The organism is Butyrivibrio sp. DSM 10294, assembly GCF_028539135.1.
Classification (GTDB): Bacteria; Bacillota; Clostridia; order Lachnospirales; family Lachnospiraceae; genus Butyrivibrio.
In genome coordinates, this window is the sequence record NZ_JANSWL010000080.1 from 1 (window position 1) to 115,343 (window position 115,343).

Annotated in this window: 103 protein-coding genes and 1 pseudogene (1 of these 104 running past the window's edge); 94 read left to right on the forward strand and 10 right to left on the reverse strand. The window is 44.7% G+C overall.

Going from position 1 to position 115,343, the window contains the following annotated elements; all coding sequences use genetic code 11:
- Window positions 1-283 (forward strand): hypothetical protein (locus NXH67_RS11650; RefSeq protein ID WP_272797478.1); only part of this gene is annotated, 283 nt, incomplete at its 5' end.
- Window positions 284-392: 109 nt separating this feature from the next.
- Window positions 393-575, forward strand: coding sequence for a hypothetical protein (locus tag NXH67_RS11655; RefSeq protein WP_272797479.1), 183 nt, complete (start codon window positions 393-395; stop codon window positions 573-575).
- A gap of 517 nt (window positions 576-1,092) precedes the next feature.
- Here the strand turns inward: NXH67_RS11655 and NXH67_RS11660 are convergent.
- The 3 genes from NXH67_RS11660 to NXH67_RS11670 form a co-directional block, all read right to left on the reverse strand.
- Window positions 1,093-2,151, reverse strand: coding sequence for a substrate-binding domain-containing protein (locus NXH67_RS11660; protein ID WP_272797480.1), 1,059 nt, complete (start codon window positions 2,149-2,151; stop codon window positions 1,093-1,095).
- Window positions 2,152-2,210: 59 nt separating this feature from the next.
- Window positions 2,211-2,876, reverse strand: coding sequence for a hypothetical protein (locus tag NXH67_RS11665; RefSeq protein WP_272797481.1), 666 nt, complete (start codon window positions 2,874-2,876; stop codon window positions 2,211-2,213).
- Window positions 2,877-3,014: 138 nt separating this feature from the next.
- Window positions 3,015-3,275, reverse strand: coding sequence for a hypothetical protein (locus NXH67_RS11670; protein ID WP_272797482.1), 261 nt, complete (start codon window positions 3,273-3,275; stop codon window positions 3,015-3,017).
- A 153-nt stretch (window positions 3,276-3,428) separates the two neighbouring features.
- On the opposite strand from NXH67_RS11670, the gene NXH67_RS11675 reads away from it, so the two are divergent.
- The 7 genes from NXH67_RS11675 to NXH67_RS11705 all read left to right on the forward strand — a co-directional run bounded on the left by NXH67_RS11675 (window position 3,429) and on the right by NXH67_RS11705 (window position 10,724).
- The gene (locus tag NXH67_RS11675; RefSeq protein WP_272797483.1) at window positions 3,429-4,403 is read left to right on the forward strand and encodes a tRNA dihydrouridine synthase; all 975 of its coding nucleotides are present in this window, start codon (window positions 3,429-3,431) and stop codon (window positions 4,401-4,403) included.
- Window positions 4,404-4,415: 12 nt separating this feature from the next.
- On the forward strand, window positions 4,416-4,799 hold the full coding sequence (locus NXH67_RS11680; protein ID WP_272797484.1) for a NusG domain II-containing protein: 384 nt from the start codon (window positions 4,416-4,418) through the stop codon (window positions 4,797-4,799).
- Between the two features lie 13 nt (window positions 4,800-4,812).
- Window positions 4,813-5,316: a Gx transporter family protein gene (locus NXH67_RS11685; protein WP_272797485.1), complete on the forward strand. Its 504-nt coding sequence runs from the start codon at window positions 4,813-4,815 to the stop codon at window positions 5,314-5,316.
- A gap of 199 nt (window positions 5,317-5,515) precedes the next feature.
- Complete coding sequence (locus NXH67_RS11690; RefSeq protein WP_272797486.1) at window positions 5,516-7,381, forward strand: hypothetical protein; 1,866 nt, start codon at window positions 5,516-5,518, stop codon at window positions 7,379-7,381.
- 80 nt (window positions 7,382-7,461) lie between these two features.
- The gene (locus tag NXH67_RS11695) at window positions 7,462-8,742 is read left to right on the forward strand and encodes a GTP-binding protein (RefSeq protein ID WP_272797487.1); all 1,281 of its coding nucleotides are present in this window, start codon (window positions 7,462-7,464) and stop codon (window positions 8,740-8,742) included.
- Window positions 8,743-8,745: 3 nt separating this feature from the next.
- Window positions 8,746-9,705, forward strand: a complete 960-nt coding sequence (locus NXH67_RS11700) for a TIGR03943 family putative permease subunit (protein WP_272797488.1) — start codon at window positions 8,746-8,748, stop codon at window positions 9,703-9,705.
- A gap of 23 nt (window positions 9,706-9,728) precedes the next feature.
- Window positions 9,729-10,724, forward strand: a complete 996-nt coding sequence (locus tag NXH67_RS11705; RefSeq protein WP_022778955.1) for a putative ABC transporter permease — start codon at window positions 9,729-9,731, stop codon at window positions 10,722-10,724.
- Window positions 10,725-10,809: 85 nt separating this feature from the next.
- Here the strand turns inward: NXH67_RS11705 and rpsT are convergent, their stop codons facing one another.
- Window positions 10,810-11,073 (reverse strand): 30S ribosomal protein S20, encoded by a 264-nt coding sequence (gene rpsT, locus NXH67_RS11710; RefSeq protein ID WP_022778956.1) that lies wholly within the window; start codon window positions 11,071-11,073, stop codon window positions 10,810-10,812.
- A gap of 202 nt (window positions 11,074-11,275) precedes the next feature.
- Here rpsT and lepA point away from each other — a divergent pair, with 202 nt between their 5' ends.
- The 4 genes from lepA to NXH67_RS11730 all read left to right on the forward strand — a co-directional run bounded on the left by lepA (window position 11,276) and on the right by NXH67_RS11730 (window position 16,047).
- The gene (gene lepA, locus NXH67_RS11715) at window positions 11,276-13,084 is read left to right on the forward strand and encodes a translation elongation factor 4 (RefSeq protein ID WP_022778957.1); all 1,809 of its coding nucleotides are present in this window, start codon (window positions 11,276-11,278) and stop codon (window positions 13,082-13,084) included.
- Window positions 13,085-13,101: 17 nt separating this feature from the next.
- Window positions 13,102-14,229: a radical SAM family heme chaperone HemW gene (gene hemW / locus NXH67_RS11720; RefSeq protein ID WP_272797489.1), complete on the forward strand. Its 1,128-nt coding sequence runs from the start codon at window positions 13,102-13,104 to the stop codon at window positions 14,227-14,229.
- 69 nt (window positions 14,230-14,298) lie between these two features.
- Window positions 14,299-14,892, forward strand: coding sequence for a 5'-deoxynucleotidase (gene yfbR / locus NXH67_RS11725; RefSeq protein ID WP_022778959.1), 594 nt, complete (start codon window positions 14,299-14,301; stop codon window positions 14,890-14,892).
- Window positions 14,893-14,985: 93 nt separating this feature from the next.
- Window positions 14,986-16,047, forward strand: coding sequence for a type IV pilus twitching motility protein PilT (locus NXH67_RS11730; protein WP_022778960.1), 1,062 nt, complete (start codon window positions 14,986-14,988; stop codon window positions 16,045-16,047).
- Window positions 16,048-16,072: 25 nt separating this feature from the next.
- Here NXH67_RS11730 and NXH67_RS11735 read toward each other — a convergent pair whose 3' ends face one another.
- Window positions 16,073-17,074, reverse strand: a complete 1,002-nt coding sequence (locus tag NXH67_RS11735) for an acyltransferase family protein (RefSeq protein ID WP_272797490.1) — start codon at window positions 17,072-17,074, stop codon at window positions 16,073-16,075.
- 145 nt (window positions 17,075-17,219) lie between these two features.
- Between NXH67_RS11735 and NXH67_RS11740 the strand changes: the two genes are divergently transcribed.
- The 34 genes from NXH67_RS11740 to NXH67_RS11905 all read left to right on the forward strand — a co-directional run bounded on the left by NXH67_RS11740 (window position 17,220) and on the right by NXH67_RS11905 (window position 60,092).
- The gene (locus tag NXH67_RS11740) at window positions 17,220-18,788 is read left to right on the forward strand and encodes a YifB family Mg chelatase-like AAA ATPase (protein WP_022778962.1); all 1,569 of its coding nucleotides are present in this window, start codon (window positions 17,220-17,222) and stop codon (window positions 18,786-18,788) included.
- A complete protein-coding gene (gene dprA / locus NXH67_RS11745) occupies window positions 18,789-19,988 on the forward strand; it encodes a DNA-processing protein DprA (protein ID WP_272797491.1) in 1,200 nt (399 codons plus the stop codon).
- Window positions 19,989-20,162: 174 nt separating this feature from the next.
- Window positions 20,163-21,491, forward strand: a complete 1,329-nt coding sequence (locus tag NXH67_RS11750; RefSeq protein WP_272797492.1) for an extracellular solute-binding protein — start codon at window positions 20,163-20,165, stop codon at window positions 21,489-21,491.
- 110 nt (window positions 21,492-21,601) lie between these two features.
- A complete protein-coding gene (locus tag NXH67_RS11755; protein WP_022778965.1) occupies window positions 21,602-22,996 on the forward strand; it encodes a carbohydrate ABC transporter permease in 1,395 nt (464 codons plus the stop codon).
- Window positions 22,996-23,871: a sugar ABC transporter permease gene (locus tag NXH67_RS11760; protein ID WP_272797493.1), complete on the forward strand. Its 876-nt coding sequence runs from the start codon at window positions 22,996-22,998 to the stop codon at window positions 23,869-23,871. The genes NXH67_RS11755 and NXH67_RS11760 overlap by 1 nt, the downstream gene beginning before the upstream one ends.
- 23 nt (window positions 23,872-23,894) lie before the next feature.
- A complete protein-coding gene (locus tag NXH67_RS11765) occupies window positions 23,895-24,893 on the forward strand; it encodes a LacI family DNA-binding transcriptional regulator (protein WP_272797494.1) in 999 nt (332 codons plus the stop codon).
- Between the two features lie 15 nt (window positions 24,894-24,908).
- Window positions 24,909-27,125 carry a beta-galactosidase gene (locus tag NXH67_RS11770; protein ID WP_272797495.1) on the forward strand — a complete coding sequence of 739 codons (2,217 nt, stop codon included), beginning with the start codon at window positions 24,909-24,911 and terminating at the stop codon, window positions 27,123-27,125.
- A gap of 72 nt (window positions 27,126-27,197) precedes the next feature.
- A complete protein-coding gene (locus tag NXH67_RS11775; RefSeq protein ID WP_022778969.1) occupies window positions 27,198-27,458 on the forward strand; it encodes a hypothetical protein in 261 nt (86 codons plus the stop codon).
- A gap of 30 nt (window positions 27,459-27,488) precedes the next feature.
- Entirely contained in the window at window positions 27,489-29,444 is a 1,956-nt protein-coding gene (locus tag NXH67_RS11780) for an EAL domain-containing protein (protein WP_272797496.1), read from the forward strand.
- Between the two features lie 2 nt (window positions 29,445-29,446).
- Window positions 29,447-31,402 (forward strand): EAL domain-containing protein, encoded by a 1,956-nt coding sequence (locus NXH67_RS11785; RefSeq protein ID WP_272797497.1) that lies wholly within the window; start codon window positions 29,447-29,449, stop codon window positions 31,400-31,402.
- A 122-nt stretch (window positions 31,403-31,524) separates the two neighbouring features.
- Window positions 31,525-32,790: a histidine--tRNA ligase gene (gene hisS / locus NXH67_RS11790; RefSeq protein WP_272797498.1), complete on the forward strand. Its 1,266-nt coding sequence runs from the start codon at window positions 31,525-31,527 to the stop codon at window positions 32,788-32,790.
- A 41-nt stretch (window positions 32,791-32,831) separates the two neighbouring features.
- Window positions 32,832-33,146 (forward strand): L-rhamnose mutarotase, encoded by a 315-nt coding sequence (gene rhaM / locus NXH67_RS11795; RefSeq protein WP_022778973.1) that lies wholly within the window; start codon window positions 32,832-32,834, stop codon window positions 33,144-33,146.
- An 18-nt stretch (window positions 33,147-33,164) separates the two neighbouring features.
- On the forward strand, window positions 33,165-34,448 hold the full coding sequence (locus NXH67_RS11800) for an HlyC/CorC family transporter (RefSeq protein WP_022778974.1): 1,284 nt from the start codon (window positions 33,165-33,167) through the stop codon (window positions 34,446-34,448).
- 98 nt (window positions 34,449-34,546) lie between these two features.
- Window positions 34,547-34,693: a six-cysteine ranthipeptide SCIFF gene (gene scfA / locus NXH67_RS11805; RefSeq protein WP_013281386.1), complete on the forward strand. Its 147-nt coding sequence runs from the start codon at window positions 34,547-34,549 to the stop codon at window positions 34,691-34,693.
- A 110-nt stretch (window positions 34,694-34,803) separates the two neighbouring features.
- Entirely contained in the window at window positions 34,804-36,246 is a 1,443-nt protein-coding gene (gene scfB, locus NXH67_RS11810; RefSeq protein WP_022778975.1) for a thioether cross-link-forming SCIFF peptide maturase, read from the forward strand.
- Window positions 36,247-36,261: 15 nt separating this feature from the next.
- Complete coding sequence (locus tag NXH67_RS11815) at window positions 36,262-38,514, forward strand: protein translocase subunit SecDF (RefSeq protein ID WP_022778976.1); 2,253 nt, start codon at window positions 36,262-36,264, stop codon at window positions 38,512-38,514.
- An 883-nt stretch (window positions 38,515-39,397) separates the two neighbouring features.
- The gene (recJ, locus tag NXH67_RS11820) at window positions 39,398-41,221 is read left to right on the forward strand and encodes a single-stranded-DNA-specific exonuclease RecJ (RefSeq protein ID WP_272797499.1); all 1,824 of its coding nucleotides are present in this window, start codon (window positions 39,398-39,400) and stop codon (window positions 41,219-41,221) included.
- Between the two features lie 242 nt (window positions 41,222-41,463).
- Window positions 41,464-42,951, forward strand: a complete 1,488-nt coding sequence (locus NXH67_RS11825; RefSeq protein WP_022778979.1) for a UDP-N-acetylmuramoyl-L-alanyl-D-glutamate--2,6-diaminopimelate ligase — start codon at window positions 41,464-41,466, stop codon at window positions 42,949-42,951.
- 199 nt (window positions 42,952-43,150) lie between these two features.
- A complete protein-coding gene (gene priA / locus NXH67_RS11830) occupies window positions 43,151-45,412 on the forward strand; it encodes a replication restart helicase PriA (RefSeq protein WP_272797500.1) in 2,262 nt (753 codons plus the stop codon).
- A gap of 29 nt (window positions 45,413-45,441) precedes the next feature.
- On the forward strand, window positions 45,442-45,939 hold the full coding sequence (def, locus tag NXH67_RS11835) for a peptide deformylase (protein WP_022778981.1): 498 nt from the start codon (window positions 45,442-45,444) through the stop codon (window positions 45,937-45,939).
- Between the two features lie 171 nt (window positions 45,940-46,110).
- Window positions 46,111-46,650, forward strand: coding sequence for a hypothetical protein (locus NXH67_RS11840; protein ID WP_272797501.1), 540 nt, complete (start codon window positions 46,111-46,113; stop codon window positions 46,648-46,650).
- Between the two features lie 91 nt (window positions 46,651-46,741).
- Window positions 46,742-48,094 carry an ABC transporter substrate-binding protein gene (locus NXH67_RS11845; RefSeq protein ID WP_272797502.1) on the forward strand — a complete coding sequence of 451 codons (1,353 nt, stop codon included), beginning with the start codon at window positions 46,742-46,744 and terminating at the stop codon, window positions 48,092-48,094.
- 111 nt (window positions 48,095-48,205) lie between these two features.
- Window positions 48,206-49,117 (forward strand): carbohydrate ABC transporter permease, encoded by a 912-nt coding sequence (locus NXH67_RS11850; protein ID WP_022778984.1) that lies wholly within the window; start codon window positions 48,206-48,208, stop codon window positions 49,115-49,117.
- A 2-nt stretch (window positions 49,118-49,119) separates the two neighbouring features.
- Window positions 49,120-49,941 (forward strand): carbohydrate ABC transporter permease, encoded by an 822-nt coding sequence (locus tag NXH67_RS11855; protein ID WP_022778985.1) that lies wholly within the window; start codon window positions 49,120-49,122, stop codon window positions 49,939-49,941.
- Window positions 49,942-50,251: 310 nt separating this feature from the next.
- The gene (locus tag NXH67_RS11860) at window positions 50,252-52,006 is read left to right on the forward strand and encodes a sensor histidine kinase (protein WP_022778986.1); all 1,755 of its coding nucleotides are present in this window, start codon (window positions 50,252-50,254) and stop codon (window positions 52,004-52,006) included.
- A gap of 93 nt (window positions 52,007-52,099) precedes the next feature.
- On the forward strand, window positions 52,100-52,867 hold the full coding sequence (locus tag NXH67_RS11865; protein ID WP_272797503.1) for a response regulator transcription factor: 768 nt from the start codon (window positions 52,100-52,102) through the stop codon (window positions 52,865-52,867).
- 36 nt (window positions 52,868-52,903) lie between these two features.
- Entirely contained in the window at window positions 52,904-53,653 is a 750-nt protein-coding gene (locus NXH67_RS11870; RefSeq protein ID WP_022778988.1) for an SIMPL domain-containing protein, read from the forward strand.
- A 210-nt stretch (window positions 53,654-53,863) separates the two neighbouring features.
- Window positions 53,864-54,391 (forward strand): hypothetical protein, encoded by a 528-nt coding sequence (locus NXH67_RS11875; RefSeq protein ID WP_272797504.1) that lies wholly within the window; start codon window positions 53,864-53,866, stop codon window positions 54,389-54,391.
- A 3-nt stretch (window positions 54,392-54,394) separates the two neighbouring features.
- Window positions 54,395-54,586 carry a helix-turn-helix transcriptional regulator gene (locus NXH67_RS11880; protein WP_022778990.1) on the forward strand — a complete coding sequence of 64 codons (192 nt, stop codon included), beginning with the start codon at window positions 54,395-54,397 and terminating at the stop codon, window positions 54,584-54,586.
- Window positions 54,587-54,643: 57 nt separating this feature from the next.
- Window positions 54,644-55,633 (forward strand): DUF4003 family protein, encoded by a 990-nt coding sequence (locus NXH67_RS11885; RefSeq protein WP_272797505.1) that lies wholly within the window; start codon window positions 54,644-54,646, stop codon window positions 55,631-55,633.
- A 212-nt stretch (window positions 55,634-55,845) separates the two neighbouring features.
- Window positions 55,846-58,005, forward strand: coding sequence for an ATP-dependent helicase (locus NXH67_RS11890; RefSeq protein ID WP_022778992.1), 2,160 nt, complete (start codon window positions 55,846-55,848; stop codon window positions 58,003-58,005).
- Between the two features lie 3 nt (window positions 58,006-58,008).
- Window positions 58,009-58,356: a hypothetical protein gene (locus tag NXH67_RS11895; protein ID WP_022778993.1), complete on the forward strand. Its 348-nt coding sequence runs from the start codon at window positions 58,009-58,011 to the stop codon at window positions 58,354-58,356.
- 56 nt (window positions 58,357-58,412) lie between these two features.
- Entirely contained in the window at window positions 58,413-59,393 is a 981-nt protein-coding gene (locus NXH67_RS11900; protein WP_272797506.1) for a Gfo/Idh/MocA family protein, read from the forward strand.
- Between the two features lie 12 nt (window positions 59,394-59,405).
- Window positions 59,406-60,092 (forward strand): DNA alkylation repair protein, encoded by a 687-nt coding sequence (locus tag NXH67_RS11905; protein ID WP_272797507.1) that lies wholly within the window; start codon window positions 59,406-59,408, stop codon window positions 60,090-60,092.
- 39 nt (window positions 60,093-60,131) lie between these two features.
- Here NXH67_RS11905 and NXH67_RS11910 read toward each other — a convergent pair whose 3' ends face one another.
- Window positions 60,132-60,692, reverse strand: coding sequence for a hypothetical protein (locus tag NXH67_RS11910; protein ID WP_272797508.1), 561 nt, complete (start codon window positions 60,690-60,692; stop codon window positions 60,132-60,134).
- Window positions 60,693-60,860: 168 nt separating this feature from the next.
- On the opposite strand from NXH67_RS11910, the gene NXH67_RS11915 reads away from it, so the two are divergent.
- From NXH67_RS11915 to NXH67_RS11955, 9 genes are all read left to right on the forward strand, one after another.
- Window positions 60,861-62,501 carry a polymorphic toxin-type HINT domain-containing protein gene (locus tag NXH67_RS11915; protein ID WP_272797509.1) on the forward strand — a complete coding sequence of 547 codons (1,641 nt, stop codon included), beginning with the start codon at window positions 60,861-60,863 and terminating at the stop codon, window positions 62,499-62,501.
- 9 nt (window positions 62,502-62,510) lie between these two features.
- Window positions 62,511-62,828 carry a hypothetical protein gene (locus NXH67_RS11920; RefSeq protein WP_155840173.1) on the forward strand — a complete coding sequence of 106 codons (318 nt, stop codon included), beginning with the start codon at window positions 62,511-62,513 and terminating at the stop codon, window positions 62,826-62,828.
- A 42-nt stretch (window positions 62,829-62,870) separates the two neighbouring features.
- Window positions 62,871-63,206 carry a hypothetical protein gene (locus NXH67_RS11925; protein ID WP_026518519.1) on the forward strand — a complete coding sequence of 112 codons (336 nt, stop codon included), beginning with the start codon at window positions 62,871-62,873 and terminating at the stop codon, window positions 63,204-63,206.
- 83 nt (window positions 63,207-63,289) lie between these two features.
- Window positions 63,290-63,979 carry a polymorphic toxin-type HINT domain-containing protein gene (locus tag NXH67_RS11930; protein ID WP_272797510.1) on the forward strand — a complete coding sequence of 230 codons (690 nt, stop codon included), beginning with the start codon at window positions 63,290-63,292 and terminating at the stop codon, window positions 63,977-63,979.
- The gene (locus tag NXH67_RS11935) at window positions 63,976-64,431 is read left to right on the forward strand and encodes a hypothetical protein (protein ID WP_022780137.1); all 456 of its coding nucleotides are present in this window, start codon (window positions 63,976-63,978) and stop codon (window positions 64,429-64,431) included. Before NXH67_RS11930 ends, NXH67_RS11935 begins: the two co-directional genes overlap by 4 nt.
- A 463-nt stretch (window positions 64,432-64,894) precedes the next feature.
- Window positions 64,895-66,835 (forward strand): polymorphic toxin-type HINT domain-containing protein, encoded by a 1,941-nt coding sequence (locus tag NXH67_RS11940; protein ID WP_272797511.1) that lies wholly within the window; start codon window positions 64,895-64,897, stop codon window positions 66,833-66,835.
- Window positions 66,836-67,090: 255 nt separating this feature from the next.
- A complete protein-coding gene (locus tag NXH67_RS11945; protein ID WP_022780122.1) occupies window positions 67,091-67,636 on the forward strand; it encodes a hypothetical protein in 546 nt (181 codons plus the stop codon).
- 175 nt (window positions 67,637-67,811) lie between these two features.
- Window positions 67,812-68,249: a hypothetical protein gene (locus NXH67_RS11950; protein WP_022780123.1), complete on the forward strand. Its 438-nt coding sequence runs from the start codon at window positions 67,812-67,814 to the stop codon at window positions 68,247-68,249.
- 143 nt (window positions 68,250-68,392) lie between these two features.
- Window positions 68,393-69,826: a family 43 glycosylhydrolase gene (locus NXH67_RS11955; RefSeq protein WP_272797512.1), complete on the forward strand. Its 1,434-nt coding sequence runs from the start codon at window positions 68,393-68,395 to the stop codon at window positions 69,824-69,826.
- 37 nt (window positions 69,827-69,863) lie between these two features.
- Here the strand turns inward: NXH67_RS11955 and NXH67_RS11960 are convergent, their stop codons facing one another.
- Window positions 69,864-70,715, reverse strand: a complete 852-nt coding sequence (locus NXH67_RS11960) for a tRNA 2-thiocytidine biosynthesis TtcA family protein (protein WP_330676691.1) — start codon at window positions 70,713-70,715, stop codon at window positions 69,864-69,866.
- A gap of 1,739 nt (window positions 70,716-72,454) precedes the next feature.
- Here NXH67_RS11960 and NXH67_RS11965 point away from each other — a divergent pair.
- From NXH67_RS11965 to NXH67_RS12075, 23 genes and pseudogenes are all read left to right on the forward strand, one after another.
- Window positions 72,455-73,501: an ATP-binding protein gene (locus tag NXH67_RS11965; protein ID WP_272797513.1), complete on the forward strand. Its 1,047-nt coding sequence runs from the start codon at window positions 72,455-72,457 to the stop codon at window positions 73,499-73,501.
- An 18-nt stretch (window positions 73,502-73,519) separates the two neighbouring features.
- Entirely contained in the window at window positions 73,520-74,515 is a 996-nt protein-coding gene (gene fmt, locus NXH67_RS11970; RefSeq protein WP_272797514.1) for a methionyl-tRNA formyltransferase, read from the forward strand.
- 50 nt (window positions 74,516-74,565) lie between these two features.
- The gene (locus NXH67_RS11975; RefSeq protein ID WP_022776944.1) at window positions 74,566-75,285 is read left to right on the forward strand and encodes a zinc metallopeptidase; all 720 of its coding nucleotides are present in this window, start codon (window positions 74,566-74,568) and stop codon (window positions 75,283-75,285) included.
- Window positions 75,286-76,677: a 16S rRNA (cytosine(967)-C(5))-methyltransferase RsmB gene (rsmB, locus tag NXH67_RS11980; protein WP_272797515.1), complete on the forward strand. Its 1,392-nt coding sequence runs from the start codon at window positions 75,286-75,288 to the stop codon at window positions 76,675-76,677.
- A 108-nt stretch (window positions 76,678-76,785) separates the two neighbouring features.
- Complete coding sequence (rlmN, locus tag NXH67_RS11985) at window positions 76,786-77,874, forward strand: 23S rRNA (adenine(2503)-C(2))-methyltransferase RlmN (RefSeq protein WP_022776946.1); 1,089 nt, start codon at window positions 76,786-76,788, stop codon at window positions 77,872-77,874.
- Between the two features lie 54 nt (window positions 77,875-77,928).
- Window positions 77,929-78,690, forward strand: coding sequence for a Stp1/IreP family PP2C-type Ser/Thr phosphatase (locus tag NXH67_RS11990; protein ID WP_022776947.1), 762 nt, complete (start codon window positions 77,929-77,931; stop codon window positions 78,688-78,690).
- Complete coding sequence (gene pknB, locus NXH67_RS11995) at window positions 78,683-80,725, forward strand: Stk1 family PASTA domain-containing Ser/Thr kinase (protein ID WP_022776948.1); 2,043 nt, start codon at window positions 78,683-78,685, stop codon at window positions 80,723-80,725. Before NXH67_RS11990 ends, pknB begins: the two co-directional genes overlap by 8 nt.
- Window positions 80,725-81,654, forward strand: coding sequence for a ribosome small subunit-dependent GTPase A (gene rsgA, locus NXH67_RS12000; protein WP_272797516.1), 930 nt, complete (start codon window positions 80,725-80,727; stop codon window positions 81,652-81,654). The genes pknB and rsgA overlap by 1 nt, the downstream gene beginning before the upstream one ends.
- A 30-nt stretch (window positions 81,655-81,684) precedes the next feature.
- Window positions 81,685-82,260 (forward strand): histidine phosphatase family protein, encoded by a 576-nt coding sequence (locus NXH67_RS12005; protein WP_022776950.1) that lies wholly within the window; start codon window positions 81,685-81,687, stop codon window positions 82,258-82,260.
- 64 nt (window positions 82,261-82,324) lie between these two features.
- Window positions 82,325-82,792 carry a methylglyoxal synthase gene (locus NXH67_RS12010; protein ID WP_022776951.1) on the forward strand — a complete coding sequence of 156 codons (468 nt, stop codon included), beginning with the start codon at window positions 82,325-82,327 and terminating at the stop codon, window positions 82,790-82,792.
- Between the two features lie 117 nt (window positions 82,793-82,909).
- On the forward strand, window positions 82,910-83,614 hold the full coding sequence (locus NXH67_RS12015) for a response regulator transcription factor (protein ID WP_022776952.1): 705 nt from the start codon (window positions 82,910-82,912) through the stop codon (window positions 83,612-83,614).
- The gene (locus NXH67_RS12020) at window positions 83,614-85,245 is read left to right on the forward strand and encodes a HAMP domain-containing sensor histidine kinase (RefSeq protein WP_272797517.1); all 1,632 of its coding nucleotides are present in this window, start codon (window positions 83,614-83,616) and stop codon (window positions 85,243-85,245) included. The genes NXH67_RS12015 and NXH67_RS12020 overlap by 1 nt, the downstream gene beginning before the upstream one ends.
- Window positions 85,246-85,280: 35 nt before the next feature.
- A complete protein-coding gene (nagA, locus tag NXH67_RS12025) occupies window positions 85,281-86,435 on the forward strand; it encodes an N-acetylglucosamine-6-phosphate deacetylase (protein ID WP_272797518.1) in 1,155 nt (384 codons plus the stop codon).
- 73 nt (window positions 86,436-86,508) lie between these two features.
- Window positions 86,509-87,153, forward strand: a complete 645-nt coding sequence (locus NXH67_RS12030; RefSeq protein ID WP_022776955.1) for an orotate phosphoribosyltransferase — start codon at window positions 86,509-86,511, stop codon at window positions 87,151-87,153.
- 159 nt (window positions 87,154-87,312) lie between these two features.
- Window positions 87,313-87,816 (forward strand): polyphosphate polymerase domain-containing protein, encoded by a 504-nt coding sequence (locus tag NXH67_RS12035; RefSeq protein ID WP_272797519.1) that lies wholly within the window; start codon window positions 87,313-87,315, stop codon window positions 87,814-87,816.
- The gene (locus tag NXH67_RS12040; RefSeq protein ID WP_272797552.1) at window positions 87,708-88,430 is read left to right on the forward strand and encodes a CotH kinase family protein; all 723 of its coding nucleotides are present in this window, start codon (window positions 87,708-87,710) and stop codon (window positions 88,428-88,430) included. Before NXH67_RS12035 ends, NXH67_RS12040 begins: the two co-directional genes overlap by 109 nt.
- 79 nt (window positions 88,431-88,509) lie before the next feature.
- Window positions 88,510-91,554 carry an EAL domain-containing protein gene (locus NXH67_RS12045; RefSeq protein WP_272797520.1) on the forward strand — a complete coding sequence of 1,015 codons (3,045 nt, stop codon included), beginning with the start codon at window positions 88,510-88,512 and terminating at the stop codon, window positions 91,552-91,554.
- A gap of 91 nt (window positions 91,555-91,645) precedes the next feature.
- Entirely contained in the window at window positions 91,646-92,491 is an 846-nt protein-coding gene (locus NXH67_RS12050; protein WP_272797521.1) for a patatin-like phospholipase family protein, read from the forward strand.
- Between the two features lie 111 nt (window positions 92,492-92,602).
- On the forward strand, window positions 92,603-93,613 hold the full coding sequence (locus NXH67_RS12055) for a glycoside hydrolase family 5 protein (protein WP_022776960.1): 1,011 nt from the start codon (window positions 92,603-92,605) through the stop codon (window positions 93,611-93,613).
- A 40-nt stretch (window positions 93,614-93,653) separates the two neighbouring features.
- Complete coding sequence (locus NXH67_RS12060) at window positions 93,654-95,717, forward strand: oxidoreductase (RefSeq protein WP_272797522.1); 2,064 nt, start codon at window positions 93,654-93,656, stop codon at window positions 95,715-95,717.
- Between the two features lie 238 nt (window positions 95,718-95,955).
- Window positions 95,956-96,468, forward strand: coding sequence for an RNA 2',3'-cyclic phosphodiesterase (gene thpR / locus NXH67_RS12065; RefSeq protein ID WP_272797523.1), 513 nt, complete (start codon window positions 95,956-95,958; stop codon window positions 96,466-96,468).
- A gap of 79 nt (window positions 96,469-96,547) precedes the next feature.
- Window positions 96,548-96,766, forward strand: coding sequence for a hypothetical protein (locus tag NXH67_RS12070; RefSeq protein ID WP_022776963.1), 219 nt, complete (start codon window positions 96,548-96,550; stop codon window positions 96,764-96,766).
- Between the two features lie 28 nt (window positions 96,767-96,794).
- A pseudogene (locus NXH67_RS12075) lies at window positions 96,795-97,145 on the forward strand (flavodoxin); the annotation flags it as partial.
- Between the two features lie 63 nt (window positions 97,146-97,208).
- Here NXH67_RS12075 and NXH67_RS12080 read toward each other — a convergent pair.
- Window positions 97,209-97,583 (reverse strand): YccF domain-containing protein, encoded by a 375-nt coding sequence (locus NXH67_RS12080; protein ID WP_272797524.1) that lies wholly within the window; start codon window positions 97,581-97,583, stop codon window positions 97,209-97,211.
- Between the two features lie 144 nt (window positions 97,584-97,727).
- On the opposite strand from NXH67_RS12080, the gene NXH67_RS12085 reads away from it, so the two are divergent.
- Complete coding sequence (locus tag NXH67_RS12085) at window positions 97,728-98,411, forward strand: HAD family hydrolase (protein WP_272797525.1); 684 nt, start codon at window positions 97,728-97,730, stop codon at window positions 98,409-98,411.
- Window positions 98,412-98,656: 245 nt separating this feature from the next.
- On the opposite strand, the gene NXH67_RS12090 is transcribed toward NXH67_RS12085, so the two are convergent.
- Window positions 98,657-99,193 (reverse strand): TetR/AcrR family transcriptional regulator, encoded by a 537-nt coding sequence (locus tag NXH67_RS12090; RefSeq protein ID WP_272797526.1) that lies wholly within the window; start codon window positions 99,191-99,193, stop codon window positions 98,657-98,659.
- Window positions 99,194-99,296: 103 nt separating this feature from the next.
- Here NXH67_RS12090 and NXH67_RS12095 point away from each other — a divergent pair, with 103 nt between their 5' ends.
- The 5 genes from NXH67_RS12095 (at window position 99,297) to NXH67_RS12115 (ending at window position 103,665) form a co-directional block, all read left to right on the forward strand.
- Window positions 99,297-100,259 carry a poly(ethylene terephthalate) hydrolase family protein gene (locus tag NXH67_RS12095; protein ID WP_272797527.1) on the forward strand — a complete coding sequence of 321 codons (963 nt, stop codon included), beginning with the start codon at window positions 99,297-99,299 and terminating at the stop codon, window positions 100,257-100,259.
- Window positions 100,256-101,293 (forward strand): alpha/beta hydrolase, encoded by a 1,038-nt coding sequence (locus NXH67_RS12100; protein WP_272797528.1) that lies wholly within the window; start codon window positions 100,256-100,258, stop codon window positions 101,291-101,293. The genes NXH67_RS12095 and NXH67_RS12100 overlap by 4 nt, the downstream gene beginning before the upstream one ends.
- 89 nt (window positions 101,294-101,382) lie before the next feature.
- Entirely contained in the window at window positions 101,383-101,823 is a 441-nt protein-coding gene (locus NXH67_RS12105) for an Rrf2 family transcriptional regulator (protein ID WP_022776971.1), read from the forward strand.
- Between the two features lie 53 nt (window positions 101,824-101,876).
- Window positions 101,877-102,695, forward strand: a complete 819-nt coding sequence (locus NXH67_RS12110) for a protein-ADP-ribose hydrolase (RefSeq protein WP_272797529.1) — start codon at window positions 101,877-101,879, stop codon at window positions 102,693-102,695.
- Window positions 102,696-102,735: 40 nt separating this feature from the next.
- Entirely contained in the window at window positions 102,736-103,665 is a 930-nt protein-coding gene (locus tag NXH67_RS12115; protein ID WP_334305017.1) for an SIR2 family NAD-dependent protein deacylase, read from the forward strand.
- A gap of 250 nt (window positions 103,666-103,915) precedes the next feature.
- Here the strand turns inward: NXH67_RS12115 and NXH67_RS12120 are convergent, their stop codons facing one another.
- The gene (locus tag NXH67_RS12120) at window positions 103,916-105,364 is read right to left on the reverse strand and encodes a methyl-accepting chemotaxis protein (RefSeq protein WP_272797530.1); all 1,449 of its coding nucleotides are present in this window, start codon (window positions 105,362-105,364) and stop codon (window positions 103,916-103,918) included.
- A 324-nt stretch (window positions 105,365-105,688) separates the two neighbouring features.
- Here NXH67_RS12120 and NXH67_RS12125 point away from each other — a divergent pair, with 324 nt between their 5' ends.
- The 9 genes from NXH67_RS12125 to murD form a co-directional block, all read left to right on the forward strand.
- Window positions 105,689-106,741, forward strand: coding sequence for a DUF3592 domain-containing protein (locus NXH67_RS12125; protein ID WP_272797531.1), 1,053 nt, complete (start codon window positions 105,689-105,691; stop codon window positions 106,739-106,741).
- A gap of 275 nt (window positions 106,742-107,016) precedes the next feature.
- Entirely contained in the window at window positions 107,017-108,114 is a 1,098-nt protein-coding gene (gene ychF / locus NXH67_RS12130; RefSeq protein WP_022776977.1) for a redox-regulated ATPase YchF, read from the forward strand.
- A gap of 15 nt (window positions 108,115-108,129) precedes the next feature.
- Complete coding sequence (gene lgt, locus NXH67_RS12135) at window positions 108,130-109,017, forward strand: prolipoprotein diacylglyceryl transferase (RefSeq protein ID WP_272797532.1); 888 nt, start codon at window positions 108,130-108,132, stop codon at window positions 109,015-109,017.
- Window positions 109,018-109,238: 221 nt separating this feature from the next.
- Complete coding sequence (gene mraZ, locus NXH67_RS12140; RefSeq protein WP_022776979.1) at window positions 109,239-109,679, forward strand: division/cell wall cluster transcriptional repressor MraZ; 441 nt, start codon at window positions 109,239-109,241, stop codon at window positions 109,677-109,679.
- 20 nt (window positions 109,680-109,699) lie between these two features.
- Entirely contained in the window at window positions 109,700-110,638 is a 939-nt protein-coding gene (gene rsmH / locus NXH67_RS12145; protein WP_272797533.1) for a 16S rRNA (cytosine(1402)-N(4))-methyltransferase RsmH, read from the forward strand.
- A gap of 38 nt (window positions 110,639-110,676) precedes the next feature.
- Window positions 110,677-111,120, forward strand: coding sequence for a hypothetical protein (locus NXH67_RS12150; protein ID WP_022776981.1), 444 nt, complete (start codon window positions 110,677-110,679; stop codon window positions 111,118-111,120).
- Between the two features lie 72 nt (window positions 111,121-111,192).
- Window positions 111,193-113,487, forward strand: a complete 2,295-nt coding sequence (locus NXH67_RS12155) for a penicillin-binding transpeptidase domain-containing protein (protein ID WP_272797534.1) — start codon at window positions 111,193-111,195, stop codon at window positions 113,485-113,487.
- Between the two features lie 55 nt (window positions 113,488-113,542).
- A complete protein-coding gene (mraY, locus tag NXH67_RS12160) occupies window positions 113,543-114,493 on the forward strand; it encodes a phospho-N-acetylmuramoyl-pentapeptide-transferase (protein WP_035787661.1) in 951 nt (316 codons plus the stop codon).
- 33 nt (window positions 114,494-114,526) lie between these two features.
- Window positions 114,527-115,343, forward strand: the 5' portion of a protein-coding gene (gene murD / locus NXH67_RS12165; RefSeq protein WP_272797535.1) for a UDP-N-acetylmuramoyl-L-alanine--D-glutamate ligase. The gene runs 557 nt beyond the window's last position; the window shows 817 of its 1,374 coding nt (coding positions 1-817); it begins with the start codon at window positions 114,527-114,529; the stop codon falls past the right edge of the window.

Consider the following 115,343-nt stretch of genomic DNA (forward strand, 5'->3'; position numbering starts at 1 on the left):
ACTCGAAAAAGAAGCTATGCAGCAGGAAATGATAGAGAATATCAAGGAACACGCTGCAGAGAGCCAGAGAACCAGTGCTGATACCAAAAGAGCTATTGCAAGAAGAGAACGTGCAGAAGCTGACAGCATGGGAGCAGAGGAAGCCCAGAGGACTATTATTTCTGAAGGTGCATCTATGGAGGATACGCAGAATGCTGTTAATACTGAGATTACTAATATTCTCAATAAGTTGAGCCTGCTTTCAAGTGATGTAAAAGGAAGTGCTATAGACAGTCAGATATAAGAAAAATGCTATTCATGACATTAGTATTATCTGATAAAGGATTGATGCCGAAAGGAAATATAGAAACCATTGTGATATTCACAAATCATGTACAAGGAGGTAGATGATTATGGCAGGAATCAATACTACTTCAGTGAACAGGCAGGTAAAAGATATTAGTCAGGATATATATGCTGCAAAGTTGCAGCGTGACGAGATGCAGACAAAGTCTGTAAATAAGGATGAGAGCAGTGGCTTACAGAACGCGGTTGCCGAGAAACTAAGTGATAAATTGAATAGTTATATACTTTAATAAATTTTATTTAGATAGAATTCAAAGAGAAGCAAAAGATTGAGCGGTTTTTTCTTTATTAGTTACTGATTGGTACTCATTGATACTTTATGGCTGGATTATCCGGTTAAATTACGTATCATCTAGAGTTTTTATCTAAACAGAAGTAGTCCTTTCCAGGCATTACGTCTAAAATCCCATTTTTACTTATTAGAAGTAGCGTGCTAAGTTTTTTATTACGTCTATATTGGGGGAAAATGTATAAATACGTAAATCTGATTTGGAAGTGAAAAGGCAGGCAGAATTATTACGTCTTACTCAATGAATTATGCAGATAGACGTAAGTAATTTTGAATTTCTGTGGGACCGCTACGTCTCATACAGAAAATTGCATTATAAGACGTAACGAGATTTTTTTACTACGTCTTATTTACATAATTAGAGGAATAGACGTAAACTATCAGTTCAAAAAAGTGCAAAAGTATACTGTTTACCGATTTCGGCTTGGAGGTTTATACATTCCAATAAACGTTCCCAATTATTTATTCACAATCTCAGCAATCTCATCAGCATTTTCCCTGTTAACCTTTATATAGTCGCAGCCTATATAATGCTTGTTGCCTTCGCCTGTGATATAGCGGACAGCGGCGTCTACAGCATTGTGGGACTGTGAGATATAGTCGTTGAAAACTGTTCCCACGAGAGATCCGTCTTTTACATATTCGATAGCCTGGGGGAGGGCGTCAACACCCACTACCAATATGTCCTGACCGGGCTTAATGTCTGCGGCATTAAGGGCCTCTATGGCGCCTATTGCCATGGCGTCGTTGTTGCAGATTATCAGTTCAACTTCCGGGTGGGCTACAAGGGCCTTGGCGACAAGCTCCCTTGCTGTGGCTGTGTCCCAGTTGCCGACACCTGTGTAGAGGCAGTCCATATTCCAGCCCTCATGGGCAATGGTGGCTACAGAGTATTCGGATCTGTATCTTGCATCTATGTTCTCCGGAGCACCCTCAATGAGGTAGTATTTGACGGAGCCATCGCCGTTTTTGTCTACAGCGGATTCTCCAAGGCTTAAGACAAGCTCGCCCTGATAGATTCCGGACTGTCTGGCATCACAGCCCACATAGGTCATGTTGAGGTTGTAATCCTCCCAGCGGCTTTCCTCGGAAGCCTCCGGTTCTCTGTTGATGTAGATAACGGGAACACCGGCAGCAGAGGCCATATCCGTGATGGGACGAACGACGTTTACATTGACCGGGTTGACGATGAGAGCATCATACCCTTCATCAATAAGCTGCTGTGCCTGCTCAAGCTGAGTATCCATGTTGTTGAGCGCATCCAGCATGGTGATGTTCTCCTTGGAAAAACCAAGGCTATCCAGATACTTCTCTGTTTCTTCGGAAAAGCGTGACATGAAATCGTCACTAAATTGATAAATAAGGACACCGATTCTTTTATTTGACAAGTCCGCACTGTCTGAATTGTCGATGATAGCTTCATCCCTGCCCAAAAGACTTGAGCCGGAGGAACATCCCAAAAGAGTGGGAACAAGGACCATTATCAGACCTGCAAGGACAAGAAATCTATTTTTCATGCTAAACCTCTGTCATATTTTTTGAAAAACATATTTTAGTATAGCAGAAAACAAGCATATTACATATCGTTTTTATGTAAATGTGTCAGAAAAATCCACAGCGCAAGAAGCAGGATTATTCCTGCAAATAAAAAATGCCTTATATTGGGATGGGAGCCTGTCTCAGAGTTATCAGCAAGCGAATCGAGAGGATCCTGATACAGTATGATGCCGGTTCCCAGATTATGAGTGGAAATGGTGATTGAGTCGGGCTCAGGGTCAAGATCCGGTAAAAGAACGTATTCACCCATATTGCTTACCATGATCCAGTAAGAGCGCTCTTCGGAGATCAGATACAAGGGTACGTCTATTTCAATGAAAACATCATCCGAGAGGGTGCTGAGACTTTCGGAAGGACTGCCGGGAGCGGTTTTTTCAGCGGAAAATTCGATATACATTCCCTCTGAGAGTTTACCCAGGGAGGCTTCTTCCTTCTGTATGGCGGCATCTAACTGCTGCTTGAGGAATTCATCAGAGATATCTTCGGATATAGCAAGGTTCAGACTAAGGTCGGCAGTCTGACCGCCTGAAATGGCCTCCAGCTCCTTTTTGGTAAAGCATGCCTCCACCAGATTGTCATAGTCGGCAGGCCTGTAGGCAGGAGGAGCTATCTCATACAGGCTTTCGGAATTCAATGTGATATTTACGGTTCCTTCTTCGTAGGACAGGCGGGTGGTTTCGTGCATTCAGGCCTCCAAAAAATGCGATATTCTCAATATTATCTTACATCAATTAACTAAATATAGATAGTTTGCAAAAATAAAAAAAGAGCAAAGAATTGATATCCTTTGCTCTTTGCATTATCCGGTTATTTCTGCCTGATATTATTCAGCAGATGAAGCCTCTGCGGCGGTATCATCAACATACTCTGTTGAGATAGCTTCTGTTGAAGCATCTGCTGCAGCTGCGTCATCGCTCTTACCTACCTTGTTGTAGACAATAGAACCAACGATTGCTGCAACAATTGCAACAGCGGCAAGACAGCTGATGATCTTGGCAATCTTTCTTCTCTTTTTCTGCTTCTCGATTCTTTCCTTACGACCTGCTTTTTCTTTTTTGTAAGCGTCTATTTTTTCCTGACTCATAATTCCCTCAATCCCTTTTCTCTGATTTTTGCTATTCCGTGAATATTTCTTTCACAAAAGCTTTATTCATTATACTACATTTCCTTAAAAATAGTTAAAATTAATTTGTGAATATTATGCGTTCGTTGTATCTTAAGGTAGGAGAATTTGAAGATGAAATTTTATTTTGCACCTATGGAGGGGATAACTCTTTATCCTCTGAGAAATATTCATAACAGTATGTTCGGCGACAGTATAGACAAGTACTATACGCCTTTTATTACGGCAACCCACAATTTCCATTTCAAGAAAAGGGAAAAAAGGGATGCCCTCTTTGAGAACAGTCCCGCCTTTGAATCGGATAAGGACAGGATATGTGCTCAGATAATGGCGGGGAGACCGGACACCTTCTGCTGGGCCGCCGTTGAGATGAAAAAATTGGGCTATCACGAGGTTAATCTGAATCTTGGATGCCCTGCTCCCACTGTGGTCAATAGGCACAAGGGTGCGGGCCTTCTTCTGGATACAGAATACCTGGATTGGATGCTTGGCGAAATTTTTGGGAAACTACAGCCCTACGATGAGGGCGGTGTTGATATTTCGCTCAAGACAAGGCTCGGGTTTTACGACGAAGATGAGGCAGAGAAACTCATGCAGATCTACGCCAAATATCCGATCAGTGAACTGACAATTCATTCCAGAGTAAGAGAAGACTACTACAAGGGCGAACCCAGAGTAGACGCCTACAAAAAAGCTGTCAGCATATACCGTGAGAGCGGCGGAACGGCACCTGTGTGCTACAACGGCAACATCCTGTCCTCCGGCGATGAGTCGATAATTGCTGAGATTGCGGATATCTCCGATGCAGTCATGCTGGGACGCGGAATAATGGAGAACCCCGCCCTTGCAAGAGAACTAAGAGGCGGAGAACTTCTTTCAAACGAAGAACTCAAGGAATATCTGGAAAAATTATATTATGGCTTTGCCGAGTACATTCCCGAAGAGAGAAATGTTATCTTCAAGATGCTTGAACACTGGGCTTTTCTTGCCGGAAGGTTCGAAGGCAAGGAAAAGGAACTCAAGGCCATCAGGAAATCCCGCAGTAAGGGCGAGTATTTCGCTGCGGTTAATAATTTTTTTGCAAAGTGATTCGGAGCTAAGGTGGAAAAAAAGCTTATTCGTAAAAATGACATAATTCTCCTGGGAGGACTGCTTTTTGTTTTTGCTGTCATAACTCTGATTGTATTCCTGACGAGGCAGGCAGGGGCAGAGGTGGTAGTGTCCGTTGACGGACAGGAAGTTGCAGCTTTTCCTCTTGATGTGGACACCACCTATGAGATAGAGGGTGCCGGCGGAGGCAGGAACCTGCTGGTAATAGAAGGCGGTCAGGCTTATCTTAGTGACGCCAGTTGCCCGGATCTATTGTGTGTTCACATGGGCAAAATAAGCAGAGCCGGGCAGTCCATAATCTGCCTTCCCAACAAGGTTACTGTGGAGATACGGGGAAAAGAAAAGAGCGAAGAATACGATACTATTGTAGGTTAAGGGGATTTAGAACTTGAGGAAAACATCCAAACTTGCGCTATATGGAGTGATGACAGCACTGGCGATGATACTTAGCTTTGTTGAGTCTCAGATACCGGCTTTTGTTGCTGTACCCGGAGTTAAGATCGGGCTTACCAATATTGCTGTTCTTGTAGCTCTTTATATCCTTGGTGACAAAGGAGCTCTGGCAATTAATTTCGTGAGAATAGTAGCAGTGGCGCTTCTGTTCGGCAATGCCATGAGCTTATCCTTTTCACTTGCAGGAGGCATGCTTGCCACTATAGTAATGATACTTCTTAAGAAGCTTGGCAGGTTTTCGGCGACGGGAGTCAGCATCGCAGGAGGACTCTGCCATAATCTTGGACAGATAATCATGGCGATGATTATTCTGAATACAAAGGCAATTTTCTGGTACCTTCCCGTTCTGTGGTTAAGCGGAGTTTTGTCCGGATTTGTCATCGGAATCATAGGTGCTCTTGTTATCCGCAGAATCCCTGTGGGTAAATCTGATTTTTGAATTATTTGTGAACTCTCAAAACTTTCTTGCATTTTACTCTTTTTATGTATAATATGTTCTCATCAGCATTCAGCTGGTACAAATCACAGGAGTTCTCCTGCTGATATTTCACTTTTTATCAAATATTCGCTGCATATGTTGTGGTGTCTGTTTTTGGGGCTTTTCATACATATGCCGCGCAAGGAAGAAAGGATATGTAATGAAACTGAAAGAGAGATTCGGAAAACAGAACAATTCAATCAAGCAGCTCTTAAAAAAGCTGAAAAGACATGACACTGTAGTGGTGGCCATTGCGGTACTGATCGCACTGATACTGTGCGGAGGACTCATCTACCTTAGCACACCTGTGGTTGCTTCCAGTGTTGCGGAGGAGTACGGGGAAAAAGGCATGGAAGCCAACGAACAGACCAGGGAGAAGCTGGATGAGATCCATGAGTATCTCACAGAGCTTGACAAGCTGGTATGCGACAACAAGGAAGGCATCGACTCAATCTGCGAGGATACCAGGGAACTTAGGGAAATAAGCAGTAAGGAGACTAATGATTCGGAGACAAACAACACAGAGACCATTACCAGCGAGATTAAGAGCACCATCACAGAGAAGATAATAGGTCTCGATAAGTCCGTATCGGAGATTCACTCCAGCATTGAGAAGACTAATGACAAGATCACGGAGGTCGAGAAGCTCATCATCGCCGGGGATCAGGATAACAAGAAACTAATCGCCGAGGGCTTTGATAAGATAAGCGAAGATCTCTCCGTGATCAAGCAGCAGTATGCGAAGATTCAGGAAGATAACCGCGCTCTGACAGAGGAACTCAAAAAAGAAATTAATGACGGAGATGCGCAGATAAACAATAATCTGACTGCCAAGTACAATGCTATCATTGACAAGCTTGACAAGATGAACGAGGATCTGCAGGCCAAAGACAAGGAGGCCATAGATGCCTTCAGAGGCGATATTCAGGCACTTAGTTCGGATATCGGCGGCAAGATTACCGCACTTAACAATAATGTAGATAACAAGTTCGGCGGCCTTCAGGAGACCATATCCGGCTATAATGAGACCGTGGTTAACAAGATCGATTCTCAGAATGCCAAAATGGATTCGGATATAGGATCGCTCAAATCCTATATGGAAGAAGAGATCGGATCGGTAAACACCAAGCTTGATGAGGTTTTTCAATCTGTGAGTAAGGGCAAAGAACAACTGGCATCCGCCTTACTCACCAAAGGCGTAACTGTCAGTGAGGATGCCAGCTTCTATGAGTTAAGCCAGGCTATTTCCAGCATAGATACAACCCAGATGCAGGGAGAGATTGAGTATATCAGACATTATCATGTCGACGGAAACGGCAATAAATATGAAGGAGAAGAAGTGCCCGCAGACAGGCATGGAGGCTGTTTTACCGTGGCTAAGAAGCATCAGCATACATCTGCGTGCTACAAAAAGGTAACGGTATATACCTACTCCACCGGTACAAGTGTTGATAATCTCGGGGCTGCCTATACTGTAAACAGTGAGCAGTACTATAACTATCGTTGCAATTATTGCGGCTCTACATTTGTAAACACCAATCCTTCCCATGCGGAAACAACAAGAGATTATTCAGATATTCAGAAGCGAAACGGACAGTCTGTAACCTCCAAGCAGGTGACAGTTTCAAATTGTAGTCTCGGCAATCAGGCAGATGTATACGCTTGCAGCTGTGGTTATCTGAATGGCCAGATCATAGAAGCCCGCATCAAGTATGATTCCCACAAACCCACAGTAAGACCCGCTGATGTGCTGACTCCTGAGGATGAAGAAGCAGCGGTGGTAGAAGCAATAACTGATGGTGAAGTTATTTCGGGCAATGAAGCCGTGCTCGGTGAAACAGAAGCGGCCGGAGGAGAAGCTACTCGCGGCAGCGAAGATAACAGTAATGAAAATGTACAGGATGCCCCCGGTAAAACTGATGGTGACAGTCAGGTTGTCACTGAGGCTGTGGCCACGACATTTATCCACACCGAAGTAGGAAATGATGAAAAGGGGCCTGACGGCGGGGAAAATCCGCAACCTTGACATTATTTCAGGGGCTGCTATAGAATATACTTTGTTGTAGTAGATATAGCACAGATGTTTGTGCAGAATGGAGTATACATATGACAAAGATAGATATTATTTCAGGCTTCCTCGGAGCAGGAAAGACGACACTTATAAAGAAGCTTCTCAAGGAAGCTCTGGCAGGAACAAAAGTAGTTCTTATTGAAAATGAGTTCGGAGAGATCGGTATTGACGGCGGCTTTCTTAAGGAAGCAGGAATTGAGATCACCGAGATGAATTCAGGCTGCATCTGCTGCTCACTGGTGGGTGATTTCGAGACCTCCCTCAAGCAGGTTATGGAACAGTATGCACCTGAGAGAATCCTCATCGAGCCCTCAGGAGTAGGCAAGTTATCCGATGTTATGAGAGCTATTCAGAACATCGCCGACGGATCAGCTGATATGGAGCTTAACAGCGCAGTTACCGTTGTTGATGTATCCAAGGCTAAGGTTTATATCAAGAACTTCGGCGAATTCTTCATCAATCAGATTGAGAACGCCGGCACAATTATCCTTACAAGAACAGACAAGGCTGATCAGGCCAAGATTGAAACAGCTGTAGAGCTTATTCGTCAGCACAATCCCAAGGCAACAATCATCACAACTCCTCTTGATCAGATTACAGGTAAAGAGATTCTTGATACCTTCGAGGGCAACAATGATCTGGAAGCTGAGCTTCTTAAGCTTGTTATGGAAGAGCAGGAAGAGCATCATCACCATCATCACCATGGTGCACACAAGACCGTTGCAGAGGATGGCTCAGTAGTATACAGCGCTCACCACGACCACGATGAAGATGAGTGTGACGATGAGGAGTGCAGCTGCCACCATCACCATCATGACCACGATGATGACGATGATGAGCATGAGCACGAGCATCACCACCACCATCACGACGATGACGATGATGAGCATGAACACGAGCATCATCACCACCATCACGATCATGATGATGACGATGATGAGCATGAACACGAGCATCACCACCACCATCACGACGATGACGATGATGAGCATGAGCACGAGCACGAGCATCATCACCACGATCATGATCACGCTGCTCACGATGTATTTACAAGCTGGGGTATGGAGACTCCCCTTAAATATACAGCTGAGGAGATTGAGTCCATGCTTGCAAGGCTTGAGGACGAAGAGACCTATGGTATCGTTCTTCGTACCAAGGGTGTTGTTCCATCAACAGACGGCTCCTGGATAGAGTTTGACTATGTTCCCGGAGAGGCTGATGTCCGTAAGGGTGCAGCTGATGTAACAGGTAAATTCTGCGTTATCGGATCTAAGCTTAAGGAAGAGAACCTTGAGAAGCTGTTCCGCAGACTTTAAGCTATGATAAGGAGAAGTAAATTGAAACCGGTATATATAATCAATGGTTTTTTAGATAGCGGTAAGACTGATTTTTTCAGATATACCATCGCTCAGCCCTATTTCAGAACCAAGGGCAAGACCCTTCTTATAGTATGTGAAGAGGGCGAGAATGATTATGAGGACAGGCTCCTTAAATCAACCAATACGGTTATCGAGATGATCGAGGACGAAGAGGATTTCAATCCTGACACTCTCATTGCTCTTGATGCCAAGCACAATCCCGAGAGAATCCTTGTGGAATACAACGGTATGTGGAACTTCAAGAACATGAAGCTTCCTGTAATGTGGAATCTGGAGCAGCAGATAACAGTCATCGATGCCTCCAGCTTCGAACTGTATTTCAGCAATATGAAGTCTCTTCTTGCAGAGCAGATCAGGAATTCCGATCTTATTCTGTTTAACCGCTGCGACGGTATAGAGGATCTTGCATCCTATAAGAGAAATGTCAAGGCAATCAATCAGAAGGCAGATATCATCTTCGAGGACAAGAACGGCGAAGTTGATGTTACTCTTGACGAGGATCTTCCTTTTGATTTAAATGCCAACCCGATAGATCTTAACAATTACGGCTATGGTATGTTCTATCTTGATGCTCTTGATCATGTTGAGAGATATGAAGGCAAGACTGTAAGACTCAAAGGCATGGTCCTTAAGCCCGAGGAATTCCCTAAGAACAGATTCGTTCCCGGAAGAATGGCTATGACCTGCTGTGCTCAGGATATGCAGTTTTTGGGCTTTGCCTGCGAATATGACAAGACAGAAGAGCTTAATGAGAAGGACTGGGTTCTCGTTACCGCCAAGGTTGAGAAGCAGTATGTTGCTGAATACCAGGGCGAAGGTCCCGTTCTCAAGGCTGTTTCAGTGGAGAAGACCACAGAGCCTGAAAATCAGGTAATAGATTTTTCCAATCCTCAGCAGTAAGAATCTGATCTCAGGAGAATTATATGTTTAATTATCTTCCGCTTCAGTGGATGTTTCTTTTCTATTCCTACAGCTTTTTGGGATGGATATGGGAATCACTGTATGTTTCGGTTTTAGAGAAAAGACTGGTTAACAGGGGCTTCATGCGAGGCCCCTTTATTCCTTTATATGGTTGCGGCGGAGTCATGATGCTGGTGGTATCAAGGCCCTTTTACGACAATGTGCTTCTGGTATATCTGGCAGGGTGTCTCGGCGCCACGCTTCTTGAGCTTATAACGGGCATTCTCATGGAGACCCTGTTTAACGTAAGATATTGGGATTACCACCACAAGAAGTTCAATTTCAAAGGGTATACCTGCCTTGAGTCAACGCTGTTCTGGGGCGTTTGTACCGTTGTGTTTTCCCACTACCTGCAGATACCGGTTGAAAAACTGCTCTTGTCCATACCATATAACATACTGACTGTTGTTACTCTGGTTCTGACAATATATATCAGCTGCGACTTCATGATTGCCTTCAAGACAGCTCTGGAACTCCGCGATGTTCTGATGTATATGGAGAAGGCCAAGGCTGAGATCCAGAGAATGCAGAAGCGTCTTGACGTTATCATTGCCTTTAAGGGCGAAGATGTCAAAGAAGGCATAGGCAATACCGCCTCCGGAACCCTTAATACCGCAATTAACTTTGGAAGCGGCATTGGAAATAAGGCCCAGGCCATTACCTCCGGAATAAGCAGCAGACTCGATGTCCTTAGCAGCACCCTTGAGGGAACCTTTGCAAGTGTCAGGGAAAAGATCAAGCTGGATCCTTCTTCCTACGTGGAAGGGGCCAAAGAAGAGGTTGCAGAGCTCTATGTTAAGTACAGAGTTATAATGTCCAAGCTGACACCTCCGCCGGTGAAGGGATTTTTTGAGTGGTACAAGGCCCGCACAATCGCAGGCAACCCGACAATTACCTCCAGGTTCAGAATAAGTATGGATGAACTTAAGGAAAAGGTAATGAGCAGAATCGACAAATAAGAAATAATAAAGAACAACAAAAAACCTGATGCCGGTGAGAAGACATCAGGTTTTATTATTATCAAAAATATTAAAAAGTAAAAGCTTAAGCCATCTTGTTTACAGCCTGTGCAAGACGGGAAACCTTTCTTGAAGCAGTGTTCTTCTTGATGATTCCCTTTGACTCAGCCTTGTCGATAGCAGATGTAGCAGCAAGGAGTGCCTTAGCAGCCTCGTCCTTGTTACCAGCCTCAACAGCTGCTCTAACCTTCTTGATCTCTGTCTTAACAGCTGACTTGATCATCTGATTTCTCTCAGCCTTCTTGCTATTTACCAAAACTCTCTTCTTAGCGGATTTGATATTTGCCATAGTTACCTCCGATTTATACTAGAAAAATTGAAATTATGTTTGTGTGTGCATTAAGCCGGACACGGACAGTTAATGCTACATACTCTGTCTATTCTAGATGAAATTGCGCAAACTGTCAATAGATATAATGGATTTTTGGGCTCCGTCATGTTATTATAGGTTGTTGGAAAAAATAGTTAATTATAAGATTGAGGAAATATAAGTGGATCAGAGTAAGATTAGAAATTTTTGTATAGTAGCACACATCGATCACGGCAAATCAACCCTGGCCGACAGAATGATCGAAAAGACAGGTGTCCTTACCAGCAGAGAGATGCAGAATCAGGTGCTGGACAACATGGATATCGAGCGTGAGAGAGGAATCACCATCAAATCTCAGGCTGTGCGAATGATATATAAGGCTAAGGATGGTCAGGAATACATCCTTAACATGATAGACACCCCCGGCCACGTTGACTTTGGTTATGAGGTATCAAGAAGCCTTGCAGCCTGTGACGGAGCCATTCTGGTGGTTGATGCCACACAGGGTGTTGAAGCCCAGACCCTTGCCAATGTGTATATGGCCCTTGACCATGACCTTGACGTATTTCCGGTCATCAACAAGATAGACCTTCCCAGCGCAATGCCCCAGGAAGTCAAGGACGAGGTTGAGGACGTGATCGGAATCGAGGCCCAGGATGCACCTCTTATCTCAGCCAAGAACGGAATCGGTATTGAGGAGGTTCTGGAGGCGGTTGTTGAGAAGATCCCCGCTCCGGTTGGTGATGTATCCAAGCCTTTGACTGCACTTATTTTTGACAGTATCTATGATTCCTACAGAGGAGTTATCGTATTTGTCAGAGTAAGAGACGGTGTTATCAGGAAGGGAATGAAGGTCAAGTTCATGGCAACCGACGCTGAGGCGGATGTTGTTGAGGTTGGCTATTTCGGACCGGGAAGATTTATCGCAAGTGATGAACTTACTGCCGGTGAAGTTGGATATTTTACCGCATCAATCAAGAATATCGAGGATACCCGCGTAGGTGATACCGTAACGGATCTGGCCAATCCCTGCAAGGAGGCCCTTCCCGGTTACAAGAAGGTTATGCCTATGGTGTACTGCGGACTTTACCCCGCAGACTCCGCTCATTATTCGGATTTAAGAGATGCACTGGAAAAGCTTCAGCTCAATGATGCTTCTCTTTTCTATGAGCCAGAGACTTCTCAGGCTCTGGGCTTTGGCTTCAGAGCAGGTTTCCTTGGACTTCTCCATCTGGAGGTAATCCAGGAGAGACTTGAGAGAGAGTATGACCTTAACCTGGTGACCACAGCGCCTTCCGTTGTATACAAGGTACATAAGACCGACGGCACCGTATTTGACCTTACCAACCCTACCAATCTGCCAGATCCTTCCGAGATCGATTATATGGAGGAGCCGATCGTTAACGGTGAGATCATGGTGACAACTGATTATGTGGGAGCCATTATGCAGCTGTGCCAGGAGAGAAGAGGCAAATACTTAAGTACCGATTACATTGAGCAGACAAGAGCAATCCTTAAATATGAGCTTCCTCTTAACGAGATCATCTATGATTTCTTCGATGCCCTCAAGTCAAGATCAAGGGGCTATGCATCCTTTGACTATGAGCTCAAGGGCTATGAGAAGTCCGATCTTGTCAAGCTGGATATTCTTATCAACAGGGAAGAAGTGGATGCGCTGTCCTTCATCGTTCACAAGGAGGGTGCATATGAGCGCGGCCGCAAGATGTGCGAGAAGCTCAAGGATGAGATCCCAAGGCATATGTTTGAGATTCCCATCCAGGCATCTGTCGGAGGCAAGGTTATAGCAAGAGAGACCGTCAAGGCATACAGGAAGGACGTTCTTGCCAAGTGCTACGGCGGTGATATCTCACGTAAGAAGAAGCTTTTGGAGAAGCAGAAGGAAGGCAAAAAGAAGATGCGTCAGATCGGTAACGTAGAAGTTCCCCAGTCAGCATTCTTAAGCGTCCTTAAGCTTGACAGCGTAGATTAAATATTAAGAGATCAGCTATGAAACAGTTGTCTATTTATGTGCATGTTCCTTTTTGTGTCAAGAAGTGTCTGTATTGCGATTTTCTGTCCTTTAACGCAAGGTCGGAACTGATCGACGGATACTTCAGCGCTCTGGTAAAGGAGATAGAGGCATGTGCTGATAAGTTCAGAGATTATGAAATAAAGTCGGTGTTCTTCGGAGGGGGAACACCTTCTTTTGTTGACAGCAGGCTGATATGTGAGACGTTAGGCGTGGTCGCAGGGAACTTTCGCATAAGGAGCGACGCTGAGATCAGTATAGAGGTCAATCCCGCTTCGGCAATATACGGCAAACTGTGCAATTACAGACAGGCAGGCTTTAACAGGATCAGCATAGGAGCCCAGTCCCTTAACGACAGCGAGCTTGTGGCTATCGGGCGGGCCCATGACAAAAAGGCCTTCTATGAGACCTTCGAGAATGCGAGGAAGGCTGGTTTTAGCAATATCAACGTGGATGTGATGAGCGCTCTTCCGGGGCAGAGCCTGGATTCCTATATGGATACCCTCAAAAAAGTAGTCAGCTTAAGACCTGAGCACATCTCTGCCTACAGTCTTATCATCGAGGAGGGGACTCCTTTTTATGACATGAAGCTGGATCTTCCCTCTGAGGAAGTGGACAGGGCCATGTATCATGAGACCAAGAGATTTCTTGAAGAGCACAGATATCACAGATATGAGATATCCAATTATGCCCTTGGCAGAGACCATGAGTGCTCACACAACAAGGTCTACTGGACAAGAGGTGAGTATCTGGGACTTGGAATCGGCGCAGCTTCTATGGTGGATAACAGAAGATGGAACAATACAAGAAATGTGGAGGATTACATCCAGAACAGTACGAATCCGGATTCAGTCAGAGAAAACGTGGAAGAACTTGATGTCAAAGCTCAGATGGAAGAGTTCATGTTCCTTGGGCTTCGTCTTGTAGAGGGAATCAGCATCAGCGAATTTGAGAGGCAGTTTGGCAAGGATATTTTTGCGGTCTACGGAGATGTTATTTCCGGGTACAGGGAAATGGGCCTTCTTGAGCTGCAAAAAGGGTGGCTGCGTCTTACCGACAAGGGGCTTGATGTTAGCAATACCGTTATGGCTGACTTTTTATTGTAAAGTACTATTGATTAAATCATTTTCTGATAGTAAGATTAAGTGCTATCGTTTATAAAGGGAGTTACAGGTATGAATTACAACTTTTTTGCATTGATATCAAGAATGAGATATATAGAGAGATGGGCTCTTATGCGCAACACAAGGCCTGAGAATCTCTGCGAGCATTCCATGGAGGTTGCCATGATCGCTCATGCGCTCTGCACCATAGGAAATGTCAGATACGGCAAGAATCTGGATGCGGACAAAGCTGCTCTTGTGGGCCTCTATCATGACGCTTCCGAGATAATCACCGGAGATATGCCTACTCCCGTCAAATATTTTAACAAGGAGCTCAAGGCTGCTTACAAGGAGGTTGAGGCCATTGCCGATGACAAGCTTCTTGATAAGCTCCCCAAGGATCTCAGACCTTCCTACGAGAAGATATTCAAAGGAGATATGGGCCCTAATGAGGCATATATGAGAAAACTGGTAAAGGCCGCAGACAAGCTCTCGGCTCTTATCAAGTGCATGGCTGAGGTAAGCGCAGGAAATACCGAGTTCAGAACAGCCAAAGAGAGCACTGAGAAATCCATAAGGAGCCTCTACCAGGAGCTTCCTGAGGTTTTGGACTTTGTAAATGAGTTCCTTGGCCCCTATGGAGATACTTTAGATGAATTAACTTAATACAGTTGATTTTTGCACTTGTAAGCGCCATAATTAATCTGAGGCTTTATTCAGTCGGCAAGATTAATTATGCATGATGAGTGAGAGGTATACATGTCAAGAATCGAGGATATCCTAAGAGAGGCTAAAGACAACGGTGCTTCGGACGTACATATCACAGTAGGTCTTCCGCCCAAGATGAGACTCAATGGCAAGCTTGTTGCCATGGACAAATATGAGAAGATGACTCCTGCGGATACAAGCCAGATCGCGGATGAAGTCATGAACGAGAAGCAAAGAGAACACCTGGAGGAGAACGGACAGCATGATATGTCCTTTTCAATCCCCGGCGTTGGAAGATACAGACTCAATGTGTTCAGACAGCGTGGTTCTATAGCTATGGCCTTCAGAGTTGTGGCAACTCAGATCCCATCCGCTGACAGTCTGGGAATTCCGGATACCGTCATCGACCTGTATAACAGGAAAAGAGGCCTGGTTCTTGTTACCGGACCCACCGGAAGCGGCAAATCCACTACGCTTGCTTCGATAATCGATATGATCAATAACAACCGGGAGGCTCATGTAATAACCCTTGAGGACCCGATTGAGTTTACCTATCAGCACAGAATGTCGATTGTTAACCAGAGGGAGATCGGAACAGATTCCAACAGCTACGCCAATGCCCTCAGGGCGGCGCTTCGTGAGGATCCGGATGTAATTCTTGTGGGAGAGATGCGAGATCTTGAGACCATAAGTACAGCGATCACAGCTGCAGAGACGGGTCATCTGGTGCTGTCAACGGTTCACACCATCGGAGCATCCAATACCGTAGACAGACTGATCGATGTATTTCCGCCTCATCAGCAGCAACAGATAAGGATTCAGCTGGCCAGCGTAATAGAAGCCATCATTTCCCAGCAGCTCATTCCCTCCAATGACGGGGTTACCAGACATGCTGCCTTTGAAGTGCTTCACGTTAACAGCGCTGTAAGGAACCTCATAAGAGAGGGTAAGTCTCACCAGCTTATAACCATAATGCAGACCAACAGGAAGATGGGCATGATAACCATGGACGATGCTATCATCCAGATGTACAAGGATCAGAAGATATCAAGAGAAATGGCTATCCAGTTTGCCCAGGATCCTGATAATATGCAGATGAAGATGTTAAGATAAATCTTAAAAAATATATAGCAGTTCTTTACTTGGCAGGTTTTTGTAAAAAGAACCTGCCAATTCTGTTAAGTCCCATTGAAGCCACAAATATGATAAGGGCGCAGGCAATGTGTCTTTTGCCAAGCTTGATCTCCATGGGGCTAATGTATTTCCATACCCATTCGTGAAGACAGTAGATCTCCAGGGTAAGCGTGCCTATAAGGGCAAGAGCCTTGTTGATGAAGGCAGTGGCCTTGAGCTTGTCGAAGGCGTCAAATATCAGTGCCAGCACAACTATCATTGCAGAAACCAGAAGGTTACTGTGGATGACATTGTCGGCGTGGAAGGCATCGAAGAATCCGTAGTTGATCTCATAATACACAAGTCCTGCTCCAAACAGGGCCATTACAGCTATCAGAACCGCGTAGAGGTTCCTGGCTTTTTTGCTGAGTGAATCATCGTAGGTAGCCAGCATGAAGCCCAGGAAAACATCCGGGATTCTTGTAAGTATCGCATTGATATCTCTTCTGATAAGGCCTGTGGGGTTCACTGTGAAGAGGAAAATGTAGAGCGCAACGGACAGAGCTACTGTCAGAAGCGGAACATTTTTGACCTTCTTGACCAGCATATAGCAAAAAGGTGCAAATATATAAAAGATAATTATGCAGGGAATGTACCACAGGTGAACATATATAGACTGAGTTAACTGGTCGATAAGAAGGAGCTTACGAACCAGCTCTTTGATGCTCCAGTTATCAATCAGCATATACATTACCGTTACAGGGGCATATACCACGTAGATACGAAGGATTCGTCTAAAAAGGTACTGCCAGTAGGTGCGAAGATTGGTTATCGGATTTTTTTCAAAGGAATGGTAGAGACCAAACATTGACAATACAATGAAGGCGTCCACTCCGAGTATGGCATTTCTGTGTATGATAAAGCCGATGGAACCTTCGGCGGGTTCATAGAAAAGATGGTTAAAATACACCAGAAAAATGCAGATAGCCATGATTTCCGATCTGTGTTTGCTGATTTTCTCTCTCATAAAAAACTCCCTTTTAATCTAGACTTTTCTCACATAATGAATTATAATAACAAACAGCATTTTTGTCTAAATAAATACCTAAAAAAGTGTTTGCATATCTGGCAGACATTATTTCCATGACTAAAATTGAAAGGTGAATACAGCGATGTTCAGTTCTATTGTATCCGGAGCTGTCCATGGTATATCCTCCTATCTGATGCAGGTAGAAGTGGATGTTTCCGACGGACTACCCGGCTTTAACATGGTTGGCTTTATGAGCGGAGAGGTCCGCGAAGCCAAGGACAGAGTAAGAGTTGCTCTGAAAAATTACGGATTCAAACTTCCGCCCTCGAAGATAACGGTTAATCTATCACCGGCGGATATCAAGAAGGAGGGAATTGTGGTGGATCTGCCTGTGGCGGTGGGTATACTGACGGCCATTGGCGAGATCTCAGAGGATTCTCTCCAAGATACGGTGGTGCTGGGAGAACTTGGCCTCGACGGCGAGATCAAGGCGGTGAAGGGAACCCTGCCCATTGTAATGAAGGCCAAGGAGATGGGGTATAGAACCGTTATTCTCCCCAAGGCCAATTCCAGGGAGGGAGCTGTAATTGACGGAATCAAGATAATCGGAGTTTCGTCCCTTCAGGAGGCGGTAGCTTATCTTACTGCGGATGAAGAGGAGCGCGATGAGTATATCCCGCCAACTGTTGTAGATATAGATGAGATATTCAGAGAAGGGGAGAGAAGGCAGAGTAAGCTCGATTTTGCCGACATCAATGGCCAGGCAGGGGTAAAAAGAGCTGTTGAAATAGCCGCAGCGGGATTCCATCACATTCTCCTTATCGGACCTCCGGGCTCCGGCAAGAGTATGGTAGCCAAGCGCATTCCCACTATACTTCCGCCCTTGTCTCTCAAGGAGAGTCTTGAAGTATCTGCAATCTATTCCGTGGCAGGTATGCTGGGAGAGAATGAAGCTCTCATCACAGCAAGGCCCTTCATGGCACCGCACCATCTCATAACTGAGACCGCACTCACTGGAGGTGGAAGCATTCCTCATCCCGGAGCAATTTCTTTATCCCACAGGGGAGTCTTATTTCTCGATGAAATGCCTGAGTTTTCAAGAGCAAAACTGGATCTTTTGCGACAACCCATAGAAGACAGGAAGATAAACATAGTCAGAACCAAGGGGACCTTTTCCTATCCTGCGGATTTCATGCTGGCGGGGGCTCTCAATCCATGCCCTTGCGGTTATTATCCCGACAGGAACAAGTGCAAATGTACTCCCAATGAGATAAGGCGATATCTTGGGCATATTTCCGGGCCTATCCTTGACAGGATCGATATCTGCGTGGAGGCACCAAGGGTGGATATTTCAGATCTCTCGCGGGGAAATAAAAGCGCCAACGAGAGTAGCGCAGCCATCAGGAAAAGAGTCCTTGAGGCAAGAAAGAGGCAGCAGGAGAGATTTGCGGGCACAGGCCTTAATTTCAACTCCGAAATGTCTCCGAAGGACATAGAAAAATACTGCGCTCTGGCCCCTAAGGAAAAGAGCTTTCTTGAGAACGCTTTTTGCACCATGGAACTAAGCGCAAGGGCTTATCATAAGGTCCTTAGGATTGCCCGCACAATAGCGGATATAGAAGCATGCGACAATATTACACAGTTACATCTGATGGAGGCACTCAGCTATCGTATGACCGACGGCAAGTACTGGCGTCAGCAGGAGGAGTAAATGATACGAGACAAAAACAGAAACGTAAATATAACCGAAAACGAGTATGCCCACTGGCTGTTCAACGTTCCGACGATCGGCCGCGGAACCATAGACAAGCTCCTGTGCGGCGGCAGAAGCTGCAGGGAGATATATGAGATGGATGAGAGGGAACTGGGCGGAATTCTTAGTAAGGCCCAGACAAAGAAGTTCGTCGAATCCCGAAATGTCTGGGATTTTGCCAAGGAAAGGGAGAAACTGCAGAAGCTGGGGATCAGATTTATTCCTAGGATAGATCCTGATTTTCCGGAAAAGCTCAAGAACATTCCGGATCCGCCCTTTGCTCTGTATGTTAAGGGGGAACTTCCCGATGACAGTAAGCCCTGCGTTGCCATAATCGGAGCAAGGATGTGTTCGGAGTACGGCAGATTTATGGCAAGGCAGCTTGGGAGAGGCCTTGCTCACGCAGGAGTTCAGGTGATCAGCGGAATGGCCAGGGGAGTTGACGGTATCAGCCAGAAGGCCGCTGTGGAAGCCGGCGGAAAGTCCTTCGGAATAGTCGGAAGCGGCGTTGATATCTGCTATCCGGATGACAACAAGCCCCTCTATGATGAGCTGTGCCTAAATGGCGGTGTTATCTCGGAGTATCCTCCCGGGACCATGCCAAGAGCCGGTTTCTTTCCCATGCGAAACAGGATAATCAGCGGTATGTCGGATGTGGTGGTCGTAGTGGAGGCAAGGCTTAAGTCCGGAACCCAGATTACGGTCGATACTGCTCTTGAACAGGGGAAGGAGGTTGTGGCTCTCCCCGGAAGAGTTACCGACAGGCTCAGTGACGGCTGTAATCAGCTCATCTGTCAGGGCGCTGGGATAGTATTGGGGACAGAGGATATCCTGGAAAAACTCTTTGAAGTAAGAAAACGGGACTACAATAAACGAAATAGTGATAAAAACGACGAAAACGCTCTTATAGAAGAGGAAACTGATTATATTGACGAAGAAGTATTAACTATAGAGGATGAAATCCTTGAAACTATAGATATTATCCCTACTACAGCATCATCAATACTTGATAAGCTTGCCGGAAACGGTGTCGTAATATCGATACCGGAGTTAATGCAAAGGTTAATGGACATGGTGGGAAGTGGCAAAATTGCTCAAGATGGCGCGTATTACAGGAAAATACTGGGTGGCACCGCTTGCGCAAAACGTTTCCGGTAACGATACCGAAAACGATTCCGATGCAAAATGTCAATGTGCAATGTGTATAAAAACGCAAACGTTATATCATCAAAAGTGCTTAATTGACAAAATGATGCACAAGTCCTACACTTTTTATTAGAGCAACCGATTGCGCAAGTTGCGCAACCAAGAAATTTTTATGGAGGGAATAATATGAAAAAGAAATTGGTATCAGTTTTACTTGCAGCAGCAATGAGCACATCACTTCTTGTTGGCTGCGGCGAGGAAGCAGCACAGACTGTCCAGGAGACAGCAGAGACTGTTCAGGAGACAGCACAGGAGACAACAGAAGCAGTTCAGGAGACAGCAGAGGCTGTTCAGGAGACTGCTGAAGAGATTACAGATTACGGCACAGGCGAGATCAAGATCTGGGTTGCAGACGCAGTTGTTGATTTCACTAACAAGCAGGTTGCAGACTTTATCGCAGCCAATCCTCAGTTCGCAGGCTATACAGTTACTGTTGAAGCTGTAGGTGAAGGTGATGCAGCCAGCAATATGATCACAGACGTTACAGCAGGCGCTGATATCTACGGATTCGCTCAGGACCAGACAGCAAGACTTGTTGCTGCAGGTGCTCTTGAGGAAGTAGCTCCCGAGAACGTTGACGCCATCAAGTCACAGAATGCTGCAGGCGCAGTTGTAGCTGCTACAGTTGGTGACACACTTTACTCATATCCTATGACAGCTGATAACGGATATTTCCTTTACTACGATAAGAGCGTTGTAACAGATCCTTCTACTCTTGAGGGAATCCTTGAGCAGTGCGAAGCAGCAGGCAAGAACTTCTACATGGATCTTACAGGCTGGTATCAGGTAGCTTTCTTCTTCGGAACAGGCTGCACACTTACATATGATTCTGACAACGACGGTAACTTCACAGGCTGCAACGTTGACTACGATTCAGACAAGGGCCTTGTTGCTCTTAACGAGATGATCGAGGTTGCAGGTTCCAAGGCATTCCAGCCCGGTTCTTCAGCAGGTGATGCTGTTAACTACGCAGCAATCATTGATGGAACATGGGATGCTTCAATAGTTAAGGATTTCCTTGGCGACAACTATGCATGTGCTAAGCTTCCTACCTTCACAGGTTCTGACGGCGCTACATATCAGATGAGCGGCTTCAACGGCTGCAAGCTTCTTGGTGTTAAGCCTCAGGAAGATGAGAACAAGCTTGCTGTTTGCGATGCACTTGCTCTTTACCTTACAAGCAAGGATGTACAGCTTGCTCGTTACAACGAAGTAGGTTGGGGTCCTTCAAATCTTGAAGCTCAGGCTGATGATGCAGTTAAGGCAGACGAAGCTCTTTCAGCTCTTTCAGAGCAGTTCGCATTCACAGTACCTCAGGGTCAGTATCCCGGCGACTACTGGACAAACGCTGAGGCTCTTGCAGGCGATGTACAGAATGGCCTTCAGGGAGCATCAGAGGATGACGTTAAGGCAGCTCTTAAGGACTTCCAGGAGAAGATTGCTGCAGCAAGATAACAGGAATTCTTTGAACTATCTTATTTATTAAAAATATACCGGCAGGAGCTTTGCCTTCTGCCGGTTTTTTAAAAAGAAGCACTATAGCATTCCGTTGTGGAGGAAACGATATGAGTAACACATCTGTGGCGAAAAAGAATCCTGTTGGCAGCTTTTTTTCTGCGGTGGGAAATGTATTTAAGGACATTGGGGTAATCTTTGTTCAGGGGGATTGGAGAACAAAGATTTCTTATCTGATCATGGGATTCGGGCAGATAATGCGTGGCCAGTTTTTGCGTGGCGGCATGTATCTTTCCATCGAAGTTCTGTTTATATGGTTTATGACATCCTTTGGCAGCAAGTATTTTTCTAAGCTTGGAACCCTGGGAACTATCGAGACCTATAAGAAAAACCGTAAGACAGTATACGGCGATCATTCATTCCTGATTCTGTTATTCGGCCTTTTGGCTTTATTCTTCATTATTTTCCTGCTCTTTTGCTGGTACAAGAATATCAAGGATAACCAGAAGGAGGAGCTGATTCTTAAATCCGGCAAGAAACTGCCGGGAAGCAAAGCGGACTTCCTGTCGCTTTTTGATTCCAACTTTGATAAAACACTTTTGGCACTTCCTGTGACAGGTGTATTTGCCTTCACTGTTCTGCCAATTGTTTTCATGATATGCGTAGCCTTTACCAATTATGACGCCACGCATCAGGCTCCCACCAAGCTGTTTACCTGGGTGGGATTTGAGAATTTCAAGAACATGTTCTCCTTTGGAACGGGTGGATTTGGCCGTACCTTCGGAGGAGTCCTTCTGTGGACACTGGTCTGGGCGCTTCTTGCAACCTTCATAGACTACTTCCTTGGAATTGCAGTAGCTATCCTGATCAACAAAAAGGGCATCAAGTTCAAGAAATTCTGGAGAACCTGTCTGGTTATGACGATTGCGGTTCCTCAGTTTGTCAGCCTTTTGTATGTGTCCAAGCTCTTTGATTCTGCAGGTATCATCAACGGTACTCTGATGAAATGGGGGATCATTGACTCGGCGATCCCGTTCTGGACCGATCCGCTGCTTGCCAAGGTGACGATCGTTGTAGTAAATATCTGGATCGGTATTCCTTACCTTATGCTGATGGCTACGGGACTTCTCATGAACATTCCCGCAGATCTTTATGAGAGCGCCAGCATTGACGGGGCAACACCCTGGCAGATGTTCAGACACATCACAATGCCTTACATGCTCTTTGTAACAGGTCCTTATTTGCTTACTTCTTACACCGGTAACCTTAACAACTTTAACGTGATCTACCTGCTCACCGGCGGAGCGCCGAAGTCTATGAGCTACACCGGCGGCGCCGGCGCTACGGACCTATTGGTAACCTGGCTCTATAAGATGACCATCAACGACACTGACTATAAGATGGCAGCTGTTATAGGTATCATGGTATTCATTGTGACAGCCGTGATCTCACTGTCTGTTTACAGGATGTTACCGTCAGTTAAAGATGAGGAGGGATTCCAATAATGGCAAGAGAGAGTTCAATGAAAAGAAAACGGGCAGTTAGCAACTTTTTTTCCTATCTGCTTCTGATAATAATTGTAATTATCTGGCTTTTCCCGTTCTTTGGTATTGTTCTGGGAAGCTTTCGTTCCTACAATCCTGCTGTTGAATACGGCGGAATTGTGGATTATGTCATTCCCAAGCATTTTTCTTTGGATAATTACAGATTCTGTCTCGGAGATGAGACCAATTATAAAAGATGGTATATGAATACCGTTACAATTGCGTTCTTTGTTTCACTGCTGCAGACAATTGTGGTATTGTGCGTAAGCTATGCCCTCAGCCGTATGAGATTTAACGGCAGAACTCTTCTTATGAAGTTCTGGCTAATCCTTGGAATGTTCCCGGGCTTCCTTACCATGATCTGCCTCTACTTCCTTCTGAAGCAGGCCGGACTTACACAGGCAGGAGCGGTTCCCGGACTTATTCTTGTATCTGTTGCAAGTTCAGGTATGGGCTACTATATTTGTAAGGGATATTTTGATACAATTCCCAAGGCCCTTGACGAAGCTGCCAGAATCGACGGAGCTTCCAGAGCGAGAGTATTTTTTACCATGACAATTCCCATGAGTAAGCCTATCATTATCTATCAGGCCCTGGTTGCATTTATGGCTCCCTGGAATGATTATGTATTTGCTTCCTACATGGCTTTCGGTCATGACAAGAGTTACAACGTTGCGGTTTCCATGTACAGATGGATGAATACCGGAGACTATCAGGGATACTTTACAAGATTCTGCGCCGGCGGCGTACTTATCGCCATTCCTGTAACACTTCTGTTCATGTTCCTTCAGAAATACTACGTAGAAGGTGTGACCGGTGGTGCGGTTAAGGGTTAAAATGTTACGTTGGTAGGAAAACTATGAGCGAACGAAAGATAACAATTGATGACGTGGCCAATGCCCTTGGTATTTCCAAGACCACCGTTTCCAGAGCAATCTCGGGAAAGGGGAGAGTCGGAAGTGATACAAGGGCCAGGGTCATGGCCTATATAGAAGAGCATAATTACAGACCAAATGTCATGGCCAGAGCCCTTGCTCAGCAGAGAACCTTCAATATCGGAGTGGTCTGGCCTGATGATTACAACGCTGTGGATCTTCCTTTTTTCCAGCGCTGTATGATCGGCATGAGCGAAGTTACATCAAGCTATGGTTATGACATTATCGTATCTCTTATTGCAGGCGATGATATAGCGGGACTTAAGAGAATAGTGGAGAACCACAAGGTTGACGGCATTATTCTCACCAGGACACTGGTTAACGATGCTCCTGCCAGATATCTGAAGGAATGCGGAATTCCTTTTGTAGCAGTGGGGTCAACGGATGATCCCGATATTGTTTCCATTGATAACGACAACTTTGACGCCTGCAGAGAGCTTACCTCAATTCTTATTGCCAAGGGACTTAAGAGACTGGCTCTTATCGGAGGTTCACGCAATCACATCATCACAAGAACCAGATACAACGGCTTCATCGCAGCCTTTAACGACGCAAGGATTGAAGTGGATCCGGCTCTTATCTATCTTGATGTGGATAGCAATCTCAAGGTGGCAGCTATACTGAAGGAGCTTCTTAAGAGCAACATTGACGGCGTGGTATGTATGGACGACTCAATAGCGGGAGAGGTTATAGCAAGGTGCAGAGATGCGCGGCTTAAGATACCGGATGACATAAGGCTTGCTTCCTTCTATAACAGCTCGATCCTGGAGAGTGCCATTCCTTCCGTCACCTCTCTTAATTTCAATGACAAGAATCTGGGAGCTGTGGCTGCCAGAACACTTCTTGGCATGATAGGCGGCGAGAAGACGGAGAATCAGGTGCTGAGAAACTATGAGGTAATCCTGAAGGAGAGTACAAAGTAACATTAGGAGAAAATTATGAAAATAACGACAGACTCTAAGATCACCTATGATCCTGTGAGCCTTTTGGTAGATGGGAAGAGATGGTTTCCCATGATGGGGGAGATGCATTTTTCCAGATACCCCGCAAGATACTGGGAAGAGGAGCTCTGCAAGATGAAGGCGGGCGGAATCGACATTGTTTCACTTTACGTTATCTGGATCCACCATGAAGAGATTCAGGGACAATTCGATTTTACCGGTGACAGGAATCTGAGAGCATTTCTTGAAACTGTGCAAAAATGCGGCTTATACAGCATTTTGAGGATCGGCCCCTGGGCCCACGGCGAAGCAAGAAACGGAGGCTTTCCGGACTGGCTGCTTCAGGACAGCGAAGCTAAGGGGTACGAAGTAAGAACAGATGCTCCCGAGTATCTTCAGCATGTAAGACACTTCTATGAAAAGACCTATGAGCAGGCCGAGGGCTATTTTATCAAGGATGGCGGCCCTGTTATAGGTATTCAGATTGAAAATGAGTACGGCCACTGCGGCGGCAAAAACGGAGAAGAGGGCGAACAGCACATGAGAACCCTTCTTGCCATGGCTAAAGAGATTGGCTTTGAGACTCCGATCTACACCGCAACCGGCTGGGGCGGCGCTGTGACAGGAGGCATGCTCCCTGTTATGGGCGGATACTGCGAAGCTCCCTGGGATCCCAGGGTTACGGAGATCGAGCCCAGCGGCAATTACATTTTTACCAGAGAGAGGAACGATCACAATATCGGATCCGATCATGGACTGGGTGCAGGAATAACCTTTGATATGGGAAGATTCCCATACCTTACCGCAGAGCTGGGCGGCGGCCTTCAGGTTACCAGACACAGAAGACCTATCGCATCCGGTACTGATACCGCAGCCATGACTATGGTCAAGATGGGAAGCGGAGCCAATCTTCTCGGATACTACATGTATCACGGCGGAACCAATCCTGAAGGCAAGCTCACAACTTTGCAGGAGAGTACGGATACAGGATATCCCAATGACCTTCCTGTATGCTCCTACGATTTCAATGCCCCACTTCGTGAATATGGCCAGATGGAGGATACCTACCGACAGGTAAGGCTTATCTCCGAATTCGTCCACGATTTTGGCGATGATATGTGTGACATGGAGCTTACGGAGCAGCCTGGGAACCCCCTTAAGCCCGATAATCTCACAGACCTTAGAACCAGCGTAAGATGTAAGAATATCAGGACTAAAGATGGAGAGGAAGTTTCTTCCGGGTATCTTTTTGTAAACAACTATCAGAGAAGATACGAGATGGCTCTTCACAGAGACGTTACTCTAAGGGCCTACGACTCTGACGGCAAGACTGTTCTTTCCGAATTTGCCCAAAGAGATATAGAGAACGGCGACTTTTTCTTCTATCCCTTCAATATGCCCGTGGGCGATGAAGCTCTTTTGACGATTGATGCGACTCCTCTTTGCAGGATCAGGGACTTTGACGATAACGGACATGATGCATATGTTTTCTACACGGACAGTGACAGGGAGGCATCGGTCAGCATCAAGGGAGATCTTGCAGGAAACAGGATTATTGTTCTTACGGCGAATGAAGCACTGCATACCTCCAAGACCAGCATCTTGGGCAAGGAGTATCTGTTTATTTCTGAGGGAGAAGTGGTAAACGCAGCAGATGGAGCGCCTTACCTCTATTTTAATGCAGCGGAGGAAGAGGAGAATAAGCCTTCGTTTAAATGTTTCCCGGCCCTTAAGGATATTTCCGGTGATTTCGACAGGAAGTCTGAGGGAAGAAGCGTTGAGGAGATTGGAGACAGCGACGCCTTTGCCTTCTATGAAGGAAACAGGTTCTATGGTTGCACTGCCAAGGCTTCGTCTCCATCCCGGGAGGACAGCGATGATAAGGCCCTGTACAGCATAGAGGTTACCGATATCTCAGAAGAACCCGAAGAGATCTATATGGAGATCGAGTACGAGGGCGATATGGCGCAGATGTATAAGGGCGACAAGCTTATAGCTGACAGCTTCTACACAGGCCAGCTCTGGGAGATAGGACTTAAGAGGTTCATTGATAAGGACGGCGAAAGAGCCAAAGAATTCACAGCCGACATTCTTATCACACCTCTTTATGAAGATACGAAGGTCTATCTCCAGGATCCGCCAAAACTCAAGAATGGCAAGGCTTGCAACTTAATTAATATACATTTAATATCTCAATACCGTGTTAAAATATAACAATATGTCGTATAATAATGTTATCTGGGAAAATATGCCCGGATAACATTATTTTTTATTGTGAGGAAAAAAATGCAAAATGACGGGATAACCATGACCTATTCCGCAATAGTTCGGGATAAGGATAACAAAAAGATCGTGAGAGTCTCGTTTGAGAGAATAGGCACTCTGGGAAAGGAAATCGCAGAGGGTCTTATTCCTGAGTGCATAATTACTAATCAAAAGGGCTTTTCCGCGGAGGAAGTCAAGGGACTTGAGGAGTACCTTAAGGCTAATTATGAGGATATCATGGATAAGGCCAAGATCATCAGTAATCCGCTGAAATGGCTCTGATCCGCATATAAGGTAACCGGAGGACGGCGCATGCAGTACGATTTTTACTATGACATCTGCGCTTTGTGCATATTGGCGACCATAGCCATCACCTCTCTGTCTAGAAGAAGGGTACCTGCTTACAGACAGAGAGTTTATGATGCGCTTTTTTGGGTTGTGCTCATGGCTACCCTGGCGGAGCGCTTTGAAACCGTACTCCAGATGGAACCAATGCCGGAAAAAGTATGGTATCACTTCGCTGAAATGCTGTGCGGGTCCGTGTATTTTGTTAATCATCTCGGGGCTGCTATGTTTTATTATTTTTATATCATGTCGATACTTGACATACATGTAGACCGTGAGTCCAAAAAAGATATGCTGCTGACCTATGCCAGCTTTTGGATCGCCATGGCGCTTGTTGCGGTTAATTGGTTTTATCCGGTGCTGTTTTACTATGATGAGAATGGTCTTTATCACAGGGGAGCATTGATTAGTATCTTTTATATTACGTCATTGTATTATGTGGTATATGGTCTTATTACAATGGGGCGATACAGTCATCTTATGCGATTGAAGACCAGGCTTGTGGCTACTTCTTACGTTTTTTTTGCAATCATAGGTGTTATCGTTCAATATTTTTTACCCTGGGTGCTCATAGAGAATTTCTGCAATACCATTAGTATCACTCTTGTTTTCATCACTCTTCAGAACCCCAGCGAAATGGTTGATGAGACACTGAATATCCTGAACAGAAAGGCGTTTCTTGAGGGACTTGAGCTTAACATGAAGAGAAAAGACCCTCATTCCACGATATTTATAACAATAGACAATATCAGAGCACTGAGCACGGAAATAGGTTATGTACAGGCTCAGGCCGTTCTTAAGAAAATAGCGACTTTCCTTAAGCATGTGGGAAGAAAAGAGTTCAGTATTTCGACATATACCTACAGATACGCTGAGTACTGTTTTGCTGTTACTGTGCACGGTCTCGACGAAGCAAGGACCAACAAGCTCTTAGAGAGAATTGCGACGAGGCTTAAAGAGCCCTGGAACTCATCCAACATGGCTATTCATATCGACGGGCACTGCTTTGTTATCAAGTATCCGGATCATTATAAATCCTCTGCGGAGCTGATGAACAGAATTGACATCATCAATGAGGATATCACCGGCTACAGAGATGTGATCATAGATCTGGACGATCTTAAGTACAATGAGCTCAAAAAGTACAGAGAATACGACGTTCTGGCAAGGGGGAATCTTGATACCAAGAAGGCTGTTGTGAAATTCCAGCCGATTCTGTCCAAGGTGTACAAGATTAACTACAGTGCAGATCTGGTTTGCTTTTTCCTTGATGAAGAGGGCAATGAGATAGATGTAAGAGGACATATTCCTGACATCAGAGTGACACAAGCCCTTATGGATACTGATGAATATGTGTACAGAAGAGCCTGCAGGGCGCTTGCGTTCTGGAATGCGGGTGATAAAAAAGGTAAATACAGGGCTGTTGTTGGGCTTTCTCAGGGTGAGATATCCAGAAACGATTTTGTCAGAAGAATCAAAAAGATACTGAGAGAGGAAAAGGCGGAAGCCTCCTGGATAAGCCTTAAGCTTACAGAGACGACTCTTGCCACCATGAATAGTGTTGCCGAGAGAAATCTGAAGCTCCTTGGAGAGATGAAGGCTTCCATAGTGGTGGACAAGTACGGAACAGGTTATGGCAACCTGGACAGACTTCTTACACTGCCTATAATGCAGGTCAATCTTGATCACTCCATCCTTGTTTCTGCCATGGAATCGGAGCAGATGAAGCTGGTGGCCCATGGAATCGTTAACCTTTTCCACGATATCAGCCTTTTTGTGGGTGCTACGGAGATATCCTCCAAGGAGGACAAGGAAATGGCAGAGGAGCTTGGCTGTGATTTCCTTATAGGTGATTATATGGGTAAGCCCATGAAGGACAGCTCTTATGTCAGATTTATAGACGCATATTTTGATGAAGGGTAAGTATGGAACTGTTAACACGTCCTCACAACTACAATATTTCATTTAATATTGCAGCTCTTGTGCTTGTTTTTGTGACTTTGCTGATACATATATCGCAGGAGGTTCACTACAGCAGGCAGAGGAATGTTTTTGGTGCCATTATCGCAGATGCCTTTTTCATTAATCTGATGGGGCTGGCGCACCAATGCTACCTTTCAAACGATTACTTCAAGTATATTATTACAGCTGAGGGAAACAAATATATTGTTATCGCAGAAAAAATCTCCGTTTATCTTCTGCCATATTTTTCCATAATCTATGTTGTTGCGATTTTCCAGATGGAGCTTGATTCTCTACTGAAAAAAGCTATTGTTGCCATTCCTACTATTTATGCAGTTTTGGCATTTGCCAGTGGTGTTTGGAGCGATTATTACTTTAGCTTTGATGCAGCCGGCAATCTTAAATTTAATTATTATCAGGGGGCGACGGTTAATATCGGAGTAATCCTGTATTTTATATCTGCTGCATATCTGCTTCTTAAATACGGCAAATCCCTTACAAGTGAGAAATTCATCGCGATCTGGGTATACTTTTTTATAATGCTGCTGGGCATCCCTGTCAGGATACTTACCAGGTCCGGATCGATATTTGAGTTCAGCGTGTCGATCTCACTTCTTTTGTGCGTATATACCTTCCAGAATCCCAGCGAATTTGTGGACAGAATGTCCGGTGCGGGTACGAGGAATGCGCTGAATTTCTATATTTCCACCAGTCTTATTCAGAAAAAAGAGTTTACCGCACTGGGAGTACATGTGGACAAGCTGGCGGTTATTCTGGGGGTGGAACCTACTGAGGCTGCATCGGACCTTCTGAATCAGATATCTTCTTATCTTAAGAAGCTGTGCCCCGAAGGGAATCTTTTTTACCCGGGAGAGGCGGATTTTATACTTGTATTTCCGGATGTTACCCCGGATGAGTCGGTTATTGAAAAGACCGTTGAACAGATAAGGAAAAGATTCAAGGAACCCTGGAAGATCAGAGGCGATGAAATCAAGCTGGCCCAGAGTCCTTATGCCATCGGCTTTCCCGATGAGGCGGATTCACTGGACAGGTACAGTGAGATAAGATCTGTCATGAGCAAGGCTATCCTCAGGCAGAACAGGGAAATCCTCAGGGTATCTGATCTTAGTCTTAAAACGGTGGAACAGGACAAAAAGATCAATAACATAGTAAAACATGCGCTGGATAATGGGTATCTGGAAGTGTATTATCAGCCTATTTATTCGCCTGAGACCGGGAGATTTTCTTCCTGCGAAGCGCTTCTAAGACTTAAGGATCCTCAGCTGGGCTTCATATCACCTGCGGTATTCATGCCCGTAGCGGAGCGAAACGGAACTATTTTGGCCATGGATAAATACGTACTTTCGAAGGTCTGTGACATGATCTCGAATACAGCGGTAAGAGACTACGGACTTGAGTATGTTGAGATCAACCTGTCTATAGTGGACTGTATTCAGACCAATCTTGCAGAAAATGTCCTTAGGACTCTCAGTAAGTACGATGTAAAACCTTCCGAGATCAATCTTGAGGTGACAGAGACCTCTGAGGAGGGCATAAATGCGGTTATGGAGGAAAATGTAAGAAAGCTCATGGCCGCAGGCGTTGATTTTTCAATGGATGATTTCGGAACGGGCTATTCGAACATTGCCAGGGTAGCCAGTATGCCGGTCAAGATATTCAAGCTTGATAAGAGTATAATCCAGTCGGCCTTTGACTCTGAAGTCAACTACATGGTAATGTACAACATGGTCAAGATCATCAAGTCTCTTGGAAAAGAGATTGTGGCGGAGGGCGTCGAGACCGGCGAACAGGCAAGGCAGATTATCAAGCTTGGCTGCGATCACCTTCAGGGATTCTTTTATTCCAGGCCCCTGCCAAGGGATCAGTTCTTGGACTTTATGAAGGAACATAATTCTTAAATACTTTATTGCAATAAAGAGGTCTACAGTGTAAAATTTACTAGTGCATCTTTTCCTATATTATGGAAGAGATGCACTTTTGAGAGATAGTATTAAGAAATTTTTTTAGTAAGGATGGTAATATGGCACTTATAAAGAAACCCGTTACCGGAATGAAGGATATCCTTCCTTCCGAAATGCAACTCAGAGATTACTGCATAAGCATTATTAAGAAGACCTACGCAGAGTTTGGATTCAATTCCATCGAGACTCCCTGCGTTGAGTCCCTTGCGAATCTTAACAGCAAACAGGGCGGTGAGAATGAGAAACTCATCTTCAAGGTTATGAAAAGAGGAGAGAAGCTCAATCTTGAGACAGCCAAGGAGGAGAACGACCTGACAGATTCAGGACTTCGTTATGACCTTACGGTTCCCCTTGTTCGTTTTTATGCCAATCACGCAAGTGAGCTTCCTGCTCCCTTCAAGGCACTTCAGATGGGCAATGTGTGGAGAGCGGACAGACCCCAGAAGGGAAGATATCGCCAGTTTATGCAGTGCGACATAGATATTCTCGGTGAAGCTTCCAATCTGGCTGAGATCGAGCTTATTCTTGCTACAACCACAACTCTCGGAAGACTTGGCTTCAAGGATTTCAAGATCAGAATCAATGACAGACAGATCCTCAAGGCAATGGCTGCATACAGCGGATTCCCTGAGGAAGAGTACGACAACGTATTCATCACTCTCGACAAGATGGACAAGATCGGCATCGACGGAGTTTCCGAGGAACTTATCAAAATGGGCTTTGCAAAGGAGTCTGTTGACAAGTATCTTGAGCTTTTCAGAGAGGCTGAGGGCAAGGGCTCAGTAGAGGCTCTTACCGGTATCGCTGACAAGCTTGGAGATTTCCTTTCCGCAGAGGTTAAGGAAGGTCTTACCGAGATCATCAACAGCGTCGAGGGAACCAAGGCTGCACAGTTTGAGATGGAATTCGATCCTACGCTTGTTCGCGGAATGAGCTATTATACAGGAACTATTTTTGAAGTAGCAATGCCTCAGTACGGCGGAAGCTGCGGTGGCGGCGGCCGTTACGACAAGATGGTAGGCAAGTTCCTTGGTCAGGATTCACCTGCCTGTGGTTTCTCCATCGGTTTTGAGCGTATCATCATGATCATGATGGATGAGGGCTTCAAAATCCCCGGTGAGAGCGTCAAGGTTGCATACCTTATCGAGAAGGGCATCAAGGGAGACAGACTTGCTGAGATTATTGCACAGGCTCAGAAGGAAAGAGCAGAGGGCAAGCAGGTTCTGGTTGTTCGTATGAACAAGAACAAGAAGTTCCAGAAGCAGCAGCTTACCGAGCAGGGCTACGAGGAGTTTAAGGATTTCTATGAGAATCCCCTTGGCTGATAGCCCGGTTCTCAATAATGAAAGTATTTTGGAGGGGAAAAATGATAAGAAAAGGCTTTAAGATGAAGCTCTATCCGGGAATGGAGCAGGAATATGAGAAGAGACACAATGAACTGTGGCCGGAGATGCAGGAGATGATCCATCAGCATGGCGGCAGGAACTACAGTATTTTCCTGGATCCCGAGACAGATGTGCTGTACGGATACATTGAGATTGAAGACGAGGAGCTGTGGGCCAAGGGCGCCGATACTGCCATCAACCGCAAGTGGTGGGATTTCATGGCGGATATTATGGAGACCAACCCGGACAACAGCCCTGTAGCAGTAGATCTTCATCCGGTATTTCACCTGGACTGATTTAAATAGGAGGATATTTTGAGCGTTCACTCTATAAGGCTGACAGTATTGATACTGCTGGTTCTTCTTTCTGCTTTTTTCTCATCTGCCGAGACTGCTCTCATGACTGCTAACAGAGTCAAGATGAAGGCACTCTCCGATGAGGGCAACAAGAAGGCGGCACTGGTCCTTAAGATCTGTGAGGATACCCAGAAGATGCTGTCGGCAATCCTGATTGGAAACAATATTGTTAACTTAAGTGCTTCAGCCCTTATGACTATCTATGTTACGGATCGTTTTAAGGTGAGCTATGCAGTAAGTATAGGCACGGGTATTCTTACTCTGGTGGTTCTTATCATCGGTGAGATCATTCCCAAGACCATCGCAACTGCCCATGCGGAGACCATTTCTCTTTTATATGCGAGGATTATTCTCTGTTTGATAACTGTTGTGACACCCATTAGTTTTATTATTAATGGTATAGCAACAGGAATCCTGCGTCTTCTTCGTATTGACACCAGCAGCAGGCAGGCTATGACCGAGAATGAGCTTAAGACCTACGTGGATGTCAGCCATGAGGACGGTGTCATTGAGACCGGAGAGAAGCAGATCATTTACAACGTGTTTGACTTCAGCGACGCTGTGGCCAAGGATATCATGATCCCCAGGATCGATATGGTCTGTGTCAGCTCCGACGCTTCCTATGATGAAGTCATGAAGATATTCAAGGAAGAGATGTACACCAGAATCCCTGTTTATGAAGGTAATGAGCAGGACAATATCATCGGACTTATCAATGTCAAAGACCTTATTCTCATAGAAGATACTGAGAACTTCCGCATTTCGGATAATCTGAGAAAAGCTTATTATACCTATGAGTACAAGAAGACTGCAGACCTACTTATGGAGATGAGGCAGAAGTCCCAGAACGTTGCTTTTGTCCTTTCCGAGTACGGAACCTGCCTCGGAATGATAACTCTTGAGGATCTTCTTGAAGAGATCGTTGGAGAGATACGAGATGAGTATGACTCCGATGAGGCTCAGCTTATCAAGGATCTTGGAGATAACAGATATCTTGTGGAAGGCAATATGAAGCTGGACGATGTCAACGATGCTCTGGGTACTGAGCTTGATTCGGAAGACTATGATTCCATCGGCGGTCTTATGATCGAGAATCTTGACAGACTTCCCGGCTACGGCGAGACGGTTACTCTTGATGACGGCACTACCTTGACGGCCAGAGGAATCAAGAGAAACAGGATCACCAAGGTGCTTATGGTGGTACCTGAGGCGGAGGCCAAAGAAGAGAAGGAGTCCGAATAAAAAACTTTAATAATTTGCGATAATATGTTATACTGAATTGATGTATAAACTCGAAAAGTGGTTTTATATCCGCATTTTCAAGTAGGAGGCTATTTATTATGAAACATGTAAAATCATTAGTTACAAGAAATCTTAAGGAATCAATGAAGAAGGGCGGATGCGGCGAGTGCCAGACATCTTGCCAGTCTGCTTGCAAGACTTCCTGCACAGTAGGAAATCAGAGCTGCGAACAGCTTAGCAAGTAATCACCGGTTATTTGATATTCCGGGTACATATTTTTTGACCCGGGAGCATGATAATGTCATGTCGGGCAGCGGTTGAACGGCCGCTGCCAAATTTTTGGTTAGGAGTATTTATGATTCACGCTTATAAGAACAATGGCTACAATATTGTTCTGGACGTAAACAGTGGATCCGTACACGTTGTTGATGACGTGGTATTCGATCTCACTGAGGTAGTGGAAAGCAAACTTAAGGACAAGTATGGCACAGCTGCCACTCAGAATAATAAAGATAATGGCAATGAGTACAATTCTGATGTAGAATGGATATATCGGGATATTTTATCTTCCACGGATCTGTCACAGAAATATCCGGAGGAGGAGATAAGAGAAGGCATCGAAGAGCTGATGGAGCTCAGGGATGCAGAGGTTCTGTATACAGATGATGTATATGAGAACTACGTAGAGGATTTCCAGAACAGGGAGACCGTTGTTAAGGCCCTTTGTCTTAACATAGCTCATGACTGTAACCTCAGATGCAAATATTGTTTTGCTGATGAGGGTGAGTATCACGGAAGAAGAGCTCTTATGACCGAGGAGGTTGGTAAGGCCGCTCTTGATTTCCTTGTTAAGAATTCCGGCAGCAGAAGGAATCTTGAAGTGGATTTCTTCGGCGGAGAGCCTCTCATGAACTGGGAGGTTGTTAAGAAGATCGTTGAGTACGGTCGCAAGATTGAGAAAGAGCATGACAAGAACTTCCGTTTTACCATAACAACCAACGGAACGCTCTTAAATGATGAAATACTTGAATATGTTAACAAGGAAATGGGTAATATAGTCCTTTCCATCGACGGACGTAAGGAAGTCAACGATTTCATGCGCCCCAGAAAAGGCGGACAGGGCTGCTACGAGGACATCGTACCCAAGTTCCAGAAGGTAGCTGAATCAAGACATCAGCTCAGATATTTCGTTAGAGGAACCTTTACTCACAACAATCTGGATTTTTCAGAGGATGTGAAGCATCTGGCAGATCTGGGATTCAAACAGATTTCCGTAGAGCCTGTAGTTGCTAAGCCTGAAGACTGGTACGCACTTAAGGACGAGGATATCCCCAAGCTCTGCGAGGAATACGACAAGCTGGCTAAGTTCTATCTCGAGAGACAGAAGGAAGGAAAGGGCTTTAACTTCTTCCACTTCAATATTGATCTTGAGGGCGGACCTTGCGTAGCCAAGAGACTTTCAGGATGCGGATCGGGATGTGAGTATCTGGGAGTTACCCCCTGGGGTGACCTGTATCCCTGCCATCAGTTCGTAGGCAACGAAGACTTTATTATGGGTAATGTTTATGATGGCATTACAAGGAATGACATTCGCGAGATGTTCAAGAAGAGCAATGTTTATTCCAGACCCGAATGTGAGAAGTGTTTTGCAAGGTATTATTGCAGTGGCGGATGTGCTGCCAATGCCTACAACTTCAACGGGGACATCAATACGACATATAAGCACGGATGTGAGCTTCAGAGGAAGCGCATTGAATGTGCGATTATGATAAAAGCGGCTATGGCCGAAGAAGGATAATGGAGGAATTATAGTATGAAACGCGTGAAGTATGTTGTTGCACTACTGCTTGTACTGCTGCTTCTTGGGGGTATCGGTTACACAGCGGTAAACGGTCTGGGAGAGGACAAATCAGGATCTCTTAGCAGCATCAATTTGGGTCTTGACCTTGCCGGTGGTGTAAGTATCACTTACGAGGTAGTAGGTGATGAGAATCCTGATAAAGAGGATATGTCTGATACTATTTACAAGCTCCAGCAGCGTGTAGATCAGTATAGCACAGAGGCCCAGGTATATCAGGAAGGTTCTAACAGAATCAATATTGAGATTCCGGGTGTTACAGATGCGAACAAGATCCTTGAGGAACTTGGACAGCCCGGTAATCTTTATTTTATAGCAGAGACAGACTCTGAGGGTAACAAGAACTATCAGCTTGATGCAACCTACGGATTTTTCTACGAACTCAATAAGAGCCTTGAGGAACTTCAGGCAGATGGATCAATCGTTCTTTCCGGTGAGGATGTAGCCGCTTCACAGGCTGCATATCAGCAGGATTCCTACGGAGCTAACGAGGCAGTTGTATCACTTGAGTTCACAGAGAAGGGTGCTCAGGCATTTGCAGATGCAACTACCAAGGCTTATGCAAACGGAGAGACAATCGGTATCTACTACGACGGAGAGTTCATTTCCGTACCAAAAGTACAGGCTGCGATCACAGACGGCAAGGCTGTTATCACAGGTATGTCAAGCTTCGAATCAGCAGAGAACCTCGCTTCAATGATCAGAATCGGTGGACTTAAGCTTCAGCTTAACGAACTTCGTTCCAACGTAGTTGGTGCTCAGCTTGGTCAGGATGCTATCAGAACAAGTTTGATCGCTGCAGCAGTTGGTTTCGCACTTATTGCATTGTTCATGATCGTATTCTTCAGAATACTTGGTTTTTCAGCATCCCTGGCACTGTCATTCTACTGCGGACTTATTGTATTCCTTCTTTCCGCTTTTGATATGACACTTACACTTCCGGGTATCGCAGGTATCATCCTTTCAATTGGTATGGCGGTTGACGCCAACGTTCTTGTTTTCTCAAGAATTCGTGAGGAGATTTCGGCAGGCAAACAGGTTGACCTGGCAAGAAAGAACGGTTACAACAAGGCTCTTTCATCAATCCTTGACGGTAACATCACAACACTTATCGTTGCAGTAGTTCTTCGTATCGGCGGAACAGGTTCCATCAAGGGATTCGCTGAGACACTTATGCTTGGTATCATCCTTTCAATGTTCACAGCGCTTGTTGTTACAAGATGCATCACATCAATCCTTTACGGAATTGGTATTCAGGATGTTAAGTTCTACGGCAAGGCTAAGAAGGTTAACGTAATTGATTTCGTATCAAAGAGAAAGATCTTCTATGCTGTATCAGCAGCCATCGTTGCTGTAGGTATCATCTTCATGGCAGTTAACGGAGCACAGGGCAAGGGAGCATTCAACTACAGCCTTGATTTCGTAGGTGGTACATCTACAACCGTTACATTTGACAGAGAGTATACACTTTCAGAGCTTGAGAGCACAGTTGCACCTGACCTTAAGGCAGCTGCCGGTGTTTCAGAGCTTCAGATCCAGACAGTATCCGGTACTAACCAGGTTATCTTCAAGACAACAACTCTTTCCGTTCAGGCAAGAGAGGCTATCGAGAGCGTACTTGAAGAGAAATACAACGTAACTCCTGAGAATGTTGCAGCAGAGACCATCAGCTCAACAATCAGTGGTGAGATGAGAACAGCAGCTATCCAGGCTCTTCTTGTAGCTCTGGTACTTATGCTTATCTACATCTGGATCAGATTCAAGGATATTAAGTTCGGTGCAGCAGCTATTATCGCTCTTGCACATGATGCACTTATTGTTATCGTATCCTATGCTATTACAAGACTTGCAGTTGGTAGCACCTTCATCGCTGTAGTTCTTACAATCATCGGTTACTCAATCAACGATACAATCGTTACCTTCGACCGTATCCGTGAGAACCAGCATCTTGCAACCAGCAAGAGTGAGCTTGCACAGCTTGTTAACGGCTCAGTATCTCAGACACTTACACGAAGCTTGTTCACATCAGCTACTACATTCTTCACAGTACTTGCACTTTACATCTTTGGTGTAGCTGATATTAAGGCATTTGCACTTCCTCTGATGGTTGGTGTTATCTGCGGTACTTATTCTTCAATCTTTATTGCATCTCCGATGTGGTATGATCTGAAGACAAAGTTCAAGACATTCTTCAACAAAGCAGCATAATTTAAGGGGCGCCGATCCGGCGCCCTTTTTTATTGAGGACGCGCCCAGGACAAGACCAAGAATATTGATTCCAGGACGGGAAAACTGCAAAAGGCCGGAAGAATGACTTACAACAAGGAAAATTTTGTCAGAACCTATCGGGAATTTATGGCACCCCATCCAGCCAGCCCTGCTCATTTCACCCTGTTCAGAACACTCACAGGGCTGTCTGTCTGCGGCACTCATAAATTCACCTCAACGTTCTAAGACAAACTTTTCCTTGCTGCAAGCCATCCTCCCGGCCTTTCATAGTTTCCCTGACTTCTGACACTAAATACAATCTTTTCACCTTGTCCTGGGCGCTGCTCATTCAAAAAAGGCGTCCGGATCCGACATCCCATGGGCTGCAATCCAGGGGAATCGCGTAGCGATTCCCACGCATGCCCAGAGGGGATGCGCAAGGAGATTGCAGGTGGAATGAGGTGTTTTCTGCCTGGACTAAAGCAGATTTGATCAGTAGCGCAATCGGCAGCAATAATCCCAGTGGAGGCTGTCATAGCACAGGGAGAAACGATGGAGGAAGGGGAGGAGGTTCGAGGCGATGAAAATTTTGTCTTATAACGCTGATGTGAATACATGAGCGTTTCAGGCAGGCAAACGGTCGATTGTTCTGAGCGAAGTCGATATGAGACCGTTTGGCTGGATGAAATGCCATGGATTCCCGATGGGTTATGACAAAATTTCCATCGCCTCGGACCTTCTTCCCTTCCTCCATCGTTTCTCCCGTCCTCATAACACCCCCCAGTGGGAATTATTCTCGTTTTGCTGTATAATCAAACTACGTGTGTTTAGCAGAAAATGCCGAATGGAACACATGATTTGATATGTAGGAATGGTGCGATTTATGTCAAAATGGATGGTAGCTAATAAGAATGCGGATTTCGAAGGAATCTCCCGAAAGTTCGGGATTTCTCCCATAACCGCCAGACTTATTGCAAATAGACTAATTACCAATAGGGAATTTGAGAAGACTCAGTGCAGCGATGAGAAAATTGATGAGTATCTGAATGCCGGTATTGAGAATCTCCATGATCCTTCGGGTATGGCCGATATGGACAAGGGCGCGGAGGTTATGTATGAGAAGATTCAGGCCGGAGCTAAGATAAGAGTAATCGGTGATTACGATGTGGACGGTATCTGTTCATCCTATATTCTTGTTTCAGGACTTAAGCTCTTTGGCGGAGACGTGGACTGCGTTCTGCCTGACAGAATGAAGGACGGCTACGGCCTTAGTGTCAAGCTGGTTGACAACGCCTACGCTGAAGGAATCGATACGATAATTACCTGTGATAACGGAATTGCAGCCGCAGAGCAGATTGCACATGCCAAGGAACTGGGAATGACTGTAGTGGTTACAGACCATCATGAGGTTCCCTTTGAAGGTGCCGAAGGTGGCGACCTTGCAGCAAGAAAAGAGATTCTTCCGCCCGCAGATGCAGTTATCGATCCTAAAAGGAATGAGGGCAGTTACCCTTTCAAGGAGATATGCGGCGCTGTTGTGGCTTACAAGTTCCTTCAGGTATTATCAGCTAAATTTGAGGATGCAGAGCACAGTTTTGGCGACTTTTTTACCGAGATGCTGATATTTGCAGGAATAGCCACCGTATGCGATGTTATGGAGCTTAGGGATGAGAACAGGATTATCGTCAAGGAATCCTTAAGACTTATTGGTAAGACCAAAAATAAGGGCCTTAGGGCACTTATCCATGTTAACTCTCTTGATGAAAACAAGATTTCCGTATATCACTACGGCTTCGTTATCGGTCCCTGCCTTAATGCCACAGGCAGACTTGAGCTTGCCAGCAGGGCACTGGCTCTTTTTACAGAGGAAGATGAGAGCGAGGCTGCCAAGATAGCAGAGGATCTTAAGAACCTCAACGACAGCAGGAAGGACCTGACTAAAGAGGGTGTAGACGAGGCCACAGAGATGGTGGAGGAGGCTATCCGCAAGGAGGGCATGCCCAAGGTAATCGTTGCATATCTTCCGGACATCCACGAGTCCATTGCCGGAATTGTTGCAGGCAAGATCAAGGAGAAGTATTACAGACCCACAATTATCCTTACAGAGGCCGCAGATGGCGGTGCCAAAGGCTCCGGAAGGTCAATCGAGAAGTTTGATATGTTCGAGGAATTAAGCGCCTGCAAGGAGCTGTTTACCAAGTTCGGCGGACACAAGATGGCTGCAGGACTTTCTCTTCCCAAGGAGAACATAGATGAACTCAGGAAGAGACTTAATCAGAACTGCACGCTGGAAGGTGCTGATTTTGAGCCTGTGATCCATATTGATATTGCGATGCCGCTTCGTTATGCCTCCATGGATCTTGTAAGAGAGTTCTCCAGGCTTGAACCCTTTGGGAACGGCAATACCAAGCCCCTCTTTGCCCAAAAAAATGTTGCACTGTTATCCGGAAGGATCCTTGGCAAAAACAAAAATTGCGGCAAATATACCGTTACAGACGACAGTGGCTACAGATATGAGATGATGTACTTTGGGGATATGGAAAAGTGGCATGGGTTCCTCAGGGACAGATATGGAAGCGATGCTGTTGACGCATTATATGATGGAATGGGTAACGGTGAAATGAAGATAAGCATTGCCTATTATCCTGATATAAACAGTTACATGGGAAGAGACAGCCTTCAGATCGTGATGAATGATTACTGCTGAAGAGTCTAAGCAAAAAAGACCCCCATAAACCACAAAAACACACGCGGATGCGTGTGCCTGCGGTTTCTTATGAGGGGGAGATAGCGAACACTTCATGTGTTCACTTCATGTAATTATATTATCAAATAATTGTGAATAAATTGTGTCAAAAATATAAAAATTAGAATTAGCCAATTGTAAGCTAATTTAAAGATTAAATAAAGCAATGAACAAACTATATTTAGCTAAACGGAGGTGCAAAAATGAAACTTTCAAAACTGCTGGATAAACTTAACTACAGTGTTACTGCAGGAAACAGTGATACAATCGTTAATCCCGAGTCTGTGGAAATACAGGATGTTGTCAACGACAACAGAAAGATTGGTGAGGGATCCCTTTTCATCTGTATTAAGGGAGCAAATTTTGATGGACATTCCTGCGCTGCACAGGCCGCAGAGAAAAAGGCCGCAGCAATCGTAGCAGAGCATGAGGTTGAGCTTCCCGAGGGCTGCACTATGCCGGTTATAAGAGTTGAGGATACAAGATATGCAATGGCATTTATCTCTGCCGCATATTTTGATCATCCCGCCCAGAAGCTTAAGACCATAGGAATCACCGGAACCAAGGGCAAGACCACCACAACCTACCTCATCAAGAGCATGCTTGAGAATGCAGGTCACAAAGTGGGACTTATCGGTACAATTGAGGTTATAATCGGAGATGAGCATATTCATGCCGAGAACACCACTCCCGAATCCTATGACCTTCAGAAATACATGGCCAAAATGGTGGAGGCCGGCTGCGACAGCGTAGTTATGGAGGTTTCCTCACAGGGCCTTATGCTTCACAGAAGTCAGGGCTTTATCTATGACCTTGGTATTTTCACCAATATCGAGCCCGATCATATCGGCCCCAATGAGCACAAGGATTTCGAAGACTATATGCACTGCAAGGGCCTTCTTTTCAAACAGTGCAAAGTAGGTATCTGCAATGGTGATGACATTCATACTGATGACATTTTAGAAGGCCACACCTGCGAAGTTGAGACCTATGGCTTTAACGAGGGCGTAGACCTTAGAGCCATCAACCTTGCCTATATCAGAAAGCCCGGCGAGCTCGGAGTTTTCTTTGACACAGAGGGGCTTCTTGATATGCATGCAGAGATCAGAACTCCCGGCAAATTCAGCGTATACAATGCACTCTGCGCAATTGCCGTAGCAAGACATTTTGACTGCACACCTGAGGAGATCGCTGCAGCTCTTAAGGAAGCCAAGGTAAAAGGCAGAATTGAGATGGTCAAGGTATCTGATGAGTTTACTCTTATGATTGACTATGCTCACAATGCAATGGCCTTAAAGAGCCTTCTTTCCACCCTTAGGGAGTATCATCCCAACAGACTTATCAGCGTATTTGGCTGCGGCGGTAACAGAAGTAAGCTTCGCCGTTTTGAGATGGGTGAAGTCAGCGGCAAGTTCGCAGATTTTACCATCATTACCTCCGACAACCCAAGATTCGAGGAGCCTGAGGATATCATGAACGATATCGAGACAGGAATGAAGAAGACCGACGGCAAATACATCAAGATAACCGACAGAAAAGAAGCCATCGCCTATGCTATCGATCACGGCGAACACGGCGATATCATTGTTCTTGCCGGCAAGGGACACGAGGACTACCAGGAGATTAAGGGAGTTAAGTACCACATGGATGAGAGAGAACTCATTCAGGAAATCCTTGAGGAAAGAAAATAAATAAAATCTGAAAAAAAGTCTGAAAAGAAATCTTAAAATGATTTCTTAAACGTATAAGCAGATTAAAATTAATTCGAATTATTTTGCACTAACCGTTTTTTTGATATTGGTTATCAGTAAAAAACTGATAATGAGGTTGCTTAAATTAATCAAAACAGACAGCGAATGTGATCATAATCTACCGGAAAGGAGGAGAGTCGTGGCTTCTTATGAGTATGCAAACGTAATAATAGATATATCCCATGAGAAGGTGGACAGACTCTTCCAGTACCGGGTTCCCTCTTTTCTTCGTGATACCGTTGAGATCGGCGACTGCGTCAATGTCCCCTTTGGTAAGGGCAATACTCCAAGGAAAGCCTATGTCATAGAGCTGACTGATGAGGCTGAGTATGATCCTGCCAAGATTAAAGAGATAACCGGAATCTCCACGGAACTTGTTTCCGCAGAGGATATTTCCATCAAGCTTGCAGCCTGGATGAAGAGGCAGTATGGATCCACCATGATCGCAGCTCTTCGAACAGTTCTTCCTTCTGTCAAAAAGCAGAACAGACAGACCCGCAAGTTCGTTTCTCTACATATGCCTTTGCGAGAAGCCAAGGAATATTATTATGAATGCGCCGGCAAAAAGAATCAGAAGGCCAGGGAAAGAGTAATGAAGGAGCTTCTTGAAACTCCCGATGAACGAATCCCTTACGAGCTTATCACGGACAAACTCAATGTCACGGCAGCAACTCTTAAGAGCCTTCAGGATAAGGGCGTTATTTCCATAGAAGAGGAAGAATACTTCAGAAAACCCGTTGCCGGCGACGGCTCCAGATACGGCGCCAAGACCCTTAGTTCCGAGCAGCAATACATCGTTGATACGGTTTCTCAGGACTTTGATAGTGGTAAAAGAGATACCTATCTCATCCATGGAATCACAGGAAGCGGCAAGACTGAAGTCTATATTGCTCTTATCGACGATATGATAAAAAGAGGCAGACAGGCCATTGTTATGATCCCTGAGATCGCCCTGACCTATCAGACCCTTATGAGATTCTACAGACATTTCGGAGACAGGGTATCCGTAATGAATTCCTCCCTTTCACCGGGAGAGAAGTTCGATCAGATGGAGAGAGCAAGAACCGGGGACATAGATATTATCATAGGACCCAGATCTGCTCTTTTTACGCCTTTTCCCAACCTGGGAATAATAATTATTGATGAGGAACACGAATCTTCATATAAGAGCGAGACCATGCCCAAGTACCATGTAAGGGAAACCGCCATAGAGCTGGGAAAACTCGTTCCCGGCGGAGCAGCCGTGGTTCTCGGATCCGCCACACCTTCTCTTGAATCCTATTACAGAGCAAAGAGTGGTGAATACAGACTATTTGAGTTAAAAAGAAGACTTACCGGCGGAACACTTCCTGCAGTTGAGGTGGCAGACCTTAGGCTTGAGCTTAGAAGCGGCAACCGCTCCATCTTTTCACGTAGACTTCAGGAACTTATTGATGACAGATTAAGACGCGGTGAGCAGACCATGCTCTTTATCAACAGGAGAGGTCTGGCGGGCTTTGTTTCCTGCAGAGCCTGCGGACATGTGTTTAAGTGCCCGCACTGCGATGTTTCATTGTCGGAACACAGAGGCGGCAGACTTGTCTGTCACTACTGCGGCTATGAGGAGGCCAAGCCGAGGATATGTCCGAAGTGCGGCTCCAAGTATGTATCAGCCTTCAGAGCAGGCACCCAGCAGATAGAGGACGAGGTCAAAAAGTTCTGGCCTGAGGCCCGGGTACTTCGAATGGATGCCGATACCACCAGGACTAAGGGAAGCTATGATAAGATACTTTCTTCTTTTGCCAACAAAGAAGCAGATGTACTGGTGGGAACACAGATGATCGTTAAGGGACACGACTTCCCGGATGTGACGCTGGTGGGAATACTGGCTGCGGATATGTCTCTCTATGCCAATGATTACAGGGCCAGCGAGAGAACCTTCCAGCTGCTGACCCAGGCTGCGGGACGAGCCGGAAGAGGAGATAAGCCCGGCAATGTGGTGATACAGAGCTATCAGCCCGAGCACTACAGCATTGTGACTGCGGCAAGGCAGGATTATGACGCTTTTTATGAAGAAGAGATCGGCTACAGGGATCTTCTCAGATATCCACCGGTTTCGCATATGATGTCTCTGCAGATTCAGGGCAAGGATGAAAATGAATCCATGGCCTTTGCAAACAGACTTCGCGCCCTTATGGAACAGCAAAGGATTCCCGGAGCAATTTTCATAGGACCTGCTTTTGGAAGCATCAGCAAAATTAATGATGTTTACAGATTGGCAATTTATGTTAAACTTGATGATTATGAGGGCCTGGTCAGACTGAAGGACAATGTGGAGAAATATGTCCGAATGCTGGAGGATTCCGGTAAACTTAGGAATATCACCATACAGTTTGACTTTGATCCCGTTAACGGATACTAAAGAAATAATTAAACGAAAAGGAGGCCGATATGGCACTTAGAACCATTAGAGAATACGGAGATGACGTCCTTGCACGTCCCTGTAAGGAGATCAAGGAGGTTACTCCAAGAATAAGAGAGCTTGTTGATGACATGCTTGAAACCATGTATGACGCTAACGGCGTTGGACTTGCCGCACCTCAGGTTGGAATCCTTAAGAGACTGGTTGTTATTGACGTATCTCCCGAGGGAGATCAGCCACTTATCATGATCAACCCCGTGATCCTTGAGACAGACGGAGAGCAGACAGGATATGAGGGATGCCTCTCACTTCCCGGTAAGTCCGGAATCGTTACAAGACCCAATTACGTCAAGGCCAAGGCTTATGACCTTGATATGAACGAGTATATCGTTGAGGGCGAGGAGCTTCTTGCAAGAGCCATCTGCCATGAGCTTGATCATCTTGACGGCCACATGTATGTGGAGAAGGTTGAGGGCGAGCTGGTCAACAATGAGGACCTTACAGCCCCTGATGATGACGAAGAGTAATGTAACAAACAGGTAAAATATTTTAAACTTGCACAAAAAATATTCGAGGATTAATATTTTTGTGTGCAATAAGTAAAAAATGTGCTTAATGATGTAAAAGATTTACATTAATTATGCACATTTTTTTTATTATCATGTATTTATCAATTAGTTGATATGGGAGTTAAAGTTATGAAAATGAAGAAATTGGTAGCGGGGACAGTCTTATTTTTATCTCTTTTGTCTCTTACCGGCTGCGGTAGAAAGACCGAGAGCTGGGCGTACAATCATGAACCAACACAGGAGGTGCTTGCTCTTTATAGTAACGGCAAGGCCACTTACAAGGGTGATGAATACAAGTATAAGAGAGACGATTCTTATATCTACCTGAAGACCAAAGACGATTCCACTCAGCTTCATTATGTCAAGGACGGAGACAATATCATTCTCTACGAGAAATCCGTATATCATCGTTCCGGCAGTGACGGAGACGGCGTTGTTGGCCTGTGGACTCAGGACAACGGCTGGTCATACCAGTTTACCGAGGAAGGTAAGTTCAGCGAGGACAATATCTTCTACGGAAGCTACAGCGTTGATGAAGAGCAGAAATGCATCAAGCTCATGTATGACGATCCGCTGCAGGACGCTTACCTATATTACGAACTGGAGGGGGATGAGCTGACGATCGATTATCCGTGGCCCATGGTTCCCACACAGAAGGAGGGCGAATAAGCCCTGATCATCATGATTCTGAGCGCTTTGCGCCATGAATAGAACCGGCAGGACGTACTGCCTAAACCATTTTTTACAAAGGAGAGGTGTTATGAAAATGAAAAAAGTTTTATCTACACTGCTGACGGGGGCTATGGTTCTTTCCCTTTTCGGGTGCGGTGAGGCAAGCACAACTGCTCAGCCCGCTGAGACAGCACCCGAGACAACCCAGATTGAAGAAGCTGCTACTTCCAAGACAGATGCTCCTGAAGAGACAGCTGCTTCAGGTGAGCAGATCGATCTGACAATGTGGTGTATCGCCACAGAGAGTGACTCCAACCGTCATTCTTACGAAGCAGCTATCGCAGACATGGCTGAGAAGTATCCCAATGTTAACTTCACATGGGAAGCTTTTGAGAACCAGTCCTACAAGACCAAGATCAAGGCTGCTGTATCAGCTAACGAGATGCCTGATATCTTCTTTACCTGGTCATGTGCATTCCTTGGCGATTTCGTAGAGGCAGGCAAGGTTTACTGTCTTGATGATGCTTATGAGAACTATAAGAGCGAGCTTCCCGAGGTTATGATGGGCAACTCAACATACGATGGCAAGCACTACGGTGTGCCGCTTACAATGAACATCGTTGGTCTCTTCGCTAACATGGAGCTCCTTGAGCAGGTTGGTTACACAGAGATTCCCGGAACTTATGAAGAGTTCATCGCTTGCTGCGACGCTCTTAAGGCAGCAGGAATCATTCCTTTCGGATGCGCAGGAAAAGAGACATGGTGCGTAACCGAGTATCTTGAGTCAGTTATCGAGAAGAGCGCAGGCGCTGATACTCTTAACGATATCTTCGCAGGCAAGGCTACATGGAACAACCAGGACGTTGCTGACGCTGTTGACACTTTCCAGGGGCTTGTAAACAACGGTTACTTCGATCCTTCAGGAATCGGCCTTACAAACGACGAAGTTAAGAACAACTTCATGGCAGGCAAGTATGCATTCTACATGAACGGAACATGGAACTGTGCAGACTTCGCAGCTAACGCTGATTTCAAGGATAAGGTTAAAGTTGGTGAGTTCCCTGTAATCAATGCAGACAAGTCCAGACTCGGACAGCTCATCGGTGGACCTTCAGACACACTTGCAGTTGCAGCTTCTTCACCTAACGCTGAGATGGCTGCTGAGTACACCTTCGAGCTTGGTAAGCTCATCTGCCACTATGGATATCTTGATGGCTGCGGACTTCCTGCTTGGACACCTTACGGCGACACATCATCAGTTAACGAGCTTACACAGACTGTTGCAAGCATCGTTGCAGGCGCAGACACAATGGTTCTCTTCGGCGATACTGCTATGACAGCTGATTCAGCTAACACATATCTTTCATATGTAGATCAGGTTTACGGATGCCTTCTTGACGGCCAGCAGTTCATCGAGGGCCTTGCTAAGGATATTCAGTAATACCCGGTTTTATAAGTAACAAGAACCAAATAGTGATCAAGGTCCTTCCGTACTTCTTATGAGAAGGCGGAAGGGCCTTTTTGATTAAAAAAATAAGTTAAGGGAAAAACTATGTCGGAAAAAAGTGGTGTTAGGGAAAAAAGAAAGAGAAGACTGAGCGACGGATTGGCAATTTTCTTATTCCTTCTGCCGGCTCTGCTTCTTTTTATCAGTATTTTGATCGCTCCCATAGCGGTGTCCGTATACAGAAGTATGTATGACTGGAATGGCTTTTCAGAGGGGACATTTATCGGATTTAGCAACTATGTGGAGCTGTTCACAAACGGTTCTATCAAATTCATGACTTCATTGAAGAACTCAATGATCCTTGCGTTCTTTTCAGTATTTGTTCAGCTTCCTTTTGCGCTGTTTCTTGCACTTATTCTTGGCAGAAAGCCTAAGGGAGAGAGATTCTTCTTATCGGTATTCTTTATGCCGGTTCTGATCTCAACTGTAGTTATCGGTCAGTTGTGGCTCAAGATCTACAACCCTGACTACGGTCTTTTAAACAGATTCCTTGATCTGGTTCATCTTTCTAACCTCAAGCACGTATGGGTAGGTGAAGTGAAGACTGCTCTTGGCAGTATCATAGTTCCCACCATATGGCAGTATGTCGGATACCATATGCTCCTTATGTATGCAGGAGTTAAGGGCGTGTCTACTGAGCTGAGAGAGGCTGCAATGCTGGACGGTGCATCACCCTGGCAGATTGACAGATATGTGGTTATTCCGATCATCAAGCCCATCATCAGAGTAAGTGTAATCTTTGCGGTAACAGGTTCCCTCAAGACCTACGACCTTGTTCGTATCCTCACAGAGGGTGGACCTTTCCAGACCACAGAGGTTCCAAGTACACTACTTGAAAATATGCTGTTCTTAAGGAACAGATACGGAATGGGCAGCACCATATCGGTTATGCTTATTATTCTGTGCTTTGCCTTTGCACTTCTTATTACAGCAGCATTCAGAGAAAAGGATGAGTGACGATGAAAGTTAAGAAAACTTTAGTATATATACTTCTTGCCATATGGACTTTGGTGAATCTGTTTCCCATTTATTTCATGTTCACCTTTTCACTTAAGTCCAATGAAGAAATATTCGGTGCAAATGTCATAGGACTTCCCAAAGAGTGGCTCTTCCAGAACTTTGCGACAGCCCTGAATACGGGAAATATGGCGTTGTACTTCTTTAACAGTATTCTTGTTACTGTGCTTGCAATCTTTATTTCAATTTTCGCAGCGATGATGGCAACCTATGCCATTACCAGGATCAGATGGAGACACAGCAAGCTCACAAATGCATTCTTTATGCTGGGACTTACAATTCCGATTCAGGCTTCCATTGTTCCTGTATATGTTGTACTTTCCAAGCTTCACTGGCTCAACAAGTATTCGACTCTGATCGTTCCCTACTCAGCATTTGCGCTGTCCATGGCGATCCTTATCTGCACCGGATTTATGGTGGAGATTCCCATAGCGCTGGATGAGGCGGCCAAGATTGACGGCTGCAGCCTGTACGGAACGTTCTTCAGGATCATACTTCCGCTGATGAAGCCGGCTTACTCAACTGTTGGTGTGTATTCTTTCCTTCAGTGCTGGAATGAGTTCATGTTTGCCAATGTATTTATTTCGGATTCGAAGCATCGTACGCTGCCGGTTGGTATTAAGGCGCTGTCCGGTCAGCATACCACAGAGTGGGGCCCCATCGGAGCAGCTCTTGTTATTGCCACCTTCCCCACCCTCATAACCTACATCTTCCTTAGCCGCAAAATCCAGGCCAGCTTCATAGCAGGCGCTGTTAAGGGCTAAATATCGGGCGCAGTTTACTTAGTCAATTAAGAGGACGTGTAAACTGCCGGGGCCGGAAGAATGGGCTGATGCAATAGAATTTTTGTCATTAGCTCCGCGACTATGATTTATGAGACTATCAGATAGGTGACCGGGCGATTGTTCTGAATAGCATGAAATGAGACCGGTCGCCTAGATGAGAGTCCATAAATCAAGGAACGAAGGTAGCAAAAATTCTATTGTGTCAGTCCATCCCCCGGACTTTGTCCCCTACCTCCAACTTGTTTGACCGTCCGTTTCGAAAATGGTATCTTTAAAGGGGAGTTTATACATGGGGAAGAAGCGTAAAATAGGGGAGTTTCATATAAGGGACAACAGGGAGTATTCTCTTTCGGCGAGCCTTAAGAGGATTATTTTTGGTATCGTCCTCGTCGTCGCCATCTCATTTCTCGTTTCCACCTACATCATCGTTCAAAAAGAAAGCATAGACTACACCCGCAGTGAAGCCGACAGCGTTCTCAAGACTCTTTCCAGCAACATTTACTCTGAGATCAACAACTACACCGAAATTTCCAGACTTATCATGACCGAGGACAGACTGGTTAGGTTCCTTAGGGCTGATGCCGCAGAGGTTGATATCGGCATGATCAATGATGCCCGCTACGGCATCATGTATATCCTCAATGTCAAAGAGGGCGTGGACAGCGTGATGATATTCAGAGAGGATATGATCATGGTGGCCACCAACAGATTTACCTATAATTATGATTATGATCTTATGAACTCCGACAGCTGGCGTGGGGACATATATTCAGGCAAGGGCAAGGCTGTTGTATCCCTTAACAGTAACGGCATTGCAGCCAAGGCCGACGGAAGGCCGGTTGTGACCATAGGAAGAGCAGTTTATGACATTGATTCCCAGAAGAGAACGGGAATAATGATGATGAATATTTCCACCAGGGTCTTTGACTGGGAACTGTCCAAGCTTGGTTATAACGACATTTGCATCATGGGAAGTGACGGAACTTTCCTTGCAGGCAACAGGAAGTATTCCGACTATTTTGATGAGACTTTTTTAACCAGGACAACGTCCTACAAAGATGTCTCAGGAGATGAAGGAAGATTCTTGTTATCGGGCTGTAAGGTCAGCGACATGCCCATTGTGATACTTAAGGTGTCCTCCTACGGAAGAGAGGGAATACCTTTTAGATTTATTTATGTACTTTTGGCACTGCTTTTTGTTTCAGTGGTTCTGGCGCTGTTCGTGGGCTTTTTTATCAGGAAAAATATCACAAGTCCCGTCTTCGAACTGTCCGAAGCTATGGAGAAAAACAGACAATCCGGCAATCTTCAGAAGATTGACGTGGACGTGCCCTACAGCGAATTTGAGATGCTTAAGGGCGATTACAACAACATGATCGATCATGTTAACGAACTTATCACCACACTGATTGAGAAGGAAAAAATACTGCAGAAGTCGGAGATGCGAGTTTTGCAGGAGCAGATAAAACCACACTTTTTGTACAACTCCCTTGAGACCATAGGGTTCCTGGCCATGGACGCAGGAGCTGACAAGGTTCACGATGCTTTGGAAATACTGGGACGTTTTTACCGGAACTTCCTTAGTAAGGGCGGAAGAGAGATACCGCTGTCGAGGGAGATAATGATCGTACAGGACTATTTATCACTGCAGAAACTAAGGTATGGCGACATTATAAACGACGAGTACGATATCGCCGAGGATACCAAGGACTGCATTGTTCCCAAGCTGATATTGCAGCCTCTGGTGGAAAACAGTATCTACCACGGCATCAGGCTCAAAGGCGAGAGCGGCACCATACGGATATCCAGCAGAATGGAAGAGGGAAGGCTTCACATTGTTGTAAGGGATACCGGCGTGGGAATGGACGAGCAGCAGATCAATAAGTTTATTGTTTCCGGGGATGAGGCGTCGGAAGGTCTGGAGAGCGAGAGCTTCGGCCTCTGGGGCACCATAGAGAGGGTAAGAATTTACACCGGCAAAAAGGATGTAGTCAGGATCCGTAGCGAAATTGGGGAATATACTGAAGTTGAGTTTGTATTATGATATAGGGGACATGGAGCAATTCGATATCATAATACATAACTAGGCAACTCGTAACAATAGGGAAGGGTATAAAGGATATACGGGGTATATGCAATGAACAGAAAGTACAGGGTTATGATAATCGACGATGAGGAATCTGCCAGGAGACTCATGCGGGCAGCCATTAAATGGGATGCCATGAATATGGAGGTTGTGGGAGAAGCGGCCAGTGGCATTGAGGCCATCAACACCATTGATGAATTCAAGCCGGATATCGCTTTTGTGGATATTTCGATGCCCTTCATGGATGGCATTGAGTTCACGGAGATAGCCACAGACAGGTATCCCAATCTTGTCATCATCATAATGACAGCCATCGACAAGTTTGAATATGCCAGGAAGTGCGTAAGCCTTCCGGTGTTTGACTATATGTTAAAGCCCATGGTCCGTGAAGAGATAGAGCAGGTCCTTGAGAGGGCCAAAAAGAAGCTGGATGCGGAGCCGGATTATTGGGAGAATGCCAAGAAAGAAGCAGAGACCGTTCCCGGAAACGCATATGCCTCCACCGATACCGAGCAGATAATAAGGTACCTGGAGGAGAATTTCACCGATTCCAAGCTGAATCTTGAGTCCCTGGCAAGACAATTTGGCTTTAGTTCAAGTTATCTGTCCAGGAAGTTCAAGCAGGATACGGGCAAAAAATTCATCGAGTTCCTTTTGGAGCTTCGCATGAAGAAGGCTGTTAAGATAGCGGAATCCGGCGTCAAGATGTACCAGGCTGCATCGGAAGTGGGGATTCCGGATCCCAACTATTTTGGCAGATGCTTTAAGAAGTACACGGGAGTTAGTTATTCCGACTACGCAGCAAGCAAAGTCGGCTGACCATTTTGTTAGATTACAAGATAGGGGGAGAATATTATGGAACAGAAAAAAAGTAGTTTTGGAACCGCGATAATTATCGGCATCAGCATTGTTATCAGCTGCATCGCACTGGCCTTTGGCTTGTCTCATTTCAGATCCGAGAGCACCCATGTGATATCCGCAACGGGTAGTGCCAGCGTTGATTTTGAAGCAGACATAATTATCTGGAGAGGAGAGTTCGCTTCGGTTGCTTATACTTCACAGGAAGCTTATACCAAGATTAAAAAGGATGCGGAGCTGGTCAAGAACTATCTCACCAGCAATGGTATTTCTGAATCTGAGGTAGTCTTTAATTCCGTGGACATCGGCAGAACCTACAAGGATAACTACGATGAGAACGGCAACTACATTGGCTCAGAGGCAGACGGCTACAGACTTACACAGAGCGTCACCGTATCCTCCGGCAACCTTGACAATGTGGAGAAGGTCTCCAGGGATATTTCAAGTCTCTTGGACAAGGGCGTGGAGCTCACCAGCGGATCTCCCGAATACTACTATTCAGACCTTGATGCGCTCAAGCTAGATCTTATCGACAAGGCTTCCATCAACGCCAAGGACAGGATCGATATCGTGGCCAGGAACTCTGGAGCAAAGCTTGGTAAGCTCAAGAATTCCAGCCTTGGAGTATTCCAGATAACAGCCAAGAACTCAGGCACCGGCAGCTATTCCTATGACGGAGCCTTCGATACCAGCTCAAGACACAAGACCGCAACCATCACAGTAAGACTTGAATATGATCTCAAATGATATATGATTAGTAGACTGCAGAGAGCCGTAAACCCCAGTGGTCATCGGCTCTTTATGTTTATTTTGCCAAAACATCAAAATGAAAAATGCTATTCAGAAAAGATAAATGTAAAATATACTTGACATTATGCTACTGTAGATTTACTATAATATCACAGAGATAAATAAACAGTATTTAATCTTAATGCCGATAAGCGAGGAGGTATAGTAATGGCAAGTGTAGCAATTGTTTTTTCATTGGGAATCTTTGTAGCAATTATTCTTTCTATTGTGATCATGAAGTTCACCAATACAGACAAGAAGATCAAGACTCAGTACGATGAGAGGCAGGAAATCATAAGGAGCCGCGGATACAAATACAGTTTTTACGCGATGCTTATTATTGAAGTTTTATTTATGTGTATTAAGATTGCAGATATTAAGCTCCCCGTTAATGACTTTCTGCTCCACCTTCTGGCAATGCTTTTCGGATGCCTGGTGCTTTGCGTATACAGCATTTGGAACGATGCTTACTGGGGACTTAACAATGACAGGAAGAAATACATTATTATTTATGCTTTAGTAACCCTTTTCAATGTGGCTCCTATAGTAGCAGCATTTCTTGAGGGGGACTTCAGAACAGAGGGATGGGATGCACTTCCAATAACCAATATCGTGGTTGTGATATGGCTTGCGCTCATTGCAGCAGCAGCCCTTGTTAAAAAGATCGTGGATTCCAGATCCGGAGAGGAGGACTAAGCCATGAAGAATCTTAAACTTAAGTCCGCAAGAGCCGGCAAGGATCTGTCCCAGGATCAGCTGGCAGCCCTCTGCGGGGTATCCCGACAGACCATCAGTGCTATAGAGAAAGGGGATTACAATCCCACCATTAACCTTTGCATTGCGATATGCAAGGCCCTGGATAAGACGCTGGATGATCTATTTTGGGAATGAAATTTTAGAACAGTAACAGTTTGAGACAGCAATGTTTTTTATATAAAGGAGAAGAGTATGAAAACAACATTACAGACAAGATGCGAACTTTTAGCAGAGAACAGAAATATCATCAATAAGGGATTTGTGCTTGAGAATTCCCTTATCAAGATTGCTTCGGCACTGGTTTATACCGAGACTGACAAGACAGTTGATAACGCATATCTCAAGGAGTGCAGAGGACTTCTTAGAAAGAATAAGGGCGCTTTTTCCGATTTCAGAACCATGAATGAGCTTATGGTAAGCGCCAAGCTTGCGCAGCAGGCTGATCCTGAGAGATACCTGGAAGAGATAACAGCTTCCTATAAGATGCTTCATCAGGGCAAGGTATTCGGATCAAAATTTATGGTCCTGGCAGCTATGAACATTTCTGATGCAGGGAGATTTGCTGAGGCTGACAGCATTATCGAGAAGACAAAAGCCATTATGAAGGGCATGAACAAGGCACACCCTGTTCTTACCAATGAGGAAGACACCTGCTTTGCAGTACTTCTTGCCATGACAGATAAGAGCGTCGAGGACATTCTGACAGAGCTGGAAGAAACCTATCAGACTTTGAAGAAAGATTTTTCTTTCCATGACAATTCAGTATATTCTCTGGCTCAGGTCCTCACCATGAAGAAGGGCACAATAGCTGAGAAGTGCAGCAAGGTAGTGGAAATCTACAATGCCTTCAAGGATGCCGGTGTTAAGTACGGCAAGGATTATGAGTTTGCTTCTCTTGGAGTATTGGTGGGACTTAACGTCAGAGCGGAAGAGATAGTAAATGAGGTTGTGGATGCAGCAGATTTTCTTAAGACTCAGAAGGGCTTCGGAATGCTGGACTGCTCCGAGAGACAGAGACTTATGTTTGGTGCTATTCTTTATGCAGGAATCATGGATGAAGGTGTACTTAGCGGCGCTTCAGCCTTTGACAGCACTATCGCAATGGTAATTGCAGAAGAGATCGCATTCATGATGATGATGGTTGCTGTATCTGCAACTGCTGCAGCCAATGCATCTCACTGATATATATTGTTTCCTGAACGGAAAGTGAAATACAAGCGGGAAATTGCCGGCGACGACAGTTTCCTGCTTTTTTTATGCGCTTTTTTGCAATCGAACATATTTTTGGTTTTTGTATTGTATGCGGGAGAGGCAGATGCTATACTCATTTATATAACGTGCCCGGAGCAGGCATTTTGCTCTATTGACATGGGCAGGAACAGAAAGGTATTGGAATGGAATTACTGGAAGGATTAAATGACTCTCAAAGGGAGGCAGTTACAACTACAGAAGGATATGTGAGAGTTATTGCGGGAGCCGGCAGTGGCAAGACCAGGGCTCTTTCCCGCAGGTTCGCCTATCTGGTGATGGGGCTTGGTATCATGCCCGGTCACATTTTGTGCGTGACCTTCACCAACAAATCCGCCAATGAGATGAGGCAGCGTATTCATTACCTTACGGGGGATAATGACACAGGCTACATCAATACTTTCCATGGTTTCTGCGTGTCGGTCCTTCAGGAGGACAGTAGCGCAGTCAGTTATCCCAAGAGCTTCCTTGTTCTTGATAATTCAGATATTGATGACATTCTGGATATCATATACGAGGAGAGGCATCTCTCCATGAGGGACATGACCTACAGTAATGCCAGGGATATGTTCGAGATCATGAAGATCAAGGAGAGACCCGATTACTATCTTGATATGATCTCCATGTCCATCGATGAGTTAAAAGAAAAGTATGACAGGGCCACAGAGGTTAAGGACATTCTTTTTTACGGATATCTCTATCAGGAAAAGAAGTGCTTTGGCCTTGATTATAACGATCTGATAAAGTTCACACTATACATTTTTCAGCAGAATGAAGAGATCAAGTTAAAATGGCAGAAACGCCTTGAATACATCATGATAGATGAGTTTCAGGATATTGACGGCCTCCAGTATGAGCTGATGGAGGTGTTATCGGCTTATCACAAGAATCTTTTTATCGTGGGAGATCCCGACCAGACCATTTATACCTGGCGCGGGGCCAATGTGAAGTATCTATTGGATTTTGATAAGGGGCACAAGAATCTTAAGACCATAATGATGAACGACAACTATCGCTCCACACCTCAGATTTTGTCAGCGGTCAATTCACTTATAGATAAGAATACTCAGAGAATCAAGAAGGAGCTTACAGCAGTGCTTCCGGCAGGAGACAGCGTCCTGTGCCATATGGCTCCCAATACTACCGACGAGGCAGACTGGATCACCGGCCAGATGCTGGTGCTGAAGGGCATGGGCGTATCCTACAAGGATATGACTGTTCTGTACAGAGCCCATTATGTCACAAGGACCATAGAGGAGGGACTCATCAGGGAGAAGATTCCCTATACCATCTATTCCGGAGTGCAGTTCTTCGGAAGGCTGGAGATCAAGGACGCATTGTGTTACCTCCGAATGGTTGTTTACAAGGATGACATTTCATTTAGAAGGATCGTCAACGTTCCTAAGAGGAATATCGGAAAAAGACGTATGGCCTTTCTTGAGGAATACGCTGCGGAGCATAGATGCTCACTTTACACTGCTCTTAACGACAATATCGATAATGAGCTTATAAGGGGGACCGGTGCTAAGGGCTTCATCAGTCTTATCGAGGAGTTTGCCGAGAATTATCAGGGCGAAGCAGTATCCGAAGTACTGACTAAGATTTTGCAAAAGAGCGGCTATGAGGAGATGCTTCGTAAGGAAGGTGCTCAGGACAGGCTCGATAATCTAGCTGAACTTAAGCAGTCTGTTTTCGAGTATGAGACCACCTGCGGCGAGGAGATAGGCCTTGAGGATTATCTTAAGCACATAGCTCTTTTTACCAATGCAGATGCAGAGGCAGGAAGTGAAGATAAGGTCAGGCTCATGACGGTCCATGCCGCCAAGGGACTGGAGTTTCCTTATGTATTCCTCTGCGGTATGAATGAAGGTATTTTCCCTTCGAGGAAAATCCATACCCTTGAGGGAATGGAAGAGGAGAGACGCCTTGCTTTCGTTGCCATGACAAGAGCTCAGAGGAGGCTCTTTATCTCAGAGGCCGGAGGAAGGAATTTTGAGGGTATTCCCAGATATCCTTCAAGGTTTATACTTGATATAGATGAGGACAAGCTGGAATTTACCGAGAAGCCGGATGAAGCAATGCTTACCAATGTCCGCAAGTTTATCGAGAATGATTCAAGGCATCTCAAGGGTGCCATGAAGCTGAATGTAATGGAACCCGGGACCAGGGTTGAACATTCGATATTCGGCGCCGGCATCATTGTCGATGTGAATTATGAAGAAGAGAGCTATACGGTTCAATTCGATGAGATGGATACACCAAGGCAGATCTCATGCAAAGTACGACTTAACAAACTGGAGGGCTGAGTTATGGATGAATTATTGTATGTCGTCGTATATATGGTTGTGATAGCAGTCATTTTGAGCGCAGTTAAGAAGTCCGCTGCCAATAAAAATGCCAATAAGGGACCGGTTAATAAAAATGTGATGACAGGGCCTATTACCGGTCAGACAATGGCTAAGTCCGCTAAATATGATACGTATAACAAACGTGGCAATACCTCCGGAGCGATGCCGCACAAGCACAAAGAAAAAGGTGTCTATGACACTTATAATAAGCGTCAGTATACTTCTATGGCCGATGCCTCCAAGCTTCCACCGGGATATATTCTTCTTAACGGAGAACCTGTTCGCGTGGCAGACCTTGAGGGAAAATAAATAATACTTAAAACACTTAACTGACAACCATGGTAAGGCCTCGAAAGGAGAGCGACATGAAGAAGGTAAAATGGGGAGTTTTGGGAACTGCTAACATTGCAAGAAACTGTACTATTCCGGGCATGAAGAAGGCGGAGAGCTGCGAGCTGTATGCCATTGCCGGAAGAAGTAAGGAGAAGGCAGAGAAGTTCAAGAAGGAATTTGGTTTTGAGAAGGCCTTTGGCAGCTACGAAGAACTGGTTTTGGATCCTGAGGTTCAGGCTATCTACATTCCGCTTCCCAATGATCTTCATATTAAGTGGGTTAACGAAGCTCTGTCCCATGGAAAGCATGTCCTTTGCGAGAAGCCTCTGGCCCTTAACGCCGATGAGGCAAGAGAGATGTTTGAAATCGCCGCTGAGAATGGTGTGATCCTTATGGAGGCCTATGCATATCTTCACAGTCCCTATGTGGAGAGCCTTAAGAAGGATGTAACCAGCGGAATTATCGGAGATATCGATTACATAGAGAGCGCTTTTCTTACCCAGGGCTACAAGGAGGACTTCAGGCTTCACAGGGAGCACGGCGGCGGAGCCATGTACGACCTTGGCTGCTATTGCACCACAATGATACTTAACCTGGTGGATTCAGAACCTTCCTACATCCAGGCTACAGCGGAGTTTACAGATCTTGGAGTTGACTTTCTTACAACTGCCATCATGGGCTTTGAAAACGGAGTAAGAGCCTCCTTTAATGTGGGAATGAATTTAGGAATCGGCACCAATTCCAGATTTGACAGGCTGTATATTCATGGCAGCAAGGGTAGCATCAGGTCTGATGTGGAGTACAACCAGGAGGGTGAGGTTAGCTATACTATCTTCAATCAGGATGGAACCACCGTGAGGAAGATCTCAGTTCCACAGAACTATGCCCTGGAGGTGGAGAACCTTTCAAGATGTATCCTTTCTGATGAGAAGCCCCATATCACTCCGGAGTTTTCTATCAGGAACGCAGAGGTGATCGATCAGGTGCTGGATGAGATAGGTTTTTGGTTATAACAGGTGGCGAATATGATAACAGAAGAGATAAGAGACAGACTTTTTGAACTTCAGGATATCAAATACAGGGATTTTCAGAGCGGTCTTTTTCCGACTCTTGAAAAGGATGTGATGATAGGAGTCAGGACTCCTGAGCTTAGAAAGTTGGCTAAGGAATATGGGGGGAGAAAGGATATTGGAGAGTTTCTGACGGATCTTCCACATAAATATTTTGATGAGAATCAGCTTCATGCTTTTATTATCTCGGGAGAGAAGAATATAGATACAGCCATGGCAGAACTGAATGCGTTCTTACCATATGTGGACAACTGGGCCACCTGCGACCAGATGTCGCCCAAGGTATTCAAGAAGCACAGAGATAAGCTCCTTGTGGAGATTGATAAGTGGCTTAAGTCAGATAAGACCTACACCGTAAGATTCGCCATCGGAATGCTGATGGAGCATTTTCTTGACGAGGATTTCGATATCAGCTACCCTGAGAAGGTTGCTGTAATCAGGTCCGAGGAATATTACATTAACATGATGATTGCCTGGTATTTTGCCACAGCCCTGGCCAAGCAGTATGATACAATACTTCCTTTTATTGAGGAAAAGGAACTCGATAAATGGACTCACAACAAGGCAATTCAGAAAGCTGTGGAGAGCTACCGTATTACACCGGAGCAGAAGGAATATTTGAAAAAACTGAAGATAAAGTAATTAACCCTCACCGAATAGTTAGTAATCTGATCCTTCGTTTCATTTTCTTATAACTCTCCCTCCATCTTTTTTCCATACCTGTATTATATTTTCAGATACATCCAGTGTTGCCCCGTCACTGCAGAGGATGTAGCAGTAAGAGCCATCGATAACCAGAGTATCTGTAGCAGGATCAATCTCGTGATATGAAGAATCCGGCGATATATCATCCATAGGCGGTTCATAGTGAGAACTGAAGAATACTGTATATGAAGCTATGAATATCATTGCTGCGACAGTGACCATAGAAAGGTCTTTATATAAGGACTGATTATAGTGCTTTTTGGATATTGCAAGAAAGCGTTCCTTAAGGTCTACGGGACAATTCGAAACAAGCGTAAGCGCATAGAGCCCAGAAGCTGATGAGTGGCCTGCTTTCGACGTGCTCTGATTCTTTATCACCATAAGCATTGTTTCCATATATTGAATGCGCTCACGATCAGACATGCCACCAATAGTCACCTGATCACACCTAAGTTCCATTGACTGTTCCATGGAACTGTAAAGTACTATTACTATACTTATGATGCCGGTGGAAATATCATTTCCGAGCTCGTACATGATAACGACAAGAATGAAGATGATACAGGGGAATATGTTTATGATGCTGTTTGGAGAGACAAGCTAATAAGCTATAATGGAAATGAGATAATCTATGATGATTGCGGCAATCCCAAAAAGTATCTTGGCTATGACATGTCCTGGGATACCAGTAGCGGAAGCCTTTGCATGGTCTCAAACAGTGATCATTCATATGAGTACAGCTATTTTAGTGACGGACAGAGACTTTCAAAGGATGTTGATGGAAAAAAGACTGTATACATATACAATGCAGGAATGCTTCTTGCTCAGGAGACTGATGAGTACAGACTAAACTTCTATTACGATGCTGACGGTTTGGTAACAGAGATTGGCTACCAGGAAAAAGAAAATGGAGAGTATTCCAAAGAAACCTACTATTTCTATACAAGAAATGGTCAAGGCGACATCATAGGAATCTATAGGTGCAGCGATTCAACCCTTGTTGGAACCTACGAATATGATCTCTGGGGCAATCCAGTATCAAAGACTGAGAACGTCTTTACCACTACGATTAAGAAGAAGGAAGTTACCATTCGGGATGAGCAGGGGATTCTTGACAAGAACCCGCTTCGTTACAGGGGATACTATTACGACGAGGAGACGGGATTCTATTATCTGAATGCAAGGTACTATGATCCTAAGGTGCATAGGTTTATAAGTGCTGATTCACAGATAGCTGGTGTATCTTCTGATGTAAATGGCTTCAATTTATTTGCATACTGCGATAATGATCCGGTAAATAAGATAGATGATTCCGGAATGTGGCCGCAAATGAGCAATGAGCAGAAAATAGGCTGTGGATTGGCTATTGTTGCAACCATCGCTTTAGCAGCGGGAATAGCAGCAATTGCTCCTGAACTGGGCATATCAGCTTGTGCTTTGCAGACAGTGTTTATTGCAGCGGTTGCTGGCCAGGCATTCTGTTCTGTGGCGATTGGGGCAATAAGCGCCGGAATAGCATATGCTAAAGGAGCGAGCTCCGATGAAATATGGCGGGCAGCATATGATGCCGCTGCGGACGCATTTCTCGGAGGGACAATAGTTGGTGGAGCAACAGCAGCTGTTGTTGGCGGAATTGAAGGATTATCCTGTTTTGTGGCGGGGACAGTTATTTCAACAGATGAAGGGCTGGTTCCGATAGAAGACATCAAAGCTGGTGAGTATGTTCTTTCTGAGGATCCTGAAACAGGAGATGTAGAATACAAACGTGTTCTTGAGGTGTATATAAATGAATCAACTGAACTTGTTCACCTTATTATAGATGATGAAGAGATAATAACTACTCCATCACACCCATTCTATGTAAAGGACCGTGGTTTTATTCCAGCAGGTGAATTAAGTGAACATTCCGTACTTGTGGATTCCAAAGGAAATGAATTACATCTTCAGACTGTGCGCTGGGAGCATCTGCAGAGCCCTATACATGTTTATAATTTTGCGGTAGAAGATTATCACACATATTTTGTAGGAAATATAGAAGTACTTGTGCATAATACGTGTGGTTTGGATGATGGATATGGGGCGTACAGTAATTGGAATCAGGGCAGTTATGACTCAATTATTAATTCATTGGAAGACCATTTTATTAGACATGGAGATGAGGTCGGTGCAGATTCTGTACCTGACTATTATCAGAAAGCATTAAATTTTCTAAGAAACCTGCGAGGCGCTACTGGTAAACCACTAGATGGATTTGTCGAGGGTGCAACTAGGTTCATGAAAAATGGTAAATACATTGATGTTGCACCTGATGGAACTATTATCTCTTTTGGCCTTATAGACCATTAAGGGGGCGATATGGAAGATTGGACGAATAGGATGGCCAAGGGTCATATAAAACCTAAGAAAAAGGTTGGAGAATATTTAATTAGAGTAAAGATCATTCCTGACAGGAGATTTGGCATTAAGGTGTTTCAGGTCAATGACAATTATTACGAGGGAATTACAAGCATTACTATTGCGGATAAGCTTGGAGCATACTATGGCATATGTATGGAAGGAAGAACTGTTGAAGAAGTTATCAATAGGACTGTTGAATATTTATATAAGGTCATTGGAGAAAATGTTGAAAGTTTAGATAACAAGATTGGTTATATGGATTTTGATATGTATTAAGTAAAGGCCATTTATTTCTTAATCTTTAAATGGAGGTATAAGTTGAATAGCTGGAAAGACTTAAAAAAATATAATAGTAATGTAATTGCGATTGAAAAATGTGTTGCAGAGTATGATGTTTGGGATGTAGTAAAGGCGCCAGCAGCAAGATACAAAGTAAAAATATATGAAAATATGGAAGGAAAGTTTTGCGGATATGCTAATTTGCTTGTTCAAAACGATAATAGGGAATATATAAATGTGATTGGACGAGGAGATACGCAAGAAGAGGCTTTTAATAATACGCTTGATTGCTTTTACTCATTAATTGAAGCCTTCAGTTTTGAAAAAATACATGATGGAGTTTCTGTAATATATAGTGAGGATCCATGTATTTAGATATTAAGAAAGTGTAGGGACCACTTTTGAGCCTTATTAATCCATAAGATAAAAGTACCAGTCACTGTGAACTTATTTTCACAGTGACTGGTACCAATTTTGGAGACATAGTGCTTTCAGAGGACCCTGAGACAGGAGATGTAGAATACAAACGTGTTCTTGAGGCGTATATAAATGAATCATCTGAACTTGTTCACCTTATTATAGATGATGAAGAGATAATAACTACTCCATCACACCCATTTTATGTTAAAAACCTCGGTTTTGTTCCTGCCGGTGAATTAAGTGAACATTCCGTACTTGTGGATTCTGAAGGAAATGAATTACATCTTCAGACTGTGCGCTGGGAGCATCTGCAGAGCCCGATACATGTTTATAATTTTGCAGTAGAAGATTATCACACATATTTTGTAGGGAATATAGAAGTACTTGTGCATAATATGTGTGAAATGCTACCAGGGATGAATGAGCTATTAAAGGAAGGCTATCATTGTTATCGAGAAGAAATTGGAGTTGATTGCTCGGAAATAGCTGATTATTATTTTAGAAAAGCTGGTAACATTGGTGAGATTTATAGGATAGAGGGCACAAATGGACAGCTAATAAGATGTATGGAATATGGAAGTGTTGAAGAATATTTGTATCATGAAGTCTATTCTTATGGAGGATATATTTTTGACCCAAGATATTCAGATTCGCCTGTGCTAAAGGCAGATTACTTTAGAATATTAAGTGGACTAAATCCAAATGGTTTTCATGTATTTACAAAATGAAATGGAAAGGGATGGCGATGGATAAAAATGAGCAGATAATTTCTGAGATTATTCGTTTTTATTTTGAAGTAGAGTGGATGCGTGTGACAATGTATCATGAAGAGTGCAGATATAGATATATTCCATTCATATCATATAGAATCTATGATGCTTCGAAAATAAAACATAATTATTTGATTAGTGCTTTAGAAGCTTATGAAGGAAAAATGAAGTGGAAAATATTTGTTCATCCCAGAAGTACTAGACAGACATATATTTTATCATTACTGGAAACAAATGAATGGTACGAAAAAATATATAGTGAAGGAACAGAAAGTCTGATTCGTGAAAAACTGATTTCTCAAAATGATTATTTTGGGAATAAACGTTTTACTGAACTTTGTGATAATGCTATAGAGGATATCCCTGCTTTGGCCAGATATATTCAAAGTGCTATGAAGCAATATATCTGATTGCTCGGGTTGGAAGCTATGAAAGATGGGCGACCCTATTAACCAAGGTCGTCCATATCATCTATTTGAGTGATTACACGCGGTTGGCGATACCGGAAAGGTAACAAAGAGTGCAGTTACCGGTAGTGCTGGGGATATCGATTGCTATAGCAGGCTGTCTTATATCTATAACACTCTTGGTAAAGTCGAAAATCTCAATATAGAGATAAAAGAAGGTGATAAGAAGAAGCTAGGCAGCTACAAGTATACCTATGCAAAAGACGGAAAGAATGCGGTAGACACATTCCCGGATGGAAGTTCTAAAAAGTTTGGTTATGACAGCTTAAGGCGCACAGCATCATCAGTATATTCTCCCAAGGCAAAAGCGGATGATTCCAAGAAGCTTTATACGAAGGTCTCTTATGCCGAGGCGGAAGCATCCTCCAAGTCCTATAAAGGAACCCAGAACAGGGTACAGGCATATGTGAATTATGTTGGAAATACCTCAGGTACGTTAGATTCCTCTTTTGAATATACCTATGATGACAGAGGAAATATTTGTGGCATCATCGAAGAATATGATGTTAAACGTAACCGCACAGTGTACAGAATCGGAGGGCAGTACACAAGGGGCTATATCTATGATAGCTTTGGTGAAGTAGTAAAAGCGCAGGAATCATATAGGGATGGCCATACTAAGAACTATTACTACACCTATGATGATGGCGGGAACATTACTGAAGAAGTAGTATGGGACCCTGAAGCCAAAAGGGATATACACAACTATTATGAATATGACCCTGTCTGGAAAGATCAGCTCAAAAAATATAATGGCAAAACGATAGATTATGACAAGTGTGGCAATCCTACGCAGTATCTTGATTATCATATGGACTGGGATACCACTAATGGAAGCCTCACTTTTGTTAATGCAAATGGTAAAGAATGCAACTACGTATATCTCAGTGATGGGCAGCGAATCAGCAAGGATGTTGGTGGTGATAAGACTGCATATATCTATAATGCAGGAATGCTCCTTTATGAAGAAACCAAAGACTACAGACTGAACTTCTATTATGATGCTGACGGCCTTGTAACTGAGATAGGCTATCAGACCAAGGATAATGGAAGTTATAGTGATGAGACCAGGTATTTCTATTCAAGAAACGGACAGGGAGACATCATAGCCATCTACAGATGCAAGGATTCAACTCTTGTAGGAACTTATGAATATGACCTCTGTGGCAATCCTGTATCACAGAACGAGAATGTATTTACCAAGAAAGTAAATGGCAAGACTGTAACCATAACAGATGAGCAGGGCATCCTTGGTAAGAATCCCCTTAGATACAGAGGATATTATTTCGATAAAGAGACGGGATTCTATTATCTTAATGCAAGATACTATGATCCGGTTGTTCACAGGTTTATCAGTGCAGATACTCAGATAGCAGGGGTGTCTTCTGATGTTATTGGATATAATCTATATGCATATTGCGATAACGACCCTATAAACAAACTGGATGCATCAGGAGAATGGCCACAGATGTCAAATGAGCAAAAAATAGGATGTGGTCTCGCTATCGTTGCAACGATTGCTGTTGCTGCAGGAATAGCGGCAATTGCTCCTGAACTGGGCATATCAGCTTGTGCTTTGCAGACAGTGTTTATTGCAGCGGTTGCTGGCCAGGCATTCTGTTCTGTGGCGATTGGGGCAATAAGCGCCGGAATAGCATATGCTAAAGGAGCGAGTTCCGATGAAATATGGCGGGCAGCATATGATGCCGCTGCGGACGCATTTCTTGGAGGGACAATAGTTGGTGGAGCAACAGCGGCTGCTGTTGGCGGAATTGAAGGAATATCCTGTTTTGTGGCGGGGACAGTTATTTCAACAGATGAAGGGCTGGTTCCGATAGAAGATATCAAAGCTGGTGAGTATGTTCTTTCTGAGGATCCTGAAACAGGAGATGTGGCATACAAGAGAGTTCTTGAGACATACATAAATGAAACAACGGAACTGATTCATCTGAATATTGATGGTGAAGAAATAGTAACTACTCCGACTCACCCATTTTATGTCAAAGGCAAAGGATTTATTGAAGCAGGAAATCTCAATGTTGGTGAAACTCTTGTGGATTCAGAAGGCAATGAACTGCATCTAAGGATTAAACGCTGGGAGCATCTGCAAAATACAGTACCTGTATATAATTTTGCGGTTGAGGACTATCACACATATTTTGTTGGAGATAATGAAGTGCTTGTACATAATATGTGTGCTGCCGATATTGTTGAAGGAGCAAATGCTGTTCAAAATGCAGGTGAAAACACGGTTGAAAATATATCAAAGAGCCAAACACCAGATCAAAAGGCTTTATTTGATATTTCAAAAGAAGCCGTGCAACAAGCAAAAATGGAAACCCTATAAGTTATGAAGAAGCAAAGATTTTAGACGAATGGGCTACCGAATATGGAGTTCCTCAGCATCATCAGGCATATATTGGAAGCGGTTTACATTTTCCAGGTGGCAACTTTATGAATCATACACATATTTATAGGTTTCACGTTCCTTTTCGAAATTGATTAAAGCAAACAAAAGTATCAATAGTTTTTGGGAATGGTATTTGGTTACTAATCCCCGTTGAACTTGGGGATTAGTAACGAATGATTAAGGAGGCCTGTTGTGAATAACGGAGTGATATTTCAAAAAAGGGAAAATCGGACATATCAGGGAGTAGATGGAGATAATTGGTATTTAAATGAACTGTATCCTGATTCATTTGAAGGATATTTTGAAAATAAGATAGAACTATCTTGGCGGGATGATTCTTATGTTGATGTGTGTAATGATCCTGAGTACATCAATGAATATATAAGAGTATCTACAGAGAACAAAATAGATTATAGAATCATACTTTGTTGTACTGATAATAAGCTACCGGATGGTTCCAATATCATGTGGGGGGAAAAGCTTTTTCTAGGATATGATTACGCATACTCAGGAGGTTCGTACTATTCTGCCATATATAATGAATTACATTTTGAAAGGTTGGATGAGTACAAAAATATATTATTGAATAAATATGGATTACTAGATAGTAAACAAGAGATGAATAGATATCTAGAAATCAGGAATGGACTTTTGGAGAGGGGATGCAATCTTGAACTTGGAGATTTTGTTATTTTCGAATTATATGAGATAGAGAAAGATGGTATTTTTCTAAAATAAGTTGGTATAGTTTCTGGCTCTAATCTTTAGGAGCTACTAACTGCACAGGAAAGTAATAGGTACCACACGTTCTAAAAAAATAATATGCAGGGACACCGGTTAATGCTGAGAATGGGAAGGTTCCGATAAGTTTCATGCTGTATTCAAAAATGGAAAAAGCAAGGAGATATACGATATGTTATCAAAGCCAGATAATGGATATACAAATTTTAAGCTAGAGGGAACTTCCCAATATACACTTGATTTCGTCGATGATATACCATTTGAGTGGGTTAGACAGGCAATCCATGGACTCGAAACAAAGAACCCATTTTGCGTTATAGGAGAAACGGATCCGGGAACATTTATATGTGTTGTTGGGTGGGATTGCCATATTATTTGGGAAAAAGGACCAGATCTTACTGAACCAGGTGGAATAGGGCATGAGTATATAAAGGTTAACATGGTCGAGTTCAGTAAGATGCTTTATTCCGATATTAAAGAAAATGTTAATGATTGGGTGGATTTTTATTGGGGGCATCCTGAGAATGTGGATGAAAGAAGAGATGAACTTGAAAAACTTCTTGAAAGATTAAAGGAGCTAATTGAGAATGATAAACAAACGTTTAAATAATGATGATGAATATGACCTCTGGGGTAAGTGTCTGTTGACATATTGTCAGGGGGAATGGTGTTAGATATTTAGGCATGAAATTTGTTAGTTATCATCTATCATTATATTTGCTACTTCAACGTAGGATATAGGAGAATATTGCAATGAAGAAATATATCAAAGGCGCTAACCCATACATGCCGCTTTGGGAACATGTTCCGGATGGAGAACCCAGAGTGTTTGAGCATAACGGCGAAAAGAGAGTTTATGTCTATGGTTCTCATGATATTGAAAGAGACAAGTACTGCGGAAGAAACTATGTGGTGTGGTCTGCGCCTGTAGAGGACCTTACCGATTGGAAGTGCCATGGCGTTGCTTATGAAACTCATTTTGATTCAATTCTGTATGCTCCGGACGTGGTAAAAAGAGGAGACACCTACTATATGTACGCTGCAGAGCGCTGCGGAAGTCTTGTAGTGGTTGCAAGCTCAAAAACTCCCTGGGGACCCTTTGAAAATCCGGTAAATACAAAACTTGGCTTTGATCCGGGAATTCTGGTGGATGATGACGACAGAGTGTATGCATATTGGGGCGGATGTGCTGCTTCATGCTATATAGCAGAGTTGGAAGAGGATATGGCTACGATTAAAATGGAAACCCTGGTGGAGAATCCGCTGGGGCATTCGACCTGTCCCTGGAATCCGGTGGATGACGGCCATATTTCGCTGATCGATGGCTTTTTTGAAGCCTCAAGTCCAAGAAAAGTAATGGGAAAATATGTTTATATTTATTCCAAACGCTATGAGAAGCCGGTGCCGGAACTTGGCGTATTTACAGACAATAACGGATTTCTTTCATATCGCTTCAGTGATTCACCCTTCGGACCATTTCATGATGGTGGCGATATCAGCTTCAACGGAGGTGAGATCCTGCATGATGCAGAGGGGGTAGGTACAATGACCTACCAGTGGGGAAATAATCACGGCTCCATCATGGAAGTGAACGGAAAGTGGTATGTCTTTTACCATCGCCAGACCGGTGTTAACGAGTACTCAAGGCAGGCTATGCTTGAACCAATAGATGTAGCTATGGGAGCAGACGGCAAACTCTTTATCGGAGATGTGAAGTATCTTGCAGGAGAGCCGGTTTCTTCTAAGCCTGTTGAAATGACTTCTCAGGGGCCTCAGATTAACGGACTTGATGCTTATTCCTGGATTTCCGCAGGTTATGCCTGTCATATCTACGGCAGTAAAACACGTGCATATGTAAGGCCATCTTATGAAGAAAGAGAGGACCTTTCAACTCCTGTAGTTGGAATTACAGATGGAACAACTGTAGGCTTCAGATATCTTCAGTTTGGGCAAAATACGCCTAAAGCTGTGACTGTTGTTCTTGAAACGGTAAAAAAGCTCAAGGTCAGACTCCATATCGATTCCTATAATGGGCCGGTACTGGCTGACCTTATATTCCATGGCAACAGCAATGAAGCAAAGGCGATGCTGCAAGCAGGTGTAATCGGCAAACATGCCGTTTATTTTGAATTTGTATCGGATGATAGTGAGGAGACCTATAGCTTCGACAGGTTCACGTTTGATTGATTTAATTATCGAGAGGTTGACTCCCCTTGACAGTTTATTATTTTGAGTATTCATCGTACCTATCCAGGAAATGGTGTCGATTTCCATCCGGTGTCTTGTAGGCAATCAGGGCGTTCAAGTGAACATTCTCAACACTCTTAAAAATATTTGCCTCGATGTATGGGCTCATCTCACGTAGTTGCGCGATCAGGGCCTTGGTCTCGGCGCGTTTACTTCCGAAGTCCAGGTCATTTTCTTTTGCCAGCATCTCGGTCATTCTGCAGGCGCAGTTGATGAATTTGAGATCATTGTAGGCTGCCCACTTTTTTACATCTTCCTCTCTTATGAGGTAGAGAGGTCTTATGAGTTCCATGCCTTTGAAATTGGAACTGTGAAGTTTAGGCATCATAGTCTGGATCTGCCCGCCGTAGAGCATTCCCATAAGTATTGTCTCGATGACATCATCATAGTGATGACCAAGAGCTATCTTGTTGCAGCCCAGCTCTTTTGCCTTGGCATAGAGGGCGCCGCGTCTCATTCTGGCACAGAGGTAGCAGGGAGAACCTTCCACTTCCTTGTCCACAACCTTGAAGATATCAGAATCAAAGACTGTGGCAGGAACCTGCATCAGCTCAAGGTTCTTAAGGATATTCTCGTAGTTGGCGGTGTTGTAGCCGGGATTCATAACGATGTATTCGACTTCGAAGTTCTTTTTACCATGCCGATGTAGTTCCTGGAAGAGCTTGGCCATAAGCATGGAATCCTTGCCGCCGGAGATGCAGACTGCGATTTTGTCGCCGTCCTTGATAAGCTCATAGGTGTTGATCGCCTTGGTAAATTGGCTCCAGAGTTCCGGCCTGAACTTTTTGATTATACTTCTTTCGATTTCTTTGTTCCTTGTATCTGACATCGGTTTTCCCTACTAATTGTATGATTTAATATGAAATACAGATCGTTAAATTGCCTATGAATGTTAACACATTATCGTGGAGGGAGCAAGGGCAGTGAAGAGCCAAGGAATTTAAGGCAGAGATTGGAGAAATTATAGGAAAATATGTAGTTGTGATACCCGGTAGATTCAAATCCGCTTAAACTATATGAAAATAGTTACTGTAGCAATAATCTACGTTAAAGCATCAGGACGCACACCCTTGACAGCACAAAGAATAATTGCTGCGAACGTCTCACCGACGGCGAGGAACTCAGGAACAATCTTCTTTTTCTCCGTCGAAGGCAGCATTGTAGCAATTATTCTTTGCACTATCAAGGGCAAGCCGCTTACGCGGTGGCTGTTTTCTTTACCTCGGGCTCAGAATCTTGGAACAATCCGGCGAGCTGGCTAGATTGCATTGTAAGATTGGAGAATTTGCGTTGCCTTGCTATTTTTCTGATTATCCATTCGATAATTCATCATGAAATATCTGATATTTCTTTTGATAACGTTATCCGGTGCGGCAAATAACGACATAGCGAGAGAAAAATAATTGCTGTCATTATCTCGTAGACCGTTGTGCCAAATAAAGAAGAATTCATTTCGTTGTACGCAATGAAAGCACGCGGTGAAGCATAAACGCAAGATATGAGTGTAGAGTAGTTTATAGGCAAACACTCAGAATTAAACGGGCATTGACTTCGCGTGTCTTTGGTCAGCGATAATTGACGGTATCTTGATAACCGGACACTTGCATAGGAAATTAATCTATCCTCAAGTGTTACCATAGCTAATTCATACACTCCTGCTGCTATTTGCTTATAATCCGCGTGTTTTTCGGTGCTTATATGAAAGCGTTATCCTGATAACCATATTCATCATCATATGAAACTCTTATTAAAGCAGCATTAGTAAGCCTTTTAGCTTAAATAATCGGTCAAGTAATCTGATCATCATATGAAAATGCTTATATCCCCCTATTAATATGCCTTTTAAAATCAATGATGAATTGGCAATGGCTATTTCACAGCATGCGAGCATATTAAAATGGAAAGATTGAAAGCGTTAGTATGTACAGCATGAATAATTTCATATGGATCAGCGACAAAGAAGCATATGATAGATAAGAATAATGATGACTTCGTATGCATAGGTGCACAAAATATTACTGATTTCAGCAAAAATGCCGTTCACATGCATATGAAAGATTATATATAGTTGCTTTTGTATGCCTAAGCCATCAATCAGAGCTTTTTTGACAAGAGAGGCAACCTTTTGAAGAGGCTATCCTGCCGCTAACAAAACAAAAAGCAACCGGCAAGAGGAAATTTCAGTTCCTGTGAGGATGTGGGCATTTATGCCACATACCTGATTCAAATCCGCTTGATTAGCCCCTAACGCCCTGGATATTGATGTCAAGGGAACCGTGGAATACCGCAGCCGGCTTTATCGGCGAGGATATGCCGCGAAAGTCCCTTGACATCAATATTCAGGGCGTTCATATAGTTTAAGCGGATTTGAATCTACCGGGTATCACAACTACATATTTGTTATCATGTACAATCCATTGCATCGGGTTCTCATGTTTTCTTGCTCCTTGTGAAAAAGTATATAAGAGTATATAATCAAAGTTGAAGTATATAAGAGTATATAAAGTATATACGGATTTCAAAAGTATATAAGAGTATATAGAAGTATATAAGGAGATCAGCCTGAGAATGGAAAGAAACCCTTTTGTTTTAAACTTTGGAAAGGTTCCAAGACAATATATTAGCCGCGAACTTATCATCGACGAGATAGTTCAGGAGATGAACGATGAAGAGTCGCAGAATAACTGTTTTATGCTCACAGGGACCCGGGGAAGCGGCAAGACAGTCACCATGACAGAAATTGAGCAGAGAATTCTGGAATCTGAAGACTGGATCGTTGTAAGGCTAAACGCTGAGCGGAACCTGCTGGAGAGCCTGGTGGGTAAGCTTTACGACAGCAGGAGCTTCATAACACAGTTTGTGGATGCGAATCTGAACCTGTCAAAATTTGGCATAGGCTTAAGTGTCAGTTCCAAATCTCCCGTAGCGGACATTGAATCAGCATTGGAGAAAATGCTTAAAGAGATTCAGAGAAAAGAGAAAAAGCTCTTAGTTTCTGTTGATGAAGTGTCTAACACTGCTTCCATGCGAGAACTGGCCAGTTGTTTTCAGATCCTTATAAGAGAGAACTATCCGGTATTTTTGCTCATGGCAGGCCTTTATGATAATATAAGTGATCTGAGAAATGCAAAGACCATGACCTTTTTATACCGTACTCCGCAGTATGAGATGGAACCTCTTAATCTGACCCTGATTGCAGACAGATATTCCAAATTGTTTGGTATTGACAGAGAAAAAGCCATGGACATGGCTGTCATTACCAAAGGATACCCTTTTGCATACCAGGCAATGGGTAAGTATGTATGGGAAGAAGAGAAACATGAATTAACGGAAACGGTATTGATCAAATTTGATGAAGCGCTGAGGCACTACGTTTACAAAAAGATGTGGTCCGAGCTTTCGGATAAAGACAAATGGTACATGTCCTATATAGTTCAGAAGGATGAAATGCCTGTAGCAGAGCTTCTCGAGATTACTAAACAGAAGAAAAACGAGTTTTCACAGTACAGAGAAAGACTAAGAGACAAAGGGATCATCGATGTATCTGAAAGAGGTGTCATCAAGCTTAAGCTGCCCCGATTTGATACTTTTGTAAAAAATGAAATTGGATTATAACATAAAGGAGAACAATAAATGAAAATAGTATTTATGGGAACCCCTGATTTTGCCAGGTGTGCTCTTGAAAAGATAATTGAAGCAGGTCATGAAGTGGTACTGGTTGTAACACAGCCCGATAAGCCCAAGGGCCGCAGCGGCGAGCTCCAGGTCTCTGATGTTAAGGCACTGGCTCTTGAGCATAACCTTCCGGTATTTCAGCCGGTTAAGATCAAGGAGCCAGATCACGTGGCTTATCTTAAGAGTATAGAGGCGGATATATACGTGGTTGCAGCCTTCGGACAGATCCTTTCTCAGGAGATCCTTGATATTCCGAAATACGGCTGCGTCAATATCCACGCGTCTCTTCTTCCTGAATACAGAGGAGCTGCTCCTATTCAGCAGTCCATAATTGACGGCAAAAAAGAGACCGGCGTAACCATCATGCAGATGGCAGCAGGCATGGATACAGGAGATATCCTTATTCAGAAGACTATTCCCATTGAAGAGAACGAGACCGGAGGTGGCCTTTTCGATAAGCTTTCTATTCTTGGAGCAGAGCTTATTGTGGAGGCGCTGCCACTTATAGAGGCCGGTAAGCTCACCCCTGTTCCTCAGGATGAGGCTAAAGCCACCAAGTGCGGCAAGCTGTCCAAGGATATGGGCAAGATAGATTTTAGTAAGGACGCAGAGACCATAAGAAATCTTGTAAGAGGCCTTAATCCCTGGCCCAGCGCCTTTACCTCTCTCGAGGGCAAGATGCTCAAGATCTGGAGCGCCAAGGCTCTTGACGAGGAGGGCTTCGATGCTGTTTACGGAGGTCAGGAATCAGAAGAGGACTTCGCAGTAAGGCAGCAGCTGGTAAAAGACAACGCCTACGGAAGTATTGCGGCTGTCGCCAAGGATTCCTTTGCAGTGCTGACAGGGGGCGGATATCTCCAGATCCTTGAGGTTCAGCTTGAGGGTAAAAAGAGAATGGATGCCAAAAGCTTCCTTCTTGGCAACCGCGTTAAGGTAGGATTAAGACTTGGATGATATGATATCCGTTAAAACTTTAATATATTTAGGAAAAGAGGCGATTTACAATGTATTACGGATATGGAAGAGGTTATGGTTACGGAATGGGATTTGACCCTTTGTATATTTTGGTCATCATCATGGCAATCCTGTGTATGGTGGCATCCGCAAGAGTATCCTCGGTTTATAAAAAATATGCTCGAATCCGCAGCATGAGTGGGCTTACCGGAGCACAGACAGCAATGGAGATACTAAGAAGAAACGGAATTACCGATGTGACAGTGGCACATGTTTCAGGCAATCTTACAGATCATTATGATCCAAAGAGAAGGATGGTATGTCTGTCCGATGCTACCTATGGCTCCTGCAGCGTAGCTGCCGTGGGAGTGGCAGCGCATGAATGCGGACATGTTCTTCAGCACTACACAGGCTATATACCGATCAGGATCAGATCAGCTATTGTACCCGCAGCAAATATCGGTTCCAAGGCAGGAATTCCCATAATCCTTTTGGGATTCTTCCTTAGCTTCTCACCACTTGTAACCATCGGCATCTGGGTGTTCTCACTGGCAGTTATATTCCAGCTTGTAACCCTTCCCGTTGAGTTCAATGCTTCTCACAGAGCACTTGTTATGCTGGAACAGTACGGGATTCTCGGACATGAGGAGATCACTCATTCCAGAAAGGTCCTCAGCGCAGCTGCCATGACTTATGTGGCAAGTGCAGCATCAGCAGTAGTGCAGCTCTTTAGACTGGTACTGATTTATGGCCGAAGAGGTAATGATTAAATGGCTAATATAAGAGAAATTGTATTAAGCATTCTCATGGAATACGATAAGGATGATAACAGAAAGGTTTCCCTTTTAAAGGACTCTCTGGAAAAGTACGACTACCTGGAAACCAGGGACAAATCCTTTATCAAAAGAGTTGTGGACGGAACCCTTGAGAGAAAGATCCAGATAGATTATATCCTTAACCGGTTCTCCAAGACCGGAACCGCCAAGATGCAGCCCTTTATCCGAAGTCTTATGAGAATGAGCGTCTATCAGATAATGTTCATGGACTCAGTGCCAGACAGCGCTGCCTGTAATGAGGCAGTGAAGCTTGCCGCCAAGCACAAGTTCGTCAACCTCAAGGGCTTTGTTAACGGCGTTCTGAGGAACGTTGCAAGAAACAAGGATAATATTGAATATCCCGTTAAGGATATTAATGGCGGAGTAGACCACCTATCCGTTTGCTATTCAATGCCCGAGTGGATCTGCAAAATGTGGCTGGACAGATACGGCTTTGATAAGACGGAGAGCATATTGAAGTTCTTCCTGGAGACAAGGCCCACCACTGTAAGGCTCAACATGAAGGCTTTATCAGATGCTGACGAGATAGATGCTCTGGTAAAAGAGCTTGAGTCAGCCGGCGCCGTAGTTAAGAAAAATCACATTCTTCCCTACGCATTGGAACTTGAAAAGACCGACAACATCAGATTTCTTCCCGGTTTCATGGAAGGAAAGTATACTGTTCAGGACATCAGCTCAATGCTCCTTACAGAGATTGCTGATCCTAAGCCCGGACAGACAGTAATAGATGCCTGCGCAGCCCCCGGAGGAAAGAGCCTCCATGCGGCAGAAAGAGTCCTTTCTGAGAACTCATCACAGGACTCTTCAGCTAACGGACATGTAATATCAAGGGATCTGTCAGAGCGTAAGTGCGACCTTATCAGAGATAATGCAGACAGAATGGGACTTACCAATATCGATATATCTGCCCATGACGCAAGGATTACCGATGAGAACCTGACAGAGAAGGCAGACATTCTCTATCTCGATGTTCCCTGCTCAGGCCTTGGTATCATGGGAAGGAAAAATGATATCAAATACAATGTAACCCCCGAGAGTACGGGAGAACTTAAGGATCTTCAGTGGGAGATCGTGAAGGCCTGTGAGGGCTATGTTAAAAAGGGCGGTATACTTATGTATTCCACCTGTACCGTCAACGCAGCAGAGAACGAGGAGATGGTTCAGAGAATCTGCAAAGAGCTCCCTTTTAAGCCCGTTGATATATCCAAGGACTTACAACGTTTAGGCCTTGATAAGGATAATGCCGGTACAGAAGGCTATATCCAGCTCATCCCCGGAGAATACGGCACCGACGGCTTCTTCATAGCTAAGCTGCAGAAGCAGTGAAGACAGTTGCCGGATGTAGATAATTATGTATAATTAGTCAGGTTCAGAAAGAACTGGCAAGAATAATCAAGAAAACCAGCAAGAATCCATATTCAGAGGAAAAGAGATTTGTCAGATAATAATACAACTATCACAAAAGAATATATAAAGGGGCTGACCGGTAAAACCGACCTTAAGTCCCTTAATCTTCAGGAACTCACAGAGTGCATCAAGAGCCTTGGAGAACCTGCCTTCAGAGCCAAACAGCTCTACGAATGGCTCCACGTCAAGCAGGTTGCCGATTACGACGATATGACCAATATTTCCAAAGCTCTTAAGGAAAAATGCAGAGAGAACTTCGACCTTACAGCACTTAAAAGTGTTCAGGTTCAGGAATCCAAACTGGACGATACCAAGAAGTTCCTTTTTGGCCTTGGAGACGGCAATGTCATAGAGAGCGTCTTCATGAAGTACAAGTTCGGAAACAGCGTCTGCATCTCCTCACAGGTGGGCTGCCGCATGGGCTGCAAGTTCTGCGCTTCAACCCTGGACGGAGTTGAGAGATCTCTTTTACCATCTGAGATGCTGGATCAGATCTATTCCATAGCCAGAATAACAGGAGAGAAGATCTCAAGAGTAGTTGTTATGGGATCCGGAGAGCCTCTGGATAACTATGACAACCTCCTTAAGTTCATTCATCTGCTGTCCGATGAGAACGGCATGAACATGGGACAGAGAAACATCACTGTTTCAACCTGCGGAATCGTGCCCAATATCTACAGACTGGCAGAGGAGCAGCTCTCCATTAACCTGGCACTTTCACTTCACGCCTCCAACAACGACAAGAGAAAGCAGCTGATGCCAATTGCCAATCAGTACGAGATCCATGAGGTCCTGAAGGCCTGCAAAGACTATTTTGACAAGACCGGAAGACAGCTTACCTTCGAGTATTCCCTGGTGAGCGGAGTTAACGATACTGATGAGGATGCTGCGGAATTGTCTGAACTTTTGGCGGGACTTAACGCAGTTGTGAATCTTATTCCCGTCAACCCAATAAAGGAGCGTGACTTTAAACCGACTGACCGCTCCGGAGCCCTTGCCTTCAAAAATAAACTTGAAAAAAGTCATATAAATGTTACTATTAGAAGAGAAATGGGCAGGGATATAGATGGCGCCTGCGGACAGCTAAGAAGACGCCATTTGGAGGAAAGTGTATAACTACCTGCTTATTTGTATTGTGATGAAAAATATGTAGACTTGGGGAGAACTGTTTTGCTTAAGACCTTTTCCATAACGGATATTGGAAAGAAACGAAAACTGAATCAGGATTATGTTTTTTCTTCAGACAGAAAAATAGGAAATCTATCCAATGTATTTATAGTGGCAGATGGCATGGGTGGCCATAATGCCGGTGACTATGCGTCCCGTTTTACTGTAGATACTATGGTGGAAGAGATTGAAAAGTCTTTTGAACAGAACCCGGTCAAGATCTTGGAGAAGGCCATCAAGACTGCCAATTCCAAGCTCAGAGAGAAAGCTGCCGACGATCCCAAGCTTTTTGGCATGGGAACCACCGTTGTGGCCGCAACTGTCCTTGGCAGATACCTTCAGGTTGCCAATGTGGGAGACTCCAGGCTCTACGTCATCAACGATACCATCACACAGATTACAAGAGATCATTCCCTGGTTGAAGAGATGGTCAGAATGGGCGGAATCGACAGAGAGACAGCCCGCACTCATCTCGACAAGAACATCATTACCAGGGCTATCGGTGCCACTGAAACTGTAGACATCGACTTTTTTAATGTGGAATTAAATCGTGGGGACATAGTCCTCATGTGTTCCGATGGGCTTACCAACATGCTGGAAGACGAAGAGATTCGTATGATAGTAAGTGGTCAGAGAGACATCATAGAAAAAGCTCAAAAGCTTGTTGTGGCGGCTAATAACAATGGGGGAAAGGACAACATCGCCGTTATCCTTATTGAGCCGTTCGCTGAAGAAGTAGCACATGACGGAGGACTAAATGATTAAGATAGGAATGATAATCGGCGACAGGTACGAGGTGCTGGAAAAGATAGGCACCGGCGGTATGTCCGATGTATATAAAGCAAAAGATCATAAGCTGAACCGCCTTGTGGCTGTTAAGGTTCTTAAACAGGAATTTTCCGAGAACGAGAATTTTGTCTCCAAATTCCGAGTTGAGGCTCAGTCCACTGCGGGCCTTATGCACCCCAACATAGTTAATGTCTATGATGTTGGAGATGAGGATGGTGTCAACTACATTGTTATGGAGCTTGTAGACGGCATCACTCTTAAGAAGTACATTGAGAAGAAATCAAGGCTCTCCGTCAAGGAGGCCGTGAGCATTGCAATTCAGGTGGCCATGGGCCTCGAGGCAGCTCACAATAACAATATCATCCACAGAGATATCAAGCCTCAGAACATAATGATATCCAAGGAGGGCAAGGTTAAGGTTACAGACTTTGGTATTGCCAAGGCTGCTACCAGCAACACCATCACCTCCAACGTTATGGGTTCCGTTCACTATACATCTCCCGAACAGGCAAGAGGCGGCTACAGCGATGCCAAGAGTGATATCTATTCACTGGGTATCACATTGTTTGAGATGTTGACGGGACGTGTTCCTTTTAACGGAGACACAACCGTGGCAATAGCCATCAAGCATATCCAGGAGGAGCTTCCTAGCCCTGCGGATTACAACGATGAGATACCTGTCAGCGTAGAGAAGATAGTTCTCAAGTGCTGTCAGAAGAGCCCCGACAGAAGATATCAAAATGCTGCGGAGCTTATCACAGACCTCAAGAAATCCCTTATCACACCGGATAAGGACTTCGTGGATCTTGTTGATCCCGATGAGGAGGGGCAGACAAGAGTTGCCTCCGGTGAAGAAATCGCAAATGTCAAAAACGGTGCTCACAAGCTCACAGATACAGAGCAGATGCGCCTTAAGGATGATGTCATGAGGGAATATGACAAGAAGGATTCCCGTGACAGTTATTCCAAGGATAAGAAAACCTCTCGCAGAGACTACGAAGAGGATGAGGACGACGATTTTTACGGCTATGACAGCAGAGACAGGAGAAGAAAGCCTGCGCCGCCCAGCCGTATTGAGAAGCTTACAATCATCATGGCTATCATTTCAGCAGTCCTGGTGGGCTTCATAGTTATATTGCTGCTTGGAAGGAGCATGGGACTCTTTGGAGCTGAGGACTCCTCCGCAATTGACAGCAGCACTGCAATGATCACAGACAGTACACCTACTGCTTCTGCGACAGAGGGAATCCAGGTTCCCGATGTTACCGGCAAGAGCTATGCCGAGGCAGTTTCAATACTTACCACCGACAAGGGCTTCAAGGTTGAGAAGGCAGAAGATACTGCCAATACAGCCGCCAAGGATACCGTGGTTTCCACCAATCCTTCCGCAGGCAGCAGAGTTGCCAGCGGTGCCACTATTGTTGTTACTGTAAGTAACGGCGCCAATTATACCAAGGCAGAGACTGCAACTGCCAGCGCCACTGTGGCCAAGGCAGAGGGACAGGTTACAGTACCCAATGTCATCGGCAAGACATCAGAGGAAGCGGTTATCATTCTGGTTGAATCCGGACTTACCGCCGGCAGCATTGTTGAGACCAGCAACGAGGATTCCAATCTCACAGGTCTTATCTGTGCTCAGAGCATTGCGGTTGGTACTTCCGTATCTGAAGGAACCGTTATCAATATGGAACTTTCAACAGGACCTGCCAATGTAACCTACAGCTATGTCGCAGATATTACAGCTCCCACAGAGGGCGAGAACTATACTCCCGGACTTTCCGTGAGAGTCAGCCTTGTTACCTCAGACGGAGTTACACTTCTTAGCACCACAACCACAGATTTCCCTGTGCAGGCTACCTACAAGGGAATCACATCACCTACGGGAACCCTTACCTTTGTTTATACCGCAACCTCACCTCAGGTCACCAATCCTGATACAGGCGAGATCACAGGCGGTAATACCCAGGAGTACACAGTTACAAGAGCTGTTACTTTCACACAGGAGAATTGATGAAAGGCAAGATCGTCAAAGGAATTGCCGGCTTTTACTACATAGAAACTCCCACGGGAAAAGTATATGAATGTAAGGCGAAGGGCATTTTCAGGAAATTCAATTTAAAACCGCTGGTGGGAGATGATGTGAGAATCGACGTCATCGACGAGGACAATGCACTTGGAAATGTGACCGAGATCATTCCAAGAAAAAATCAGCTTATTAGACCGCCTGTTGCCAATGTGGATCAGGCGGTTATTTTGTTTGCCATAGTTAAGCCCAATCCCAGCTATAACCTGCTGGACAGATTCCTAATAACCATGAGGCAGCAGAATCTCCCTGTTATCATCTGCTTTAACAAACAGGACATTGCTACCCCAGAGGAACAGCAGGAGCTCTACGACGCCTACGAGAAGTGCGGCTACACCGTTCTTTTTATCAGCGTCAAGGAGGAAAAAGGACTGGACGAGCTAAAGGAGCTATTACGAGGTAAGACCACTACTCTTGCCGGCCCCAGCGGCGTTGGTAAGTCCTCCCTTTTGAACAAGCTGGTTCCCGACGCCCAGATGCAGACCGGGGAACTTAGTAAGAAGATCGACAGGGGCAAGAACACCACCAGGCATTCAGAGCTGTTTTTTGTCAAAGAGCTGTCGGACCTTACGGAGGATGGCGTGGGGACCTATATCATCGATACTCCCGGCTTTACTTCCCTTGATGTCAGGGATGTTACCTGCGACAACATAATGCAGTACTATCCCGAGTTTGAGGAATTTGAGCCTGAGTGCCGCTTCGGGGGCTGCGCTCACATGGCTGAGCCTGACTGCGGAGTTAAGACCGCCGTTGAGGAGGGCAAGATCGCCAGGGTTCGTTATGAGAACTATCGAATGATCTATGAGGAACTGAAAAACATGCGTCCCGATTATTCCAAGGGTAAAAAGGGACGATAATACATAATTTACTTACAGAGGGGAACAAAATTGAAGATATGGGTAACAAGGCATGGCCAGACCGCCCTTAATGCGGGAAGGAAAATGCAGGGAAGATCCGACATACCCTTAAACGATACGGGGGTAGCCCAGGCTAAGGCAGCCAGGGACAAGATCGGGGATATTAAATTCGACGCAGTATACTCAAGTCCACTGATCCGCGCAGTCAGAACAGCTGAGATTATCGGCGGTGTGACGGAGAGTGAGATAATTAAGGACGAGCGCATCATAGAGGCGGATTTTGGCAAATATGAGCAGAAGAGCTACTACGGCTGCGGCCCGGCCATGAGCCTCTACTGGATGTTTCCGGAGCTTTTTCCCGCACCGAAGGGAGTTGAGACCACGGATCAGATGATACAGCGAACCGCTTCTTTTCTTAAGGAACTGGAGGAGAAGGATTATGAGAATGTGCTGATCGCCTGTCATGGTGGTATAATCAGGTTCATACGAGGCTATCTTGAAGGAGCCAAGTCCGGATATGTCTGGCGCCCAAGGCCTAAGAACTGCGAGATAAGAGTATATGAGAGAATTGCCGGCGAGTATATTCTTGTTGATGATGTGCTGTAGAGTCAGTAGATTGGCAGTTCATATATCATAGTTAAAAAACATCAATTTATCGTGGAGGATATTTATGGCAGATACAATTACATTAACAATACCCAGACAGAAGAACATTGCCCTTATTGCCCATGACGGCAAGAAGCATGAGCTTATAGACTGGTGCAAGGCAAATGCAGAGGTTCTTAAGAGACATTTTCTGTGCGGAACAGGAACAACAGCAAGGATGATCACCGATGCCACAGACCTTCCTGTTCGCGGCTATAATTCAGGCCCTCTTGGAGGAGATCAGCAGATCGGCGCCAAGATTGTAGAAGGCAAGATCGATTTTGTAATATTCTTCTCAGATCCCCTTACCGCTGCGCCTCACGACCCTGACGTCAAGGCACTTATGAGAATCGCTCAGGTCTATGACATTCCTTTTGCCAACAACAAGGCAACTGCTGATTTCCTGATCAACAGCAGTCTCATGGATGAGGAGTACGACCACGAAGTGATCAATTTCCAGCAGAACATCGCTCACAGAGCAGAGACTCTCTGATAACTTACTAAATTATTAAATCTTTACCTACTTTGACTGTGTTAAGGTTAGGTAAAGATTTTTTTGTTAGGGTATAATAAATATGTCTATTTGTGACTTTTAGAAACAGAGGTTAATATGAGCGAAAATAGAAATAAGATACTTATTGCTGAGGATGACAGAGACATTATAGACCTTCTGAGACTCTACCTTGAGAAGGACGGTTATGAAGTCATCGCTGCGGAGGACGGCCTTGTGGCCATGGACCTGTTGCAGGACGAACAGCCTGATCTTGTGATCTGTGACATTATGATGCCCGGAATGAACGGCTATGAGCTGATCAAAAAAGCAAGGGAGCTTGAACATAATCTTCCCATCATAGTTCTCTCTGCCAAGACTCAGGACGAGGACAAGATAAGAGGACTGGATATAGGTGCTGACGATTATTTGACCAAGCCCTTTAATCCGCTGGAAATAATTGCCCATGTAAGAGCGGCTCTAAGACGCTTTTACCAGCTGGGCGGTGAGACTGCGCCCTCCAATGTTTTTCAGGTGGGAGAGCTTGCTATTGATGTGGAGAAGGTTCTTTTTACCAAGAACGGCAAGGCTATTGACCTGACACCCTTTGAATTCAAGGTAATGACACTACTTATGAAGAACCCGGGCAGAGTGTTTACCAAGGTTCAGGTCTATGAGCACATTAATGGTGAATATTTTGAGAACGACGAGAATACCCTTATGGTCCATATGAGTAAGCTCCGCGACAAGATCGAGGATGACAGAAACAATCCCAAATACATCAAGACCGTAAGAGGCCTTGGCTATAAGATTGAGAGATACTGATGGCTAAAAGATTACGACCCTTTACCAGAGAAAGAGGTACACTGAACTCTGTGGTCACCGGAACCTTCGTGGTGTTTGCGTTCCTGGTGGTCTTCATTACCATAACTATATATGTGACTGTGGGCGTTGCCATCAACAGGGCCCAGGACCAGAAGGGACCATACAAGCTGATCCGTCAGAAGGAGAATCTTGTGAGGGAGCGCTACAACCGTCTGGCTGTGTCTGCAGGTCTTGGCAGCGGCGGCTATATTGAAGTCCTTGACGCCAATGCCAATGTCATCTACTGCAGCAACCTGTTTAAAAACAACACCTACGATAAAGAAGAGATAGAGTACATCCAGAGTATTGACGGAGGCAGCTATTACAGCGCCGATGTGGTCTATGTCGGGGATGAGGTTGCGGGATATGTGATCCATAAGTATTCACTGGCAACCACCACCATCGATAACAGGACCGGCGAGGTTGTGGCGATGGGAGGCGGTGTCAGTGGAGTGATGATCCTGGACAGCAATAAAAATGTCACCTACTCTACGATGGATAACGGGGTAACCCATATTTCCGACACCGAGTTTGAGTATATGTATGGCGGAAGTGAGCCCAATACCGTGCTGCAGAAGTACGAGTTTGTAACCGCTAAGGGGCAAAAGAGGACGCTTCTTCTACATGCCAATTATTCCAATGCCAATTTGAGGGCGGAATATAAGAGAATCCTGATCATTGCATCATCTACCTTTGCACTGTGCCTCCTTATCCTGATCCTGGTATTCGTATTCAGGATCTCTTTTACCATAAGAAGACCCCTTAAGCTCCTTGAGTCAGCGATGCTTGATATCACCAGAGGTAAGACCGATACCACTGTTGCTTATGAAGGTCCCAGGGAATTTGTTGAGATTGCGGACGCCTTCAATATGATGTCCACTGAGCTCCATGACAGTGAGAAGAAAAGAGCTGCCGCTGAGCAGGAGAAGCAGAAGATGCTGGCGGATATCTCCCATGACCTTAAGACTCCCATAACCGTTATTCAGGGCTATGCCAAGGCTGTGGCAGACGGACTTATCCCCAAGGAGGATGAGAAGAAATATCTTGATACCATTAGCAAAAAGGCAGACGGACTATCGGAGCTTATCAATACCTTTTATGAATATTCCAAGCTGGAGCATCCGGAGTTTCAACTTGTGCGTGAGACAGGGGATGTAGCTGAGTATTTCAGGGAATATCTGGCTCTTAAATATGAAGAGCTGGAGCTTGTGGGCTTTAATATAGAACCTGACATTCCCGATGAGAGAATCATGTACTCTTTTGATAAGATGCAGCTTAAGAGAGTATTTGAGAATATCATTTCCAATTCCATCAAGGCCAACAAGGAAGGAACAACAATTATCGCCTCCATGAAGAAGGCCGGAGATAAGATAATCATAAGGCTTGGAGACGACGGAGTTGGCATCCCCAAGAATCTTAGGAAAGACGTATTCAAGCCCTTCGTTGTGGGCAATGAGTCAAGAACCAGCGGACAGGGAACGGGGCTTGGACTTTCAATAGCCTACCTGGTGGTTAAGGCCCACGGCGGAACCATAAGGCTTCTTGATGAGGCTGAGGCAGAAGGAAAGACCATTTTTGAGATAGTACTGTAATGAGAATATAAGGCATTTATAGGGAGACGGCAAAAATGAAGATTACAGGAGCTTTGGTTTATACCGAGCAGCACGAATTTGTACGGAAGGAAGTTTATATCAGAGACGGGATATTTACTGATGGAGAGGGCTTTGATTCCGACGTGGAGGAGACCCTGGACGCATCAGGCCTTAGGCTTATTCCGGGACTGGTGGACATCCATTTCCACGGTGCTATGGGACATGATTTCTGCGACGCTGATCCCGAGGGACTTACAGCAATCGCTGAATATGAGGCCAGAAACGGTGTGACAGCCATATGCCCCGCAACCATGACCTACAGCGAAGAAATTCTTGGGAAAATAATGAATAACGCCGCCGATTGGAAGAACAAGAATCTGACAGAGAATCAAAAACAAGGCTGTGCAGACCTTGTGGGCATCAATCTGGAGGGCCCATTTATCAGCGGCAAGAAGCTGGGAGCCCAGAACCCCCAGTATCTTCACCTTCCGGACGTATCCATGTTCAGAAGACTGCAGGACAGGAGTGGAGGACTTATCAAGTTGGTGGATATTGCTCCTGAGGTTATAGGCAGTATGGAGTTTATCAAGGAGCTGTCTTCAGAAGTATGCATTTCCCTGGCCCACATGTGTGCCGGTTATGATACTGCAGTCAGGGCCTTTGAAGCCGGAGTAAGACATATGACGCATTTATTTAACGCCATGCCCGGAATAAACCACAGAGAGCCCGGCCCTATAATAGCAGCCCTTGAGAACAAGGCTGAAGTTGAGCTTATCGCAGATGGAGTGCATGTTCACCCTGCGATGGTGCGTTTTGTATTTGATACCTTTGGAGCAGATAAGGTCATTCTTATCTCTGACAGTATGGAGGCCACAGGCCTTCCCGACGGACAGTACAGCCTTGGAGGCCAGGCCGTCACCGTAAACGGCAACAAAGCAACCCTTACCTCTGACCCTGCCACAATCGCCGGCTCTGTAACCAACCTTTTTGACTGCATGAAGACAGCTGTTAAGGAGATGGGTATTCCCCTGGAGTCAGCAGTAAGAGCAGCCACAGAGAACCCCGCCAGATCCATCGGCGTCTTTGACAGCTACGGAAGTATTGCACAGGGGAAGGTAGCAAATGCTGTTCTTGTGGATGAGGAGCTGAGGATCAGGAAGGTTATTTTGCGCGGTTCAATTTATTGCTAAAACATGTACGAAAATGTGTTATTATATATTTAGCAGAAAACCCATGCCATATTAAATAAAGGGGGACACATTCATGTTAAGTGAGTATACCAAGATACCGGCGCAGATGAATTCAAATGTAGCACTTAAGATCATTCCGGGCCACTATGCCACGACCCATTCCCATGTAACACATTATATGGAAATCGGTACGCTGAAGACCCGTTGTAATGAAGCTCATGGCATTGCCAATATCCTTGCGCTTCACTATACTCTTTCAACACCGGTGGACACCATTGTGTGTGCCGATGGAACAGAGGTTATCGGAACTTACCTGGCTGATGAGCTCACCAAGGCAGGAGTACTTAACTGCAACGCTCATAAGACCATCTATGTTCTTGCTCCTGAGTATGCATCAGATGGACAGATCATATTCCGTGACAATCTGCAGCTGGCACTTCGCGGCAAGCATACATTACTTCTTCTTGGATCCCTTACAACAGGACGTACCCTGGAGAGACTTGCTGAGGGTGTAAGATATTACGGAGCTGAGATCACCGGCGCCTGTGCAATATTCAGTACGGTTAAGGCGGCAGCAGGACTTCCTGTTATTTCAGCATTCCATCCCGAGGAGATTCCGGGCTATGAATCCTATGATATTGCCGATTGCCCGCTCTGCAAGCAGGGAGTGCCCATAGATGCACTGGTTAACAGCTTCGGATACAGTGTGCTTAGGTAAGGCGCCCGGCAATTCTGAAGTTTATAATGAAATTATAAAGACAGTTATCTTTTTATAAAGGGTAGCTGTCTTTTTTTGGTATTTTTAGGCTGGTTTTAGGTAAGACGATTAGAATGGTCTTCGACTGAAAAAACAACATCAGGAAGGAGAGATTGCTTTGTGAAATACAGACATGAACTAAAGCATGAGATCACAACGGCGGACATGATCACCATAAGGCAGAGACTTCGCGCAGTGGCGGAGCCGGACAGACATGCTGTAGATGGTAAATATTTGATTCGAAGTCTTTATTTTGACACTCCCACGGACAAGGCGCTATTGGAAAAACAGAGCGGTGTCAGCCGGAGAGCTAAATTCCGAATAAGGTATTACAACGGCGACAGATCAGTTATTCATCTGGAAAAGAAGTGCAAAGTAGGTGGCCTTGGCTGCAAAACTTACGCGGATCTTTGTGAAGAACAGGCAGGAAGTATTGTAAACGGGGATATTCAGTGGATGAAGGATAGTGAGGATGAGCTTATTCGGGAATTGTATTCCAGGATGGTATCTGAGAGATTGGAACCAAAGGTAATCGTGGATTATACCAGAGAGCCCTTTATCTACAGTATTATCAGGAGTTCCTTGATCAGTTCTATACAAACGGATATCTCTCCGACCTTGTGACTGATACCTATGAGATGATCAAAGACTACGTGGACAGAGACCCCACAAAGTTCTGCACCTATGAAGAATTTGAGAAGGCTGTCAGCACCATGAGCACCTTCGTGGAACTCAGGTGCCAGAGCATCAGCGGACAGCTTGATGGAGCCATTGGCTCCACAGATTCGGAGCAAAACAGTAACGCGGCAGCGCTTATAGACGCATCTTCCATCAAACTTTCTGACCTGGGCTCCATGGGCAGAGGTGGCGGCGACCGCGACGACAAGAAGGGACCGGACAGCAGCAACCAGAACAATAACGGCCCTGATAGCAGCAAGCAGGATAGTAGCGACCAGGACAGCAATGAATCAGACACCCAGTCAGGTAGCGGATTCCCCGGAGGTGGCTTCCCCGGAGGAGGCGGATTCCCAGGAGGCGGAGATTTCCCAGGCAGTGATAGTTCCACAGACGGAGACAGTTCTTCAGGTGGAGATAACTTTCCCGGAGGTGGTGATTTTCCCGGCGATTTCAGCGGAATGAATTCAGGAAACACCACGAACTACATCTATCTGGGCGTCAGCGCTGCAGCACTTCTTCTTGCAATGATGTTTGCATTGCTATATCGAGGCAGAAGATAAAAAAATTATAAAAATACATACAAAAGCGACAATTAATAAACCTTTCTTTGTATAATATTATACAGAGAAAGGTTTTATCATGGAAAAATATCGGTATAGCAAAGCAGAATCGGAGTTAATAGCAAGTAGCTGCATTCCCATGGCCGTGTATCAGTACATCGACGGTAAGGCTGCGACTATAGCTATTTCTGCGGGCTTTTGTCAGATGCTGGGCTTCGAAGATATGGGTGAAGCCTTTGAACTTTTGAGCAACAGCATATACCGTGATGTCCACCCTGAGGACATTCCCAGGATCTACGAAGATATCTTAAGATTCGAAAGTGAAGGCGGAGAGTTCCGGACAATCTACAGATTTTTCAAAAACGATGAATACAGGATAATAAGAGCCATCGGTAAGCATGAAGAAAGAGATGGAATCAGACTTTCGGTGGTAACCTTTGCAGATGAGGGCTCCTATGAAGAGACCGGGGAGAATTTTGAGAAGTCCCTGGAGCTGACCTTTGGAATGAATCATTATCAAAAAGGCGCAAGCTTTTTTGACCGGGAGATGCTGAAAAAAGAGGAGAACAGGCAGTATATCCTGGAGAATTTCGACAGAGCTCTAAAAGAAGGCTGGATAGACATCCTATATCAGCCCATCATTCGTGCGGCCAACGGCAAAGTTTCCGATGAGGAGGCTCTTTCCAGGTGGATCGATCCCAAAAAGGGAGTATTCTATCCTGATGAATTCATCCCCATACTCGAAGAGAACAAGCTCATTCATAAATTAGACCTCCATGTGGCAAAGAAGGTTGTCAAAAAGATGCTGGCTCAGAAAGAGGCAGGCCTTTATGTGGTGCCTCAGACAATAAACTTATCCGGCTATGATTTTTACTTCTGCAACATGGTGGATGAGATAAAAAAGCTCCTGGACGAAGCAGACATCGACACCCATAAGATCACCATTGAGATAAAAGAGCGGACTGTGGCCAATGGCGTTAACTTTATCAAGGACCCGGTGGACAGATTTAAGGATCTGGGGTTCAAGGTCTGGATGGATGACTTTGGCGACAGGCACTCATCCCCTGCTGTTTTACAGAAGATTCATTTTGACGCCATCAAATTTGACATGCAGGTCATGAGAGAGTTTGGAAGCGGGGAAGAGAGCAGGATTATCATGGCAGAGATCCTGAAGCTCCCTATAGCCCTTGGACTGGAGACCGTTGTTGAGGGCGTTGAGACCAGGGAACAGGCAGAGTTCCTTAAGGAGATCGGCTGTACCAAGCTGCAGGGTTATTACTATGAAAAGCCCATAACCCTTCAGGAGATCATTGACAGAAACGAAAAGGGAATTCAGATAGGCTTTGAGAATCCCGATGAATCCGACTACTATGCCACCATTGGCAAGGTAAATATGTATGATATCTCCTATGCACTGGAATCCGATGAAAAGTTGAGCCAGAGCTATTTTGACACTCTGCCCATGGCCATTTTTGAAATGGACGATGAAGCCATCAGCATGATCAGATCCAACCGAAGCTTCAGAGAAGAATTCGGAGATTATTTTGCAAAATATATGAAGGATGGCCGGCTCTTCATAGGACAATACAAGACAGAAAGCGGCGCTATCTTCCATAATGCCCTGATAAAATGCGCAAGGGATGGCGAGAACGTCATCATGGATCTGCGTCTTATTGATGGCAGGACCGCGCATCTTTTTATCAGGGAACTCACTGTGAATCCGGTAAAAAATACTACAGCCTTAGCCCTTGTGGCCATAAGCGTGGCCCAGGATAAGGATGAGGGTCTGGGCCTTACCTATTCCGAGATGGCAGCAGCCCTTTCCACGGACTATATCTATGTTTATCTGGTGGATCTGGACACGGAGAATTATGTGGAGTATTCCTCCAAGACCGCCGGAGCTGATTTTTCAAATGAGAGGCATGGCTCGGGATTTTTTGAGGAAGCCCGGGAAGCTGCCAAAAATATGATATTTGAGGAAGACCTGGATGAATTCCTCCAGAGCTTTTCAAAGGAAAAGGTAATAAAGAGCATAGAGGACAGCGGAAGCTTTACCTACAGCTGCCGTCTGTATATCAAGGGCTGGCCCACCTATGTTCATATGAAGGCGGGACTTACCAGCACGAAAGGGATAAAAAATGCGATCATATTGGGTGTCAGCAATATCGATGCGCAAAAGAGGCAGCAGGAGGCCTATGAACGTCTCAAGGAGGAACGCATTACCTACAACAGAGTGGCGGCCCTTTTCGGAGATATAGTGGCTATTTATACCATAGATCCCGATACGGAAGAGTATCACAAATATGTGGAAAGTGAGCAGCTCAAAGATATCGGTATTGGCATGAATGGTGACAATTTCTTTGAGGAATTCCGCCACTCGGGAATGAAAAATGTCTATCTCGAGGACATTGATGTATTCTTAAAGGAATTCACCAGAGATAAGGTCCTTAGAAGTGTGGAGAGGCAAAAGTTCTTCTCCATGAATATCAGGATCATGCTGGGAGGCGAGCCCAGATATACCAATATTAAGGCTGCCATGATATCTGAAAGAGGCGGCAGCCAGCTGATAGTAGGTCTTATAAATATCGACGACCAGGTAAAAAGAGATCTTGAATACGCCAGCAATCTGACAGCGGCCCGCAATGAAGCCAATCTCGATGCTCTTACAGGAGTGAAGAACAGACATGCCTACATAGACGTGGAGGAGCAGCTTGACAGGCTTATCGATGAGCGCAAGATCACGGATTTTGCAGTAGTGGTTTGTGACATCAACGGACTTAAGCAGATCAACGACAACCTCGGTCATAAGGCCGGTGATGAATACCTAAAGAGCGGCTGTGAGCTGATATGCGATATCTTCAGGCACAGTCCCGTATTCAGAGTGGGCGGCGATGAATTTGTAGTCATCGTTCAGGGTCATGGCCTAGGCAAGATTGATAAGCTGATGAAACTTATTCAGGACCGCAATGAGGAAAACATGAAGGGCGGCAAAGTAATAGTGGCAGCGGGAATGAGCCATTATCAGAACGATGCCAGTGTCAGTGCTGTATTTGAGCGTGCCGACGCAGCAATGTATGAGAACAAAGTTCGACTTAAGATGATGCAAAAAGAGCTTAAGGTATAAAAATGATTTTTGCATGAATATACGGTTATGCCTTTCCCCGGCCACAGGATATGTGTTATCATGGCTCTATGTCAGGAAAAGGGGAATAGACATGAGAACAGGACTGGTAATGGAAGGCGGCGCTATGCGAGGTATGTTTACCTGCGGCATTCTTGACGTCTTCATGGAAAACGGCATAACCTTTGATGGAGCGGTGGGAGTATCCGCAGGAGCGACCTTTGGCTGTAATATCAAATCAAGGCAGCCAGGAAGAGCCGTCAGATATAACAAAAAATATTGTACAGACAAGCGCTATCACAGCGTTTCATCTCTGATCAGGACCGGCGATATCTACAACGTGGAGTTCTGCTATGACGAACTTCCTTACAAGCTGGACAAGTGGGACATAGACACTTTTTCCAAAAGTCCAATGGAATTCTACTGTGTGGCTACGGATATGGGAACCGGCAAGGCAGAGTATCACAGGTGTATTGACGGCAAGAAGGAGGATATAACCTGGATTCAGGCTTCCGCCTCCATGCCTGTTGTATCCCGACCTGTGGAGATAGCCGGCAAAAAGTATCTGGACGGCGGCATGTCCGATTCCATTCCGCTTAAGTTTCTTGAGGGAAGGGGCTATGACAGGATTCTGGTTATTGAGACCCAGCCAGCCGATTATGTGAAAAAGCCACAGAAGTACATGCCCCTTATAAAGCTTATGTACGGCAAATATCCTCAGATGGTCCGCTGCATGCAGGAGCGCCATCTTATGTACAATGAGCAGAAAGGCTATGTCCGTGAAAAAGAAAACAGCGGAGAGATATTTGTTTTAAGGCCTGCAGAGCCCCTTCATATCGGCGCTGTGGAGAAAGATCCGGCAGAGCTTCAGAGAGTATATGACCTGGGCAGGGCAGCTGCTACCGCAAGATTGGAAGAGATTAAGGCATTCCTTCGATGAAGGAGTGCTTTTTTTATGCATTTATTTGCATATTGGGTTGAAGGGGAGGACCCAATACTTTACAATGGGTATTAAATGAGGTTTTTATGGAATTAAGTTTGGAGGAAATTTATGAAGACATTTGAAGGATTTATGTTTGGCGCCAATCTGGGTGGATGGCTCTCCCAGTATGACGACGACAGCAAGGAGCATTTCGATACGTTCATTACTGAGAACGATATCGAGAAGATCAAGAAGGCGGGCTTTGACCATGTCCGTGTTCCTGTTGACTACGTGATAATCGAGACTGAAGAGGGCGATCCCATTGAATCAGGCTATGAGTATATCGCCAATTGCATCAAGTGGTGCAGGAAGAACGGCCTGAATATGGTACTTGATCTTCACAAGTGCTACGGTTATTCCTTTGATCCCCTTGATACAGGAGCAAGCAAGGAGAAGTTCTTCTATGATGAGGCGCTTCAGCAGCGTTTTTATAAGACCTGGGAGACCATTGCCAAGAGATTTGCCGCAGATGCGGATATGCTTGCATTCGAGCTTTTGAACGAGGTTGTTTCACCAAAGGTTGTGGATGAGTGGAACGAGATCTCAAGAAAGTGTTCCCTGGCCATCAGACAGTACGCACCCAATTCTTACATCATCATCGGTGGCGTGTGCTACAACAGCGTAACCAGCGTACCTCTTCTTGGTAAGCCCATCGATGACAAGATCGTTTACAATTTCCATTGCTACGAGCCCTTCATCTTTACTCATCAGAGAGCTTTCTGGGTTGAGAACATGCCTAAGGACCTGGTGGTTGATTATCCCGGCAGCCTTGATGAGTACAGAGAGAAATCCAAGGAGCTGTCACCTGCCCTGGCAGATGCCATCAACAGAGGCGAGATCACAGAGATTGGACCTTCCTACTTCGAGAGCATCTTTGTTCCCGCTGTTGAGACTGCTGAGAAAGAGAATGTTAACCTTTACTGCGGAGAGTACGGCGTAATCGAGCTTGCCGATACAGAATCCGCCAAGAGATGGTTTGATGATATCCACAGCGTATTTAATAAGTACAATATCGGTCACGCTGTTTGGAATTACAAGGAAAAGGACTTCGGAGACACAGTACAGAAGTGCTTCTTCTAAAATATTAAAAATGGAATAAGCTTAGGAGCTTACATTTACTATGGATAAAAATTTGGAACCTCTATTTACACCTTGGAAAATCGGCAATGTGGAGATAAAGAACAGAATAGTTTTGACATCCATGGGCGGAACGGATCTTTTCGGTTGGATGGAAAAGAATCATTTCGACGAGGCCGGTGCAGACTTTATCCTGGAGGTTGCCCAAAATAACGCGGGACTTCTTCTTCCCGGTTGCCAGCCGGTCTACAATCCCATGTACGGCCAGTGGCTCCATAAGAATAAAAAGATGTACAAGGATCTGGCGGAGTGGATGCCAAAATTCCACGCCACCGGAGCCAAGCTCTTTGTGCAGCTCACAGCGGGCTTTGGCAGATCCTTTACCGTCAGTCCCATGATGGAGAAGCTGTATAACAATGGCTTTTTGAGGGTTTTATCGAGGCCCGTCATGGATCTTGACAAGATAACCGCCAGTGCCAGTCCCTCTCCCAACAGATGGTCGGACAAACTCCCCTCCAGGGAGATGACGGTGGCCGAGATACAGGAGTTTGTTAAGGCCTTCGGCAAGACCGCTGCGCTTCTTAAGGAGGCGGGAGTTGACGGAGTAGAGGTACATGCTGTACATGAGGGCTATCTTCTTGATCAGTTTACTCTTGGATATGTCAACAAGAGAACCGATCAGTACGGCGGAAGCTTTGAGAACAGATATCGCTTTGCGGTGGAAATAGTTCAGGAGATTAAAAGAGTATGCGGTAAGGATTATCCTGTATCCCTGCGCTACAGTGTGATTTCCAAGACCAAGGGCTTCAGACAGGGAGCACTTCCCGGCGAAGAGTACGAGGAAGTTGGAAGAGACTTTGAGGAGTCTGTTAGGGCTGCCAAGTACCTTCAGGACGCAGGCTACGACATGCTTAACTGTGATAACGGAACCTACGACGCCTGGTACTGGGCTCATCCCCCTATCTATATGCCGGAGAACTGCAATCTGTCCGACGTGGAGGCTCTTAGAAGGCACGTGGATATTCCCGTGGTCTGTGCCGGAAGGATGGACCCCAAGGTTGCTGCAGATGCAGTGGACAAGGGAAGTATCGACGGAGCGGGCTTTGCAAGGCAGTTCCTGGCTGACCCTGAGTGGGTTACCAAGCTGATGGCCGGAAAGAGCGAGGATATCAGACCTTGTATTCTCTGCCACAACGGCTGTTTTAACATGTGTCATTACAAGGGAGTCCCCAACGACCAGGATCTCTATGATAGTCTTCATCTTGCAAGATGTGCTGTTAACGCCGAGACCATGCAGAAGGACAAGCATCATATCAAAAAGACAGGGCACCCTAAAAAGGTCATCGTCATCGGCGGCGGAATAGGTGGCATGGAAGCTGCCAGAGTTCTTAAGCTAAGAGGCCATGAACCTGTGATCTATGAGAAGAGCGGAGAGCTGGGCGGCACCTTTATCGCAGCCAGCGCAGAGTCCTATAAGGGGAAGCTCCGCGAGCTCCTTGAATGGTATCGCAGACAGATGGAGGAGCTTGGCATAGAAGTTCATCTGAACACTCCCATCAAGGACGTGGGCAGATTCTGGAGAAGTGACATAATAATCGCAACAGGTGCCAAACCAAGATTTCTTGGCAACACTCCCGGTCAGGAGAAGATGATCGAAGCCTGTGATTATCTAAGGGGCAGGGAAGTTGGACAGAGAGTTGCGATCATAGGCGGCGGTCTCTCAGGCTGTGAGATAGCCTATGAGCTGGCTCTTCAGGGCAAGACTCCCATTATCGTGGAGATGAAGGACGACCTCATTTCCCAGAAGGGCGTATGTCTTGCCAATAGTTCATACCTCAGGGAGTGGTTTGCACTTCATAATGTAGAGGTGCATCTTGAGACCGGACTTAGCGAAGTCTGGGACGGTTATATCATCTGCAATGACAAAAAGGGCGACAGTTTCAGGATAGACTGCGACAGCGTTATCAGCTGCGTAGGATATATCCCCAACCCCGTTGTCAAAGAGAATGAGAAGACCAGCAACATGGACTACGTAGGCGACTGCAAAGAAGTAGGTAATCTTCGCAGCGTTATATGGCGAGCCTATGAAGTTGCCATGAGAATCTGAACAATAGGCCTCAAGTTATTTAATGTGATCAATTCCCGAAAACAGTTAGTGCTATTCGCAGCAAGTTCCTTTTTGACCAATGCACTTATTTATTATGTGCTTCGGAGTTATATCTTTTGCGCTGGTACTGTTGTATGTCATAATCCTGATCGATCCCATGTCACGTAAGACGAGGGCAGTTGCCTGAGGGAAGACAGATTGATGCAGGGAATCATTTGCTTTGAGAGAAGAGATGCCTATGCGACTTTTTATAGCGATTAACTTTGACGAAAACATGACCGATGCCCTTATTGAAATGCAGGACGATCTCATGAGATGGGGCGTGAACGGCAATTTCACCCGTGAAGAGAACCTTCACATGACCCTTGTATTCATCGGTGAGAGCGACGAACCGGAAAAGATTGAAGAGATAATGAGGGATGTTCCCCTCAGATCTTTTACCCTGCAGCTATCAGGAATGAGGCGGTTCAAAGACATGATATTCGCCAATATAGAAGACAATCCTGACCTAAACGACTACGTCAAGCGCCTTAGACACGCCCTCGCCGACAACGACATCGATTTTGATAAAAAGAAATTTGTGTCCCATATAACTCTTGTAAGACGGGCCAGCGGAGCCAAGGATATTCCGATGGGGTATGATGGGACTATGCATGAAAAAATGCGGGTAAACGGCATATCCCTGATGAAATCCGAGCAGGGCCGCCGCGGTATGGTCTATACGGAGATTGGGTATGTGAGGGCGTTTTGATTTGATGCTGGTTCTTTTTTTATGCTGAGCATATAATATAGGTGTAACAGTTCGTTATATTGTTGGAGGAGGTACAAAAATGGGAGACATCGCAGCAATACTCAAACAGATCAATGGCAACAAAGAACTCATGGCTCAGATCGCCAAGGCCGATCCGGCTCAGGCAAAAGACCTGCTGAAGAAAGCTAACATCGACGTCAGCGAGGCAGATATCAAGTTAGTCCAGTCCGCTGTGGCAGATGGTAAGCTTGATCTGAATGATATCAAGAATATTGCAGGTGGGTTATTCAAAAAGTAATGTGGTTTAACAAGGCGGCGCAGATCTTTTTGAAATCGTTCCTGAGCAGCCCTATACTGCTGCAGATATTAAATGGACCAATCCGCTTGCAAGATGCAACAAAGAGCAGATTGCCAGGAAGGATGTTCCTGTTAAGGGCACCATTGAGAACTTTGACAGTTACGATACTGTCTACATTGGCTTTCCAATTTGGTATGGCCAGGCGCCAAGAGTGGTATACACATTCTGCAAGGACTATGACTGGAAGGGTAAGACCATCCATGCCTTTGCTACATCCGGTGGCAGCAGAATAGGCAAAACAGCTGAGAAGCTTGAACCATCACTTCCGGGAGCTGCATCAGTCGATGCCAAGCTCGTGCATTCCGCAGCAGAACTATGAATATTAGCATTGAAAAAGCCTTCAGGGAAACCTGAAGGCCTTTTTACACACCCAAATATATATTTATGCGAAATGTACTCTGCGTACAGTTGTTCCGAAAGGCATAAGTGCAACCTTTGCAATCTTGAAGAACTGCTTTCCGAAAGGAATTCCCACAATAGTGATGCAGAGGAGACATCCGATTACAAAGTTGATAAATGCAAGTTCGATTCCGCTTACGAGGAACCAGACAAAATTAAGCAGGAATGAGAAGCATCCGCCTTCGTTCTCGACTTCTTTGCCAAAAGGGTTAAATGAGATAGATGCAAGCTTGAAGCACTGCATTCCCACAGGAATTCCAACTATTGTAACGCACCACAGAAGGCCTGCGATCATCCATGCACACCAGCTGATGAAGCCACCACATAATATCCAAAGTAAATTTGCTAATATTCTCATTTCATTATTCTCCTTTTTATTCCACATTTTGTTTGCCGATTATATATACGAATTAATTATACACTATGGCAAAATTTTTTTTCTAACATGGTAAAATAATCGGGAAGCATTGAATAATGTTTATATGAATGAGGAGAGGTGTGTATGATTAAAGCTGTAATATTTGACATGTTTGAAACGCTCGTTTCAATGTTTTCCGGTGATACTTATTTTAGTGAAGATATGGCGGCAGACTTACAGATCGAGGTCGCTGATTACAAAAATGCATGGCATACCACAGAACATGACAGAAGCTGCGGTAACTGCACAATAGAGGAAGGAATTAAAACAACCCTTGAAATGCTTGTGGCCTACAGCGAGGAATCCGTTAAGCTTATCGCAGATAAGCGAAGAAAGAACCTTGAAGGGATATTTGAACGAACTCCCGAAGAAACCATAGCTCTTTTACAGGAACTTAAGAAACGAGGCATTAAGATTGGCCTTATAAGCAACTGTTATTCCGATGAGGCTGATGTTATCAGAAAAAGCTCAATTTTCCCTTACTTAGATGTAGCAATGCTCTCATACGAGCAGGGAACCTGTAAGCCTGATCATGAAATATATAAGAAAGCAATGGATAAGCTTGGAGTTACTGCCTCGGAATGCCTGTTTGTCGGAGATGGTGGGTCAAAGGAGCTCTTTGCTGCCAGAGACCTTGGAATGAAATGCCTTCAGGCACAGTACTTTGCTGATCTGGCCTTTGAGCCGCATATTCCCTGCTACAAGCTTGATGACTTTGAACATGCATATACGCAGGAGGATATTTTGAAGGCGGTTGACAGTGAGTAACAGAGATTAGTATAAAAATAACTATGATATCTCCGGAATTGCCTATTTCACGTAATTTTACATAAAATCACATAGATTTACACCAATTTTTTTACATAAAGAGCAGTTGTTCTTAAGCAGAATGACTGCTCTTTTCTTTGATGAACACATTTTTAGTGGCAAGGCAAACCGCAATGAGTTTCATATAATTGCAGGCGAGCATCCGGTTGGGATCCTCAGCAAGGGGATTCAAGTAAGCGGAAGCATTATGTAATATTACCGCTGCTTTCATTGCCTTGGTGTGTCAGGCTAAAGAGAATTTTTAATTCTTTGCCACCTTCCTGCATACCGCGTTTGATCCATTCCAGCATCCATCCGTAAATGCCATATGCCCAAAAAGATTTCATATATGCTTCAAGGTTGGGCATTTCAGGCATTATCTGAATGGTGCTAATTATGGTTTCCATCATGATGGAGGACATACCTGCATTATAGAGAATGGTATAAAACTCTCTATGATCACGGTAAAAATCGAATAATGAGGGGAACAAACTCTCCGGCGTTGATTCGGGGTTAGACTCATATAGCTTTCCCCATTCCTTAATGAGCCGGTCCGACTCTTCTTTCAGAATATCCTCTTTGTTCTGGTAGTTGCGGTAAAAAGAGACGCGTCCGATTTCGGCTTTGCTTGTTAGTTCGCTAACAGAAATATCGGAGAGAGGCTTCTCCTTCAGAAGATCAAGAAGCGCAGTTAGGATCTGCTTTTTGACATATGTATTTTTTTGTTCATTGTTCATATTCATGCGATGAAACAAACCTCCCGGATATGTATCATTTTGCTGAAACACTTGTATCACCAATGAATTTATGATACATTTGTTTCATCGAGCTGTCAAGGAGGTTACCATGAAAAAGGCCATGAAGATTGTTTTGATTTTGCTGGGTGTCATACTCATCCTGCTTATAGCTGTGTTTTTTTATATCAAATCCAAACTCCCAAACGGAGGCGGAAATAATGACATCACGGAAGGGTATTATGAGCGCTTTCAGTCCGATGAACCACTGGAGATCCGGTACGCAAATCCGGGTTCATTTGAGACAAGCTGCACCGAGTTTACCTCTGATAATGAATCCATCGGAAAGGTAAGAGCCTGGTATCCGACAGAATTGGAAGGCAGTGATAAAATTTGGCCGATGATTATGGTTGTCAATGCCAGCGGAACGCCTGCTTCATCCTATGAGCCATTCTTTCCGCGTCTTGCTTCATGGGGCTTTGTAGTGGTTGGCAATGAAGACGGGCAGACCGGAAACGGTCAGACAGCATCCATTACATTAGATTTCATGCTGAATGTTCCGTCTGACAGCGTTCTTGCAAGAAAAATAGATTACCATAACATGGGAATCATCGGATACTCCCAGGGAGGAGCCGGTGCGATCTGCGCAGTAACGAAATATGAAAATGGTGCGTATTACAAAGCTATGTTTACCGGAAGTGCTGCGTATCCAACACTTGCCAGAAACATGGGCTGGGAATATGACGCCTCTAAAGTGACGATCCCTTATTTTATGGTAGCTGGAACGGGAAAGTCGGACGATTCCGGGTCTGATCCTGAAACAAGCTATGGAGGTGTTTCCCCGCTTTCAGCACTTACATCGAACTACAACAGTATCTCTGATGATGTGCAAAAGGTGCGTGCAAGAGCTGTTGGCGCTGAGCATGAGCAGATGCTGATGCGTTCGGATGGATATATGACAGCATGGATGCTGTATCAGCTTGCAGGAGATGAAGAGGCGGCTGCAGTCTTTGTTGGGGAAAATGCAGAAATCCTGCATAATAATAACTGGCAGGATGTGGAGAAGAATCAATGAACGAGAAAAAGAAGAAAACGATTCGAAAAATTTTGATTATATTTTTCATCATACTTGCGGTTCTGGCAGGAGGGATATTGTTTGTCCTGACACATACGCAGATCATTGTTGGTATGATTCAAAAGCTATCGGCAAGTACAGTGAATACGGCCAATCTCTATGAGCCGCTTGGAGAACCTATGGAAGGCTTAAAGGACAATGGACAGTATGTCATTACAGAGGTCAAGTATTCTGAAAACTATCCGAACAGCTACCTTGATATCACCTATCCAAGCAAGGATAGGGATGCATCAAATCCGACGCTTATATACTTTCATGGCGGAGGTTTTTTCGGAGGAAGCAAAAGCGTAGGAGATCCGCTTGCTGAGAGTGATGCTACGGCGCTGTTGGATGATATTTGCGCAGAAGGGTTTAATCTTGTAAATATTGACTACGTGTTGGTGCCGGAATATCATTTCCCGGATCCCTTGGTTCAGGCAAATGAAGCATTTCGATTTTTGATGGATCATTCGGAAGAATATCATTTGGATATGAACAGGGTGGTGATTATGGGATCATCTGCCGGCGCAATCATGACAAGCCAGCTGGGAAGTGTTGTTACTAATCCAGAATACGCTGATACTTTGGGAATTACTCCTGAATTAAAGCCGGAGCAGATCAAAGCGGTTGTTATTGATGATGCCCCTCTTGCATATAACAAGTTTTCTTTAGGAACAAAGATCCTTGTCGGAAACTATGTAAAGGGTTCAATATTCCTTAATCGTGAGGAAGTAAACAGATATAACAACATCCTTTGGGTTGATTCTAATTATCCACCTGCTGTTCTTTTGGGAAGCGAATATTACGTGGATATGCGCGATATGGATAAGGCCCTGACAGAAGCAGGAGTAGTACATGAATTGATCGATCCTCTTGCAGAAAGAAATATGGAGATGCAGCATTGCTTTGTTGCTTCGGAACGAGTGAACGATGTTGCGAGGGATGCATTTAATAGGATGATAGCGTTCATTAAAAGTCAGAATCCAGGTGTTTAACTGCACCTGGAAATTTTTTTGAAAAATTTGATGTAACCATTGCAACTACATCTGCCACGAAGTAAAATGGTGGCAGGAGGAATAGAATAATGCAGATATCAAGCAGATTTACGGTTGCACTTCATATTTTTACATGTGTGGATACATTTAAAGATGAACACAAGGTAACGAGCGATTTTCTTGCAGCCAGTATTAATACCAATCCTGTCATCATTAGAAAGATACTTACTCAGCTTAAGAATGCAGGACTAATAAATGTTATCAGAGGAACAGGCGGAATAGAGCTTACAAGAGATCTTAAAGATATAACTTTTTATGATGTGTATCAGGCAATTGAGCCTTTGGAGGATGGAGATCTATTCAGATTTCATGAATCACCAAATCCAGAGTGCCCTGTTGGTAGGAATATCCATTCGCTATTGGATGATAAGTTGAAAAACATCCAGGAAGCGATGGAATCAGAGATGAAAAAATACACTCTTAATGATTTAAGATCCGGAATGCAGGAACTGTTGGCAAAAGAAGCTTAACAATGAGACTCTGAGGCGTTTTCTTCAGAGTCTTTTTTAGAAGGACGTGGAATATGGAAACTAAGGCTATGCCAAAGAATACAACACAGGAAGAACGTCTTGATTATCTTGTAGAAGAGTTCAAGGCAGATTCTGCTGAATATAAGGAATTACAGACTCCAAATAGTACGGAAGATAAAAGACGAATCTTAAGGTCACTTATGAACATCCGTATGCCAAAAGAATTGTCCTCTGAAGTAATGGAAGTACAGGATGAATATCTGACAGAAAGAGCAGCTGAAAAGGGTGTGGTGAATCTATCAGACATCCCTGTTATCAGGGATGGACTTTCTATCTGGCAAGGAGATATCACAAGACTTTCGGTGGATGCTATTGTTAATGCGGCTAATTCGCAGATGCTCGGCTGTTTTGTCCCGATGCATACATGCATAGATAACTGTATCCATACTTTTGCAGGAGTGCAATTAAGAGCTGAGTGCAACAGGCAGATGAATGAACTTCGAATCAGATATGGAAGAGATTATGAGCAGCCGACCGCCGTTCCAATGCTCACTGAAGCGTATAATCTTCCGGCAAAGAAAGTTATTCATATAGTAGGACCAATTGTCCAATACAAACTTACTCCTGAATTGGAAAAGGATTTGGAGAACTGCTATAGAAACATTTTGGATATGTGTGCTGAAAATGGCCTAAAGAGCGTTGCTTTTTGCTGTATTTCGACAGGGGTATTTCATTTTCCTAACAAAAAAGCGGCTGAGATTGCGGTTAAGACTGTATCAGAATGGCTCCGTGATAATCCTGGTAAGGTAGAAAGGGTGATATTTATTGTTTTCAAAGATGAAGATAAGGCCATTTATGAAAAACTTATATGATGATATGCCTAATGGTTATCAGGAAACTATAGAGAAAGGAATGAATGCTGTGAGATACTTTACTACAAACATGTCCTATGGTAAGGGAAACAAAGAAGAACAGATAAGCAGACTTAAAACAGAAATCAAAGAAGCAGATGCCATTGTTATAGGTGCGGGTGCAGGATTATCAACATCAGCAGGGTTTACTTACAGTGGAGAGCGCTTTGAAAAATACTTCTATGACTTTGCCAAAAGATTAGGGATAAGAGATATGTATTCAGGTGGATTCTATCCGTTTCCGAGCGAAGAAATACGCTGGGCCTGGTGGGCGAGACATATTTATTTTAACAGATATATTGATGCTCCAAAGCCAGTGTATAGGGATCTTCTTAAGATGGTTTCCGATAAGGATTATTTTGTTATCACAACAAATGTAGATCACCAGTTTCAAAGAGCAGGTTTTGACAAGAAAAGACTATTCTATACTCAGGGTGATTATGGTTTATTTCAGAGTGTGAATCCTGCTATTCAGAAAACCTTTGATAATGAAGAGTGGGTAAAGAAAGCTATGGAAGCACAAGGTTTTGTAAGAGATGATCAGGGAGTATTTCAGGTACCGATTGATGGTAAGCTACTGATGGAAATTCCTTCTGAGCTGATTCCAAAGTGTCCTGATGACGGCTCTGATATGACTATGAATTTGAGAGCTGATGATTCTTTTGTTGAAGATGAAGGATGGCATAGGGCATCTGCGGCATATTCTGATTTTATTCGTAGACATGAGAATCTTCATGTTCTTTATCTTGAATTGGGAGTAGGAGCTAATACGCCCGTAATAATAAAGTATCCGTTCTGGCAGATGACGCTGGCAAATGAAAAAGCTGTATATGCCTGCTTAAATTATGGTGAAGCTTTCTGTCCGGAGGAAATTGAAGATAGAAGTATATGCATTGATGGTGATATTGCAAACATATTACAAGAGCCTTGACCGAAATTGACTCGTTTTGTCTCGTCTCGACCGACATTAGCACTTTTCTTATAGATTTAATGGTGCTATCATTGCGAAAATACGTGATAACAGTCTAAAGATAAAGCTGTGTCACGTAGATAGGCACGCTACTGTATAATCTGAAGAACGTAGCGTGCCTATTTCGCATTTACTGTATTTTCTTATCTAAATGACATTGGAACTGTCCCCGTGACTTCCCGTCCCCGTGACTGCCCTGACCGGTATTACATTATTTCAGCCTCTGCGCCTGATCATATATCCCCTTCAGCAGAATATCAAACTCATCAAATTTCTCCACCGCTGTCCTTGCTCCCTCTTCGCCCATACTGGACAAAGATGCCACCTGCTCACTTGTGGCGGCGAGGCTCGCAATATTATTATTGATCTCCGTTGCACTTCTTCCTATAGCTTCTATGGAAGTACCGATATCATTAAATCTTCCTATAAGGTTTCCAACGTTCTCCCCGATCTCTTCAAAAGTATCTGCGGTCTCTCTGATAAGAATGTCCTGAGCCTTGACAGACTCAGCTGCCGCATTGGTAGAGTCTACCGCATTCTGAACATCAGCGGAAAGCTCCTGCATGATGCTGGTAATCTGATTTGAAGCACTGCTGGTCTGCTCCGACAGCTGCCTTATCTCATCGGCAACCACAACGAAACCTTTCCCGGCTTCTCCCGCACGCGCTGCCTCAATTGAAGCATTGAGCGCAAGAAGATTGGTCTGCTTTGATATCGATATGATGGAACCGACAATCTTCTCAACCTTTTCGACCTTCTCAGTGACAGCTTTTGTGGATGCCACCGTCTTATCACTCATCTCAACAACATTTGCGGTCTTGTCCTTGAGCTGGTCGATGACCTTAGTCCCATCAATAACGGCTTTCTGCGTGCTCTCGGACATCTCAACCATCTGATTTCTCTTGGCATCAGCCACTTCCGTCTGCTCATGGATATCTGCTATCTGATGTGACTGCTCTGTCACGGCAGCTGCGGTATGTCCTGTGCTGCCCGCGATTTCCCTCATGCCATCGTGGTTTCTTCCTATGATGCTCTTTAACTCATCGACTTCCCCATGGGCCTCATCAAACAGCCCCGTAATTTCCTTGGCGATCTCCACCATCTGGATACGGGTCTTTTCCTGGGTCTCCTGCCCTTTCTTGATGGCCTCGTCGTCCTCTCTTACCAGGGTCCGCCTCATCTTAAGCGACTCTATTCCGGCAATTCCCGCAAGAATGATTATGAAACTGGCCACAAAATGGTCCCTGGGTATCGAACCTGTAGCAATAAGATTTCTGACCAGGACAATAAGTCCGCCTATGGTCATAGTCATCTGTCCCACCACATAGAGCCTTAAGTCCAGATAAAGAATACACGACAGCATTACCGGTATCGCGAATGCATAAAAAATCATTTCATTTTGTATTATCATGATAATGATATAGTAAAGAGTCGGACCTCCAAGAATGACCACTGCGCCAAACCTGGTCTCTCTGAATTTGATAAATCCAACCGTCATCTGCAGCACACCTGCCAGGACAGCGACAATCTCGATGACAAGCCCCAGGCTCATTCCGTGTGTTGCAGCATCCAGCACTACCATTAAAAGCGCAGTAAAGGCAATAATAAGGTTGATCTGAAATACTTTTTTGTTTGATCTTGCATACTGGTCAGGGGTCATATAATTATCTCCTTTAGCCATGAAAACAGAATTTAACTGTACAATAACTGACAAGTATAATTATACAATATTTCATTGTGAATAATTATTAAATAACGCTAAAACCAATCTTGCATCCGGTTATGAAGTCAGTCATGGGAAAACTATCGACTGACCGTATGCAAGATTGGTTTTTACGCCGTCGCGTTTTATAAAATCCGTTGAGTATCAACATCGTATTACATATAATTGAAAGTAAGGATTTACCGTCATAATGAGAGCGGTTCAGACGACAAAACAGAAGACAGATCTGAAAATGAAGACATGAGGGACGGAGGTTAGGATATGATTTTTCATCAGTCTATGGTTAAAATTATTGCCGTGATACTGGCATTTATAGGTCTGTGCGTTGGTGTGAATGTTACCTTTTTTCAGACACGGGGGTTTGTGGAAACAACAGCCGTGATTACAGACCTTACAGAGGAAGGGAGCGGCGATGATACAACCTATCGGCCCACTGTGGAGTATGAGGTTGACGGCGAAACTTATATCGTTAAGCTTGATAATTCCGTTAAAGCCGATAGTGTAGGCAATACGATCACTGTTTTATACGATCCGTCAAACCCGGAGCTTGCCTATGGCAAAAACGGGATGGGCATTTATCTGCTGATCGTCTGCCCGCTTATTCTGGCATTTGTTTTAATCTCTATTTTCAAGGGAAGAAGGGAAAGGCAGGAGAACAAGGAACGTCAGGAATTAAGTGGATATACAGGTTATGCTCCGCATGTTGCGGGAGGGGAAAGAGAACTCTATTTCCTTACTGACCTTGGCACCCCCAAGGCGGGTCATCGAATTGAAGATGAAAACAGAAGAGTGCTTTATGAGGCAAAAATGACAAAATTCGGTGTGGCTGTTGACTATAAATTTGATTTCATAGACCATGAACATGGAAAGACTGTTCCACATCTCGTAGGACAGGTGCTTGAGAGCACCTGGGGTACTCTTCTTGCCGATGTTCATGATACATTTGAATTTGACGGCGTGGATATATGGAAGCATTTGAAGCAAAATGGCATAAGTGTCGAGTCATCTGTCACAGCGGGTGAGGGTGCGCTTGTAGGAATGGAATATCGCATTTTGCGGGACGGAGAAGAAATTGCACACGCTGTGCAGACAAGTCAGTTCCCACATGAGGAAGATACAGACGCACATAAAGTGGAAGGCAAGATACCTATTCCGGGCTTTTATCGTATTTGGACGACAGAGGTATATCTTGATCTGCTGTTTGTTACGCTTATGGCCTTCGCCAGAAGCGGAGCCGGTGATGACAAGGGCGGCACCTACGGAGCTATACTTGGAACACTTGATAAAATGAAAAATAATGAAGGAAATATATGATAAGAGGATAATACTGATAGCAGAGTATATAGGAATATAAAAAAGAATATGAAATAAAACAACAAACGATTCAGTATGAAAAGATGCCATTACATGTTTTTACAAATCCGTCCTGACATGGTAATATATATTCGCTGTGTCAGGACTATTTTTATGTCACAATGTGCCATAACGCATAATTAATACAAAAATGGTGCCCGGCGTGGTGCTTGGTACAACAAGCTGAGATAACAAATGGCTTAAATAAAGCATTTTTAAAAGGAGATATATAAAAAATGAAACTAGGAATCGTAGGTTTACCAAACGTAGGTAAGTCAACACTTTTTAATTCACTTACAAATGCAGGAGCGCTTGCAGCAAACTATCCTTTCGCTACAATTGACCCCAACGTGGGCGTAGTTGCAGTACCGGATAAGAGGCTCAAGCTCCTTGGAGATCTGTATAATTCCAAGAAGGTTACACCTGCCACCATCGAGTTCGTTGATATCGCAGGACTTGTTAAGGGCGCCAGTAAGGGGGAAGGCCTTGGTAACCAGTTCCTTGCAAATATCCGTGAGACAGACGCTATCGTTCATGTAGTAAGATGTTTCGACGACCCCAACGTTGTTCACGTTGACGGATCAGTTGACCCTGCAAGAGATATAGAGACAATTAACCTTGAGCTTATTTTTGCAGATCTTGAGGTTCTTGAGAGAAGAATCGCCAAGGTTGCCAAGCTTGCCCGCATGGACAAGGCAGCAGCAAAAGAGCTGGAGATCCTTGAGAAGATCAAGGCAACCCTTGAGGATAACAAGATGGCAAGGGAGCTTGAGATTGAGGATCCTGAGGAGAAGGCTTTCGTTAACAGCCTGGATCTCCTTACCTGGAAGCCTGTTATCTACGCAGCTAACGTAATGGATGAGGATCTTGCCGATGACGGCGCTTCCAATAAATATGTGGCAGCTGTAAGAGAGCTGGCAGCAGGCTCAGGCAGTGAAGTATTCGTTATCAGCGCTCAGATCGAGGCTGAGATCTCTGAGCTTGATGAGGATGAGAAGGCAGAGTTCCTTGAGAGCCTTGGCCTTACAGAGTCAGGACTTGACAAGCTCATCGCAGCAAGCTACAAGACTCTCGGACTTATGAGCTTCCTTACTTCCGGTGAGGATGAGACCAGAGCCTGGACCATCAAAATCGGAACCAAGGCACCTCAGGCAGCAGGTAAGATCCACACCGACTTCGAGAGAGGTTTCATCAAGGCTGAGGTTATTAACTACGAGGATCTTCTTCGTGAGGGCTCCATCGCAGCAGCCAAGGAAAAGGGCCTTGTTCGTATGGAAGGTAAAGAGTACGTTGTTCAGGACGGAGACGTTATCCTTTTCCGTTTCAACGTTTGATGATTGGAGGAGCTTATGCCTGATATAATGGGGCAGATGGATATCGCTTTTCCTAATCTTGGTATCTATCTGAAAAATGTTCCGAAGAGCTTCGAGGTCTTTGGAATAACAATAGCTTTGTACGGAGTGATCATTGGACTGGGATTCTTCCTGGCACTGCTCCTTATTTCCAAAATGGCTAAGGTGACAGGGCAGAACTCAGAGGATTACTGGGATGTAGCGGTTTATATCATTGTTTTTTCCATAATAGGTGCAAGACTGTATTATGTGTTCTTCTCCTGGGACTATTACAAGGATAATCCGATCAGCATCTTATATATAAGAAACGGCGGCCTTGCAATATACGGAGGCGTTATCGCGGGCTTTCTTACATTATTTATATACACTAAGATCAAAAAGAAGAACTTCTTTCTGTTCGGTGACACCATCATGTACGGACTTGTCCTTGGACAGATCCTTGGCAGATGGGGAAATTTCACCAACAGAGAGGCTTTCGGTGAATATACCAACGGCCTGCTGGCCATGAGACTTCCTGTGGAAGCCATTAGAAATCACGAGATCACTCAGCTGATGCAGGACAACATGATACAGGGAACCAATTTCGTGCAGGTAAGTCCCACTTTCCTGTATGAGAGTCTGTGGAACCTGTGTGTACTTATTATTATGCTGATCTACTGCAAGCACAAAAAGTTTGACGGCGAGAATGTCCTTCTGTACCTTGGAGGGTACGGCCTTGGAAGAGCATGGATCGAGAGCCTTAGAACCGACCAGCTCATAATGCATTCCACGGGACTTCCGGTATCACAGATGCTGGCTATCTGCCTGGTGGTGTTTGCGGTTGTGACAGATACTGTTGTCAGACTAAGACTTAAGAAAAAGCCCGCAACAGCAGAAGAAAAATAAAAGTTTTATAAAATTCCTGTAACATAAAACTATATATAGTATTACAAAACTAAGCCTTGGCACATATTGTGCCGGGCTTTTTTTGTTGCCAAAAGCCGCGAAAATATCAGCATTTATCTGCTAAAAAGGTGTTGTTAATCGAAAAAAAATCCTTTATAATGAATTCAGGTGGTAAAAAGTGTCAAAAAGTGGTTAAAAGTGGTAGATAAGTGGTAAATTAAGTGGGAACAGCATTTAAAGGCGAATACAGTCATTCCATAGACGCCAAGGGAAGACTCATAATTCCTGCAAAATTCCGCGAGATCCTTGGAGAACAGTTTGTGGTTACCAAAGGATTTGACGGATGTCTTTTTGTGTTCGCTCAGGAGGGCTGGGAGAAGTTTGAAGAAAAGCTTCAGGCACTTCCCATGGATAAGCCCGAAGCCAGAATGCTGGGACGTTTCTTTATCGCCGGCGCCATCGACGCCGAAGTCGACAAGCAGGGAAGAATACTTATTCCCTCCAATCTTTTACAACACGCACATATTGAGAAGGACGCCGTTATAGCCGGTGTCGGTAACAGAGCCGAGATCTGGAGCAAGGCTGAGTGGGAGAAGGCAAGTTCCTTCGATGATATCAACAGCATTGCAGCCAAGATGTCAGAATATGGACTTAGCATCTAAGCCCTACGTACAGGAGAGCAATGGAGTTCAAACATTATTCGGTGCTCCTTGATGAGTGCCTGGACAATCTGAATATCAAGCCTGAAGGAATCTATCTTGACGGAACCCTTGGAGGAGCGGGCCATTCCTATCACATAGCCGAGAGGCTGACGGAAGGTGGACATCTCTACGGAACAGATCAGGATGAGGACGCCATCGCAGCGGCAACGAAGCGCCTTGAACCCTTTAAGGACAGAGTTACCATCATCCGTGACAACTATGAGAACGCGGTGGTGAGACTTAAGAACCTGGGCGTTACCGGAGTTGACGGAATTCTCTTAGACCTTGGAGTATCATCCTACCAGCTGGACAACGCTGAGAGAGGATTTACTTATAAAGAAGACGTTCCGCTTGATATGAGAATGGATCAGAGACAGGCCCTTACAGCAAGGGACATTGTCAATGACTATTCGGAGACTGAGATCTTCCATATCATAAGGGACTACGGCGAAGACAAATTTGCCAAGAACATTGCCAAGCACATCTGCATTGAGAGGCAGAAAGCACCGATTGAGACTACGTTTCAGCTCAACGACATAATCAAGGCTGCCATTCCTGCCAAGATGAGAGAGAAGGGCGGGCACCCTTCCAAGAGAACCTACCAGGCAATAAGGATAGCGCTTAACAGAGAACTGGATGTACTTCAGAATTCTCTCGACGGATTCATAGATTTCCTCAATCCCGGCGGAAGGTTATGTGTGATCACATTCCACTCCCTGGAGGATAGGATAACCAAGAATAATTTCAGAACCAACGAGAACCCCTGCATCTGCCCGCCGAACTTCCCGGTTTGTGTATGCGGCAAGGTATCCAAGGGAAAAGTAATAACAAGAAAGCCCATTTTGCCAAGCGATGAGGAACTTGAGCAGAACAAGAGATCTCAGAGCGCCAAGCTAAGGGTATTTGAGAGAACAAATTAAGATAAAGATTTAACTGACATTGGAAAAGGAGGATGAACATGGCTAACACAGCATATGTACGCGGAAATACAGTAAGAAAAGAATATGAGCCTTCCCGTGAACCCAGAAGAGTCCATGTTCAGGAACCTCAGAGAATCAAAAAGAGACGCTCACATATGTCCCTGGGCACTCTTTTATACATGACCGTGGCCGTGGTTCTTGTGGTTGCTGCACTTGCATGGTACTTAACACTGCAGGCTCAGGTCAAGAATGCGGGTAAAGAGATCGCTGCTCTTGAGAGTCAGCTCAACACCTTAAAACAGGAGAACGATGAGGCTTATAACAGAGCCAACGGAAGTGTGGACCTGGATGAGGTTAAGAGAATTGCGATTCAGGAATATGGCATGACTTATGCGACAGAAGGCCAGATCGTCACCTACTCAGACGGCGGCGGTAACGATTATGTCAGACAGGTTGCTCCCATTCCACAGGTTGATGGCTGATGGTTGTCACAGAAAAAAATAACGCTATAATAGAATATGTGCGATTTTTTGGAAGGAAGTAATGTGTTATAAATGAAACAAAGTAGATCTGGGAAAAAGCAGAAGTTTACTATAGGAATGAAGAAAAAGCTGGTAGTGCTGTTTACATTGGTACTACTGGCTTTCGTTGGATTAGGGGTAAGACTTATTCTCATAACCAAGAATAACGGCGAGGAGTATGAGAAACAGGTTCTGTCACAGCAGCAGTACGACTCCACCAGTCTCCCCTTCAGAAGAGGAGAGATACTGGATGCCAACAATACCATTCTTGCTTACAGTGAGAAGGTATACAATGTAGTATTGGATGCCAAGCTTTTACTTCGAGATGATAAATATCTGGAACCCACCATTAAGGCGCTGGTTACACATTTTGATCTGGATGCGGGAGAAATCAGATCTTATCTCAAGGACCATCCTTCATCTCAGTATTATGTTCTGGCCAAGAAGCTTCCCTACGATCAGATCAGTGCTTTTCAGGAACTCATAACTCCTGGTTCTGATTCCTACGATGCCAATATTCAGGGCATATGGTTCGAATCAGGTTATGTTCGTAAATATCCAAACGGGTCCATGGCCTGTGATGTTATAGGTTTTACCTCCAGCGATAACACCGGTATGTACGGACTGGAGGAGTACTACAATGACACCTTGAGCGGAACCATGGGAAGAGAGTATGGTTACCTCAACGAGGATTCCAGCCTTGAGAGGACCACTATTCCCGCCACAGACGGAGACAATATCGTCACTACAATAGACGGCAACCTCCAGTCAATCGTTGAGAAGCACCTCAAGGAGTTCAACGATACCTACAAGAACAATGCCCGTACCGGCAACGGAGCCAATAATGTGGGCTGCATCATGATGGATATCCACACCGGTGATGTGCTGGCTATGGCCAGTTATCCCAATTTTGACCTGAACAACCCAAGAGACACCCAGGCCCTCATCGGAATGCCTGCGGTGGATGAGAAGGGCAACAAGGTAAAGGGTGAATCCATATATGATTCCGGTGTCTACATCACCGAAGAGATGATCGAGAACTTCTCAGATGAGGAGCTTTATCAGAATTACAACGCACTTTGGAAGAATTTCTGTATCGCCGACACCTATGAGCCGGGATCTGTAGCCAAGCCTTTTACGGTAGCTACAGGACTTGAGAGCGGCTCAATTACAGGAAATGAAGTCTATAACTGTACAGGTGTCCTTGAAGTGGGCGGATGGCCTATCCACTGCCACAACACCTACGGCGACGGCTACGTATCCGTTGAGAGAGGTATAGAGATTTCCTGTAACGTAGCGATGATGTACATTGCCCAGTCCATCGGCAACGGAACCTTCACCAAGTTCCAGAAGGACTTCGGTTTCGGACTTAAGACCAATATCGACCTGGCGGGAGAAGCAAGAACAGAGGGACTTACCTACAACGCTGCAGATATGACCTCCTCAGATCTTGCCACCAACTCCTTCGGACAGGGCTTTAACGTAGATATGATCGAGATGATCACGGGCTTTTGCTCCCTGATCAACGGTGGCTATTACTATGAACCCCATGTGGTCAAAAAGATTGTTTCCAGCAGCGGAGCCACCATCAAGAATATAGAACCAAGAGTGCTGAGACAGACCGTTTCCGCCAGCACCTCCGAGAAGATCATTCAGTACTGCAACCAGGTTGTGGCAGGAGCTGAAGGAACCGGTAAGACAGCAAGACCTGCCGGCTACATGATAGGAGGCAAGACCGGAACAGCTCAGACCCTTCCCAGAAAGAACCAGCAGTATGTTGTATCCTTCATGGGATATGCGCCTGCTGATAACCCTCAGATAGCTATTTACGTGGTTGTGGACAGACCCAATACCGACTATCAGCCTGATGCCAAGTACGCCACAAGGATCGTAAGAGCAGTGCTGACAGAGGCGCTTCCCTACCTTAACTATCCTATGACTGAGCCCCTTTCCGACAAGGAGCAGCAGGAGCTCATGGAGCTTCGTGATCAGATGGTCACAACTGCCAATATCGAAGAAGCGGCAGTGGAAGGCCAGGAGGGTCAGGAAGGCCAGGAAGGCGAAGAAGCAGAGGGTGAAGAAGGCACAGAGGAGAATCAGGAGGCAGCTGCAGAGGAAGAGCAGCCCGCCATGGACGGACCCCGTTCCTCCATCTGGGAGACCTTTGAAAGAGATCCTTCCACCGGTTATTACATTGATCCCAACACGGGAGCCATGATCATTCCTGAGACCGGAACGGTTATCGGAGGAGACGATCTTCCCGATTTTGACGGCGACGGCCCCGGAAGTGAAGGAAACGCTGATAATACTGCAGAGGGTAATCCATAAGTTTCATAATGAGATAGTTTTTTATTGAGAGGTAATAGAGTTGAGTGCGTATTTTTTGAGAACATTGGTACCGGTATTTGTATCTTTTTTCATTGCAGTTCTTTCGGGACCTGTGATAATCGAGATCTTAAGGAAGCTTAAGGCTGGGCAGACTGTCCGCGAGGAGGGCCTTGAATCCCACAAGAAGAAAACGGGAACCCCTACAATGGGAGGCTTTATTTTCCTGTTGCCTTTCCTTATCATCGGCATATTCTACGGAGCAAGCCACAAGGAGGTCATTCCTGTACTTATTCTGACCTTCGGTTTTGGTCTTATCGGATTTCTCGATGACTATATCAAGGTTGTCAAAAAACACAATTTAGGCCTCAGAGCCTGGCAGAAGATCGTGGGACAGTTTGTGATAACTGTAATATTTGCTCTGTATGTGGAGAACTTCACTGATCTTTCACTGGCAATGAAGATACCTTTCACCGATATTTCACTGGATTTTGGAATCTGGAATATTCCGATCCTGTTCTTTATTGCACTGGGAACCGCCAACGGAACCAACTTTACCGACGGAGTTGACGGACTGTGCGCATCTGTGACAGCTGTTGTAGCAGGCTTTTTTGCCATTGCAGCCATGCATTATCAGGCAGGCGGCGCAGAGGTTATGTCCTGCGCAATGTTGGGAGGACTCCTTGGATATCTTGTTTACAACGTATATCCGGGCAAGGTTATGATGGGAGATACAGGCTCTCTGGCTATCGGAGGCTTTGTAACCGGAATTGCTTACGTTATGCATATGCCCATATTTATAGTTATTGTCGGATTTATCTATGCTTTTGAAGTTATTTCTGTAATCCTTCAGGTTTCATATTTCAAGATTTCGGGAGGAAAGAGAATCTTCAGAATGGCCCCTATCCATCATCATTTCGAGAAGGGCGGCTGGTCCGAGACCAAGGTAGTTAACGTATTCACCACAATCACAGTGCTTCTGTGCCTTATCGCATACGCAGGCCTGTGATATCATCAATCAGTATTTTAGAAGGAAACAGTTATGAAAGCAGATCTTAAAGGTAAAAAAGTACTTGTAATAGGTTCAGGCCTCTCCGGAGTAGGCTCAGTAAGACTCCTTAACCAGGTAGGGGCAAAGCCTGTTGTTCTTGAGGAGAACACCAAGGTTACAGAGGAGGATATCAGAAACAAACTCCACGAGGAAGACAGAGACAGCACCAAGATAATCGTTGGAACTATTTCAGATGAAGAACTCTCTGATATTGTGCTCACAGTTCCGTCTCCTGCGGTACCTCTTGATTCTCCTACAGTTATGAGGATCAAGGAAAAGAATATTCCGATCTGGAGCGAGATTGAGCTTGCCTATAGCTTTTCCAAGGGCAAATTTGTTGCAATAACAGGAACCAACGGCAAGACCACCACAACAACCCTTGTAGGTGACATAATGAAGGCTCATTTTGGCAAGGTATATGTGGTTGGCAATATCGGCGTTTCTTTTGCTGAGAGCGCCCTTGAAATGACAGATGATACCGTTACCGTGGGAGAGATCAGTTCCTTCCAGTTAGAGGCTGTGGACAATTTCCATGCCAATGTATCCGCAATCCTTAATGTGACACCGGATCATCTCAACAGACATCACACCATGGAATGCTACGCAGCCATGAAGGAGAATGTCACACATAACGAGACCAAAGAGGACACCTGCGTCCTTAATTATGACAATGAATACACCAGGGATTTCGGAAGCAGATGCCCTGCCAAAGTAGTATTTTTCTCAACCAAAGAGAAACTTACAGATGGCTTCTACCTTGAAGGCGAGGACATCATGATGAGTAATGCCGGCAATCCCATGAAGATAA

Excerpts from the sequence above, each read along its gene's own strand:
- NXH67_RS11655 (WP_272797479.1), top strand. The coding sequence starts at position 393 with ATGGCAGGAATCAATACTACTTCAGTGAACAGGCAGGTAAAAGATATT.
- NXH67_RS11660 (WP_272797480.1), bottom strand. The coding sequence starts at position 2,151 with ATGAAAAATAGATTTCTTGTCCTTGCAGGTCTGATAATGGTCCTTGTT.
- NXH67_RS11665 (WP_272797481.1), bottom strand. The coding sequence starts at position 2,876 with ATGCACGAAACCACCCGCCTGTCCTACGAAGAAGGAACCGTAAATATC.
- NXH67_RS11670 (WP_272797482.1), bottom strand. The coding sequence starts at position 3,275 with ATGAGTCAGGAAAAAATAGACGCTTACAAAAAAGAAAAAGCAGGTCGT.
- NXH67_RS11675 (WP_272797483.1), top strand. The coding sequence starts at position 3,429 with ATGAAATTTTATTTTGCACCTATGGAGGGGATAACTCTTTATCCTCTG.
- NXH67_RS11690 (WP_272797486.1), top strand. The coding sequence starts at position 5,516 with ATGAAACTGAAAGAGAGATTCGGAAAACAGAACAATTCAATCAAGCAG.
- NXH67_RS11695 (WP_272797487.1), top strand. The coding sequence starts at position 7,462 with ATGACAAAGATAGATATTATTTCAGGCTTCCTCGGAGCAGGAAAGACG.
- NXH67_RS11700 (WP_272797488.1), top strand. The coding sequence starts at position 8,746 with ATGATAAGGAGAAGTAAATTGAAACCGGTATATATAATCAATGGTTTT.
- NXH67_RS11705 (WP_022778955.1), top strand. The coding sequence starts at position 9,729 with ATGTTTAATTATCTTCCGCTTCAGTGGATGTTTCTTTTCTATTCCTAC.
- rpsT (WP_022778956.1), bottom strand. The coding sequence starts at position 11,073 with ATGGCAAATATCAAATCCGCTAAGAAGAGAGTTTTGGTAAATAGCAAG.
- hemW (WP_272797489.1), top strand. The coding sequence starts at position 13,102 with ATGAAACAGTTGTCTATTTATGTGCATGTTCCTTTTTGTGTCAAGAAG.
- yfbR (WP_022778959.1), top strand. The coding sequence starts at position 14,299 with ATGAATTACAACTTTTTTGCATTGATATCAAGAATGAGATATATAGAG.
- NXH67_RS11730 (WP_022778960.1), top strand. The coding sequence starts at position 14,986 with ATGTCAAGAATCGAGGATATCCTAAGAGAGGCTAAAGACAACGGTGCT.
- NXH67_RS11735 (WP_272797490.1), bottom strand. The coding sequence starts at position 17,074 with ATGAGAGAGAAAATCAGCAAACACAGATCGGAAATCATGGCTATCTGC.
- NXH67_RS11740 (WP_022778962.1), top strand. The coding sequence starts at position 17,220 with ATGTTCAGTTCTATTGTATCCGGAGCTGTCCATGGTATATCCTCCTAT.
- dprA (WP_272797491.1), top strand. The coding sequence starts at position 18,789 with ATGATACGAGACAAAAACAGAAACGTAAATATAACCGAAAACGAGTAT.
- NXH67_RS11750 (WP_272797492.1), top strand. The coding sequence starts at position 20,163 with ATGAAAAAGAAATTGGTATCAGTTTTACTTGCAGCAGCAATGAGCACA.
- NXH67_RS11755 (WP_022778965.1), top strand. The coding sequence starts at position 21,602 with ATGAGTAACACATCTGTGGCGAAAAAGAATCCTGTTGGCAGCTTTTTT.
- NXH67_RS11760 (WP_272797493.1), top strand. The coding sequence starts at position 22,996 with ATGGCAAGAGAGAGTTCAATGAAAAGAAAACGGGCAGTTAGCAACTTT.
- NXH67_RS11765 (WP_272797494.1), top strand. The coding sequence starts at position 23,895 with ATGAGCGAACGAAAGATAACAATTGATGACGTGGCCAATGCCCTTGGT.
- NXH67_RS11770 (WP_272797495.1), top strand. The coding sequence starts at position 24,909 with ATGAAAATAACGACAGACTCTAAGATCACCTATGATCCTGTGAGCCTT.
- NXH67_RS11775 (WP_022778969.1), top strand. The coding sequence starts at position 27,198 with ATGCAAAATGACGGGATAACCATGACCTATTCCGCAATAGTTCGGGAT.
- NXH67_RS11780 (WP_272797496.1), top strand. The coding sequence starts at position 27,489 with ATGCAGTACGATTTTTACTATGACATCTGCGCTTTGTGCATATTGGCG.
- NXH67_RS11785 (WP_272797497.1), top strand. The coding sequence starts at position 29,447 with ATGGAACTGTTAACACGTCCTCACAACTACAATATTTCATTTAATATT.
- hisS (WP_272797498.1), top strand. The coding sequence starts at position 31,525 with ATGGCACTTATAAAGAAACCCGTTACCGGAATGAAGGATATCCTTCCT.
- rhaM (WP_022778973.1), top strand. The coding sequence starts at position 32,832 with ATGATAAGAAAAGGCTTTAAGATGAAGCTCTATCCGGGAATGGAGCAG.
- scfA (WP_013281386.1), top strand. The coding sequence starts at position 34,547 with ATGAAACATGTAAAATCATTAGTTACAAGAAATCTTAAGGAATCAATG.
- scfB (WP_022778975.1), top strand. The coding sequence starts at position 34,804 with ATGATTCACGCTTATAAGAACAATGGCTACAATATTGTTCTGGACGTA.
- NXH67_RS11815 (WP_022778976.1), top strand. The coding sequence starts at position 36,262 with ATGAAACGCGTGAAGTATGTTGTTGCACTACTGCTTGTACTGCTGCTT.
- recJ (WP_272797499.1), top strand. The coding sequence starts at position 39,398 with ATGTCAAAATGGATGGTAGCTAATAAGAATGCGGATTTCGAAGGAATC.
- NXH67_RS11825 (WP_022778979.1), top strand. The coding sequence starts at position 41,464 with ATGAAACTTTCAAAACTGCTGGATAAACTTAACTACAGTGTTACTGCA.
- def (WP_022778981.1), top strand. The coding sequence starts at position 45,442 with ATGGCACTTAGAACCATTAGAGAATACGGAGATGACGTCCTTGCACGT.
- NXH67_RS11840 (WP_272797501.1), top strand. The coding sequence starts at position 46,111 with ATGAAAATGAAGAAATTGGTAGCGGGGACAGTCTTATTTTTATCTCTT.
- NXH67_RS11845 (WP_272797502.1), top strand. The coding sequence starts at position 46,742 with ATGAAAATGAAAAAAGTTTTATCTACACTGCTGACGGGGGCTATGGTT.
- NXH67_RS11850 (WP_022778984.1), top strand. The coding sequence starts at position 48,206 with ATGTCGGAAAAAAGTGGTGTTAGGGAAAAAAGAAAGAGAAGACTGAGC.
- NXH67_RS11855 (WP_022778985.1), top strand. The coding sequence starts at position 49,120 with ATGAAAGTTAAGAAAACTTTAGTATATATACTTCTTGCCATATGGACT.
- NXH67_RS11860 (WP_022778986.1), top strand. The coding sequence starts at position 50,252 with ATGGGGAAGAAGCGTAAAATAGGGGAGTTTCATATAAGGGACAACAGG.
- NXH67_RS11865 (WP_272797503.1), top strand. The coding sequence starts at position 52,100 with ATGAACAGAAAGTACAGGGTTATGATAATCGACGATGAGGAATCTGCC.
- NXH67_RS11870 (WP_022778988.1), top strand. The coding sequence starts at position 52,904 with ATGGAACAGAAAAAAAGTAGTTTTGGAACCGCGATAATTATCGGCATC.
- NXH67_RS11875 (WP_272797504.1), top strand. The coding sequence starts at position 53,864 with ATGGCAAGTGTAGCAATTGTTTTTTCATTGGGAATCTTTGTAGCAATT.
- NXH67_RS11880 (WP_022778990.1), top strand. The coding sequence starts at position 54,395 with ATGAAGAATCTTAAACTTAAGTCCGCAAGAGCCGGCAAGGATCTGTCC.
- NXH67_RS11885 (WP_272797505.1), top strand. The coding sequence starts at position 54,644 with ATGAAAACAACATTACAGACAAGATGCGAACTTTTAGCAGAGAACAGA.
- NXH67_RS11890 (WP_022778992.1), top strand. The coding sequence starts at position 55,846 with ATGGAATTACTGGAAGGATTAAATGACTCTCAAAGGGAGGCAGTTACA.
- NXH67_RS11895 (WP_022778993.1), top strand. The coding sequence starts at position 58,009 with ATGGATGAATTATTGTATGTCGTCGTATATATGGTTGTGATAGCAGTC.
- NXH67_RS11900 (WP_272797506.1), top strand. The coding sequence starts at position 58,413 with ATGAAGAAGGTAAAATGGGGAGTTTTGGGAACTGCTAACATTGCAAGA.
- NXH67_RS11905 (WP_272797507.1), top strand. The coding sequence starts at position 59,406 with ATGATAACAGAAGAGATAAGAGACAGACTTTTTGAACTTCAGGATATC.
- NXH67_RS11910 (WP_272797508.1), bottom strand. The coding sequence starts at position 60,692 with ATGTACGAGCTCGGAAATGATATTTCCACCGGCATCATAAGTATAGTA.
- NXH67_RS11915 (WP_272797509.1), top strand. The coding sequence starts at position 60,861 with ATGGTCTCAAACAGTGATCATTCATATGAGTACAGCTATTTTAGTGAC.
- NXH67_RS11920 (WP_155840173.1), top strand. The coding sequence starts at position 62,511 with ATGGAAGATTGGACGAATAGGATGGCCAAGGGTCATATAAAACCTAAG.
- NXH67_RS11935 (WP_022780137.1), top strand. The coding sequence starts at position 63,976 with ATGAAATGGAAAGGGATGGCGATGGATAAAAATGAGCAGATAATTTCT.
- NXH67_RS11950 (WP_022780123.1), top strand. The coding sequence starts at position 67,812 with ATGTTATCAAAGCCAGATAATGGATATACAAATTTTAAGCTAGAGGGA.
- NXH67_RS11955 (WP_272797512.1), top strand. The coding sequence starts at position 68,393 with ATGAAGAAATATATCAAAGGCGCTAACCCATACATGCCGCTTTGGGAA.
- NXH67_RS11960 (WP_330676691.1), bottom strand. The coding sequence starts at position 70,715 with ATGTCAGATACAAGGAACAAAGAAATCGAAAGAAGTATAATCAAAAAG.
- NXH67_RS11965 (WP_272797513.1), top strand. The coding sequence starts at position 72,455 with ATGGAAAGAAACCCTTTTGTTTTAAACTTTGGAAAGGTTCCAAGACAA.
- fmt (WP_272797514.1), top strand. The coding sequence starts at position 73,520 with ATGAAAATAGTATTTATGGGAACCCCTGATTTTGCCAGGTGTGCTCTT.
- NXH67_RS11975 (WP_022776944.1), top strand. The coding sequence starts at position 74,566 with ATGTATTACGGATATGGAAGAGGTTATGGTTACGGAATGGGATTTGAC.
- rsmB (WP_272797515.1), top strand. The coding sequence starts at position 75,286 with ATGGCTAATATAAGAGAAATTGTATTAAGCATTCTCATGGAATACGAT.
- pknB (WP_022776948.1), top strand. The coding sequence starts at position 78,683 with ATGATTAAGATAGGAATGATAATCGGCGACAGGTACGAGGTGCTGGAA.
- rsgA (WP_272797516.1), top strand. The coding sequence starts at position 80,725 with ATGAAAGGCAAGATCGTCAAAGGAATTGCCGGCTTTTACTACATAGAA.
- NXH67_RS12010 (WP_022776951.1), top strand. The coding sequence starts at position 82,325 with ATGGCAGATACAATTACATTAACAATACCCAGACAGAAGAACATTGCC.
- NXH67_RS12015 (WP_022776952.1), top strand. The coding sequence starts at position 82,910 with ATGAGCGAAAATAGAAATAAGATACTTATTGCTGAGGATGACAGAGAC.
- NXH67_RS12020 (WP_272797517.1), top strand. The coding sequence starts at position 83,614 with ATGGCTAAAAGATTACGACCCTTTACCAGAGAAAGAGGTACACTGAAC.
- nagA (WP_272797518.1), top strand. The coding sequence starts at position 85,281 with ATGAAGATTACAGGAGCTTTGGTTTATACCGAGCAGCACGAATTTGTA.
- NXH67_RS12030 (WP_022776955.1), top strand. The coding sequence starts at position 86,509 with ATGTTAAGTGAGTATACCAAGATACCGGCGCAGATGAATTCAAATGTA.
- NXH67_RS12045 (WP_272797520.1), top strand. The coding sequence starts at position 88,510 with ATGGAAAAATATCGGTATAGCAAAGCAGAATCGGAGTTAATAGCAAGT.
- NXH67_RS12050 (WP_272797521.1), top strand. The coding sequence starts at position 91,646 with ATGAGAACAGGACTGGTAATGGAAGGCGGCGCTATGCGAGGTATGTTT.
- NXH67_RS12055 (WP_022776960.1), top strand. The coding sequence starts at position 92,603 with ATGAAGACATTTGAAGGATTTATGTTTGGCGCCAATCTGGGTGGATGG.
- NXH67_RS12060 (WP_272797522.1), top strand. The coding sequence starts at position 93,654 with ATGGATAAAAATTTGGAACCTCTATTTACACCTTGGAAAATCGGCAAT.
- thpR (WP_272797523.1), top strand. The coding sequence starts at position 95,956 with ATGCGACTTTTTATAGCGATTAACTTTGACGAAAACATGACCGATGCC.
- NXH67_RS12070 (WP_022776963.1), top strand. The coding sequence starts at position 96,548 with ATGGGAGACATCGCAGCAATACTCAAACAGATCAATGGCAACAAAGAA.
- NXH67_RS12080 (WP_272797524.1), bottom strand. The coding sequence starts at position 97,583 with ATGAGAATATTAGCAAATTTACTTTGGATATTATGTGGTGGCTTCATC.
- NXH67_RS12085 (WP_272797525.1), top strand. The coding sequence starts at position 97,728 with ATGATTAAAGCTGTAATATTTGACATGTTTGAAACGCTCGTTTCAATG.
- NXH67_RS12090 (WP_272797526.1), bottom strand. The coding sequence starts at position 99,193 with ATGAATATGAACAATGAACAAAAAAATACATATGTCAAAAAGCAGATC.
- NXH67_RS12095 (WP_272797527.1), top strand. The coding sequence starts at position 99,297 with ATGAAAAAGGCCATGAAGATTGTTTTGATTTTGCTGGGTGTCATACTC.
- NXH67_RS12100 (WP_272797528.1), top strand. The coding sequence starts at position 100,256 with ATGAACGAGAAAAAGAAGAAAACGATTCGAAAAATTTTGATTATATTT.
- NXH67_RS12105 (WP_022776971.1), top strand. The coding sequence starts at position 101,383 with ATGCAGATATCAAGCAGATTTACGGTTGCACTTCATATTTTTACATGT.
- NXH67_RS12110 (WP_272797529.1), top strand. The coding sequence starts at position 101,877 with ATGGAAACTAAGGCTATGCCAAAGAATACAACACAGGAAGAACGTCTT.
- NXH67_RS12115 (WP_334305017.1), top strand. The coding sequence starts at position 102,736 with ATGAATGCTGTGAGATACTTTACTACAAACATGTCCTATGGTAAGGGA.
- NXH67_RS12120 (WP_272797530.1), bottom strand. The coding sequence starts at position 105,364 with ATGACCCCTGACCAGTATGCAAGATCAAACAAAAAAGTATTTCAGATC.
- NXH67_RS12125 (WP_272797531.1), top strand. The coding sequence starts at position 105,689 with ATGATTTTTCATCAGTCTATGGTTAAAATTATTGCCGTGATACTGGCA.
- ychF (WP_022776977.1), top strand. The coding sequence starts at position 107,017 with ATGAAACTAGGAATCGTAGGTTTACCAAACGTAGGTAAGTCAACACTT.
- lgt (WP_272797532.1), top strand. The coding sequence starts at position 108,130 with ATGCCTGATATAATGGGGCAGATGGATATCGCTTTTCCTAATCTTGGT.
- rsmH (WP_272797533.1), top strand. The coding sequence starts at position 109,700 with ATGGAGTTCAAACATTATTCGGTGCTCCTTGATGAGTGCCTGGACAAT.
- NXH67_RS12150 (WP_022776981.1), top strand. The coding sequence starts at position 110,677 with ATGGCTAACACAGCATATGTACGCGGAAATACAGTAAGAAAAGAATAT.
- NXH67_RS12155 (WP_272797534.1), top strand. The coding sequence starts at position 111,193 with ATGAAACAAAGTAGATCTGGGAAAAAGCAGAAGTTTACTATAGGAATG.